This window comes from Amycolatopsis sp. WAC 04182 (assembly GCF_003947465.1).
Classification (GTDB): domain Bacteria; phylum Actinomycetota; class Actinomycetes; order Mycobacteriales; family Pseudonocardiaceae; genus Amycolatopsis.
Genome location: NZ_QHJJ01000003.1, coordinates 458,601 through 573,565 on the forward strand (window position 1 = coordinate 458,601; position 114,965 = coordinate 573,565).

A 114,965-nucleotide genomic window follows, 5' to 3' on the forward strand; every position below is an offset into this window, starting at 1 on the left:
GTACTGGCCGATCGACTGGCAGGCGTCGACCAGGTAGAGCAGGCCGAGTTCCCGGCAGTGCCGCCCGATCTCGGCGACCGGCTGGACGAGGCCCGAGTTGGTCGGAATGTGTGTGGCCGCGACGAGCTTCGGCTTCCTCGTGCGCATCAGGGTCGCCATGGCCTCGACGTCGACACCGCCCTCCCGCGAGTCGGGTGCGTGCACGACCTCGACGCCGAACCGCTTCCGCAGCGACAGGAACGCGATCTGGTTGGAGATGAAGTCGTTGCGGGTGGTGAGCACGACGTCGCCGGGTTCGAACCGGATCGAGGACAACGCCGTGGAGTAGGCGTGGGTGGCGCTCGCCGCGAAGGCGATGTTGCGGGGCCTCGCGTTGATGAGCGCGGCGATTTCACGGTAGAAGCCCTCGACCTCGGCCGAACGGGCGGCGGCTGCTTCGTAGCCACCGATTTCGGCTTCGAGATTCAGGTGGTCGAGCATCGCGGCCAGCACCGGTTCGGCCAGGAGTCCGCAGCCGGCGTTGTTGAAGTGGACGACTTTCTCGGCGCCCGGGGTATCGGCTCGGAGGGCCTGGACATCCAGTAGTGATTCCGCTGAATTTCCAGTAGCACTATCATGCAGCTTCATGTCGGATAGTAGCACTTCCGCGCTGGTCGGCCAGCTGCGTTCGTTCATCCGCACGGCGGCCGCGGGGGAGAGGTTGCCCAGCAGCCGGGAGCTCATCGAGCGTTATCGGGTCGGCCCGGGAACCGTCTCTCGCGCGATCGCCCTGCTGGCCGCCGAGGGCGCCGTCGTGACCCGCCCCGGGAGCGGGACCTACGTGGCGACGAAGGCGACAACGGCGGGGGAGCCGCTCGATACGGCGTGGCAGACGGTCGCGCTGACCGATCGCAGCGTCGACACCACCTCCCTCACCGGCTCCCTCGGCCCGCCACCGGAGGGCGCGATCCTTCTCGACGGCGGCTATCCGCACCGGTCCCTGCAAGCGACCCGGTTCCTGAGTGCGGCACTGGCGCGGGCAGGTCGTCGCCCGGACGCCTGGGATCGCGCACCCGCCGCCGGTTCGCCCGCGCTGAGGTCGGTGTTCGCGGGACCGGCCGGCGCGTCACCGGACGACGTCCTGATCACCGCCGGCGGGCAGAGCGGGCTCTCCATGGCGTTCCGTGCCATCGCCGCGCCCGGAAGCCCTGTCCTCGTCGAATCGCCGACCTATCCGGGGGCGCTCGCCGCCGCCAGGGCGGCGGGGCTCCGCCCGGTGCCGGTCCCGATCGACGACGACGGGGTCCGCCCGGACCTGCTGGCCGAAGCGTTCGCGATGACCGGCGCCCGGCTCTTCTACTGCCAGCCTGCCTTTCACAACCCGACCGGGACGGTTCTCGCGGCCGAACGGCGTGCGCGAGTGCTGGACGTCGCCCGGGCGGCGGGCGCGTTCGTCCTGGAGGACGACTTTGCCCGGTATCTCTCCCACGGGGCCACCGCACCGCGCCCGCTGATCGCCGACGACCGCGACGGCACGGTCGTCCATCTGACATCGGTGACCAAGGCCGCCGCGCCGAGCCTTCGGATCGGCGCGCTGATCGCACGAGGGCCGGTCCTCGACCGGATGAAGGCGATCCGGCAGGTCGACGACTTCTTCGTCTCCCGTCCGCTGCAGGAAGCCGCCCTCGAACTGCTCAGCGCACCGTCCTGGGACCGGCACGTCCGGCGGCTCGGTGCCGAACTGCGGGAACGGTGCGCGAAAGCGGCCGCGGCGCTGGCGGCGAAGTGTCCTGAGTGGACCATCGCACGGCTCCCCGAAGGCGGCCTGCACCTTTGGGTGCGGCTACCGGCGGGGAGCGACGCGAACGCCCTCGCCCGCAGTGCGCGAGAGCGAGGAGTCGTGGTCGGGGCAGGGGACCGATTCTTCGCCACCGAGCCTGCCGGACCCTTCCTGCGACTGAGCTTCGCCGCCGCGGCCGACATCACCGAACTCACCGAAGGCATCCGGCGGATCGAGTCTGTATAACGACCTATACGGCGTGGCTCAGGCCAAAACCGCTTCGAGGAACAGGTAAACACCACCGCCGAGGACGACACCGGCGACCATTCCGGCCGTGACCTCCGCTTTGGTGTGATCACCGAGTTCCACGCGGGACCAGCAGACCCAGCCGACGGCAAGGAAGAGCAGTGCGAACCAAGGGCCGTAGACGCGGATGAGCATCACGGCCGCACCCGCGGCCACCATCGCGTGCATCGAGATCTTGAACTTCAGCCCGAACGTGATCGCGAGGGCGGCGACCAGGCAGACGAGTTCGGCGGCCGCGAGCGCGATCATCTCGTGCGGGGCGCCACCGGCGATCAGGACGGCGAACCCGGCGGCCAGCGAGCCGATGCAGACCGCGAACGGGACGAGCCGTCCGGCGCGATCGGTGACGTGGTGGCTGTCCCACTTGCCCTTCCGGGCGCCGCGCACGATCACGGCCATCGGGATCAGCGAGCCGGTGACGCCGACGACGAGTCCCCACAGCGCGGTCTCGCCGAGATGGTGGCCGGTGACCTTCCAAGCGACGATCAGCGGGAGACCGAGCACCCAGACCCAGGGAGCGAGCACCTCGGTCGCGATCCGCGCGAGCTGTCGGCGGGTCCCGGGGGCCTCCGTGGACTGGGTGGGCATGGCGGGTGTCTCCTCGGGAATCGTGGCCGGAGCGGCTCCTGCCGGACTCGTGTCCGGCAGGAGCGGTGATCATCGTTCCAGACCGCGGCGTCCCGCCCGCGCGAGGATGTCGGCGCCCGCCGGATCGGCTCGGACGGCTTCGTCGAAACTTTCCTTCGGCAGCAAGGTGTTCCCGGCCACGGTCACCGTCTCCGGCGGGGTGTCGTAGCCGTCGGGACGGACATCCCAGAAGTTGCCGACGAAGGCGACGTTCTCCATCGGCGGGCCCACCTGGAGCACGATCGGAGTGTCGGCCCGGCAGACGATGTTGCCGAGAACGGTGATCCACGCGGCGCCGTAGTCGGCGTACAGCCCGAAGTTGTACGAGGTGAGGACGTCGCGGACCACGTTCCCGCGGACCATCGCCCCACTCGCGAACGACGAGCCCTGCGGGGCCGAGAGGTAGATCCCGCCGCCGTCCATCAGCGTCCCCATGCTGCGTTCGACGAGGTTCGAGATCACCTGGGTGCCCTTGGCCTTCTCGCCGCCGGTGATCACGACGCCGTTGTGCGGGACGTCGTGGATCTCGTTGTGGGCCACGATGGTCTCTTCGGACTCGACGACGAGGACGGCGGGGGAGCCGCGGTACTCGGTGCCGATGTGGTGCACGAGGTTGTCCTCGATGGAGACGCGGGTGCTGTCGTGGACGGCGACTCCGCTGCCCGAGATCTCGTCGAAGACATTCGCCCGGATGTCGATGTCGGTGCCGCCTTCGATCAGGAGTGCTCCGGCGCCGAGCCGGGTGAAGTGGTTGTCCTCCAAGGTGACCCGGCGGGCCGAGGTGAGGCTGACGTTGGCGGGCAACTGGACGGGCTCGGCCGGCACATGGACATAGCCCATGTCGGCACCGAGGTCGATCTTCTGGAATTCGCCCCGCTCGTAGCGGGCATTGCCGTGATAGTGCAGGTAACCGCCGGTGCGGGTGGGGCCGGACCACGCCGCGTCAGTGAAGGTGAAGCCACGCAGCACGAGGTCGTGCACACCCCGTGCGCTGATGAGCGTCTCGAGCGCCGGTACGACGACTCGGGTCTTGCCGATCTCCTCGCCGGGGCGCGGACGGTAGTGCAGGACGTGGCCGTTCCGATCGGTACGGCTGACGGCGAAGGTCCCCGGCTCGGTCAGGAAGGCCACGTTGTTTTCGAGCACCGAAGGCGCGGCGAGACCGTCCCAGGTGCCGTCCCCGCCGGCGCCGTACCACTTGGAGTCGTAGAGGGATTTGGCGTGGTCGAACGCGGGCTGGGCCAGGGTGATGGTGGTCGAGGTGGCGTCGCCGGTGATCGACGCGACCGCGAGCCGGGCTTCGGACCACGGGTAGACACCGGGGTAGACGAACTCCAGGCCGGACGGGTCCGGCCACGCTTGCGGCTCCGTGCTGTCCGTGACGTAACCAGTCGTTGTTTTCGTCACGCTCCCCGGGAGGCCCTCGGTGCGGGCCGCGCGGGCGGCGGGCCGGCCGTCCACGGTGAGCCGCCTCGGCGCGAGGTCGCCGATCGGTGCCGTCCAGACGCCGTCTCCGCCCGCCGTCCAGCCGGTGATTTCGCGGCCACCGCTCAGTTCGACCTTCGCCTGTTCCGCGGTTCCGTAGCCCTCCGCCTGGTAGATCACGCGGAAGCCGTTCGAGCCGGAATCGCCCAGTGCGTCGTCGAAGGCAAGGGGTTCCGCGAGGTGGTGTTCTCCTGTGCTGAAGGTGACGATCACGTCGCCGGTCATTCCGGCGGTGACGGCGCGGACGGCCTTCTGTGCCGCCTTCGGGGTGGCGAACGGCCGGTCGGTGGTGCCTGCCCAGTCGTCTCTACCCTCTGGGGACACGAAGAACCTGATTTCAGGCATGCGGAAGTGCTCCTGTGGGTTGTTTATGGGATATACTGAGGTTTATCAGCTAAACACAGGTGAGCGACAAGCGTCAAGGGAGCGACGGGTGGCGGAAGACGACGCGCAGCCGGATCCGGAGCGGGCGATCGAACTGCTGTGGGGGACACCTGAACCGGAGCGGCCGGGGTTGAGCCTCGGCCGGATCGTCGCGGCGGCCGTCGAAGTCGCGGACGCGGAGGGGCTGGCCGCCCTGTCGATGCGCAAGGTCGCGGAACGGTTCGGTACCACCACCATGTCGCTCTACCGGTACGTTCCCGGCAAGGCGGAGCTGGTCGAACTCATGCGCGACGCCGTGTACGGCAGGTTTCCGATGGAGCCTTCGGACGGGCTCGGCTGGCGCGCGGGCCTCGAACGCTGGGCGCGGCGAGCGTGGGAGATGCATCGCAGTCACCCGTGGCTGGTCCACAGTGGCGGAACCCGGCGTCTGCCAGGGCCGAACATCATGGCCGGATACGACCACGCCCTGGACGTGGCCTCGCGGACCGGCCTTGCGCCGGCGCAGGTGATCGCGGTGGTGAACCTGGTGGGCGGATTCGTGGACTCCGTCGCACGTCAGGCGGGGGAGACCGCGGAACTTCAGCGGCGCACAGGCGTGTCCCATGAGCGCTGGTGGAGCGAACGCGAGTCGCTTTTCGAGCGGTTGGACCGCTATCCGGCGCTGGAGCGGCTGTGGAAGGCCGGGGGGATGGACGTCCCGCTGGACTCGTTCGAATTCGGGCTGCAGCGCACACTTGACGGCGTCCAGGCATTGATCGAAAGCCAAGAGCGTGAGGTAATGCGTGACGAAACTGGCGGGGGCGAGTGTGTCACCTGTGGCAAGCCGCTGGACGGGGGAGGCCGGGGCCGGCCTCGGGACTACTGCTCGAGGGCTTGTCAGCAGCGCGCCTATCGCCGGCGTCAGGCCAGGTCTTGATGCTCGAACGAGGGTCGTGGTCCGCCCCGCGCGGGGCGGACCACGACCGGTCAGGTGAGCAGGTGGTCGAACTCGCCGTTCTTCGCGCCGAGGACGAAGGCCTTGATCTCGTGCGGTTCGAAAACAAGGACGGGGCTGTTCTCGCCGAGCTTCGAATCACGCACGCCCACGTAGCCCTTTACGGAGTCGTTGACTTCGACGCAACCGGCAGAGCCGGCGCTGTAGCTCGATTTCCACCAGCCGGAAAGGCCGAGCAGGGTGGGACGAGAAGAATCATTGTTCATTGAGTTCCCTTGCCAAGTTTTGAATGAAAGACCGTGTCCGCCCAGGATGCTCCGCTTGTGCCTGTAGTCGTTCGAATGTACTGCGAAATCGGCGCAGGTCTTCGGCGTCCTCGTAATAGAGGCCTTCGCGTCGATTCTCGACGTACACGGTTCCTGGATCACCGCCGAATTCGGACGGGTAGTCCAAAAGAATGAACATGCCGTCCGAGGCGCCATGGGCGCCCGCGGTGAAAGGAAGCACTTGAATGTCGATGTTCGGCCGTTCCGACAGCTCCATCAGGTGCTCTAGTTGTTCACGCATGACCGCCGGTCCGCCTACCTGGCGGCGCAGAACGCTCTCGTCCAGTATCGACCAGATATGCGGTGCATCCCCAGGGCGGTCCAATATCTCTTGGCGCGCCATCCGCAAGTCGACCATGGTCTCGAGTTCGGCCTTGTTGTTCCAGCGTCGACCCTCTCTCATGATGGCGAGCGCGTAATCACGAGTCTGGAACAAACCGGGCAGTACGACCAGGTCGACGGTGCTGATCCGAGCGGCACCGGTTTCCAGGCCCAAATAGAGGTTGAACCATTCGAATACCCCGTGGTCGAAGTTGATCCACCAGTCCCGACCGCGTTTCGCTCGTTTTGTCAGATCACGGAAGAACGGTGCCCGCTCGGGCACTCCGTAGAAGTCGAGCAGAATCTCCAGGTCGGCGGGTGCCGGCAGATTGCGCGAGGTTTCGACATGTGCGATGACCGTCGTGGCCTTGCCGATGCGCTCGGCCGCGGCGGCCCGGTCGTAGCCTGCCGCTTCCCGGAGGCGCTTCATCTCGAGCGCGATCCAGCGCTTGATGGCGGTGGGGGTCAGCGTGCCCACGAACTGACCACCTCCTCAGTGTCTCGTCACGGAAAGTGACCCCAGTATCACCCGTATAGCGCAAAGAGAGCCAGTAGACGGTAGCGAATGTATAGCTCTACATTTAAACCCTCTACATCAGGGCACTCTACATTGTAGAGCGGGACTCGCCACCGGGCGGGTCGAAAACACGGGAGGGAGGCGGACGCGATGGGTGAGGCCGCGGTTGTCCGGCTTGCTCCCGGCTGGTCGGGGGAGAGGGGGTGTCCGGCGATGATCGAGATCGTGATGGTGGAGCGTGCTGACGCGATCCGCCACGTTTACAGCGGAGACAACGGTTGACCGAGGAGGGGTTCCGGTGCGTCCACGTATCAAAGACGAACATCGCCCGGTCCGGTTCGGAGACGGCTGGATCCGGATCGGCGGGGAGGTGTTCGGCATCGCCGCCGAGTTGAGGGACTCGGACGGTGCTGTGTGGGCGTTACTGGAACTCCTCGACGGAACTCGAACAGTGAGCCAGGTCGTCGCCGACCTGGCTCGTCTGATTCCCGATACCCGGCCGGAAGAGGTCGCCGACGCCATCGAAAAGCTCGCCGAACTCGGATATGTCGAGGACGCCGACGAGCCGACGTGTATCTCGCTGACCGAGCGGCAGCTCGAACGTCACTCGAGAAGCAGGTCGCTGTACCGGTGGATCGATCTGACGCGAAGAACGTCGAGCTGGGACTTCCAGGTCCTCCTGTCCCGCGCGCGGGTCGTGCTGGTCGGCGTGGGCGGTGTCGGGTGCACGGCGGCACTGAGCCTGGTCATGTCCGGGGTGGGGCGGCTGCACTGCGTCGAACCGGACGTGGTCGAACTTTCCAATCTGGGCCGCCAGATCCTTTACACCGAAGAACATCTGGGTCTGCCGAAGGTGGACGTGGCGGTGGAAAGGTTGCGCGCGGCCAATTCGGACGTCGAGGTCACCGGGGAGCCGACGCGGATCGAGAACGCGGCTTCGCTGCGGAGGCTGGCCGCCGGCTGCGACGTGGTGATCATGACCGCCGATCAGCCCTCGGAGATCCGGACCTGGACGAACCAGGCGTGCGCCTCGACCGGCACCCCCTGGGTGTACGGGGGTTATCACGGGCCGCAGGTCAATCTGGGCGTCTACCGCCCGGGCGCGGGGCCGTGTTACGAATGCGCGCGGCTCGCCGAGCGTGATCGCGACGCCGCGCGGCCGCCGCTGGCGACGTGGCGTCCGGCCGCGAGCATTCCGGCGCACGCGGCCAACGCGGTGACGGCCGGTGTCGCGGGCAATCTGGTTGCACACGCGGTGATGCGCCTGATCACGAACGCGCCGAAGCTTGCGCTGAACTGCCAGTACGGCTTCAGTCTCGCCACGATGGACCACAGTTTCGTCACCAGCCTGGAACGGCCGCATACGGAGTGCCGGACCTGCCTGGCCGCCGGGTGATCGGTCAGGCGCCTTCGGCCAGTCGCCGTGCCACGTTCTGGATCAGCCGGGCTGCCGCGTCACCGGACAACGCTTCGGCGTGCAGCTTGCCGAACATGTGCTCGTACAAGGCGATCTCCTCCGGGTCTCTGATCAAGTGCTCGCCGGCGAACAGTTCCACCACGACGAATTCGGCGTCGTAGATGCTGAATCCGTGCAGCGGGGCGATCGGCATGGCCTTGCTGAAAGGGAGGATCCGCAGGTCGACGGTGCGCAGGCCGACGAGTGACCGGAGTCGGTCGAGCTGGCCGAGTTGAGTGTCGAGATCGCCTGTCCGGATCCACAGGGCGGCCTCGCCGATCACCAACGGCAGCGCCTTGCCCGGATCGTGCAGTTGCGCTTGCCGTTCGATCCGGATGGCCACCATGCGCTCGATGTCGGCCTCCGGGGCGCCGCCCGTGCGTGCCGGGCCCGAGGGGAGCGCGAGCAGTTCCCGCATGAAGCCGGGTGTCTGTATCAGTCCGGGGAGCAGCGCCGGCTGAAACGTGGCGACACGGCTCGCGCGCTGCTCCAGTTCGAGGACGGATCGCTGTTTGGTGGCGGCTCCGCCCGGCTTGCGGTACTCGTCGCGGAACGACACCGATTCCACCCGGGCGCGTTTGAGCAGGTCGAGTACCGAGTCCTCCTGGTCGCGGGCGCCCGCCGCGGTGAGCCAGCCGGCGATGTCGTCTCCGGTCGGGAACTGCACGGCGGTTTCGATCTTGGACACTCGTGATTGGGGCCAGCCCAGGCTTTTGGCGAACTGATTGCCGGACAGGCCGGTGGCCGCCCGGAGCTCGCGGAGTTTCGTGGCGAGCCGGACGCGGTCGGAGCCGGGGTGAGGCGGCGACGTGGGCATGATCTTCTTTCGCAGGGTCGAGGCGAAGCGGGGCTGCTGCTCGTTGCGCGATCATGCTACTCCCGCGCGGCGTTAGAGCGCGAATAGTACACGAATAGACGCATCATGAGTGCATAGTTGGCGAATAGGCTTGACGGGAGGGAAAAGTGGCCGGACAAGGGGAGGACCGATGTTCGCCAACTGGATCCAGATCGCCGAACTCGCACTGCTGCCACTGGGTTTGGGAATCGGCTATGCGGCGGGGCGGACCTGTCACCGGGAGGAGCGGGCGTCCTTCCGTGGCGGGGTCACGATCACCCATCCCGGCTTGGTCGCCGAATATCAGCACCCGGCCCCGGACGTGGGGGCCGGCTGGAGATCTGCCCGGTAGGCCGAACCGAGGGGAGGGGACACCTCATACGGGTCGAGCCTCCGGGTGGGGGAGGGCGACGGCAGGTCCCGAAACCCGCGCCGGGGCCTGCCGTCGACGCCATCGCCTTCAAGCTGTATAACGACCTATTCGGCTGGGCTTCGGGCAAGATCATTCCGGGCGGCGAAAAGACCCGCGAAGACTGTCGGGGGGTCTGGCTAGGGTTGCCCGGTGATCACCGAGGTGTTGCTGGAACAGGCCGAAGAGGACATTCGGACGCCGGTGCTCTTCAAGGGTTTTCTGGAACCCGGGGCGCAGGCGGCCCAGGCGTTGCTCGTGGTGGGGAAGGTCGCCCGCACCCGGTTCTGGATGCCGCCGTCCATGGTGAATCGGCTCATCGCCGAGTCCGATCCGGTGTTCACCGCGGCCGGGACGACGCTCCGCGCGGAAGCCTTTTCTCCCTGCTGCGGCCTGTATGCCAGGCTCGACCTGCCGGACGTGGGAGAGCTCGGCGGAGGCTGCACGAACGTCGACCTGTCCGACGCGACGCGGACCGTCCTCGCGGGGGTCGTGGCCCAGGATCCCCTGCATCTGACCGTTCGTGGTGAGGGAATCCGCCTCCGCACGCTCGATGGGCAGAACGACGAGTCGCTGGTTCCGCTGCCGGACCGCTGGGTGGCGGGGTTCGCCGAAGTCGCCGCTGTCACGGAGGGTGCGGTGGAAAAGGCAAAGCTGGACAAGGCGGAGACACGGAACTTCCTGAGGCGGATCCCCACCGTGGTGGGCCGGTCGTGGGCGGTGGTGTCCGGCCGCGGGCTCAGGTTGACCTCACGGCCGGGGCGCGACTCGATCCCGGCGACCGGACTGCATCGGTTGCGAGTGATCGAGCCGCTGATCCGGTTCACCCAAGGGCTGACCGTCTACACGCGACCGGACAGTGAGGTCGCGGCCTGGGTGCTCCAGCTGGAGCGGGCGCGGCTCGTCGTGACGCTCTCCCCGGAGCCGTCCCGTGGCTTCTCGGGAGAAGGTGGCTGGCTGAACGCGCTGGCCGCAGGTCTCGAAGCACCGGAGCTCGTCACGGGTCGCACCGGTCACGACGTCGTCGACGGCACGTGGTTCGCGCGCGAACTCCCGAGCGGGAACGCTCCGGCGAACGGCCGTCTGGCGAAGGCCCGCGAGCTCGTCGCCGCCGGAGCCGTCCGGTTGTTGCCCGACGGTGGCTACGAGATCACGCGTGGCGGTTCCGTGCAGCGCGTCCGGCTTTCTCCGGCCGGGTGCACGTGTGCGTGGTGGGCCAAGCACCAGGAGACCCGGGGGCCGTGTTCGCACGTCCTGGCAGCCCGGATGTCATCGGCGGAGTCGTGACGCCGCCTTCGCCGCTTTCGAACTGCCTTTGAAGCCCGCCAGCCATTCCTTCGTTTCGGCGCTGATCGTGCCGGCTCCGCGTTCGACGAGGTCCGCGGCGAGTTCCAGGAGCGCGAAGACACCGCGCTGGGAGTGCTCCAGCTCCGGCAGCAAAGTGTCCAGTGTGGACAGAACGGCTACCGGGTGTTCGATCGCGATGGTCGCAAGCCGGGGAGCCAGCCGGGTCGCGACGAGGTGCGGGCCGAGCACTCCGAGCGCCGCGCCGAGTGCGCGGGGGCCGAGCAGCCGGCGGTCGAAAAGGGTCAGCACGGCGTCCGTGCCCAGTTGGACGGCGGCAGGGCGTTTCAGTGCGAGGGTGAGGCCGAGGAGCATCGTGCCTGCGAATCCCGGGGTCGAGGGGCTGTCCAGGAACGGGGGCAGCGCGGCCTTCTCCACGGGATCGCCGAATTCGGTGTCGTTGGAGAACAGGCTTTCGGCGACGGCGGCTTCCAGGTGGTCCCGGTCGTAGGGGGAGGCGACCGCTTCGTGGCATTCGGTGAAGCCGAGCCACTCAGGGGCCGGGCCGTCGAAAGGCACACCCAGCCAGGGCGCTTTCGGGGAGACCGCTTCCGGAACCGGTTCGGTGTCCAGTGAGGTCATGCCGTAGTCGTTGGGGCCGACCGTCGCCGTCCAGGTGAACGGCGGTCCGGGTTCGCCGCGGAGCGCGGCGGCGGGGTCGGCCGATTCGGGGTGCCGGGCGCGGGCGGCGGCGAGGGCGATCCAGCCGGTTTCTGCGATGGGCGGCCCGCCGAGGGCGTAGCGGATGCTGTCGGCATACGGCCCGGTGAGTTCCGAGGCGAGCGCGAGAGCTTCGGGCCTGGTGTCCGGGGCGAGCCGGAGGAGTGCGTCGACGACGTCGTCTTCGGCCGCGTCGGGGTGTTCGAGCATGCGGGAGACGAACACGACGGGGTCGAGCCAGCCGCCTCGGTGGGTGGCGGCGGAGACAGGGAAGGCAGTGCCTTCGAGTAAGGCGGTGACCCGGTGGTGGAGCGGACGTCGCCAGCCGTCGACCTCGGGTGGGGGCGTCACGTCGCGGCCGGTGAGGCCGAGGACGAGGGTGGCGATCATCTTCGGCACGGCCGCGCTGTACCTCTGGCCGTCGATTCTGGTGGCGCGTTTCACCAGTGGTTTGAGAGCGTCCTGGAGTTCGCCCGCGACACGGTGGGCGCCGTCGAGAGCGGCCAGGAGGAGATCGGCCTGGTCGGGGTCGGCCAGCAGGGAGGAGAGGGCTTCCGCGACCGCGGCCGGGGTGTCGGGGATTTCGAGCGGGCTGGTCAAGGTCTTGCGCTGGTCCCACGGTGGTCGCACGGGTTCGGGGTATTCGGCGGCTTCGATGGCGGGTGCTTCGTCGGGGGTGACGCCGAGCCGGGTGGTGGCGAGGGCGCGGACGCCGGAGGACTCGTGGGTGAGTGCCGCTTCGAAGACCTCGTCGGCGAGGTCGGTCAGTTCGGGCCGCCGGTCGGCGATGCGGCCGGCGAGTTTGAGTGCGAGTTCGGCGGTGGCGGCGCCGCGTCCGGCCGCCGCCGCGGGGAGGTGCTGGAGGGCGACTTCGTCGTCGAGCGTGCCTTGCTTGTCCACAAGGGACAGTGCTTTGACCGCGAAGGAGACGGTGCGCGGGAGGCCGCTTCCGCACAACCGGGCGTAGCGGTGCTGTGCCTTCGTGCGCTCGTCAGGGGTGGGGGCGAGCGCTTCGTGGAGGGCGGCGTACCACTGGGCGCGGAAGGCGGCGAAATCGCGGGCGAGGACGTCGAGGGTGAGATCGAGCAGTCTGGTTCGGTCGACTTCACCGGTCTCGGTGAGTTCGAGCAGCGCGGTCGACCACTTGTCCTCGTCGCGGACGTACTTGTCGAAGGCGGCGAAACTGGCGTCTCCGTTGCCTTCGATCGTGAGCAGTTCCCAGAGTTCGGTGAGGGCTTCCGGTTCGGCGCGGAGCCGCTCGGCCAGCGGTTTGCCGCGGAAACGTCCGGCCCAGCGGAACCAGCCGGCGTGGTACTCCGGTGTCCGGATGGGTTCGAGGTCGCCGTCGAGGATCATGCGGCGGATGGCTTCCCATGCGGTCTGGTGGCCGATCATGCGAAGGGCGATCGTCTTGCGTTCGGCGAGTGGCCGGTCCTGCAGGACGCGTTCGAGGATCGTGGGCGAGGCGATCCAAAGTTTGCGGAGCAGGGGGTCGCTCGCGGGGAGGACGGTCCAGAGCGCGGTGGCAGCTTGCTGGCCCCTGAGTGCGTTGCGGGCGCCGTAGGTGTTGGGCCTGATCTCGACGAACTCGCTGCTGTCCTTGAACGCGGCCAGAAGTTCGGGGACGAGGGCTTTCCGCTCGGCGGGGGAGAGCGCGAGGGTCCGGGTGAGGACTTCCGAGGGCTGGCCGGTGAGAAGCGCGTTCAGCTGCACTGGGCCAACTTAGCGGCCTGTCGGTCTCGTGGGTGGTGAGTGTCGTTAGGGCCAAAGCTGCGGGCCGTAGTGAAGGCCTCCTTCACTACTCTCAGGGTAGCCAAGGAGTCCTTCACTACGTTGGTAGCGCCAAGCTCGCCCGACAGGCGGCGGCGAGGTCGTGCCGGGCTCCTGAAGTACATGAAGGACCCCTTCCTTGAGCCTGGCGCAAGGAAGGGGTCCTTCATGTACTTCAGACAAGGTGTGAAGGTCTAGTTTCCTCGGCTGAGCTGGGGGAAGGAGGCCTTCCCGCGCAGCCGCTGTGACCGCTGGTGCCTGTGGGGCGCACGTGGCGATGACCGGTTCCGTGAAGGCCTCCTTGAGGGACCCAGAGTCCCTGAAGGAGGCCTTCACGGACTGGACAGGCGGCCCGCAGCCGGAATCCACGTAGGTGCAGTCCTTAAGACCCGCGAGGGTCAGGGGACCAGGATCGCGCGGCCTCGGATGCGTCCGGCGTCGAGGTCGTCGAGCGCGGTTTGGAACTCTTCGAGCGGGTAGCGCGCGGTGTGGAGTTTCACGCGGCCTTGGGCGGCGAGGACCATCAGCTCGCAGAGGTCGGTGTACGAGCCGACGAGGTTCCCGATCAGGTTGATCTCGCTGGAAATGACGTCGATGGTGGGGACGTCGATGTTCTCCCCGTAGCCGACGACGTGGTAGTCGCCCGCTCGGCGCAGCATGGCGAGGCCGTCCTTGGTGGCGCCGCCTTCGCCGACGAAGTCGATGACGGTTTCGGCGCCTTCGCCGCCGGTGAGGTCGAGGACCTGGTCGATCTGGGTGCCGTCGGCGATGACGCCGTGGTCGGCGCCGATGGTGACGGCGAGTTCGACGGCGTCGGGGTTGCGGTCGACGACGACGAGTTCGGCGGCGGTGAGGGCCTTGAGCACCTGGATCCCGATATGGCCGAGGCCGCCGGCGCCGATGACGACGCAGCGGTCGCCCGGCCTGAGCCTCCGGGCGGCTTTCGCCGCGGCGTGGTACGCGGTGAGCCCCGCGTCGGCGAGGGCGGCGACGTCGGCGGGTTCCAGGCTGTCGTCGATCCGGACGACGCTGCGGGCGGAGGTCTTGAGGTATTCCGCGTAGCCGCCCGCGGTGTCGATGCCGGGGAACTGCGACTGGGCACAGTGGACGTCGTCGCCGGAGCGGCAGGCACGGCAGAGGCCGCAGGTGATGAGGGGGTGGACGATGACCTTGTCGCCTTCGGCCACGTTGGTCACCGCGCTGCCGACGGCGTGTACCCAGCCGGCGTTCTCGTGGCCGATCGTGTACGGCAGGGTGACGCCGGACTTCTCGGCCCATTGGCCTTCGAGGATGTGGAGGTCGGTGCGGCAGACGCCGGCGCCGCCGATGCGGACGATGACGTCGTAGGGGCCGGTGGGTTCGGGTTCGGCGACCTCGGTCAGCTGGAGCTTTTCGTGGTAACCGATGACCTGGATCGCTTTCACGATGCGTGGACCTCCTGGTTGCGGGGTGTCTGGTCGGCGGCGGATTCCGGGTAGCGGGTGCGCAGCAGGCCGCGGCAGAAGTGGGCGTTGCCATCGATCGAGATGCGGACGGAGCGGGCGAAGCGCAGCCGTAGCGGGATTTCTTCGCGGGGGTAAGGCTTTCCGTGGTCGTCGACGAGGACCGGCGCCTCCGGTGCGGTGTCGAGTCCGAGCGCGGCCCGTCGGCGCAGGAGTGCGTGGGTGGTGCGGTGGTCGGGAAGGTCGGCGAGAGTGATGTCGTGGAGCCGGTCTTCGGTCAGTTCCCGGTTTTCGCGCAGGAGCCGGGTGAGGGCCCGCTCCATGGCCGCGGTGTGGGCTTTGCGGCGGAAGGTGAGCCGGAGTTCGTCGAGGTCCTGCTCCGCTTCGTCGCCGAAGGTGCCGCGGTAGCCGGCGTCGGCGGCGAGACCGCGGTTGATGAGGTCGGAGTCGTGATGGTCGTCCAGGACGACGTGGACCCGGGACACTCCGTCGAGCGCGGCGAGGACGTCTTTGGCGTCGGACGCCATGAGGTAGGCGAAGTTCGGCGAGCAGAACGACGTCGGGAGCCTCAGGTGGACGGTGACCTCGCTCCCGTCGACGGTGAGGGAGCGGACGAAGCCGAGGTCGGTGATGGGTTCGTCGAGTTCGGGGTCGAAGACGGCGTGAAGTGCTGTGTAGGCGTCGTGTTCGCGCATGTCAGGCCACCGAGACGGCTTGGGTTTCGAGGCGCGGGACCTGGAGTTCTTCGGGCACCGGGAGGTCGTACATCGCGGCGGCGTTGAGGCCGAGGATCTTGCGTTTCTGGTCGGTGGTCAGTGGCGCGTACTCGGTCATGTCCTCGGGGATCTGGAAGTCGACGAACCGTTCGACCAGCCATTTCGGGGTCCAGAGCGCGTAGTCGCTGGAGAACTGGATGCGGTCTTCGTCGAGCCAGTAGAGGAGTTCGCCGATGATCTGGGCGAAGTAGCGCGGGCGGGTGTGGATGAAGGGCATCGCGACGGCGAGGCCGGCGTGGACGTTGGGTTCCTGGGTGGCGATCCAGCAGAAGTCCTCGAGCCGGGGGAGCCCGCAGTGTTCGACGACGAAGTCGAGGTCGGTGTAGTCGGTGGCCACCTTGTCGACGTCGGCGACGTCGAAGGCGTCGCGGTCGAGCGGGCGGATGGTGGGGCCCTTGTGGATGTGGATGTTGCGGATGCCGAGTTCGAGACACGTTTCCAGGTAGCGGCGGCACCAGGGGTCGTCGAGTTTGTAGCCGCGGGAGTCGTCCCGCCATTCCGCGGTGTAGAGCTTGACGCCTTTGAGACCGAAGCGTTCGGCGTCGCGGCGGAGCTGGTCGAGGCCGGCTTGTTCGAGGCGTGGATCGAAGCAGTGGTTGTAGGTGAGCTTGTCCGGGTGCTGCTTGGTGAGGGCGAAGGCCTCTTCGGTCTGGCCGAAGCCGTTCTTGTAGAAGGCACCGAGGTGGGCGGGCTGGAAGATGGCGTGGTCGACGTAGCCGTCCTGGAAGAGGTCCTTCATCAGGCGCGCGCCGCCGTAGTAGAGGTATTCGTCGTAGGACCACAGCTCGGATTCCGGGCTGAGGTTGCGGTGGTAGTCGTAGAAGCAGTCGATGAACTGCTTGCCGTGGATGTTGGCCTGGTTCTCCGGCCGGGCGTCCCAGAGCGCGACGTGCGCGTCCACGATGAAGTAGCTCTCGCCGTCCTTGGTGTACATGGTCTTCCTCCGCAATCGTGACCGCCGTTGGCACGTTGGAGGTGAACGGTAGGGGTGTCGGCGCAGGTCAGGGAGGCGCTCGGTGTCTCAGTTTGAGACACCGGCGAGCCTGTGCGCCGGTGTCCGCGGACGTACGCTGGCGGAGGTCCGAACGCACTGTGGCGTCCCGGGAGGTCGATGTGGAGAGCGCGAACGCGGTGATCGCGCCGCGATTGCGGGCGTCTTGGCAGCGCAGCGCCAGGTACGGCGCCCCCGAGGACGAGGTGCGGCCGGTGTTCACCGGGTCGCTGGACACCGGTTCGCTGCTGTACGAGTGCGGCAACGAGGTGCTGCGGGGGTTGCAGGCGACGCTGGCGAACGAGCCGGTCAGCTTGATGATCACCGACAGTGAGGGTTTGGTGCTGAGCAGGCTGTGCACGGACGCGTCGATCGTGCGGTCGTTGGATCGGGTCCACCTGGCGCCGGGGTTCTACTTCGCGGAGAGCAATGCCGGTACCAATGGGCTGGGTCTGGCGCTGGCCGATCGCGCGCCGACGTTGGTGCGGGCCGCGGAGCACTACTGCACGGGTTTGCGGGGCTATACGTGCGCGGCGGTGCCGGTGCTGGATCCGCTGACCGGCGCGTTGGCGGGCAGCGTGAACTTGACGACGTGGTCGGATCAGTCGTCGGAGTTGCTGCTGGCGCTGGCGCAGGCGGCGGCCGGGAACACGGCGGCGTTGATGCTGGCACGGGCGTCGGGGCGGACTCCGCGGCCGGCGCCGCGTGGTGAGGTGTTCCGGGTGCACTCGGATCGGTTCGATCCGGCTGATGCCCCGAGGCTGTCGCCGGGCTGGTCGGACGCGCTCGGCGAGGTGGGTTCGGCGTTGAGTCGTGGGCGGGTGGTCGCTGTCGTCGGTGAAGCCGGGGCGGGGAAGACGGCGCTCGCGTCGGCCGCGCGGCGGGCGACGCGGCCGAGGGATCGGGTGCTCAACGCGCGTCCGCCCGCGCCGGACGACGTCGACACCTGGCTGACGTTGTGGACTCCGGAGCTGGAGAAGGAGGGGACATGCGTGATCGTCTCGGGGGTGGACACGCTCCCGGCGTGGGCGGCCGCCGAGCTGGCGGGGTTGTTCGCCGAAGCTCGGCAGGAGGGTGAGCCGCCGCCGTTCGTGCTGACCGCGGAAGACGCCGGCGCGCTCCCGGAGGCGCTCGCCCCGCTGGTGGAGGTGGTGGTCGAGGTTCCGGCGTTGCGGTTCCGCCCGGACGACATCCTGCCGCTGGCCTATCATTTCGCCCGCCGCGACCGGGGGCGCGAGGTCGCGTTCACCCCGGCCGCGGTGCGGGCGCTGACCGCCTGTGACTGGCCGGAGAACGCCAAGCAGCTGCGCCGGGTGGTGCGGGAGGCGGCGTCGAGGTCGGACGTGATCGACAGCCGTCATCTGCCGGCGGAGGTGTTCTCCGGGGTGGGGCATCGGTTGAGCCGGTTGCAGGCGATGGAGCGGGACGAGATCGTGCGCTGCCTCGCCGAGCCGGGGGCCACCGTGGTCGGTGCGGCGGAGAAGCTCGGGATGGGCCGGGCGACGCTGTACCGGAAGATGGGTCAGTACGGGATCAAGGCGCGGCAGTTCCGCTCTTAGAGGGCGGCGAGCCTGGCGAAGCCGTCAGAGCCGTGGCCGGCGTCGATCGCTCGCTGTACTTGGGCTCGGGCCGCGGTGAGGACGCCGTTGTCGAGGCCTTGCGCGCGGATCGCGTCGAGGATGTGGTCCATCGTCGCGGCGGTGGATTCGAGGGTACCCGCGTCGCCGGAGTAGTCCTCGGTGGCGACCTGTTCGGCGAGCAGGTCGATCATGGCGGGGAAGAAGCCGAGCAGCGCCTTGGCGTGTGCGCCGATGTCGGTGGCGCCGATGCTCTCCGCCTTCGCGAGCGCGAGCATGTGGATCACTCCGCTCATGGAGGTCCAGAGCATGTCCTGCAGGGACGCGTCGAACGCGGCGGCCTGGCCGGGGGAGTCGCCGACGTATTGCGCGTTCTCGCCGAGCGCGGCCAGCGTGGGCCGGTGTGCTTCGTAGACGTCGGCGGGGCCGCTGAAGAACAGGGCCGCGTCCGGGCCGCCGATCGCGTCGGTGGTGGCCATGATCACGCCGTCGAGGTAGTCGATGCCGTGCTCGGCGGCCCAGGTCGCCATCGCGCGGGCTTGCCGTGGTGATCCGCCGCCGAGGTTGACGAGGGTGCGGCCTTTGAGCGCGTCGGTGTCGAGGATCGACTGTGCCACGGCGTAGTCGCGCACGCAGACGATCACGAGCGGGCTCGCCTCGATCGCCTCCGCGGCGGTCGCTGCGACGGCGGCGTCGAGGCCGATTTCCTTGCCAGGAGTGCGATTCCAGACGGTGGTGGGGTGGTCGGCGGCGGTGAAAGCGGCGGCGAGGGCGTGGCCCATGGGGCCGAGTCCGAGAACGGTCACGGTGGTCATGGCGGCTAAGCTAAACCTTGACATTGACGTGAGAGTCAAGTCTGGAGTGCGGATGCGGATCGGGGAACTCGCGCGGCGGACAGGCGTCAGCGAACGTGCGCTGCGGTACTACGAGGAGCAGGGACTGCTCACCCCGGTGCGGCGGCCGAGCGGCTACCGCGTCTACGGGGACGCCGACGTGGCCGCGGTGCGGCGGATCAGGATCCTGCTCGCGGCCGGGCTGAACACCGCGCAGATCCTGGAGATCCTGCCCTGCATCGTCGACGAGGACGGCTGGTTGACGCCGGATTGCCCGGAGCTGGTCGAGGCGCTGCGGCAGCAGCGGAGCCGGATCGACGACGCGATCGGTGAGCTGGAGACCACCCGCGCGAACCTCGACACGATCATCGGCAGCGAAAAGGCGGCCGCGTCCCGAGGGACACGGCCGCCTTCGTGAGGTGGTTCAGGCTCAGATGAGGCCGAGCTTCTTCACCGCGTCGCGCTCTTCGGCCAGCTCGTTGACCGAAGCGTCGATGCGGGCGCGCGAGAAGTCGTCGATCTCCAGGCCCTGGACGATCTTGTACTCGCCGTTCGCGGCGGTGACCGGGAACGAGGAGATCAGGCCCTCCGGGACACCGTAGGAGCCGTCGGACACGACCGCCGCCGAGGTCCAGTCACCCTCGGGGGTGCCGTTGACCCAGGTGTACACGTGGTCGATCGCCGCGGAGGCGGCCGACGCCGCGGAGGACAGGCCGCGGGCCTCGATGATCGCCGCGCCGCGCTTGGCGACGGTCGGGATGAAGTCGTCGGCCAGCCACTGCTGGTCGGTGATGACCTCGGTCGCGGGCTTGCCGGACACCTCGGCGTGCGCGATCGACGGGTACTGGGTCGCGGAGTGGTTGCCCCAGATCGCGACCTTCTTCAGCTCGGTCACCGGCACGCTCAGCTTCTTCGACAGCTGCGCGAGGGCGCGGTTGTGGTCGAGGCGGGTCATCGCGGTGAAGCGGTCGGCCGGGACGTCGGGCGCGTGCGCCTGCGCGATGAGGGCGTTGGTGTTGGCCGGGTTGCCGACGACGAGGACCTTGATGTCGCTCGCCGCACCGGCGTTGATGGCCTCACCCTGCGGCTTGAAGATGCCACCGTTGGCCTCGAGCAGGTCGCCGCGCTCCATGCCCTTGGCGCGGGGACGGGCGCCGACGAGCAGGGCGACGTTCGCGCCCTCGAAGGCCTGCTTCGGGTCGTCGAAGATGTCGATGCCCGACAGCAGCGGGAACGCGCCGTCTTCGAGTTCCATCGCGGTGCCCTCAGCCGCCTTGACCGCCTGCGGGATCTCCAGGAGCCGCAGCTTCACCGGGGTGTCCGGGCCGAGCAGCTGACCGGACGCGATGCGGAAGAGCAGCGCGTAGCCGATCTGGCCGGCCGCACCGGTGACGGTGACGTTGACAGGGGCTTGGGTCATTGCGGTTCTCCAGCTTGAGGCGACATCGACTTGTACCGCGATGCTAGTCCTGTCCCGAGTCGCCGTTCGGGTGCGTCCAGTCACTGTTTTCTTGATCGATGCGGTCCGCGGCCGCGGCACACCGCCGGGTGACCCGGCTCACGCACCCCGCCGCGTCGGGACGCGGGGGAGCGAGGCGGCGGAAACGCCCTGTCTCTCCGGAATCGTCAACGGCGAACCCGCGAAAGCATTTTTCATATCGTGCGAAGTGAATGGTGTTTTCCGGGGACTACGGTGTTCCCCATGGATCCGGAAAACGGTTACAGACCATAACTTCATTTCATGAACCGATTGCCGGGACGTTTGCGTCCGATCGGCGGGCGGCATCGTGAAGATCGTTTCGCTAACATGAGTCCGCCCAGTCCCCCGCCCCCCGTGTGGAAGTTTTCGGGAAGGACCCCATGCTCAGCACAATGGTCGCCGCCGTATCTCTTTTCTCGTCGATAATAACACCGAACAGCATGTCCCCGCCGCCGGGACCGCCGCCCGACCGCGTCGTCATCGACGTCGTCACGGTCAACGGCTCCGGCTGCCCGCCGGGTTCTTCCGCGGTCGCCGTCGCCAAGGACAACACCGCGTTCACCGTCACCTACAGCGAATACACCGCTCAGGTCGGTGTCGGCGCGAAACCCACCGACTTCAGGAAGAACTGCCAGCTCAACCTCAACATCCACGTTCCGCAGGGATTCACCTACGGTATCGCCAGTGCTGATTACCGCGGTTTCGCCTATCTCGAATCCGGCGCCAAGGCGCTGCAGCGGGCGAATTACTACTTCCAGGGGAATTCGCCTACCGCGCACGTCAGTCATCCCGTCAACGGGCCGCTCTCGGACAACTGGCAATTCCGTGACGAGGCCGAGGGTGGCGTCATCATCTACAAGCCGTGCGGCGAGGACCGGAACCTCAACGTGAACACGGAACTGAGGGTCGGCGCCGGTTCGTCGGATCCGAAGAAGACCACCAGTTTCATCACGATGGATTCGACCGACGGCGCGTTCAAGACCACCTACCACTTCTCGTGGAAGACCTGCCCGACCTCCTGACCTCTGTTCCCGGGTGACGGCCTGCTTCCCGGTCCGGAAGAAGGCCGTCCCACCCATGCCCGGTCAGGGTCTTGGCTGCCCTGAACGAGGGCTTCACCGCTCGTCGCCGCCCGTCCGGCGGCGACGAGCATTCTCGACGACCTCATTTTCGGCGGTCACCCCTTCCGGTGATCGAAACCGTTTTCGCCCGAATCGGCGGCCGACCCGGAGAAGAACGTCTCGCTGACCTCGAATCCGCCCGGATCCGCCGTGTGGAAGCCTTGGGAAGGATCCCATGCTCAACGCGCTGGTTGCTGCCGTAACGCTTTTCTCTTCGGTCGTCACTCCGAACGCCTGGGTGCCGCCCCCGTTGCCGTCCGACAAAATAGTCATCGACGTCGTGACCGTCAACGGAACCGGATGCAGACCCGGTACGGCGGCCATTTCCGTCTCGCCGGACAACACCGCGTTCACCGTCACCTACAGCGAATACACCGCTCAGGTCGGCGTCGGCGCCAAACCCACCGATCTGCGCAAGAACTGTCAGCTCAACCTGTATGTCCACGTGCCGCAGGGATTCACCTACGGCATCGCGGGCACCGATTACCGAGGTTTCGCCTCCTTGGCCGCGGGAGCCACTGGGCTGGAACGGGCCAACTATTACTTCCAGGGCAATTCCCCGACATCCTTCGTGAACCACAGCCTCAAAGGCCCGTTCGAGGACAACTGGCAGTTCACCGACAACATCGAAGTCGGCGCGATCGTCTACAAACCCTGCGGTGAGGATCGGAACTTCAACATCAACACGGAACTGCGGGCCGGGGTAGGCACTTCCGATCCGAAGAAGACCACCAGTTTCGTCACCATGGACTCGACCGACGGTTCCATCAAGACCACGTACCACTTCTCGTGGAAGAACTGTCCCAAACCGAAGAGCTGACCCCTCTACGTGGATTCCGGCCGCGGTTCGATTTCCGCGGCTCGGTCCGTGAAGGCCTCCTTGAGGGACTCTGGGTCCCTCAAGGAGGCCTTCACGGAAGTTTCTGAGCGTCACATTCGCCCCATGCGAACTTCACACCTCGCCGAAGTACATGAAGGCCCCCATCCTTGCGCCTAGGTACAGGAAGGGGGCCTTCATGTACCTAGGCGACCCCAAGGCGTTGCGGGCCGGTCCGTGAAGGCCTCCTTGCCTACCCTCAAAGTAGGCAAGGAGGCCTTCACTACGTCTGGGACGACTTACCGGACGGCTCCGGATCTGTGGCCTCGACCCCGAACACGCGGCCCAGCGCGATCACTGTCTCGTCGAGGTGCCCGAGGCTGGTGAGCACCGAACGTGCCCGCGGATCGTCGATCCGGTCCGCCACCGGCGTGCCGTCGTCCCGGATCAGCGTCCCGTGTCCCGAGCCGCCGGGATCGCCGATCGCCTTCCTCAGCACCGCGGTGTTCTCCCGGATCCGCCCGGTGTACAGCAGCAGCCGGTCCGCCTCGTTGAGCAGGAGCCCGGGCTGCGACCGCGCGGCGACGTGGCGGGCGCGGAAGGCGATCGTCTCCACCGTCGTGAGCACGTGCCAGCCGTAGTCACGACGGCTGCTGAGATTCACCGGATGGGTGAGCGGCTCGATCGTCGTGCGGACCTTGTCCACCGCCCGGTCCAGATCACGCGACTTCTCGATGACGCTCACGTTCTCCGCGCCGGACAGCAGCCCCGCGGCCTTCTCGACGAACTCGTCCAGTTCCTCCAGCAGCGCCGAGACGTCGTCCAGCATCACCGCCCGCGTACGCACCGGCATGATGACCACCGCCGCCAGGACCCCGGCGGCCGCGCCCACGGCGGTCTCCGCGACCCGGATCCACAGCACCTCGATGCTGAACGTCCCCAGCAGGCTGTACAGCAGCCCGAGCATGCTGGTGATGAAGAACGCCATGATCACCTGCGACACCCGCGCCATGTAGACCATGCCGAACACGCACACGAGGATCAGCGCCAGCGTCGCCGGCACGCTGCCCGACACCAGCAGCGTCAGCACCAGCCCGCCCACGATCCCGATCAGCGTGCCGCCGAGCCGCCGGACCCCCTTGACGAACGTCGCCCCCGCGGTCGACGAGCCGATGAACACCACGAACACGGTCAGCACCGCCCAGTACCACCGCTGGCTCGACACCAGCTCCCCGCCGAGCACGGCGAGCCCGCCGCCCACCACGGCCTGGATGGCGCTGCGCGTCTGGTTGTCGTAGGCGAACGCCGAGGACTTCTCCTCCTCGGGGTCTTCGGGATCATCGACGGCATCGGAGACGTCGTGCTCGGCCACCCGCTGCGCACGTACGTCGGCCAGCGCGAGTTCGGCGAGCGCGCGGCGGACGCCGTCACCGGGCGCGGCGTGCTCGTCGATCCGGCTGCCTTCCACCAGCATCTTGCTGAACTCTTCGGTCTCGCTGATCAGCGGCAGCTCCCGCGGGTCGCGTTCGATCAGCGACCGGAACCGCCGCATCCGCGCGATGAGATCGTCGCGGACGTCCTCGTCGAGGTCTTCGGCGCAGGTGCGCTGCACCGTGATCGTCAGCCACTGCACCGCCAGCTCGACCTCGATCGCCCGGCGGCGAAGCCGGTTCACCGAGTCCGCGCCGGTCACCTCCGGCGCGGTGTCCTCGATCAGCAGGACGGACTCGTGCATGCGGGCGTTCGTCCTGCGGAGCCGTTTGCGGGTGCGCTCGCTGCCGCCCACCGCGAGGTGGTCCTCGGCCGCGCGCACCACCGCGGCGAGCCGCGCCCGGAACGCCCGCCGGATCCGGAGGAACTCCGCGTCGGTGTGCCTGCGCAGCAGGACGAACCGGACCACCGCGTTGGCGGCGATCCCGATGGTCAGCGCCAGCAGCAGCGCCGGGACCTGCTTCAAATGCGTCTGCAGGAACATCGCGAAGAAGAACAGGAAGAACGAGAGCGAGCCCAGGGCGATGCCGCGCGAGCCGAACCGCTGGGCGTAGACCGCGACGAAGATCAGCAGGACGAACACGATGCTGTCCAGTGGCGGCACGGCCGAGCCCACGCTCGCCGCCGTGAGCGACGCCGCGCCGAGCACCAACCCGAGAACCAGCGTCACCGCCTGCTTCCCCGGGGTTTCGTCGTTGACGGTGAAGGCGGACGTCATGGCGGCGATCGCGGCGACGAGGGTGACCGTGAGGGGCTGGTGGAACGGCAGGATGGCCAGCACCGCGACGACGATGCTGAGGACGGCCGAGAAGCCGAGCCGGAGCCGGACCAGGCCCGGGTCGGAGGCGACCAGACGATCGGTCGTGGCCTGGGTGATGCGGGTGATCATCGGGCGAGCAGCTCTCCTTGGGCGAGGGTGACCCGCCGGGCGGTGGACGAGGTGACGCGAAGACGGTATCGGGCGTGCCGCGCCGGCCCGGCGAGGGCGAACGGCCGCGTCTGACGGCGCCACCGGAACTTCTCGCCCTCACGCTGGTCCAGCAGCGTCCAGTGCTCGCCGTCGTCGGATCCCTCCAGCACCCACGAGCGCGGATCACCCCCGCGGCTGCCCGACGTCAGCGTGTACATCACGACGTCACGAGCAGCGTCCTCGACGGGGAACTCGATGACGGGTTCGCGTTCGGGGAAGGTGATCTCGGTCTTGGTGGTGTCGTCGAACAGGGGACCGTCGGGCACCGTGATGTCCGTGAGCGGTCGCGGGTCGGCGGGCTCGACGGGGGAGCGACCCCACTCCGACGGCTGCTCGCCCATCGTGAACTTCAGCACGGCACCCTCGGCCAGCGCGGAATGCGGAAGCGTGGTGCTCTCGTGCGGCCGTCCGTCGATCGTCAGCCCCTGGACGTACACGGTGTCGCCGGTGTTGCCGGGCGCCTCGATGACCAGGTCCTTCCCGTTCTCCAGGTGGACGGTCGCCTTCGTGAACAACGGCGCGCCGATCACGTACTCGGGGCTGCCCATCGCCAGCGGGTAGAACCCGAGCGCGGCGAAGACGTACCAAGCGGACATCTCGCCGTTGTCCTCGTCGCCCGGATAGCCCTGGCCGAGGTCGCTGCCGACGTAGAGCCGCCGCAGGACCTCCCGCACGATCCGCTGCGTCTTCGCAGGCGCGCCCGCGTAGTGGTAGATCCAGGGGATGTGGTGGGACGGCTGGTTGGAATGCCCGTACTGTCCCATTCGGACGTCGCGAGCCTCGGTCATCTCGTGGATCAACCCGCCGTAGGAACCGGGTTTGCGGCCGGTCTCCGCAGTCGCGAAGAAAGTGTCCAGTTTGGACTCCAGCGCCTCGGCGCCGCCGTGCAGCGCGGCGAGCCCGGCGCCGTCGTGGGGTACCGAGAAAGCGGTGTTCCAGGAGTTCGTCTCGGTGAAGTCGCCGCCCCACGCCTCGGGGTCGTAGCCTTGGGCGGCGAAATGACGGCTGCCGTCACGGTTACGGCCCTGGAAGAAGCCGATCAGATGGTCGAAGTGGTTCGCGTACTGCTGTGAACGTTGCCGGAAGTACGCGGCGTCGTCGTGATGCCCGAGCGCTTCGGCGAAGTTGGCCAGGCCGAAGTCGTTGATGCAACCCTCCAATGCCCACGACAGCCCTTCATGGACCGACGTCGGCGTGAAGCCGAGGAAGATCGACTCGTGCAGGCCCTTGCGGCCGACACTCTGCCCGCGGGGCGTCACCGTCGCGTTCTTCAGCGCCGCTTCGTAGGCGGCCTCGACGTCGAATCCGCGCACGCCTTTGAGGTACGCGTCGGCGAAAGCGACGTCGGAACTGGTGCCGGTCATGAGGTTGGCGTAGCCGGGGGAGGACCAGCGCGAGATCCAGCCGCCTTCGCGGTACTGCTGGACGAATCCGTCGATCATCCGTCCGCATCGGCCGGGCGTGAGCAGGGCATACGCGGGCCACGTGGTGCGGTAGGTGTCCCAGAAGCCGTTGTTGACGTACATCTCGCCGTCCACGACCTTCGCGCCGGTCCTGGTGCGCGTGCTGGGCCAGAGCCGGCGGATGACCGGGCTCGCGTGGCGGACACCCTTCGGTGTGACTTCGTGCGCGGAGTTCGGGTACAGGAACAGCCGGTAGAGGTTCGAGTAGAACGTGGTGCGCTGGTCCTCGGTCGCGCCCTCGATCTCGACCCGGTCCAGCACCTCGGCCCACTGCGCGCGGGCTTGATCACGGACCTGCTCGAAGGTCGTGCCTGCCGGGATCTCCTGGTCCAGATTCCGTCTGGCCTGCGCGAGGCTGATCAGCGACGTCGCGATCCGCATCGTCACTTCGCCCGCGGCGAACTCCAGGAACCCGGTCACCGTGCGCCACACCGGGCGCCGGATCCTCCCGCCGCGTTCGGCCGGGACGTCGAACTCGGCGTGGACGAACATCCGCCGTGCTCCGGTCGACAACCTGCTGCGCACCCAGGTGTGGCCGGTGACTACGCCGTTCGCCGCGTCCAGCCGCAACCCGCCCCGGTTGCGGGCGTTGTCGAACAGCAGCCAACCTCGATCACCCGGGAAGGTGAAGCGGAACAGCGCCGCGTGATCCGCCGGGGCGATGTCGGTGGTGACGCCGTTGGCGAACCGGACACCGTAGTGATGCGGCCGGTCGACCTCGTCGTCGTGGGAGAACGCGAGCGCGCGCCGCGCCCGGTCGGCCTCGACCGGGCCGATCCCCGGCATCACCTGGAAGGTGTGCCGGTCACCCATCCACGGGCTCGGCTGATGCGACAGTGCGAACGCCTGCAGCGCCGGACGGTTCGTGGCGTCGTTGTGGCGGTGGTAGCTGTAGATCCAGTTCGTGGCGCCCGCGTCGGTGACCGGGGTCCAGAAGTTGAAGCCGTGCGGGACCGCGGTCGCGGGGAAGTTGTTGCCGCGGGAGAACTTGTCGCTGGAATGCGTGCCGCGGGTGGTGCGGACGTGGTCGACCGGCTCGCGGATCTCGATCGCGCGTTCGGTGATCCGGACGTCGTCGATCCAGCCCGCGCTCGCGCCGTCCGGCGGCTCGCTGACCAGGACGACCCGGGCGATCCGCCGTCCGGCGAAGTCGCCGAGCCGTCGGCGCACGAGATTCCACTGGTCCACGTACAGCGTCTTGTCCAGGGCCTGCTCCGTGGCGCTGAACCCGGCCGACGTCCCGTCGGCGAACTCGACTTCCAACGCCACGAAGGTGCCGTGGTAGTCGGTCCCGGCTTCGGGGAAGACCACATAGGACAGTTCGGTGTCGCCGGTGACCTCGATGTCCACTTCGAACACGGTCGCGCGCAGCGTGTTCTCGTAGCGGAGGGCGTGCGCGCCGGTGAACCCGACACCGGCCTTCGCGGTCGGCGACGACGCCGGGCCGGTGCCGACGCGCAGGGCCGGATCCAGCGGCTGCGGATCACCCGTTTCGAAGGAGGAGAAGAACCCGGTGATCGTCACCAGGCCACCGTAACTCGGACGCGTGAGCGCGGCTCGGTGTGCCGCATCCAGAGGACTAAACGCGTGAGGAAAGGAACTCCTCGAACGTGCCCGAACCGGTCGCGTTCTCCGGTGTCAGGTTGCCGCCCGCCCGGAACGCCCGCGCCGCCTTGCCCAGCAGCCACAGCGACACGATCGGCTTCCGGCGCCCCACCGACCGCTGATACGCCTCCGCCAGGTCACGCGCGCTCCGCACCTCGGGGCCGCCCATGTCCGGCACCCGCCCCGACGGCTCGCCGGACACCAGCTCGACCAGCCTGTCCGCGACATCGGCGGTGCTGACCGGCTGGAACCGGAACCCCGACGGCATGAACGTCACCGGCAGCCGCCGCTGCGCCGACGACGCCCGCGCGACGAGCTCGTGGAACTGTGTCGCGCGCAGCACCGTCCACGGCAGACCGGACTCCTCGATCACCTTCTCCGAGGCCAGCTTCTCGTCGTAGTAGAAGAACCGGATCAGGTCGATGCCGACGATGGAGATGTACACCAGATGCGGACTGCCCGCCCGCCGCGCCGCCTCGACCAGGTTCCGCGTCACCCGCTCGTCCCCGCGACCCAGCGTCGACGCGCAATGGACGATCGCCGAGACACCGTCGACCGCGTCGGCGAGGCCGTCACCGGTCTTCAGATCGCACCGCGCCCATTCGTTCGGTTCCTCGGCGGGCCGTGGCCGCCTGCTCATGATCCGAACCGGCCTATCTTCGGCCACCAGCCGCCGCACGACCTCGCGGCCGAGGTCGCCGGTACCGCCGGTCACCAGAATCGGGTTCGTCACCTTGGTCCTCCGTTGTTGAGAGCTTCCACCCTCAAGAACCGGCGAGCCACCCGGAATGTGACAACTGTTCCGAAAGGAACGCGAGCTTCTCCGGATTCGCGACCGCGCGGAGCCCGCGGATCCGCCCTTCCGCCACCTCGAACCCGAGGATGCCGTACAGGACGTCACCGGCCGTCGCGACCACCGCCGGACCCCCGTTGACCTCCAGGATTTCGATCGACACCTGTCCGACGCCGTCGAACATCCCGGCGTACAGCCGCGCGACCTTCGCCGCGCCGTGCACCGGACGCCGGGCCGCGGTGGCCTTGCCGCCACCGTCCGACCACGCCGTGACGTCGGCGGTCAGCAGACTCTCCAAAGCGGGCAAATCGCCGTCCCGTGCCGCCGACAGGAAACTCTCGACCAGTTTCTCGAGCTGTCGCGGGTCCGGAACCCGTCGCTCGTCCGATCGGTCCAGGGCCCGCCGCGCGCGGCTGTGCAGCTGGCGCGAGTTGACCTCGGAGACGTCGAGGATCGCGGCGATCTCGCGATGGTTGTACGCGAAGGCCTCCTTCAGCACGAACACCGCGCGCTCGACCGGGCCGAGTTGCTCCAGCAACACCAGCATCGCCAGCGATACCGACTCCCGCTGCTCCGCCGTCTCCAGCGGACCGAGCACGTCGTCCGAGGTCAGGACCGGTTCGGGCAGCCATGGCCCGACGTAGCGCTCCCGCTGAGCCCTGGCCGAGGTCAGCCGGTTCAGGCAGAGATTGGTGACCACCTTCGCCAACCACGCCCGCGGCGACGCGATCGACCCACGTTCGGCGCTCGCCCACTTCGGATAGGCGTCCTGGACGACGTCTTCCGCCTCCGCCGCTGAACCGAGCAGGCGGTACGCCAGTCCGAACATGGCGGGCCGCAGCCGCTCGAATTCCGTGGCGCCGTCCATCTTCCCCTACGAATCCCTTTAAATCCACTGTGGACACTCCAGCGCCGGGGTACCGCTCACCGGGAATTCCGTACCTGATCGGCGCTGACGTCCACGGTGACTGTATCGGTACGAAGGGAACGTCTGCGTCACCACCACGAGAGGGGTCTGGAGTGACGTCACGTTCGCGTACCTCGTTGTGCGCCGCGACCGCCATCGCAGTGCTAGCGCTGGTCACGGCGCCCGAAGCCGGCGCGGCACCGGCACCGGGTGCCGTGCACACCACACCGGACAGATCCGGGAAGGACGTCGATGTCCGGGACACGGCGAGAACCAGCCCGCGTGTCCTCGCCGCGGCGGCGTCCCGGTCGACGTCCGTCACGAACACGAGAGCGGAACTGGGCAACCAGGCCCTCCTCGACTTCGACGAGCTGACCGGCACACCCCGTGTCCTGGCCCGCACCGACGGGTTCCTCACCGGACCGAGCGGCCGGTCACCCCACGAGATCGTGTTGAACTACCTGCGGCAGAAGGAAGGGCTTGTCGGCCTCAGCGCCGATGACACCGCGAAACTGAACCTGCGTAAGGATTACGTCGACGTCGAAGGCACGCACCATCTCTCCTTCACCCAGTCCGTCGGCGGAGTTCCCGTGTTCGGCAACGGGTTGAAGGCGCACGTCGCGAAGGACGGCAGGCTGATCCAGCTGGACGGCGCGCCCGTGCGCGACCTTCCCGCCTCGCTGGGCGCGACCACGCTGGCCGCTCCCGCGCCGGACTCCAAGCAGGTCGCGTTCCTGACCGGCGACGGGCTCCGTCCCGCCTGGTACACGCTGACCAGACCCGCCGTGGACAAGATGTTCCAGGAGGTGACCGACGCCGGTACCGGCAAGCTGCTCTACCGCAAGAACCTGGTGAACCACGCCAATGACGACAACGACGCTGCCGGCGCCAAGGGCCTCGCCTGGGAAGCCCAGCCGGGCCCGCAGAAGCAGGTCGATCTGACCCAGAAGGGCTGGCTGCCCGCCGACGCCAAAACCCTGGACGGCAACGTCGCGCACGTCGCCGCCGACGTCAACGGCGACCTGAAGTTCCAGCCGCAGGAAGAGATCGGGCCGAACACCGACGGTACCTACCGCTACCGGTTCACCGACTTCAACGCCGCCGTCGGCCCGCCGTGCTCGGCGGCGAGGCCGTGCTCCTGGGACCCGAAGACGCCGGGCTCGTGGGCGAAGAACCGGGAGCAGAACGCCGTGCAGGCACTGGCCTACGTCGGGAGCTTCCACGACCACCTCGCCTCCTTTCCGATCGGCTTCACCCGCCAGGCGGGCAACTTCGAGAAGGTCGACGGCGACGCCGTCCAGGTCCACACCCTGCTCGGCGCGCAGGAACCGGGCTACTACGACAACGCGTTCATGGGCACCCCGCCGGACGGGCAGCCGCCGACGATGGGGATGTTCCTGTTCCACGACCCCAGGAACCCCGACGACCCGTTCCTCGCCGCGAACTCCGCCGACGACGCCACGATCATCCACCACGAGTACACCCACGGCCTGTCCAACCGGCTCGTCGTCGACGCGCAGGGCAACTCCACCCTGAACTCCCTGCAGTCCGGCGCGATGGGGGAGGCCTGGAGCGACTGGTACGCCTTCGACTACCTCGTCGGGCGCAACGCGATCAAGGACACCTCGGCGCCCGGTGAACTCCTCGGCGGCGACTACGTGAGCAACGGCGTCCCGCTGGCCCGCACCCAGCCGCTGGACTGCCCGGTCGGTGCCGTCGCGTCGAAGTGCCCCGGCACACCAGGGGCAGGCCCCGGTGGCTACACCTACGGCGACCTCGGCCGGATCGTCGGCTTCCCGCAGGTCCACGCGGACGGCGAGATCTGGGCGAGCACCCTGTGGGACATCCGCTCGGCGCTCGGTGTGCCGCTGACGCGGGCGCTGGTCACCCGCGCGATGGAGCTTTCGCCCGCGTCGCCGTCCTTCCTGGACATGCGGAACTCGATCCTGCAGGCCGACACGGTGATCAACGGCGGCCGCGCGCACGCCAAACTGTGGAAGGCCTTCGCCGCGCGCGGCATGGGCTACTTCGCCGCGTCGATCAGCGGCGCCGACACCGCGCCGGCCGAGGACTTCTCCACCCCGCCGCCCGCGGGCACCCCGACCGGGACCGTGACCGGCAAGGTCACCGACCGCGAAGGCGGAGCGCCGATCGCGGGTGTCGCCGTCCGGTTCAGCGGGCACGACTCCGGTTTCGCCGGGTCGCTGTCCGCGGTCACCGACGCGGCCGGGGCCTACACCATCCCCGGCGTGCTCCCCGGCACCTATCCGAAGGTCTACGCCTCCGGAGGTGGCGCCGACGGCGAGATCCGCGCGGTCTCGGTGCGGTCGGGGACCAGCAAGCTGGACTGGTCGCTGCGGTTCAACTGGGCCTCCAGTGGTGCCGGTGCCGGTGTCACCGCGTTCAACGGTGAGGACTTCACCCCCTACGGCTGCGGCCCCGGCGATCTCACGACCGCGTCGGTGCTCGGCGGGGGCGGCTGGTCGACCGACAGGGTCGTCCGCCCCGACGGCACCATCGAGACACGGTTCGTCACGATCAAACTCGGCAAACCGGTGAACGTCAGTGCCATCGAGATCGACCCGACCAACATCTGCGGCGACGACCCGCCCGCGGCCGCCAAGGACGTCACCGTCGAGACCTCGGTGGACGGCACGACGTGGGTGAAGGCGGGCACCGGCGACTTCAAGCCCGCCGATCTCGACAAGCTCACCGCGCTCCAGCTCGCGCCGGGCAGCGCGACCGGTGTGCGGTTCGTGCGGCTGACCGTTGCGTCCAACCAACTGTCGTTCCATCCGGAAAGGACCTGTTCGCCGCAGCCCACGACGGCCGGGTGCCTGTACATGGACGTGCGGAGACTGGCGGTGCGGGGCGCTTCCGCCTGATCGCCGGGATTCGCCTCGTGAGTGGTCGCCTTTTGCCCGCCTAGGTACATGAAGGACCCCTTCCTGTACCTAGGCGCAAGGATGGGGGCCTTCATGTACTTGGCAGCCGCTGTGACTGCCTGATGCGCATGGGGCGAACGGACCGTCCCGCGTGGACCTAACCGCCCTGGCACCTCGCGAGCGTCGTATGATCGAGGCATCGGGGTAGAAACGTGCCTGCCGTACCGGGCACGCGCATACGCGGTATCGAACGAACCGTCACTCCTTCATCGCGAAGGAGTACGTGATGCGTTCCCCTGTCCAAAGCCCCTCACTGGCCGGGAAATGGCCGGCGCTGGCCGGGCTCTCGGCCGTGTTCCTGGTCGAGATGCTCGACAACTCGATCCTCAACGTCGCGCTGCCGACCATCGGCCGTGAGCTCTCCGCCTCGACGACCACGCTGCAATGGGTGACCGGCGCCTACTCCGTCGTATTCGGCGGCCTGATGCTGGCGTTCGGCGCCCTGGCGGACCGGATCGGACGGCGCAAGGTCATGCTCGCCGGGCTCGTCCTGCTCGGGGCGGCGAGCCTGGCCACGATGTTCGTCACCGTCGCGTGGCAGCTCATCGCCGTCCGGGCACTCATGGGTGTCGCGGCCGCGATGACGACCCCGGGATCACTCGCCCTCGCGTTCCGCCTGTTCGACGAAGACGTGCTGCGCGTCCGCGCCACCACCCTGATCTCGACCGTCGGCCTGATCGGTCTCGCCGTCGGCCCCACCGCCGGAGGGCTCGTACTCACCGTTGCGCCGTGGCAAGCGCTGCTGCTGGTGAACGTGCCGATCGCCGCGCTCGCGTTCCTCGGCATCCGGGCCGGTATCCCGGCCGACGATGCCGCCGACCTGCATCGCGATCCGATCGACGTCGCCGGCGCGGCACTGGGAACCGCGACGATCGTCCTCGCGCTGCTCGCCCCGACGCTCTTCGCCGAAGCGGGCACCGCCTCGGCTCTGCCCTGGGGCGCCACCGTGGCCGCGCTCGCCGCCGCGATCTGCTTCGTCATCCGCGAGAAGACCGCCCGGCATCCCTTGCTCGACCTGAAACTCATCGCCCGCCCGCTCGTGTCCAGCGGCCTGGCCCTCAAAGCCGCGGCGGGGCTGGCGACCGCCGGGCTCGGGTACCTCGTGACACTGCAGCTCCAGTTCGGTCTCGGCTGGGCGCCCGCACAGGCGGCGCTGGGGATGCTGCCCCAGGTCGTCGTCCTCATCGCCGGCGGCGCTCTCATCACCCCGCTGATCACCCGCGTCGGTCTCGGCAAGGCCGCCTGGCTCAGCGCCGCCGCGGTAGTGTGCGGGCTCGCGGTCTACACGGTGTTCGGCGGACTCGGTTACCTCTGGATCGCCGTCGCGCTCGCCCTCGTGGCAGCCGGAATGCGCGTGGTCGGGGTCGTGGCGGGCACCAACGTCATGCGTGGCCTGCCCTCGAACCGGACCACCATCGGAGCCGCGCTCGTCGACACCTCCAGCGAGGTCACCACCGGGATCGGCATCGCGCTCAGCGGCACCATCCTGGCGGTGGTCTTTCCCGGTGCGTTGACGTCGGCTCAGCAGTCGGCCGACTTCCCGAAGGCGATCACGTGCGCCGGGCTCGCGCTCACCCTGCTGTCCGCGGCCCTCGTCGGCTTCGGCATCCTCCGCGGCCGACGTCCCGAACAGACGTAAAGGCCCCCTTCACGGAAGGGGGCCTTCACGTACTCACCGGAGGACTACAGCTTGGCGCACTGCCCGGCGGCCGGGCCGCGGACCGTGTTCCGCAGGTCGTAGTCCGTCGGAGCGGGGGAGTTGGCCGCGCACGCCAGAGGTCCGCCGATCGTGCTGGCAGTCAGCACCGGCCCCTTGTTGCCCGTCAACGCCACCGGCCCGCCGATCTCGGTCAGCTCGATCGAGACCGCCCCGGTCGTCCCGGTGATCGCCACCGGGCCGCCCACCTTCGTCCGGTCCAGCACGACCTGCGCCGCACCGGTCGCGGTCAGCGGCCCGGAAATCGAGCCGCCGCGAACGATCAGGCTCGCGCCCGCCGACACCGACACCGGACCGGAGATCGTCGCACCGTCCACACAGGTCACCCCGTTCCGTACGGTCAGCGGCCCCTTGCGCTCGCCCGTGATCGTCTCCGTGCACGCCGCGTCGGGCTTGCCCAGCACCTCGAACTCCGACAGCGACACCTCCCCGCCCGTGGTCGCGGTGACCTCGAGCCGGTAGTAGGCGTAGTGCGCCGGATTCGCGATCTTGAACGCCCTGGTCTGCTGACGCCACTGGAAGGTCTGGTCGGTCCGCTGATCCGCGACCGCCCACGTCTTCCCGTCGTAGGAGCCCTTCAGCACCCAGCTCTTCGCGTCACCCGCGCCCTTGCCCGAAGTCAGCGTGTAGAACGAACCCGCCTCGTTCGTCGAAGGCACCTGGTACTGGATCGGCGCCTTGACCTTCGCCTCGGTCCGCGACGTGTTGTCGAAGAACGCGGCGTCCCCGCCGGAGACCGGCTTGGTCAGGTCGTGCACCGGGGTGGGCACCGCGTCGCCCTTGGTGATCGACTTCGGCGCGTCGTCCGGGCCGGTACCCCACGACGACGGGTTCGGGCCCATGTCGAAGTCCAGCGTCCCGCCTCCTCCGATCGCCGAATGCGGCAGCGACGTCGACGTCTGCGCCTTGCCGTTCACCTTCAGACCCTGCACGTAGACGTTCTTCGCGCTGTTCTTCGGCGCGTTGACCACGATCTTCTTGCCGCCGGGCAGGTTCACGGTCGCCTTGGTGAACAGGGGCGAGCCGATCGCGTAGTCCGAGCTGCCGACCTGCAGCGGGTAGAAGCCCAGCATGCCGAACAGCCACCAGGCCGACTGCTCGCCGTTGTCCTCGTCACCGCCGTAGCCCTGGCCGAGTTCGCTGCCGACGTACAACCTCGCCAGCGCCTCGCGGACCTTCGCCTGCGTCTTCGACGGCTGACCCGCGTAGTCGTACATGTAGAGCGTGTGATGCGCGGCCTGGTTCGAATGCGCGTACATGCCCATCCGCACGTCCCGCGCCTCGGTCATCTCGTGGATGACACCGGGGTAGGTGCCGAACTTGAGGCCCTGCTCCGGCTTGGCGAAGAACTCGTCCAATTTGGACGCCAGCCCCGCCTTGCCGCCGTAGAGGTTCGCCAGGCCCTGTCCGTCCTGCGGAACCGAGAACCGCATGCCGTACGCGTTGGTCTCGGTGTAGTCGATACCCCAGACCTCCGGGTCGAACTCCTCCTTGCTCCGGGTGAACTTGCCCGCCGCGTCACGGCCCTGGAAGAAGCCGACACTCGGGTCGAACACGTTCACGTACTGCGTGGCCCGCTCGGTGAAGTACCCGTAGTTGTCCAGGTACTCCTGCTTGCGAGGGTCGTTCGCCGGAGCCTCGTCGTAGAGCTTCTTCGACATGTTCGCGATCGCGTTGTCGTTGACGTAGCCCTCGATCGCCCACGAGAACCCGTGGTCCGCGGTGTTCGGCGCGTACCCGAGGAACGTGCCCTCGTCGATGCCCTTGCGGCCGACCGCGCCGTTCGGCGGGGTCACCGTGGCGTTCTTGATCGCCGAGTCGTAGGCCGACTGGACGTCGAAACCCTTGACTCCCTTGAGATAGGCGTCCGCGAACGCGGCGTCCGAACTGGTTCCGGTCATCAGGTCCGCGTAACCGGGGGAGGACCAGCGCGAGATCCAGCCGCCGTCACGGTACTGCTGCACGAAACCGTCGACGAGTTTGCCGGTGGTGTCCGGGCTGAGCAGTGAATACGCCGACCACACCGTCCGATAGGTGTCCCAGAACCCGTTGTTGACGTAGAACTCGCCGTCGACCAGTTTCGCCCCGGTCTGCGTCGGGGTGTCCTGACCGGCCTTGGGCGACACCGGGCTCGCGTACTTCTTCACCGGCTTCTCGACGGTACCGACGTTCTCGAAGCCCGAGTTCGGGTACAGGAACAGGCGGTACAGGTTGGAGTACAACGTGATCAGCTGGTCCTTCGAGGCACCTTCGACCTCGACGACCTTGAGCTTCTCGTCCCACGCGTTCTGCGCGGCGCCGGCGACGGATTCGAGCGTCGCGTCCGGAGCGAGCTCCTGCTCCATGTTCTTCTTCGCCTGGTCCACGCTGATCAGCGAGGTCGCGATCCGCATGTTCACCGTCTTGTCGGCGCCCGCGTCGAACTTCAGGTAGCCGAGGACGTTGTCCCGCTTCTGGTCACCCGAACCGGTCGACAGCTTCGAACCGGCGGTCACCGGCTTGTCGAAGGTGGCGTAGACGAACATCCGGGTCGCACCGGCCGACAGTCCACTGCGGACGTCGCTGTACCCGGTGATGGACCGGCCTGCCGGGTCGAGGGTGAGCCCGCCGTTGTTGTTGACGTTGTCGAAGATCAGGTTCGAATCCGCCCCGGGGAACTTGAAGCGGTACAGCGCCGCGTGGTCGGTCGGCGCGACCTCGGTCTTGATCCCGTTCTCGAAGTCGACGCCGTAGTAATGCGCCCGCGCGGTCTCGTTCGAGTGCTTGAACGGCAGCTTCCGCGCCTCACGGTCGGGATTCGGCACCCCGGACGCGGTGGAGGGCAGGAACTGGAACGTCTGCCGGTCCGCCATCCACGGGCTCGGCGCGTGGCTCGCGGAGAACGCCTGCAGCGCTGGGAGGTTCTGCTCGTTGTTGCGCGAGTGGTACGAGTACATCCAGCTCAACGTGCCCGCGTCGGTCGTCGGGATCCAGAAGTTGAACCCGTGCGGAACCGCGGTCGCGGGCATGTTGTTGCCGCGCGAGAACGACCCGTTGGACAGCGAGCCGCGCGTGGTCAGCACGTTGTCGGACGGGCGCAGGCTCGCCGGCGGCGTCGGCGTCGCCGAGACCTTGATGTCGTCCAGCCAGCCCTGCAGCGAACCCGGCCCGTCCGCGTTGTCGTAGCCGACGAGGATCCGGTCGATCGTCTTGCCCTTGGCGACCACGCCGATCTGCGAGCGCACCAGGTTCCACTGGTTGGTGTAGAGCACCTTGCTCGCGCCCTGGCCCTGCGGGGAGAGCCCGAAACCGTACTGGTCGACCGCGCCGAGCTGGCTCAGGTAGGTGCCGTCGGTGAACGCCAGGTCCACCGCGACGTTCGTGCTCGGGTACTTGAGGTCGCCGCGGATGAACTCCGGCTGCACCTTGTACGACAGCTCCGAGGTCGCCGCCACGGGGATGTCGACGTCGAAGATCTTGTTGTACGACCAGCCGTGCCCCTGCGCCTTGTGGCTGCCGGAGTAGCGGAACGCGCGCAGGCCGGTGAACCCGACCCGGTTCTTGCTGGTGTAGCCGCTGCCGGGGCCGCTGTCGGTGAAGCTGCGCATGTTCGGCAGCGCCGGCGGGGCCGGATCCTCGTTGGCCAGCAGCAGCTCGGACAGCTGCAGGATCGGGCCGCCGTTGTTCTTGGTGACCTCGAGCCGGAAGAACTTGTACGCGGCGCTCGCGGCGGCGAGGCGGTACTCCTTCTTCTGGAACGGCTCGCTGAACTTCTGCCCGGACTGCTTGTCCAGGTCGGTCCAGGACTGTCCGTCGGCGGAGCCCTTCAGCGTCCAGTCCTGCGGGTTGCGGTTGTCGAAGTCGTTCGCCGAGGACAGCGCGTACCGGGTGATCGACGTCGGCTCGGACAGCGTGACCTGCGCCCAGCCGGTCGGAGTCCAGGCCAGCCACTTGGTGTCGGTCGAGCCGTCGACGAGGTTCGCCACTCCCTCGTTGGGGGTGTTCTCGCTGTTGGCGGAGACCTCGGTGACCTTGCCGCGGATGTCACCGGGGATGGTGGTGGCGTTCGCGCCGTCGACACCGAAGGACTTCGGCTTGCCGGACGGGTCGACGTCGACAGTGTCGCTCCACGTCGGCTCGGGTTCGCCTGGCTCGAACGAGGAGTAGAAGTCCGGTGGGGCCTCTTCGGCCGCGGCGGTGGCGGGGAGGGCTACCAGCCCGGACGCCACGACCGTGGCACTCAGAAGGCTGCAGACCCAGGGTCTGACGCTTCGGGGCATCGTTGCACCAATGCTTTCTCGCAGGGGACCGGTGACGCCAAGAGAGAAGAACTCGGGGGTGACATCGATGTCAAGACACCCGGACAAACCTGGCCCGAACTGGACAACCCGGATGCCCGGAAACCTGGTGGACAACCGGCGGGGCCGGGGCCAGGGTGAAGAGACGACTGAAGCCGATCCGGGAAACTGGGGTGGGGAAATGCGGCGGTTGTCCATGCTCGGCGTGGCAGCGCTCATCGCGGCAGGCTCGATACTCACGGCGCCGGCGGCCACCGCCGGCGAAACGACGTTCCACCCGGTGCGCACCTGCGCCGATCTGGTGCGGACCTACGACATTCCCGGCGCGGTCACGCACGTCGAGACCGCGACCGTGGTGCCTGCGACGGCGACCGAACCGGAGAACTGCGACGTCCGCGGCTACGTCGAACCGGCGGTGCGGTTCCAGCTCCGGCTGCCGACCAAGACCTACGCGGGCCGGTACCTGCAGTTCGGCTGCGGCGGGTTCTGCGGAGTGGTCACCACGCCTCCGTTCGCCGATTGCGGCCTCCCGCACGGCGGCGACGTCGCGGTCGCGGCCACCGACGACGGTCACGTCGGCAAGACCCCCGCGATCGTCGATGACGGCAAGTGGGCCGAGAACGACCAAGCCGCGCGCGACGACTTCGCGTTCCGGGCGCCGCACGTGGTCTCGAAGGCGTCCAAGCGGCTGATCACGCAGTTCTACGGCGCTCCGCCGAAGCAGTCGTACTTCAGCGGCTGCTCCGACGGCGGTCGCGAGGCGCTCCTGCTCGCCCAGCGCTATCCCCACGACTTCGACGGCATCGTCGCGGGCGCGCCAGCCGGCTACTGGGGACCGCTGCTCGGCGTCTACCAGACCTGGCTCGCCAAGGTGAACACCGGCGCCGACGGCAAGCCGATCCTGACCGCCGAGAAACTCCCGGCCCTGCACGCCGCCGCACTGTCCTCTTGCGACAAGTCCGACGGGCTCGGCGACGGCGCCATCGACGATCCGCGCACCTGCCGCTTCGACCCGGCCACGATCGCCTGCCCGCCGGGCACCGACAACGCGGGCTGCCTCACCGCCGCACAGGTCGAAGCCACCAAGAAGCTCTACGCGCCGCCGACCGACGAACGCGGCCGCAAGCTGTACCCGGGCGGCCAGACCGTCGGCTCCGAGCTCTCCTGGTACGGCTGGATCATCCCGTCCCCGGAAACCGGCGGGATTCCATTCGCGCACGCGCTCGCCGACAACTACCTGAAGTACATGGCGTACCCGATCGGGACACCGCATTCGTCGGTCGAGAAGTTCACCTTCACCGCTCGGGAATTCGACAGGCTGACCCCGGAAGGCATCCGCTCCAACGCGATGGCGCCGGACCTGCGCGAATTCCGGCGCGCGGGCGGGAAACTCGTGATCTGGCACGGCTGGGCGGACCAGGCGATCCCCGCTGCGGGCAGCATCGACTACTACGAGCGGCTCACCCGCGCCAACGGCGGCCCCGCGGCGACGCGGGACTGGGCGCGGCTGTTCATGGTGCCCGCGCTGTACCACTGCGCGACCGGCGACAAGCTGACCGAGTACGACCCGCTCAAGGAACTCGTCTCCTGGGTCGAGCGTGGCACGGCGCCGGACCGGACGATCGCCACCGGCCGCGATGCCGACGGCAAGGTGTTCCGCACGCGGCCGGTGTTCCCGTATCCGCTGCAGGCGAAGTACGACGGCACGGGAAGCGTCGACGATGCCGCGAACTTCGTGCCTGTCCCGCCTTCGCGGCCTTCGCACGATCTCGTGAACTGGGCGGGGAACGGTCTGTACGGGAAAGCGGGACCGGTAGCTCCCTAAGGTGTTGGGGCGCGTAGTCCGTGAAGGCCTCCTTGCCTACCTTGAGGGTAGGCAAGGAGGCCTTCACGACCTTGGTGACCGAATGGCGATCACGAGTGCCGTCCCACCCGGTACCGGTGCCCCTGAGCCCACCTGAGTACATGAAGGCCCCCTTCCTTGCGCCAGGCGCAAGGAAGGGGGCCTTCATGTACTGCCGGGGGTCTCTGCTGGGCGGTACCGGGGGTTGCGAAAGCCACTTTCGCAACCTTCAACGTTGCGAAAGTGGCTTTCGCAACCCCCGGCCGCGGCAGAGAGCAAGTCAGGAAAGGACGCCGTCCAGCAGCCGTACCCGCCGGTCCGCGATCCGGTGCACCTCGTCGTCGTGCGTCGCCACGATGACCGCGGCACCCTCCTCAGCGCAGCGTCGCAGCAGCCGGAGCACCCGCGGCGTGCTGCCGGCGTCGAGGTGCGCCGTCGGCTCGTCGGTGAGCAGGACCCGGGGCCGCCCGCTGACCGCCCTGGCGAGCGCGACCCGTTGCTGCTGCCCGAACGAGACCTCGAGCGGGTAGCGGTCACCGAGATCGCCGATCCCGAGTTCCTCCAGCAGGTCCGAAACCCGCGTGTGGATGTCTTTCGCGCTCGGCTTGGGGACGTCGGACCGGAGCCGCAACGGCAGTGCGACGTTCTCCGCGATGGTCAGTTCGTTCGCGAGGCCGAGCGCCTGCGGCAGGACCGCGCAGGTATGCCACGGCGGCGCGCCCGCTATCGGGACGCCGTCCAGCAGGACACTGCCGGAATCTGGCGAGTCGAAACCGCAGAGCAGCGCCAGCAGCGCGCTCTTGCCCGAACCCGACCGGCCGGACACGGTGACCAGTTCGCCCGCGGCCACCCGCAGTTCGAGCCCGCGCAGGACTTCGACGTCCCCACTGGGATGGGGGAACCGGCGGCGCAAGCCGACGGCCTCGAGGGCGGGTTCCGCCATCACGGCACGACCTCCCGTTCTTCGACTTCTTCCAGTCTGCCCTTGTGCATCCGCGCGACCCGGCTGCCGAGTTCGATGAGCCGGTCGTCGTGCGAGGCGACGATGACGGCGAAATCCTGATCCGCCAGGTACTTCAGGGTGTCGAGCACCCGGTCGGCGGAGCCTTCGTCCAATTGGGACGTCGGCTCGTCGGCGAGTACGACGGTCGAGCGACGGGCCAGGGTGCAGCCGAACGCGAGGCGCTGCTGCTGTCCGCCCGACAGCGCGGAAATCCGCCAGCTGCCGGTTCCGCCGAGTCCCAGCTGTTCGAGGATGTCGTCGGGCAGGCATTCGGTCCCGGCCGATTCCGCGGCCGCGCGCAGATTGTCCGCGACGCTCAGATACGCGAGCAGGTTGTCGGTCGGGTTCTGGAACACCAGGCCGAGATGGTTCCGCCGCAGCGCCCGCCGTTCACGATGCCGCAGTTTGCCGGTTTCGCTGCCCTGGAAGGAGATCGTGCCCCGCACGGGCTGCTCGAAGAGGCCGAGCGTCCGCAGCAGGGTGGACTTGCCGGAGCCGGAAGGCCCCGCCAGCACGGTGATCCCGCGCGCCGGGATGTCGAAGGTGACGTCTTCGACGCCGGTGACCGTGCCCGCCGGCGTCTGGTAGTCGACGCCGATCCCGCGCAGCCGGAAGATCGGTTTCTCAGGCACGGATCAACTCCGCGGTCCGGGCGGTGCGCACCGAGCGCATCGCGATCCAGCCCGCCAGCGCCACGACGAGCACACCGACGGCGAGCACGGTCAGGGCGAGCGGGGTCGGGTCGGGCAGCGCCGACTGCGGCGGGAGGAACGTCGCCGGATCGAATCGCGGCACCGAAAGCCCCGCGACCGAGACGCCGCACACGACGCCGATGACCACGGCGAGCCCGCTCAGGGCGCCCAGTTCCATCAGATGACTCGCGAGCAGGGCACGCGGCCGCATGCCCATCCGCAGCACCAGAGCACCGGCCAGCGCGTTCTGGCGCCGCCGGACTTCGACCGCGACCAGCAGCGACAGCACGGCGACCACGCCGAGCACGGCCCCGAGCAGGGCCATGAACGAGAACGTCCAAGACACCACGTAGAACGGGAGCGCGTCGAGCGCGGACTCACGCGTGACGCGGTTGACCGCCGTCACCACCCCCACCGAGGCCAGCGCCTCGGTCAGCTGCGTCATCGACGAGCTCGACAGCACGCTCCACTTGGGCACGGTGCGCAACTGCGCCTCGGTGAGCGATTCCCGCGAGATCACGTACCCGGCCTTGGTGCCGATGATCGGGAACATCGGCAGTTCGCCGATCGCCTTGGCGTCGGCGAGACCGGCGGGCAGCGTGGTCTTCTGGGCGGCGTCGTGCCCGATCCGGATCGCCGGGACCCCGGCGCCCTGGCTCGACAGGGCGCTCAGCAACCGGTCGACCTCGGCGCCGTCGAGCGGGCCGAGCGTGGCGGCCTGCCGGAAGGTCCGCGGGTCCACGACCAGCACGACATTGCCGGTGCCGGTCAGCTCGCCGACGATCGTGGTGCTGCCGCCGACCGAGGCGGGCAGCGCGACCTTCCCGGTGCCGACGACGCTTTCGGTGTCGACCCTGGTCTCCGCCCCGACGAAGATGGCGGACTTCGTCTGCAGGGCCTCTTCCTGACCGCGGGCGATGCCGATCCCGGTGGCCAGGGTCCCGATGGCGAGTGTGCCGATCACGAGTACACCGGTGACCGGCGCGCGGGCACTGGCGAGCCGCCGGATCGCCAGCTGCAGCGCGGGCCGGGACCACAGCCGGGTGCGATGCGACGCGTGCAGGGCGAGCCAGGCCAGTCGTGCGGCGACGAGCCCGACCGTCAGCACGACGAACACCGGATACGTGAGGGCGAGCGGGTCGACCTGGGGGAGCGGGTTGCCGATCCGCGAGCCCTTGCTGTAGTCGACGAGCCGGTTCCAGCCGAGCAGGGCGACACCGGCGGTGAGCAGTTCCCACGGGAAGAAGGCCAGGAACTTCACCTTCTTGCGCCCTCCGGAGCGGACCCGCCCGAGCTCGAACTCCCGATGAGTCCGGACGGAGATCACCCCGGCGAGCAGTGCGAGCGAAACGAGCAGGATCCCGGCCGCGACGAGCGATCCCCAGAAGGTCGCGCCGTCGTCCAGTTCACCCGGTGGTCCGTAAAGCCCGAGCAACAGCCGCGCGAGCGCCGCGCCCATCGCGCCACCGGCGACGATCGGGAGCCCGAGTTCGGCGACCGCGAGCAGCCCCAGCGCCCCGGGGCCGCTGCCCCGTGCCGACAGCAACCTCAGCTGCGGGTGCCGCCGTTGGTACCACTGCAGCGCGACTGTGCCGATCCCCGCGCAGCCGACGAGAATGCTGATGGCCGCGAGCGGCAGGATCGAGATCAGGACGTTCGATTCCGCCTGGTTGCTGATCTCGACCGAGCGCTCGAACGGCAGTGACCCGATGATCGCGTCACCGAGACCGCGGGAGCCCAGATCCGCCTTGACCGCGGCGATGAGGGCCTTCGAACGTTCCTGCAGGTCCTCGGCTTCGCTCACCGTCTTGGGCGGAGCCTCGTAGAACGACATGTGCAGCGTCTTGATCGTCGGGACGCCCAGCGCGCGGACCGTGTCGTCGAAGGTCTTCCCGTCGTCGGCGAACATGACCGAGTCGAGGGGGTCGTTGGCGAGCCTGCTCACGACGGCGTTGCGCTGCTGTGAACACCACCAGCGCGGCGCCGGGTCGGGAAGGTCGCGGTACAGCCCGGTCACCGGAGGAATCGGGGTGCCCTTGATGCTCGGGGTGGCGCCTACCTTGATGTTCTCCGCCCCGGCGACGACGGTGCCGAGCAGGAAACCGCCGCCCGCGGATCCGCTCGCGACGTCGAGATGGCCCTGCGTGGCCTGATCACGATGGGCGAGAACGACCTTGTAGTTGGGGTCGCCGTTGAACTCGGTGCCGAAGAGGTACGGCGTGTAGCGGGAGGTGACCGGCGCGGAGAAGCCGTGCGCCGGGGCGTTCCGGCGGACCGAGTCGACGACCTGCGGTGCCACCGCGGCGGGCACGTTGTCCTTGCTGAAAACCGGCCCGTAGTAGTCCGGGCACACCATGCCGGACTGGTACGTCACGGCCGCGCCGCCCGCGGCCGAGGCCTGCAGGATGGCCGCGGTCCCGAGGAAACACGCCAGCAAGGCGGTCACCGCGGCGATGATCAAAGTCAGGGGACTGGTCAGTGCCGCCTTCGGAGCCGCTCGCCACGGCATTGTCACCCTGGGCCCGCCGGGAGCCCCCCACCTCACCCGCATGGATACGCACGCTACCGGTCACGGCGCTTTGGCGACAGGAAGAAATCACTGTTTGTTGCTGACGTGAAGTAAGGCCTGGTCCATTGTGGTGACACGGGTGCGTGATCACTGACTGTCCGTCACCAAGTGATCGATCGGCGTTGTCTCACCTGCCTCACTCTCCGCCGAGAATGCGGTTTCTCCGAGCGCCGCGACGATCACTCCGGCGATCCTGTCGACGTCGCCGCGTTCGGCTTTCGGCAGGGGAGCGCCCACCGAGCGCCGCGAGGCCGCCGCGGCACCGAGCAGCCGGGCGGCCAGGCGATACGAGCCGGCGGCCGCCTCCGCACCGGCCAGGCCCTCGAGACCGAGAGCGACCGCGCGGGGGTCCTCGCTGTGGCGGGCGATCGCGAGACCGTCCAGTTGGAGCCGCTTCGCCGCCACCGCGTCTCCGCGTTGCTCGGCGATGAACCCGAGCTCCGCCAGGATCAGCGTGCTGCCCGCTTCGGACTCCACGCGGCTATGCCAGTCCAGTATGGACAGCAGCCGCCGCTCCGCCTCCTCGAACAGCCCCTGGCGCCGCGCGCCGAGCGCGAGCCCTGTCTCGGCGTAGACCTCGCCAGGCTTGAAGCTGTGCTCGACGGCCAATGTCCTGGCCCGCTCGTGGAACTCCTTCGCTCCTTCGAAGTCACCAGTGAGCAGCGCGGTGCGGCCCAGCCACGACAGCTTGTAGGAGACCTCCGGCCACAGCTCCAGTTCCTCCGCGCGGCGAAGGCTTTCCCGATGGACGCGGGCAGCGTGGTCGTAGTCTCCGGCGATCGAGGCCAGCATGCCGATGACGAACGAAGCCTGAAGCCAGCCCCAGCGTTCGCCGAGCCCGTCGAAGATGGCGGCGCTCTGCGCGGCGATCCGGCCTCCTCCGGTGAGGTCGCCGCCGGCGATCAGATGGGCCGCCCTGTCGCTCAGCGCGGCGGCGGCGCTCCAGTCGTCACCGATGTCGCGGGCGGTTTCCAGCGCGCCGAGCGTGAGCTTCTCCGCCCGGCACAGGTCGCCGACCGTGGACCACGCGTAACCGAGGAACCACAATGTCCGCGCCCGCACGAGCGGATCGGCGATGCCCCATACGGTCTCTTCCGCCGCGCCCTCCGTGCCGGTGCCGTCGAGCACGGCGATTCCGGTGCGCCAGCCGAGCGCCTGCGTGTACTCGTCTCCGGTGTTCGCTTCGGTGCCCAGCACGAGGTCGAGCGAGCGCTTGGCCTCGGTGAGCCGTCCGCGGAGGAACCAGAACCAGGCCGTCGCGTTCACCAGCCGTAACGCGAGGCGATGTTCTCCTTGCCGTAGCAGCGTTTCCAGTGCGCGCCGGGTGTTGGCTCCTTCGGCGTCCAGCCGGTCGAGCCAGCGCCGCTGCTCCTTCCCGCGCAGGCCCGTGTCCCCGCGTTCGGCCAGTTCGATGTGGAAACGGGCGTGCCGCAAGTACAGGTCGTCGAGTTCGCCCGCCTGCTCGGCGTGGTCCAAGGCGTACGCCGACACGGACTCCAGCAGCCGGAACCGCGGTTCACCGGACCTGCCGGGCCTGCTGACCACCAGCGACCTGTCGACGAGCCGGGACAGGAGGTCCAGCACGTCACCGGCGGCGATCTCGCCGCCTGCGCAGACCGACTCGGCCGCGTCGAGCCCGCAGCCCTCGGCGTGGACGGCGAGCCTGCGCAGCACGATCTGCTCAGGCTCGCTCAGCAGGCTCCAGCTCCAGTCGATCATCGCCCGGAGCGTCTGCTGGCGCCGCGGCCCGCCTCGCCTACCCGATGACAGTAGGGCGAACCGGTCGTCGAGGCGGGTTAGGAGTTCGTGCACACCCAACGTCCGGACGCGGGTGGCGGCGAGTTCGAGCGCCAGCGGGATGCCGTCGAGGGTGCGGCAGATCCGGGCGACCACGGCCGCGTTCTCCGCGTCGAGCGCGAACCCCGGCGCGGCCGCCGCGGCACGGGCGGCGAACAGCCGGACCGCGCTCGACTCCCGCACGGCGGCGAAATCCGGCAGGTCGGGCAGCTCCAGCGGCGGCACCGCCCAGACATTCTCCCCTGGCAAGCCGAGCGGCTCCTGGCTGGTGGCGAGCACACGCAGCCGGGGCGCCGCCGCGAGCAGCCTTTCCACCAGCGCGGCGACCGGTTCGACGACCTGTTCGCAGTTGTCCAGGACGAGCAGGATCTCCTTGTCCCGCAGGGCATCGGCCAGCGACTGGGACAGCGTTCCGGTCGACGTCGCGTCCTCCCGGAGATCCAGCACGGCCGCCAGGACGACGGCGACGAGATCCTCGGGCGGGCACGTCGGACATTCGACGTTGTCCAGACCCGCCAGCTCGACGAGCCAGGTGCCATCGCCCATCCGGAGCTTCGACGCGGCCTCGATGGCGAGCCGGGTCTTGCCCACACCGCCGGGCCCGGTGAGGGTGACCAAGCGTGTGTCGGTGACGAGGGCTACGACTTCCTTGACCGCCGTCGTGCGGCCGATCAGTTCGGTCAACGCCTCCGGCAGGTTGCCTCGTACCGGCGTGGCGGCCCGGACAGGTTCGAGATCCGGACTGCGGGTGAGGATCGCCTGGTGCAACGCCGCGAGCTCCGGCCCCGGTTCGAGACCGGATTCGTCACGTAGGCGGGCGCGCAGTTCGGCGTAGGTTTCGAGAGCTTCGCTGTGCCGCCCGGCCGCGTACAACGCACGCATCAGCAGGCCCCGGAGCCGCTCCCGCAGCGGATGCCGTGAAACCAGCCCGGTCAATTCCCCGGTGAGGACGCCGTGTTCGCCGAGCGCCAGCCGGGCGTCGGCTCGCTCCTCTTCGGCGAGCAGCCTCTCCTCCTCCAGTCGCTGAGCGGCTGCGACGGCGAAAGGCTCGTCATCGAAGCCGGCGTACGCGGGCCCTCGCCACAACGCCAGCGCATCCGCCAGCAGAGCGGCACGAGCGCGTGGGTCGACGGCGTCACGGGCCCGGGCGGTGAGCGCGCGGAACCGATGGACGTCCAGGTCACCGGGCTCGACGGAGAGGACGTATCCGGCCGGTTGGTGCGTCACGAGTTCCCGCGCGCCGGGCTCGGCACGGTCCAGCGCGCGGCGCAACTGGGAGACCTTGGTCTGCAGGGTGTTGCCCGGATTTCCCGGCGGATGCTCGCCCCACAGGTCGTCGGTCAACGACGACACCGACGCCGCCCTGCCGTCGCGGCTCAGCAGCCCGGCGAGGAGGAGGCGGACCTTCGCCTCGGGCACGACGACGGGCTCGCCCGCGGTCGTCCACACGGCGAGTGGTCCCAGCACTCCGAATCGCACGAAACCGACGTTAGCGCGGACCACCGACAAGACCGTGCGCGAGGCCGTGCGTGGACCCGCAGCGATCCGTGCGCGGCCCGCGTCACGGTGGTCCCATGAGCGAACACGGCAAGACCCCGGTGACGGTACTGGGGCTGGGCGCGATGGGAACCGCGCTCGTAGAGGCACTATTGGCAGCGGGACATCCGGTCACCGCGTGGAACCGGACCGCGAGCCGCGCCGAGGCGGTGGCGGCGACGGGAGCTTCGGTCGCTTCGACCCTCTCGGAGGCCCTCGCGGCGAACGAGATCGTGATCGCCTGCCTGCTCGACTACGACTCGGTGCACGAGGTCCTCGACCCGGTGGCGTCCGAGCTCAAGGGGCGGCAGCTGATCAACCTGACCAACGGCACCCCCGGCCAGGCGCGCGAAATGAGTGCCTGGGCCGAGGAACTGGGCGCGGAGTACCTGGACGGCGGGATCATGGCCGTCCCGCCGATGATCGGCACCCCCGCGGCGTTCATCTTCTACAGCGGCTCTGGCACGGTCTTCGGCCGGGCACGCACCGCGCTCGAGACCTTCGGCGGCGCCAACTACCTCGGCGCGGACCCCGGACTGGCGCCCCTGCACGACATCGCGCTGCTCAGCGGGATGTACGGCCACTTCATCGGCGTCATCCAGGCGTATGCGCTGGTCGGCTCGGCGGGGGTCAAGGCGCGGGAATTCGCGCCGCTGCTCCGAACCTGGGTCGACGCGATGAGCGGCTTCCTGGAGCGCGCGGCCGAGCAGATCGACGACGGCGACTACGTGACCGACGTCGTCTCGAACATCGCGATGCAGGCGGCCGCCTACCCGAACCTCGCCAAAGCGGCGGCGGAACAAGGCGTCAGCGCCGAACTGCTCACGCCGCTCCAGTCGCTGATGGACAAGCGGGTCGCCGATGGACACGGCGCCGAAGACCTCATCGGCGTCATCGAACTCCTCAAAAAGTAAGGGAAAGAAAATGATCACACTGATCGGGCTCGGCCCGATGGGACAGGCCATGGTCCGGGTTCTCCTGGAGAACGGCCACGGAGTGACCGTCTGGAACCGCACCGCCGCCCGCGCGGACGACGTGGTTGCCGCGGGTGCCGTGCGTGCCGCTACACCGGCAGAGGCGGTGGCGGCGTCGGACCTGGTGGTGCTGAGCCTGACCGACTACGCCGCGATGTACGACATCCTCGGCAAGGCCGAAGACGCCCTCGCGGGCAAGGTGATCGTCAATCTCAGCTCGGACACCCCGGAGAAGACCCGCGAGGCCGCGGATTGGGTCAAGGCTCGTGGCGGGCAGTTCGTCGCGGGTGGCGTGATGGTGCCCGCCGAGCTGGTGGGTAAGGAGGAGGCGTATGTCTTCTACAGCGGCCCGGCCGACGTGTTCGAGAAGCACCGCGAAACCCTGGCGCTGATCGGGCGACCGGACTTCCTCGGTGAGGACGTCCGGCTGGCACAGCTGTTCTACCAGGCGCAGCTGGACGTCTTCCTGACCTCTCTCTCAGTGTTTATGCACGCGAGCGCGCTGGTGAAATCGGCCGGTGTGCCGGTGGAGAAGTTCGTCCCGTACGCCAAGGACAACTTCAGGACGATGGATTTCTACCTGGACGCCGCGGCCGAGCAGATCGAGAAGGGCGAGCACCCCGGCGACGAAGCCAGCGTGACCATGATGGGCGCGACGGCCGACCACATCGTCCAGGCGAGCCGGGACGCCGGGGTCGACTTGGCACTGCCCGAGGCGGTCAAGTCGCACTACGACCGGGCGATCGCCGCCGGACACGGACGTAGCTCGTGGACCAGCCTTTTCGAGATCATCAAGGCGGACCAGAAGTAGGTACCCGGGCTTCCGTGCCACGAAGGTCGTGAAGGCCTCCTTGCCTACTCTCAGGGTAGGCAACGAGTCCTTCACGGACCGGCCGAAGACGCCCTTGGCTGTCGCACGGCGCCCCGAAGTACATGAAGGCCCCCTTCCTTGCGCCAGGCGCAAGGAAGGGGGCCTTCATGTACTTCGGGAAGGTGTGAAGGCCCCGTTTCCTCGGCTCAGCCGAGGGAAGGGGGCCTTCACGCGCAGCTGTTGTGACTGCTGGTGCCTATGAGGCGAATGTGGCGATGACCGATTCCGTGAAGGCCTCCTTGAGGGACCCAGAGTCCCTCAAGGAGGCCTTCACGGAGTTCGGGCAGGGTGCGAAGGGCGAGTTTCGCTCACAACGCCCAGAATCTCCAGGAAGGCCTTCGCCGCCGGAGTGACCGTGAAGCGGTTCCAGACGAGGTGCTCGATCCGCGCGGGCGCGTCCCGCACCGGCACGGTGACCACGTCGGTCAGGTTCGGCACGAATTTCGACGGCAGCAGCGCCACCCCCAATCCCTGATGGATCAGCCGCGCCATGAAGTCGGCGGCCGTCACCTCGAAGGCGACCTCCCGGGTCACTCCCGCCGCGGCGAAGGCCTGATCCGTCTGGGCACGTCCCGCGGATCCGGACGGGAAGTCGACGAACACCTCCGACGAAAGCCGCTTCAAGTCCACTTCGGACTCGACGGCGAGAGGGTGCCCGGGAGCCACCACGGCGATCAGATCGTCACGGCCCAGTTCGCAGGTGGCCACGCCGTCCGGCCGGTCGGTCACCGGGAGGCCGAGGAACGCGACCTCGATCGCACCGTCCTTGATCTGCTCCACCAGCTGCCCGCTCGCCCCGACCCGCAGCCCGATCCGGACGTGCGGATACCGGCCGCGGAAGGTCTGCAGCGCCGCCGGGACGTCGACCGCCGCGACGGTCGGGATGACGCCGACGGTGAGCCGCCCGCGGATCTCGCCGACGGCCGCCGCGACCTCCGAGCCGGCCCGCTCGGCGGCCTCGAGGCATTGCCGGGCGGCGGGCAGGAACGCCTCGCCTGCGGCGGTGAGCCGTACCCGGCGGCTCGTGCGCTCGAACAGCCGCGCGCCGAGTTCCCGTTCCAGCCGCGCGATCTGGTGGCTCAGCGCCGACTGCACGACGAGACACCGTTGCGCGGCGCGCGTGAAGCTGTTCGTCTCCGCCACGGCCACGACGTACCGCATCTGCTGAAGCTCCATGGATTCATCTTGAATCACGATGGATCAAGTGACAAACATGTGTTGGACTCATCGATCGTCGGCGTCGAAGCTGGGAAGCGTGAAAACGCTGACGACCACACCGCTCGCCGCGGGTCTCGCCGGAACCGCGCTGACCGCCTTCGCCCCCATGGTCTGGGGGACGACGTACGTGGTCACCACCGAACTCCTTCCGCCGGGACATCCGCTTTTCGCGGGACTCATGCGTGCCTTGCCCGCCGGGCTGATCGCGCTCGCCATCACCCGCACCCTCCCGCGCGGCACCTGGTGGCTGAAGGCCGCCGCGCTCGGCGTCCTCAACATCGGGATGTTCTTCCCCTTGCTGTTCGTCGCCGCCGAACGGCTGCCGGGCGGAGTGGCGGCCACGCTCGGCGCCGCGCAGCCGCTGCTCGTCGCGATCCTCGCCGTGGCCGTGTTGCGCCAGAGCCCGTCCGCGTGGCGGTTCGCCTGGGGGATCGTGGGAATCGTGGGTGTCGGCCTGGTCGTGATCGGACCCGCGGCGGGCTTCGACGTCGTCGGGGTCATCGCGGGACTCGGTGGCGCGGGCACCATGGCGCTCGGCGTCACCCTCACCAAACGATGGGGACGCCCCGCCGACGTCGGGCCGACCGCGTTCGCCTCGTGGCAGCTCACCGCCGGCGGGTTGTTCCTGGTACCGGTGACCTTCCTGGTCGAAGGCGCGCCGCCCGCCATCGACCTGAACGCGGCCCTCGGCTACCTCTGGCTCGGTCTGATCGGCGGTCTGCTCGCCTACGTCCTGTGGTTCCGCGGCATCACGTCCCTGCCGGTCACCTCGGTCGCGGTACTCGGCCTGCTCTCGCCGATGGTCGCCGCGCTGCTCGGCGCCGCGCTGCTCGGTCAGTCGCTCGGGCCGATCCAGCTCGCCGGGTTCGCGCTCGCCCTGGCCTCGATCGTGGCGGGCCAGATCACCCCGAAGGTCAAGCAGGAAGGCGTCGTCCGATGAAGATCGCGGTTGTCGGAGCGACCGGAATGGCGGGCTCCAGAATCGTCGCCGAGGCCGTTTCCCGCGGACACCACGTCACCGCCGTCTTTCGCCGCACTCCACCGGCATTCCCGCATCCGGACGTGGAAGTCGTGCGCGGTGACGTCACCGATACCGGCCACATGAGCGCGGTGTTCGGGGGAGTCGATGCCGTCGTGGGAGCGACGAGACCCGCGCCCGGCGCAGAAAAGACGGTCGCCGCCACGGTCACGGCCTTGCTCGACGCCGCGGCGGGCACGCGTGTGCTGATCGTCGGCGGCGCCGGGCCGTTGCGGTCGCCGTCCGGCGGGCTGGTGATCGACGACCCGGCGTTCGTGCCGCCGGCGTGGCGGACCATCGCCTCGGCCAGCACATGTCAGCTTCAGGCCTGCGAGGCCCATGCGGGCGACTGGGTGTACCTCAGCCCGCCCGCGATGCTCGAACCCGGTGTCCGGACCGGGGTCTACCGGCGGGGAACGACGACCATCCTCACCAAGGAGGACGGATCGTCCGGGATTTCGGCGGAGGATCTCGCGGTCGCCGTCGTGGACGAACTCGAGAATCCGAGCGGGGGCCGGCATTTCACCGTCGGATACTGACGCTACAACCGCCACTTCAGCTCGGGCGGGTCGCCTGGCGAGGGCGTCTCCGGACTCCGTTCTGCCTCGATCTGGATCTCGATGTTGGTCTTGTGCGAGATCGGGTCCCAGATCTCCTCGATCGGCGCCAGCAGTGATTGGCTGACGCCCGCTCTGCGGGCACGCGCGGCGTACCACGCGAACCCGGCCAGGAAGAGGGGAAGGCTGAGAAACGCGGCCACGGGTGCCAGGAACTCCATGCACCGGACGATACAGTAACGTCGTGTATCCAGAAACGTTCTGTTACTGAATTGGGCGAGGCGATGACCAGGCTGACGCGGGCCGAACAGCAGCGGCGCACCCACCAGCACCTGCTGGAGGCGGGACGTCAAGTCTTCTTGCGGCGCGGCTTCCTCGCAGCGACGGTCGAGGAGATCGCGGCCGACGCCGGGTACACCCGCGGCGCCGTCTACAAGCACTTCGGTGGCAAGGAAGGGCTGTGGCTGGCGATCATCGAAGCCACCGCGGAAGGACACCTGGAGGCGCTAAGGAAAAACCTCGCTCTCGCCACCAACCGGGACGAGGTGATCGCGGCCCTGGCCCCTGTCGACGTGGCGGACAAGGACGCCGCCAAGTGGAGTGCGGCGGCCGCGGAAGTGCTCGCCGCGACGGCACAGCAGCCCGAAACCGCCGCCCTCGTCGCCGCCGTCCAGCGGCGTCACGACGACGAGGTCGTCTCCCTGCTCGCCGAGCATGCGCGGCGGCTCCGCCTCGAACCCGCCTTGCCGCTCCATGAGGCCGTCGTGATGCTGGGCGCTCTGGGCATCGGCCTCGCCCTGCGCCAGGCGGTCGCGCCCGCCGCGGACCCCGCCGCCATTCTCACTCACGTCCTGGACTCGGTGTTCCCGCCCGAGGCGACATGAGAAGCTCGTGCGCGTGATCGATTCCTTCACCACCGCCGACCTCGTGGACGAACACGGCGACCGGCTGCGCGTCTGCGACACCCAGTTCCGCCAGTTCGGCGGGCACCGGAAGTTCTCGGGCCCGATCCGGACCGTCTCCTGTCACGAGGACAACGGCCTGGTCAAGAAACTCCTGGCCACTCCCGGCGACGGCGCCGTCCTGGTGGTCGACGGCGGCGGCTCGCTGCACAGCGCGCTCACCGGCGACATGATCGCGAAGTCCGCCGTCGAGAACGGCTGGGCGGGCATCGTCGTCAACGGCGCGGTACGGGACAGCGCCGAGCTCGCCGGGCTCCCGCTCGGGGTGAAGGCGCTCGGCACCAACCCGCGCAAGAGTTCCAAGGCGGGCGTCGGCGCTGTCGACGTCCCGGTCGGTTTCGGGGGAGTGACGTTCACTCCCGGCGACACGCTCTACGCCGATGACGACGGCGTCGTGATCCTTCCCGCGACCGGATCCTGAACCGGCTCAGACGACGATGACCCGGCGGCCGCGGGTGTGCCCGGCGTGGCTGTCGGCATGCGCGGCCGCGGCGTCGGCGAGCGAATAGGCCTTCTCGACGGGAATGTGCAGCTTCCCCCGTGAGATGAGGTCGACGGCCTCGGCCAGTGCGTCCGGCACGCTCCCGGCCACGCCGGAGAAGCGGACACCGAACTCGGGTGCGCTGAGATCGGCGATGGAGACGACCTTCCCCGGATCCCCGGTGAGCTCGACCAGTTCGGCGAGCACCCCGGACCCGGCCAGGTCGAGAGCGGCGTCGACGCGGCCGAGCCGCCGCACCCGCTCCACCCAGCCCTCCCCGTAGGTCGTGGCGAGCGCGCCCAGGCCGCGCAGGTAGTCCTGGTTCGCGGCGCCCGCCGTGCCGATCACGGCGATGCCGCGTTCCCGCGCGATCTGCAGCACCGCCGAACCGACCCCGCCGGACGCGCCGCTGACCAGTAGATTCTCGCCGGGGCGCACCCCGACTTCGCGGATCAGCCGTATCGCGGTCTCGACCACGGAGGGGTATCCGGCCGCTTCCTCGAACGTCAGCCCTTCGGGCATCACCGTCCACGCCGTCAGCACGGCGAACTCGGCATAGGTACTCGCACCCTCGCCGAACACGAAGTCCCCGGCGTCGACTCCGACGACGCCTTCGCCGACCTCGTCCACGACTCCGGCGGCGTCCAGGCCGACGCCGGACGGCAACACGGTCGGATGCGCGCCGAGGACCTGGCCTTCGCGAATTCTCCAGTCGACGGGGTTCACCCCGGCGGCCCGCACCGCGATGCGGACCTGGCCTGGGCCGGCGTGCGGATCTTCGGCGTCGACGAGCTGCAGGACTTCCGGACCACCGAACTCGGTGAAGATCACTTGCTTCATGCGATCGACCGTAGCACTAACAGTTAGTGTTTTGGAACTGTTGTTGTTTTGGATCTGATAGCTTCACCGCATGACCGTGCCGACAGGACGTCGTGAGCGGAAGAAGGCCGCGACCCGTCAGAAGATCGCCGAGACCGCGCTGCGGCTTTTCCTGGAACGCGGGTACGACGCGGTGGGTATCCGCGAGGTCGCCGCGGAGGCCGACGTGGCCGTCACGACGCTCTTCTCCCACTTCGCCTCGAAAGAGGCCTTGGTGTTCGGACAGGACGCGGAGTTCGAGCGCGGCCTCGCGCGGGCGGTCACCGACAGGGCGCCGCATGAGCCGCTCATTCCCGCGCTGCGCCGGGAGGTCCACGCGATGGTGCGCCATTGCACGGCGGACGGCGCCGCCCCGATCTGGCGCATGATCGACGAGTCACCCGCGTTGCGGGAGTACGAGGACTCGATGCGACTGCGCCACGCGGAGGCCCTGGCGGCGGCCATCGCGGCGGATCCGGAGCTGTCGCGGTCCGCGACCGCCTGCCGGACGATCGCGAGGTTCGTGATCGACGCCTACTCGCTCGGCCGGGAGGCGGCCGATCCGGAGGCCGCGGTGAACGAGATCTTCCGGATGATCGAAGCGGCCTGGGAAGCCGTCGGCCCCGCCTAGTGCTTGCAAAATGCCATCAGTTGGGGCTACCTTCTCTCGACGAAGTGGTTGCACATCACAATCGGGAGGATCGCCGCCGTGCTGACACAGGTCGCGGAGGGTGTGCTGGTCCATCAGAGCGCGCTGCTCGAGAACAACACGGTCGTCGTGGAGGGCAGGGACGGCGTGTTGCTCGTCGACCCCGGGCTCACGGACGGCGAAATGACCTGCCTCGCGAACGATCTCTCCGAGTCGGGCCGCCCGGTGGTGGCGGGTTTCGCGACGCATCCCGACTGGGATCACGCGCTCTGGCACGCCGGACTGGGCGACGCACCTCGTTACGGCACCGCCCGGTGCGCGGAGTACCTGCGAGATCTGCGATCGAACGAGGACTGGAAGACCGGCGTCGCCGAGGGGCTGCCACCGGAAATCGCCGGTGAGGTACCGCTGGACCTGTTCGGCCTCATCACCGGCCTGCCCGCCGGAACCACCCGGATTCCTTGGGACGGCCCGCGAATCCGGATCGTCGAGCATCCGGCCCACGCTCCCGGTCATGCGGCGCTGCTGATCGAGGAACGCGGGGTGCTCGTCGCCGGCGACATGCTTTCCGACGTCCTGGTCCCGATGTTCGACGACGACGGGGATCCGATCGAGGACTACCTGGCCGGGCTCCAGGCGCTCGAAGACGTGGCGGGCGACGTAGACGTCGTCGTACCCGGCCACGGCTCGTTCGGCGGAGCCGGTGAAGTTCGGGCGCGGATCGACCTGGATCGCGCGTACGTGCACGCCTTGCGCGACGGGCGGACTCCGGACGACCCGCGAATCGGCCCGTCGGCGAAACCCGGCTGGGAATGGGTGAGCGATCTGCACGCCGGGCAGGCGCGGAGCCTCGTCCGGCGGCGATCGTCCTGAGCCGTCATCCCCTCGGCATGACACAGAGTTCCCGGGACTGCCCCGACGCGAAGTCGTAGACGACGGGGTTGCCGTACTCGTAGCCGGGCACGGAGTTGCAGTCCGAGCCGGACGCGGACGCGAGCTGGGCGATCACCGAGTAGTTGGCGGAGCCGTCCGAGCAGTGGACCCGGACGGCGCTGGCGCTGAACGCGCCGTTGCTGCCGGCGTCTTCGTCGGCGGAGAGGCAATCCCCGGCCTGCGCCGAAAACGGGTCGGGGTCGACCTCGGGAACGCTGCCACCGGAAGCGCCGCCCATGGTGATCGCCACGGTCACCGCGATCGCCCCGCCGGTGACGACGACCGCCGCGGCGGCGATCCCGACGATCAGCCCGGTCTTCGGGGTCTTCTTCGGCGTCGCGACGGGGTACTGCTGCCAGATCGGCGGCTGCTGCTGAGGGAAGGTCACGCCATCAGGATCGGCCACGTCGATGAAATTCCGATGACACGGTTCACTTGCGGGCGACGAGCCGTTCCACCAGCCCGAGTTTGAACCGTTCCCGGTGCTCCACGGCCAAGCCGAGACCGTCGATCTTGTCGAGCGGGCGGCGGAGGAAGTGCTCACCCGCCATCGGCACGGTGACCTTCTCGGCGATCCATTGCAGACCGCGGACGGCGCGCGACGAGCTCGCGATGTGGTCGAGCAGGATGAGCCTGCCGCCTGGCCGGAGCACCCTGGCCATCTCCCGCAACGCCTTGCCGTCGTCGGGGATGGCGCAGAGTCCGAGAGTGCAGACCACCGTGTCGAACGAATCGGCGTCGAAGGGCAGGTCATGGGCATCGGCCCGCCGCAACGTCACCGGGTGGCCGAGGCGTTCGGCACGGCCGCGGGCGATGGCGAGCATGCCGTCGCTGAGGTCGATGCCGGTGAGCGTGACGTCTTCGGGATAGAGCGGCAGGTTCAGGCCGGTCCCGACGGCGACTTCGAGGACTTCGCCGGCGGCCTGGCCGCAGGCCCACGCACGGGAATCGCCGAAGAGCTTCCGGTCCAGGAACTGCATCTCCCGGTCGTAGTTCTCGGATTTGCCGTCCCAGTAACGGTTCCATCGGGCGGGCCGGGTCATGGTGCTCCTCTCAGCAGCAGTGTTCACCGCGCCAGGCTTCGCGGCCTTCCTTGATCGCGACGGCGGCGATGACGAGCGCGACCAGCGGATCGGCCCAGTACCAGCCGAACAGGCTGTTGAGCAGCAGCCCGACGAGCAGCACACCGGAAAGATAGGTGCAGAGCAAGGTCTGCTTCGAGTCGGCGACGGCGCTGGCGGAGCCGAGTTCGCGCCCGGCGCGGCGCTGGGCATGGGACAGGAACGGCATCACGAGCAACGAGACCGCCGCCAGCACGATGCCGACGGGGGAGTGCTCGGCCGGGTCGGCGCCGAACAGGGTGCGGACCGCTTCGACGGTGACGTACGCGGCCAGCGCGAAGAAGGACACCGCGATGACCTTGAGTGCGACGCGTTCGCGGGCTTCGGGGTCCTTGCCGGAGAACTGCCAGGCGACCGCCGCGGCCGAGGCGACCTCGATGACCGAGTCCAGGCCGAAGCCGACCAGGGCCGTCGACGAGGCGATGGTGCCCGCCGAGATGGCGACGACCGCCTCGACGACGTTGTACGTGATCGTCGCGGCGACCAGGAGCCGCACCCGCCGGGAAAGCACGGCGCGGCGATCCGGGGTCACCGCGGGCTTCGCGGCGCAGCAACCGTCCGCGCAGGAATCGCTCTCCACGCTCACCGGAGCACCTCGTCCATGCAGGGCTCGGCGGTGTCGACGGCCAGTACGACCTGGACGAGTTCCCGGAGGGCGCGGGCGAGATGCGCGTCTGCCAGCGAGTAACGGACCTGACGGCCTTCGTAGGTGGCCACGACGAGCCCGCAACCCCGCAGGCAGGCGAGATGGTTCGAGACGTTCGAGCGGCTCAGCCCGAGTTGCCCGGCCAGTTGCCCGGGATAGTTCACGCCGTCGAGCAGGGCGACCAGGATCCGGCACCGGTTCGGGTCGGCGAGGGCACGACCGAGCCGGGCCAGCGCGGCACCCTGGGTCTCACATGTCAGCACAAGCGTGACAGTACAGTCAGCGCTGACATATCAGCAAGGGCTGAACCATGACCCGACGGAGTGTCCGGACGCGACCCTCTGTTTTGTCGCTGTCTGTCAAGTCATCGCCGAACACGGACGCCGGAGCGACCCGAAAGAGTCCGTTGTGGCCACTCCAACGGCCGCATACCGGGTACCCGGGGGAGTTCCGCCGCGGCTTCGCGTGACACCTCAGCACAATTGCTGGCCCGATTGCGTGGCCACCGTAAAACGTCGAGTGACGTTCTCCAAAGGCTTTGTGCGCAAGAGGGAATTCGGCATTCGGGTGGCCTTGGCGTATTACCTGAAAGTGCGCTTGTGTGGGAAAAACCCCTTGCTATGTTGATCCTGCGGGCCGCACTTCGGGGCATGACCGGCGTGCCGCGAATTGTGGATCTTGTTTGTTCACACGACTATCGAAGGGTGGACCTTGCTGTGACCGTGACCGAATCGGACACTTCCGCCGAAGGTGTCCAGGGGCCGGAAAATCCGCAGCTGAGTTTGGGCAGGGCCGCCGCGCGCAACCTGGCGACGACTACCAAATCCGTTCCGCAGATGCAGGGAATTTCGTCCCGGTGGCTGCTGAAATCGCTCGAATGGGTTCAGGTGAACGGTGGCGCCTACCGGGTCAACCGGAGGCTCAATTACGCGGTCGGCGACGGACGGGTGACGTTCTCGAAGGCCGGCGCCGAGGTCAGCGTGATCCCGGCGGAACTGGGGGAATTGAAGCCGCTCAAGGGATATGACGACGAAGAGGTACTCGTCGAACTCGCCCGCCGATTCGAACAGCAGGAAGTGGCGGCGGGCGACGTGCTCGTCGAATTCGGCCACCGGGCCGATCGGGTTTATCTCATCGCGCACGGCAAGATCACCAAGACCGGCCCTGGCCCGTACGGTGACGAGACCGCGCTGGGCGTGGTCAAGGACGGCGACTACTTCGGCGCGCAGGCCCTCGTGGACGGTGACGGCATCTGGGAGTTCACCGCGAAGGCGGCCACCGCCTGCACCGTGCTCACCCTGACCCGCCAGGACTTCGAGCGGGTGCTGGAACAGTCCGAATCGCTGCAGGCGCAGATCGAGCTGGCGTCCCAGGACTCCGGGCGCGCCAACGATTTCGGCGAGGCCGAGATCGACATCTCCTCCGGGCACGACGGCGAGCCGCTGCTTCCGGGCACGTTCGTCGACTACGAGACTTCGCCGCGCGAATACGAGCTGAGCGTCGCCCAGACGGTGCTTCGGGTCCACAGCCGGGTGTCCGATCTGTACAACCAGCCGATGGACCAGACCGAGCAGCAGTTGCGCCTGACCATCGAGGCGCTGCGCGAGCGCCAAGAACACGAAATGATCAACAACACGGACTTCGGCCTGCTCCACAACGCCGACTTCACCCAGCGCATCGCGACCCGCACCGGTCCGCCCACTCCGGACGACTTCGACGACCTGCTCGCACTGGTGTGGAAGGAACCCGGCTTCTTCCTCGCGCATCCGCGCACGATCGCCGCGTTCAGCCGCGAGTGCAGCAAACGCGGGATCTACCCGACCGGCACCGACCTCGGTGGCCACAAGGTGCCGTCCTGGCGCGGGGTGCCGATCCTGCCCTGCAACAAGATCCCGGTCAGCCAGACCAGCACGAGTTCCGTGTTGCTGATGCGCACCGGCGAGAAGAACCAGGGCGTCGTCGGCCTGCGTCAGATCGGCCTGCCGGACGAATACGAGCCCGGCCTGAACGTCCGGTTCATGGGGATCTCGGAGCAGGCGATCATCTCCTACCTCGTCAGCACCTACTACTCCGCGGCCGTACTCGTTCCGGACGCGCTCGCCGTCCTCGAAGCCGCCGAACTCGGTCGCGAAGGATGACCGCCACGACGCCGGAGGCCGACCGGCGGCTCAGTCTCGGCCCCGCCGCCGCGCGCAACCTGGCGACGACCACCAAGACGCGGCCGCAGATGCAGAGCATCACGCCGCGCTGGCTGCTGAAGATGTTGCCCTGGGTCGAGGCGTCCGGCGGTACCTTCCGGGTGAACCGGCGGCTGACCTACGCGATCGGCGACGGGCGGGTGAGCTTCACCAACGTCGGCACCGAGGTCCGGGTCGTTCCGCAGGAACTCGCGGAATTGGCCCTGCTGCGGGGGTTCGACGACGAGGACACGCTCACCGCGCTGGCCGACCGGTTCGTGCAGCACGAGTACCAGCCCGGCGAGACCATCGTCGGCCACGGGACTCCGCTCGACGAGGTCGTGCTGGTCGCGCACGGCAAGATCGCCAAGGTGGTGCCGGGCGAGTACGGCGCCGAAGCCTCGGTCGGCAGCATGGCCGACGGCGACCACTTCGGTGACGAAATGCTCGCCGGCATCGACCGGAACTGGCCGTTCACCGCCAAGGCCGTCACCCCGGTGATCGTGCTGACCCTGCGCGCCGAAGACTTCGCCGACCTCAACGGCCGGTCCGAGGCGATGCGCCGCCATGTCCAGGACATGCTGGCGCACAAGGGAAAGCCGCAGAACGCCAAGGGCGAGGCCGAGATCGGGATGTCGTCGGGGCACGACGGCGAACCGCTGCTTCCCGGCACGTTCGTCGACTACGAGATCTCGCCGCGCGAGTACGACCTCGCCGTCGCGCAGACGGCGCTGCGGGTGCACACGCGGGTGACCGATCTCTACAACGGGCCGATGGACCAGTTCGACGAGCAACTCCGGCTGACCGTGGCGGCGCTGCGGGAGCGGCAGGAGTACGACCTGATCAACAACCGCGAGTTCGGTCTGCTGCACAACGCCGACCTCAAGTCGCGGTTCCAGACCAGGTCGGGTCCGCCGACACCCGACGACATGGACGAACTCGTCAGCCGTCGCCGCAAGACGAAGTTCTTCCTCGCCCATCCGAAGGCGATCGCCGCGTTCGGCAGGGAATGCACGCGCCGCGGCCTGTATCCGGAGGGCACCACGGTCGACGGCAAGGTGGTCGCCGCGTGGCGCGGCGTGCCGCTGCTGCCGTGCGACAAGATCCCGATCACCGACAGCGGCACGTCCGCCATCCTCGCCATGCGGACCGGTGTCGAGGACAACGGCGTGATCGGGCTGCACCAGACCGGCCTGCCCGACGAGTACGAGCCGGGCCTGAACGTGCGCTTCGACGGCATCACCGACCAGGCCGTCGCCACCTACCTGGTCAGCACCTACTACTCGGCCGCCGTGCTCGTTCCGGACGCGCTCGGTGTCCTGGAGAACGTCGAGGTCGCGCGGTGACCCCTCGCCCCGCGACGACAACGAACAACAACGCTCCAGAAAGGACCACACACGTGACCATCGCCCGTACTGCCGCTCCTGCCAAGGTGTTGCGCACCGAGTACCAGAAGTCGGTGGCCTCGTACTGGAACAAGGAGAAGGATCCGGTCAACCTGCGGCTGGGCGATGTGGACGGGCTCTACCACCACCACTACGGGGTCGGCGAGGTCGACTGGTCGGTGCTGGAAGGCCCCGAGAACACCCGCGACGAGCGGATCATTGCCGAAATGCACCGCCTGGAGACCGCGCAGGCGGACGTCCTGCTCGATCACCTCGGCGACGTCAAACCGGACGACCGGCTCCTCGACGCCGGCTGCGGACGCGGCGGCTCCAGCATCATGGCCAACGCGCGGTTCGGCTGCCACGTCGACGGGATCTCCATCTCCGAGAAGCAGGTCGAGTTCGCCAATCACCAGGCGGAGATCAGGGGTGTCGCCGACCGGGTGCGCTACCACTTCCGCAACATGCTCGACACCGGCTTCGAAACCGGCTCGCGCAAGGCGATCTGGAACAACGAAAGCACGATGTACGTCGACCTCCACGAACTCTTCGCCGAGCACGCGCGCCAGCTGGAGTTCGGCGGGCGGTACGTCACCATCACCGGGTGCTACAACGACGTGACCGGTGGCCGGTCCAAGGCCGTCGCGCAGATCGACCAGCACTACACCTGCAACATCCACCCGCGCAGTGAGTACTTCAAGGCCATGACGGCGAACGACCTGGTGCCGATCTCGGTGGTGGATCTGACGCCGGACACGATCCCGTACTGGGAGCTGCGGGCGAAGTCGTCGGTGGCGACCGGGATCGAAGGACCGTTCCTGGACGCCTATCGCGAAGGCAGCTTCCACTACCTGCTGATCGCCGCCGACCGCGTCTGATCCCGCGAGACCATCGGAGCAAGCGATGACCGAACAGGGTGCGCTCGCCACACTACTGGCCGGTCCGAGCGGGCTGGGCACGTCGGCCGCCCGGCTGGCGGCCCGGCTGACCGCTGTTCCCGCGGCGGTGGAAGAGGTTCCACCGCCGCAGGAACCCGCTCTCGACCCGGCTTACGCCTACCGGCCGTGGGGCGACGGATCGGCACCGCCGCTGTATTGCCCCGTCACCGAACGGATCAACGATCCGCTCGCCCATGAGGTCGACCGGCGGCTCGTCCTGTGGGCGGGGGAGTGCGGCTTCGGTGAGGAGGAGTGCGAGCAGATCGGGAAGGCGGGATTCGGCAGGCTCGTCATGCTCGCCCACCCGGATTGTGACGATCCGGACCGGCTGTTGATCTCGGCGAAGCTCAACGCCGCGTGGTGGGCGGCCGACGACCTCTACGCCGACGACACCTCCCTCGGCGCCGTGCCCGCCGAGCTGCCGCCGAAGCTCGCGCTGGCGATGGCCGCCATGGACCCGGTGCCGTCGCTGGGCGAGTTCAGCCGCGACCTCGACGAAACACTGCGGAACGACCGGGTGCTGGTGGCGCTGGGCTCGGCGACGGACTTCCTGCGGCGATCCGGGACCGCCGCGCAGGTCAATCGGGTCTGCTACTCGACCTTCGCGATGTTCGTGAGCTGGTCCGCCTACGCCGCCTGGCGTCACAGCGGGAAATACCCGCCGGCGTGGGAATACCTCGCGGCACGGCAGCACGACAGCTTCTACACCTCGATGACATTGATCGACGTCCTCGGTGGCTACGAACTGACGTCGAACCTCTACTACGACCCGCGGGTCCGTGAGGCGGCGATCCAAGCGGGGACGGCGGCCGTGCTCGTCAACGACGTGCACTCGGTCGCCAAGGATCTGGAGGACGAATCGCCGCCCTGCAACGCGGTCCTGCTGATCGCAGGCGACCGGAAATGCTCGATCGAGGAGGCCACGGCGATCACCGTCGAACTGCACAACGACGTCGTGCGGGACTTCCAGTCGGCGCACGAAAAGCTGAGCGCCGTTCCGTCCGTCGAACTGCAACGGTTCTTACGCGGGTTGCGGGGATGGATGGGCGGCGGTTTCGAATGGCACTCGACGAGTCCCCGGTACCGGACGAAGCCCGGCAATTAGTCCTCTGAATGCGGTAGTTCGCGATACGAACCTCCGCATTCAGAGGACTAAACGCGGAAAAGGGGAAGCTAGACGACGCCGGCGCCGATCAGCTGCTGCCAGATCACGCCCTGGTCCACGACCTCGACTTCGAGTTTCTCGGCCTTGGTGAGCTTGCTCGCCCCGACGTCGGCGCCGGTGATCAGCATGTCCGTGTTCGCCGAGACCGAAGACGCGATGGTCGCGCCCGCCTTTTCGCACAGCCGCTGGAAGGTCGGGCGCGGCACCTTCTCGCCGGAGCGGGGGTCGCTGATCGAGCCGGTGACCACGACCGTCTTGCCTTCCAGCGGCGCACCGGCCGCGACGACCGGCGGCAGGTCTTCTTCGCGTACGTCCAGCGAGACGCCAGCTTCCCGCAGCCGCTCGAGCTCGGGACGTAGCCGGGTGAGGTGCTCGATCAGGGACGCGGCGACCTTCGGGCCGATGTCCTCCACGGCGACGAGGCCTTCCTCGCCGGCGTCTGCGACCGCTTCCAGCGAACCGAACCCTGCCCGGCACAGTCGCGCGGCGGTGCCCTCGGAAGCCATCGGGATCGCGAGCCCGATCAGCGCCCGGCGCAGGCCGACGGCCCGGCTCGCGTCGATCGACTCGATCATGCGGGTGGCGGAGATTTCGCCGATGCGGTCGAACTCCAGGAGCTTCTCCTTGGTGAGCCGGTAGAAGTCCGACGGGTGTTCGAGAATCCCGGCCTCGGCGAGCCGCTCGATCCAGACCCCGCCGATCGCGTCGATGTCCGCGGCCGCGCGAGACGCCCAGTGGATCAGCCGCCGGACGGTCTGAGCGGGGCAGGCGACGTTGGTGCAGAACAGTTCCCGGCTGTTGCCCTGTTCGGTCAGCGGTTCTTCGCACGACGGGCAGACCGAGGGCGGCACGATCTCCCGCTCCTCGCCGGTGCGCTTGGCGGCGTCGAGGACGCCCGCCACGAAGGGAATCACGTCGCCCGCGCGGCGCACCAGCACGGTGTCGCCGATCTTGATGCCGCGGGCCTTGATGACCTCTTGGTTGGCCAGGGTCGCCCTGGTGACGGTGGTCCCGCCGACGAACACCGGCTCCAGCCACGCGACGGGCGCGATCTTGCCGGTCTTGCCGACGTCCCAGACGACATCGGCGAGCACGGTGGTCTTCTCCTCGGCCGCGAACTTGAACGCCAGCGCGCCGCGCGGTGAGCTGGACCTGGTTCCGGCGGCGGCATAGGCGTCGCGATCGGCCAGGCGCAGCACGGCACCGTCGAGGTCGTAGTCGAGTTCGTTGCGCTGCTGCTCGATGGTCGTGATGACCGCCTGTGCCGCCTCGGCGTCCTCGCAGTGGCGCATGTCGGCGGCGGCGAACCCGAGCGTCCGGAGCGCGCCGTCGAGATCTGTTTCGGCGCTTTCGGGCTCAGTGGAGAGATCGAAGGCGAAGAACTGGAGACGCCGTTCGGCGACCGTGGCCGGATCCTTGGCACGCAGGGTGCCCGCGGCGGCGTTGCGCGGGTTGATCAGCGGTTTGTCCGGGTGGACCTTGTTGTAGGCGGCGAAAGTGGAGCGCAGCATGACCGCTTCACCGCGGACCTCGACCCGGCCGGGCGCGTCGACCTTGTCCGGGACGCCGTCGGTCAGCGCCCGGACGAGCATGGTCACGTCGTCGCCCGTGGTCCCGTCGCCGCGGGTGACCGCCCTGGCGAGCCGTCCGTTCTCGTAGACCAGCGCCAGCGACAGGCCGTCGAGCTTCGGCATGACGACCACCGGCTGCCCGGGGAACCGGGTGAAGAACGCCGCGACCTGCTCGGGCTTGGTCGCCTTCTCCAGCGACAACATCGGGCGCGAGTGCCGGATGGGCGCGTGCAGGATGGCGGGCGCGCCGACCTGGTCGAGCGGGTTCGGATCCGGGGCGAGCTCGGGGTTCGCCTCGATGAGGCCGCGCAATTCGTCTTCGATCGCGTCGTAGTCGGCGTCGGCGACCTTCGGCGAGCCCCGGTAGTAGGCGTCGCGAAGGACGACGATCTGATCGGCGAGTTCTTGGATGCGGTCCCGAGCGTTCACGGGGCAGAGATTACCCGGGACCACCGACAGAACACCGTCCGAAGAGGACTCGTGTCACGGGTTGACGGCCAGCACCAGGAACGCGGCCAGCAGGACCAGGTGCACCCCGCCCTGCAGCCGGGTCGCCCGGCCGGGGACGACGGTGAGCACGCTGACCGCGATCGTCAGCGCCAGCAACACGATGTGCGTGGCGCCGAGGCCGAGCAGCAGCGGTCCGTCCAGCCAGATCGACGCCAGCGCGATGGTCGGGATGGTGAGCCCGATGCTCGCGATCGCCGAACCGTAGGCGAGGTTCAGGCTGGTCTGCATCCGGTCGCGCCGGGCGGCCCTGGTCGCGGCCAGTGTCTCCGGCAGCAGCACCAGCATGGCGATCACGACGCCGACGAACGACTGGGGGAAGCCCGCCGCGCGGACTCCCGCTTCGATCGCGGGTGATTCGACCTTCGCCAGCCCGACAACGGCGACCAGCGCGACCAGCAGCAGCCCCAGACTGGTCAGCGCGGCCTTGTCGGTCGGCGGTTCGGCGTGCTCCTCCTCCTTGACGGAGCCCTCGCTGTCGACCGGCAGGAAGAAGTCGCGGTGGCGCACGGTCTGCGTGAGCACGAAAAGCCCGTAGAGCAGCAGCGAGGCGACCGCGGCGAAGGTGAGCTGTGTGCCGTTGAAGGCCGGGCCGGGAGTGCTCGTGGTGAACGTCGGCAGTACGAGACTGACGGAGGCGAGGGTCGCCACGGTGGCGAGCGCGCCGCCGCTGCCTTCGGGGTTGAAGTGCGTTTCGCCGTAGCGGCGGGCGCCGACCATGAGCGAGATGCCGGCGATGCCGTTCATCGTGATCATCACCGCCGCGAACACGGTGTCGCGGGCGAGTGTCCCGGCCTCGGGGCCGCCGGAGGACATCATCGTCACGATCAGCGCGACCTCGATGACCGTGACCGCGATCGCCAATACCAGCGAGCCGAAGGGTTCCCCGACGCGATGCGCGACCACCTCGGCGTGGTGCACCGCGGCCAGCACGGTGCCGCCGAGCGCGAGCGCGACGATGACCACGGGTAGCGCGCCCAGGTCGCGGCCCCAGCTCAGCGCCAGCACGACTATGGCGAGGACCGGCATGACGGTGGTCCAGGACACGGGGAATCGTCTGCGCGAAGCGGCCATGCAGTCACCCTCGCACACTCTGCGTGACGTCGCCGCTCCATGGTGGCCACCGGGTGACGAAGCTCTTAGCGGGCGCCGATTCCGTCGAGGAAGGTCTCGACGAGCAGGTCGGCCGCGCGCGGGGCCTCCATGTCCTCCTTCGAAGCGAGGTGCAGGAGCTGGATCAGCAGACGGCTCGCCCATCCTGCCGGGATGTCCTCGCGGAGGAATCCCTCGTGGGTGGCTCGCTGGAGGAACGCGTCCACTTCGGTGGAGAGCCGGCTCCGGCGGTCCTGGATGGAGGGTTCGGCGCGCATCCGGGTCAGTTCGACCGGCCATCGGCGATTGACCTCGATGATGCCCTCGACGTAGCGGTGCAGCGCCACGGGAACCGTCGTCTCGGTGAACCGGGCAGCGCGGACGACGTCCTCGACCGCGGCCAGCCGGGAGTCGTAGATGGCGGCCAAGAGCTCCTCGCGGGAGGCGAAGCGCCGATAGACGGTGCGCCTGTCGACACCGGCCTCGGCGGCGATCGCGCCGATGCTGCTCGACGGGTCGTCCGCGAGCATCCGCGCGCCGGTCGTCAGAACGGCTTCCAGGTTGCGGGCCGCGTCAGCTCTCATGACGGGAATGTATCACGCTGCCGTGTCGCTAATGCTCATAAGTGCTACTTCTGTGTGGCAGTTATGGAGGTGGAGCAGTGATCACGATCGACAAGCTCTTCATCGGAGGCGAGTGGACGACGCCTGGCGATCCGGCTCGGCTGGACATCGTGTCGCCGCACGACCAGTCGGTTCTGGGACGGGTCGTGCAGGCTCTTCCCGCGGACGTCGACCGTGCCGTCGCCGCGGCAAGGGCCGCCTTCGACGAAGGTCCGTGGCCGCGGACCTCGCCGGAGGAGCGGATCGAGATCCTCCGGCGGCTGGACGCGTTGCGGGAGGCCCGCGCGGACGAGGTCGCGAAGCTGATCTCAGCGGAGAACGGTTCGGCTCTCTGGTTCACGCGGGCCGGGCAGCCCGGAGTCGGACGGATGGCCGGTTCGTACCTGAAGGCGGCCGAGGACTTCGGGTGGGAGGACACGCTCACGCCGTCGGACCCCTCCTCGCCGTTCCGTTCGATCGTGCGCCGGGAACCGATCGGGGTCGTCGCCGCGATCATCCCGTGGAACTCGCCGTTCTCCGCGTCGATGGCGAAGATCTTCCCGGCCCTTCTCGCGGGGAACACGGTCGTCCTCAAGGTCTCGCCGGAGAACTCGCTCAGCATTAGCCTGCTAGCGGAGATGCTGGCGGAGGCCGGGCTGCCGGCCGGGGTGATCAGCGTGCTGCCCGCGGACCGGGAGACCAGCGAGTACCTCGTGAAGCACCCCGGCGTCGACAAGATCGCGTTCACCGGCTCGACCGCCGCCGGCCGCCGGATCGCGTCACTGGCGGGGGAGCGGCTGAAGCGGGTCAGCCTGGAACTGGGCGGTAAGTCCGCGGCCGTGATCCTGCCCGACGCCGTCCTCGAGGACGTGATCGCCGGGCTGAAGTTCGGGTCCCTGCTCAACAACGGCGAGGCGTGCATCGCGCAGACGCGGATCCTCGCGCCGCGTGACCGGTACGACGAGGTCGTCGCGGGGCTCAAGGAGATGATGGAGTCGCTCGTGGTCGGCGACCCCGCAGACGAGAAGACCTTCATCGGCCCGATGGTGCGGCCAGGCCAGCGGCAGCGGGTGCGTGACTACATCGAGCTCGGTGTCGCCGAAGGCGCGCGGCTGGTCACCGGAGGACCCGAAGTCCCGGCAGGCCTGGACAAGGGCAACTACGTCACGCCGACGTTGTTCGCCGACGTCGACAGCACGATGCGCATCGCCGAGGAGGAGATCTTCGGGCCGGTGCTGGTCGTCATTCCCTATGAGGACGAAGACGACGCGGTCCGCATCGCCAACGACTCGGAGTACGGGCTCTCCGGCGGCGTCTGGTCTGCCGACGAAGGCCGCGCGCTCGCCGTCGCACGGCGGATGCGCACCGGGACCGTCACGATCAACGGTGCACCGATCGGCTTCGACGGGCCCTTCGGCGGCTACAAGGCCAGTGGGATCGGCAGTGAGTACGGTGCCGCGGGCCTCGCCCAGTACGTGGAGCTCAAGACGATCACGACAGACGTGCGTCGGGGATCCTGACGGTGATCCGCTCGTCCGCGGCCACGATCCGCTGGAGGCGGAACCGGCAGAGGGCGTAGAACATCTCGCCCAGTTCTTCGGGGTCGATGCGGCCTTCGAGGTCGCGCTTGCTCGCGTTGAGCACCCGGCTGATCATGGCCGAGGGCACGCGGCCCCCGAACTCGCCCATCAGCCAGACACCGATTTCGCCGATCTCGTCCGTGATCGTGCGCTGCGCGGTCATCAGCCGTACCTCTTCGCGTCGGAGTGTCACGACACTCCGACGGGCGACCGGAACACCCATGACGGGATACCCGCGAGATTGCTCTGCTCGGCCTAACCGCCCGACGTCGGTTACACCGAACCGTGCAGCGGGCCGAGCTGATCTCGGGGAGAACCCCGATGTGATCGACATCCGGGTGTGCCAGCCTCGAGGGTGACCATTGTGGACAGTCAGGGAGGAGGGCACACGCGTAGTGGCCCCAGCAAGTGATGAAGAGACCGCGCGATGGACAGCCGAGTTGACGGCCCTCTGTGAGCTTTACCGGTCCGCGGAGATCGCGGGAGCGACGGAGGCGGTGTCACACGCGAGGTGGCACACCGGGGCCCGGATCGGGACGAGCACCGCGGACGGGCGGATGCTGGCCTACCATGATTCGGGTGTCGAGGCGGAATGCGTCTTCCGGGAGGGAGAGCGCACGCTGTTCAACATCATGAGCACCGGATACGGGAGCGACACCGGCGAGCGCGGGTTCGCGGTGTGGAGCAGGCGACCGGGCGTGCTCGGCGCGATCGACACCGGGGTGACCCGGCTGGAGGTGACGGACGCGGACGGCGACGTCGTCCGGGCCGCGATCGTGGCGCACACCTTCGCGGTGGACGTGGACCTGGGCCCGGTGCCTCGGACGGTGGACGAAGTGTTCGCCCCGTGGGAGTCGCCGGAGCTGACGGTCCGGGTGTACGGCGAGGGCGACGCGCTGCGGTACGAAGGTCCTTTGCTGACCGCGTGAAAGTACGTGAAGGCCCCCTTCGCGGGACGAAGGGGGCCTTCACGTACTTGTGAGGTCAGCCGTTCGGAGTCGTGATCACCGCGAACGTCGATCCCTGACTGGCGATCCGCTCGCTGAGATCGGTGGTGATCGTCTCGATCGGCGCGTAGTTGTTCAGCTCACCGGCCTGGCAGGGGCCCGACCGGGACTGCTGGTTGCCGATCAGGATGCCCAGCGCCGCGTGGTCGGCCTGGCTGAACAGCGGTCCGCCGCTGTCGCCCGGACGGGCGCAGAGGTCGGTGTTGATGCCGACGTCCGTGGAGAGGACGCGTCCGCACCGGGTGCCGACGAGGTAGCCGGCGCCCGCGCCGCTGTCGACGGAATCGGGGTAGTTCACCGCGCTCGACGCCGTCCCGGAGGCACAGACGACGTACCCGGCCTTGATGTCGGCGAGCTTGCGGGCGTTGGTGATGTACTCGTCGACCGAGGTGGCCTGCGCGCCGCACGGGGTGTCACCGTTGCTGTCCATGCCGCCGTTGCGGCAGTACTTCAGCACGCGGTTACGGCCGGTCTGGCCTTCGAGCCACTGCGTCGACGCAGCGTCGTTCACGTACGGCAAAGCCGCGTAGTCGTACGGGTATGAGCTCTTCTCGATGCCGTGCTGCTGCAGGACGTCGTTGCCGTTGTGCTGGGTGGGAGTGTTGTTGGTCTTGGTCCGCATGCAGTGCCCCGCGGTGAGCACCCAGCCCTTGCCGGGGAAGCCGCCACCGGTGGACCGCAGGTTGAAGCCGCTGGTGCAGCCGCCCCAGGTGCCGTTGTCGCGTTTCATGTCCAGCCGGATGCCGCCGCGCATCGGGCCGTAGTTCGTGCAGTAGAGCGGATGACAGAAACCCAGGTCCACGTTCGCCGTGGACAGCGCGTTCGGATTCTTCAGCACGCGGGAGACGACCATCCCGGGTTCCGCCGCCGCGGCCTGGTGAGCGGCGTTCGTTTCGGCGGCCGCGGCGCGCACGGCCGCCTTCTGCTGCGCCACCCAGCCGCGTTCCCAAAGCACGACACGGTTTTCGGATTCGCTCACCGAAGGCAGGTATACCGCCTCCGGGCCGGCACCGACCTTGGCCGCGACGCGTTCCTTCGCCGCCGTGAGCTGCTGCAGCGAATGCTGGACCTGCTGCGTGCGAACAGCGGAACGGGCGGGCATCGCCTTCAGGTACGGCTCGGCCGCCGAGGGCTTGGTCATCGCCACGACCAGTTGCCCCTTGTCCTGGTCGAGCCACATTCCGCCGTACTCCGCGCCGCGGTCGCGACGCAGCAGCTCGTCCAGTTTGAGACTGTCGGTCTGCAGTTCCAGGCGCCGCAACGCCTCCGGCTCGCTCACTCCGTAGTTCTCGACCAGATAGCGCATCGACTCCCGCACCGAAGCGGGGTCGAGCGAGGTGTGGAACGACTGCACGGTGTCGGCCGACGCCGGGCTGCCCAGTGCCGTGGCCGCTGCCAGCACCGAAACGGCCAGGGCCCCCAGTCTTCTAGCTCTCCGCACGAGATCTCCTCACATGTCGGGACTTCGCGATCATTCAACCGGAAGTCGCCGCAGGGGCGGGGAGATTTTCCGACATTGCCGGACGCCCCGTGCCCGCGAGGTGCGGGCACGGGGCGCGGTCCGGCTACAGACTCGGCTCTCGCCGCTGTTTTCCTTGGCGGGACTTGACGAACCAAGCGCCGAGGAGGGTCAGGAGACCGACGGTGGTCCCTGCCGACACCCCGATTTGCGGAGTGCTGATGCTGACGACGCCGACGACGATTCCGCCGCCGATCGTCAGCAGGAGGCACATCCGCAGGGTCGGTGCCCAGCCGGCGAGGACCGCCATCGCGAGGCAGAGCCAGCTGTCGCGCGTCTGCTCTTTGCGATGGCGTCCCGGTGTCCTCAGGAGCGGCCGCGCCGCGCGGATCATTTCCGCGGACGTCGCCACGCGCCGAGGCGGCTCTTCGGCGTGTTCGATGACGACTTTGACCCGTTGGGGCGGCTCGTTGTCTGGTGTCTTCGTGTTGTCAGGCTGTAGGGTCACGACCGTCCTGTCCTTGTTCTAGCGAGCGGGCGAAGGGACATCCGCGTGGCCTCCTGTGACAGCAGGGGGCCACGCGTGCGTTACCGGTTCTTGACCGGTGCGGCTGAGGACATCTTGGCGAAAGCAGACTGTGACCGTTCAGTAGTACAGCGTGTGTCGCGCTGAACGGTATGCACGCGTCGCTCAACGGTCTGGGTGACCCCGAAAACTACGGAAAGTAGTGGGCGAGGCCGAATGGACCAGTGCCGCCGAGAGGTCTTCGCGGCCCGGCATCTTGCCTTCCCTGTGTCGAGCCAGGTCATCGCCAGATGTGCGGTGGCGGCCAAGTCCGCAGGTGAAGGCTGACGTTGGCGCGTTCGGACAAGCTGTTTTCGCATTGTGCGAAATGCTGATCGCAACTGGCAAGTACGGTCGAGCTTCAGCCAAGCTCGACGAGTTTCGAGCAGTCGTGCTTACGGTGGGTTCACCCTTTCAGGCGGGCGTTCACTCGTAGTCGCCTCGCTTGGCTCACCAACAGCGAGTGACTGCTCTGAACGGGTGGTCGCACTCCGAACAGTCTCGGCGGTTGTCGCTCAGCCGAGCAGGAGGAGCGCGTAGTAGGCAAGGAAGTGTTCGACCATGTAGCCGCTGCCCGTGGCCTGCGCGAGTGACGCGTGGGTGTGTGCGTGAGTGGCTTCGAGCGCGACGGGGATCCGGTCGTCATGGTCGGTAAGGGCAGCCGCGACGCGATGCCAGCACCACGCCCGATGCAGGTTGAGACCGTGCAGATGGGCGAGTTGTCCGTCGGAGGTGTCCGTCGCGGTCACCGGGGTGAAGAGGGTCGCGGGTTTCCGTTCCGCGATGCCTGGCAGGAAGCCGTCCAGCCACTCGGCGAATTCGGCCGCGGGCATCAAGCGGGACATGAGCTCGGCTTCGCCGAGCGCGGGGGACAGGAAATCGGCGCCGGACGGTTCCCAGGAGCCGGGGTAATCGCGGTCGGATCCGAACCACCGCCACGCGGTCTCGGTGATGAGGCTGCGCAACCGCGGATCGCCTTGATCAGCGAGATATCCCGCGTACGGCAAAGCGCGGGACAACCCGAACGCGCCGTTGTCGTGCACTCCGTACCGGATCGGGTAGGCGGCCCGCGGCAACCAATCGAGGTAGCGGTTCACGAAGACGGCGGTACGGGCGCTGGGTGGTGCGGTGTTCCTCGGGCGCGAAGTAGGCGGCTTCGCCCGCGAGGGCCTCGACGGTCAGGTGCTCACCGAGAAGGCCGCGGATCTCCTCGGCGGGCACCAGCTCGGCGTGATGGCGCAGCAAACGCACGAGCACCCAGAACATCTCCACACAGGAATGCCAATCGAAACTGCCGTAAAAGCATGGGTGCGACAACCGAGGGGAGAGGATGGGCACGCCTTCGAGGTGCCAGTGACTCTCATGGTGCGGATATTCGCGCACGACGTTCGTGAGTGCCGTCCTGGCCAGCGCGGCGGCGTTCGACTTCAGCAATCGATCGCGTTCGAAATCTCCTTCGGTCATCGCACTGCCCCCTGGCGTCTCGTGAGTGGTTCGGTACCGGTGTACTCGGAAAGGTCCGTGAAGGCCCCCTTCCCTCGGCTGAACCGAGGGAAGGGGGCCTTCACGGACCGGCCTGGGGATCAACCGCAGCCGGGCCCCGCGTAGGAACCGTAAGACCCCCTTGGTCTTAACCGTCCTCACCACTCACGAGGTTACGATGCCGGAGTGGACGAACGACCGATCACCACGGCGCAGCGCAACTTCCGGCGGGTCGCCGAAGAGCTGGAAAGCATGGAGACCCAGGATCGTTTCACCTACATCTTCCGTTCCCGGTTGTGGAGTTCCTCCTCGGTCTCCGGGCCCGGTTCGGAGTCGGTCCAGACACGGGAACTGAGCGACCGCTTGCCCGCTCTCCTCGACCGTTTCGGGGTGCGCACCCTGCTCGACCTGCCGTGCGGGGACTACGGCTGGCTCAGTGAGGTGGGCCTCGATCTCGACCGGTACATCGGTGCCGACATCGTTCCCGACCTGATCGAAATGAACGCCGAACGGTTCCGGGACGACCCGGTCCACGAGTTCCGGGTGCTCGATCTGACCAGCGATCCGCTGCCGCCTGCCGATCTGGTGCTGTGCCGGGATTGTCTGGTCCATCTGAGTTTCGCCGATATCGGGCGAGCCTTGCGCAATCTGCGGCGGAGCGGTTCTCGGTACCTGCTGACCACGACTTTCACCGAACTGCGGACCAACACCGACATCGTGACCGGCGACTGGCGGCCGCTGAATCTGTGCCGTGAGCCGTTCGGGTTCCCGGAGCCGCTGGCCGTGCTGGTCGAGGGATGCACCGAGGAGGACGGCGCCTACGCCGACAAGTCCTTGGGCTTGTGGGAGATCTCCGCGATCGTGGACTGATCGCGCCGGCTTCATCGAAGCGGGAAGTCGGCGCCGTGTTCCTCCTTCGGCCGCAGGCCGTGGATGCGCCGCTCGGTCTCGGAGATGGCGACGTCGTTGATGCTCGCCTCGCGTCGGCTCATGAGGCCGTGCTCGTCGAACTCCCACAGTTCGTTGCCGTAGCTGCGCCACGACTGTCCGGCCCGGTCGTGCCATTCGTACTGGAACCGGACGGCGATCCGGTTCTCGGTGAACGCCCAAAGGTTCTTGCGCAGCGCGTAATCGAGCTCCCGCTCCCACTTCCCGGTCAGGAACGTGACGATCTCCTCGCGGCCCCGGACGAAGGTCTCCCGATTCCGCCACACCGAGTCCGGCGTGTACGCCGACGCCACCTTGCGGGGATCTCGGGTGTTCCAAGCGTCCTCTGCCGCTTGGACTTTCCGCAGTGCCGTCTCGCGGGTGAAGGGCGGGTAGGGCGGGCGATCTTCCGTCATCGTCGAACCTCCTCAGGTGGAGAACGTGCGTTCTCTACATCCGGCGCCTACGATAGGGAACGATCGTTCTCAACGTCAAGGGAGTCCTGATGCCGGCCGCCGTCACCGATGAGCAGAACCGCGTCGATCGCGAAGCCCTGCTCGACGCCGCCGAGAAACTCTTCTACGAGAACGGCATCCAGGCGGTCGGGATGGACCAGGTCCGCGCGGCGTCCGGCCTCTCGCTCAAGCGGATCTACCGGTTCTTCGAAGCCAAGGAAGACCTCGTGGTGGCGATGCTCAAACGTCGTGACCAGCGCTGGCGGGGCAGTCTCGCCGCCCACGTCGACCGGGTCGCCGATCCCCGTGAGCGGGTGCTCTCCGTCTTCGACTGGCTCGCGGAATGGTTCGCCGAACCGGGTTTCCGCGGCTGCGCCTGGATCAACGCCCACGGTGAACTCGGTGCGTCGTCCGAAGCGGTACTGGCCGAGGTGCGGGCGCACAAACAGGCGTTCCGCGAGCAGATCGACACCTGGGTGCGGGTGACGGGCCTGCCAGTGACCGAACCGGTCTACCTGCTCGCCGAAGGGGCCATCGTGACGGCGGGAATCAGCGGTGACCCGGCACCGGCCCGTCAGGCGCGCGATGCGGTCGCCGCGTTGCTCGGGAGTCCGTGATCGGTCGCGCGACTAGCGGCTTGGGCTCGGTGTTTCCTTCGGCGCGGGTTTGTTCGTTTTCCGGCTGGTTTGGCCGTTGAGCGGTGCTGGACCACGTTCGCCCTGTGTGCTGCGCTGATCCGCTCGGGGAACGAAGCTGGTGGCATGGCAAGTTGCCCGGTTCCGCTGGACAGCTCCTGACTCCCGGCGGCCCAGCCCCCGCCCCCGGGAGCCGACTCCGGGCGGAGATCCGCCGCCCGGAGTCAGGTTTACGCCGCGGTGCAAGGACTTCCGGGATCAGCGATCGTCGCGCCGCAACGTCCGGTAGGGCGGGCAGCCGTAGGTGGTGCGGTAGTGGTGGGCGAAGCGGCCTGGGTGGAAGAAGCCCCAGCGAGCGGCGATCTCGGTGACCGTGACACCGGTGGTCGGGTCGGTGGCCAGTAGTTCCTGATGGGCGTGGTGAAGGCGGGCTCGGCGAAGGTATTCCATCGGGGTGATGCCGCAGTGGCGGCGGAAGGCGTATTGCAGGGCCCGGATGGACACGTGGGCTGCGGCGGCGATGTCGGTGACACTGATGTCGTGGTGGGCATGGTCGTCGATGAACGCCATCGCCCGGCGCAGGGTGGCCGGATGCGAGTCGTGGCGGTCCTCGATGGTGGGGTCGACCAGTGCGCTGTTCGGAAAGGTACGCAACACCATCGCGGCCAGCATCCGCCCTGCCGTACCGGCCACGAGCGGTTCGGCCATGACGTGGGGCCGGTCGCGCAGGGAGGTTTCGAGGTAGTCGATGGTCGCGGCCAACTGCCGGGCGGCGACGCGGGAGCCGGGACGGAGGTCGGTGAATCGCAGCGGGGCGGGGCGGCGGGTTTCGGCGGTGGCGGCGACCTGGCCCAGTACCGGGAAGGGGACGGAGATGCCCTGCAGGCCACCGCTGGGCGTCCGCAGCCAGTACGGAGCGCCGCCCTCGGCCATGGAGAGAAGGAACACCTCGCCAGGACCGAACCGGTGCTCGGCGCCCTCGGACCGGTAGTCGAACGTCGCGGTGTGGTGGCGGCCGATCGTCAGCGTCGGCAAGGACTCCACGGTGTAGGTCATGTCGACGGTCTGCACGGCATCGATGGCGAAGGTGGGGGTTGCCAGCCGGGTGTGGCGAAGCAAAAGACCGTCCTTGGGGCTGCCCAACTTGATGCTGCTGCCGTAGACACCACTGATGTACTCGCCCCAACGGTCGTGCTCGCGTGTCTCGAACAGGACGGGTACGGCAGTCATCGTCATGCTCCTGGGCACTAAGGGACGTGGCGACGTGGGGTCGGCCGCCGCCACCAGTACGGCGAGCAGCTTCCTCCTGCCGGCAGGGCGACGCAGCAGCCGACAGGCACGGCCACACAGTCGGAGCAGCGAATCCCGGCCGGCTCACTCGGACGGTCGTATGGGTTCAGCGGAGCAACGGATCGGCCGGGGTGGGCTGGGCTGGCGTCTTCCGGCGTCATCAGGACGGGCTTGCTCAGCGGCACGAGCGGGTGGACGGTCCACGCCACAGAGCCAATGACGGCGACCGCGAGCGGCCACTGCTCAGAAGGTGTAGTCGGCGGACCTCTCAGTCCTCGGCCTGTGACCGAACTTCGACTCATACGCCTTGATGAGGGCGCGGTCGGTGACCTTCTCGCCCGCCGTAAGCCGTGCCAGGTGTGGCACCAGCCATCGGGCCTCGCAGGCGTCGAACTCCTCGGCGTATGTCTCGTCCAACTTGCCGTCGAAGATCACCTGCGTGACGGAGCGCTGCCCGCCGACGTTGACGATGTGCGGCCCCATCGAGAAGTTGAGCAGTGTCGTCTTGCCGCGCGGGTGGACGCTGATCGTCACCGGGTGCGGCCAGCCAGTGGCGCCTTCGGGTGAGTGACCGAGCACCAGGAACTCCAGTTGTCCGCGTATGTTGTCAGCCATGGGGCCTCTCTCGTTGTCGCGGTCACGTCCAGCCGCGCGGACATCCTAAGCAGTGACCGAATCGATCATCCGCGCTTTCGAAGGACGGCCCAGCCGATCATGAGCACGTCGTACGTCCACCGGATCACCAAGTACGACCCGGCCGATCGCGACGAGTGGGGCACGTACCGCGGATCCGAGCACGTGTCGAGCGACCACGGACCAGTGGAGGCCGCCTATCTCGCCGCCGTGACGGCCTTCGCCGAAGACACCGGTGTGACCCATCTGGATATCCGCGACCCCGAAGTCACCGGATTCGTCCACTTCGGAGTAGAGCCGCCCATCGACGGCCACGGACTGCACGGACTGTTCCCCGCCGACCTCACCGGCTACCACGACGGCGCACAGATCACCCTAAACGTCGGACGTGAACTGGTGCGCGCGATGCTGCGAGAGAACGGCGCGTGGTGCCGGCTCGAGGTCGAAGACCGGTTCTTCGTCCACGTCGGCTACGACCAGTACATGTTCATCGGAAGCGACCAACCGTGCGGACATGCGATCGCGCTGACGACAGCGAGCGGTTTGTTCGTCGAACCGCTGGACGGCTCGCCCTACGAGCCGGACGACGAGGAACCGTACGAATCGCGCCCGGCGGACGCGGCGTTCTGGGCCGAGGTGGCGACACTCGTGGCACAGCGCGGCAGTGTCCTGTTGGAAGAACAGGTCGTCGGCAACCACTCCCGTTGGCATCGGCTCACCACCGACGGCGTGCCCGAACTCGGTCCGCGCGCCCTGCTGAACGTGTGGCCGGACCTGTCCACCGACATTCCGGCAGTGCTGCGTACGATGTCGCCGGACTTCACCGGCTGGGCCGTGCTGGAACACGCGGACGGCCGCATCCACGGCTTCTACGCCGACAGTGATGACCGAGCGGGTCTGGCCGAAGCATTCGCCGGCGCCCGCGCGGCCATCCTCTTACCGCTCACCACCGCCGACCGCAACCCCCTGCTCGTGGCCGTGAGACCCGACGACGACGGAGTGGTCCGCGCCCGCTGGCCCAGCTGAACCCGGCAGACGAACCGAGGACGCGTCCGCCTGTGCTCGCAACGATCAGGCCATGGCACCCCCTGTGCCCGCGATGATCGACTACCACGGTTCAGTGGTCCCGGTAGGCTCCGGTCGGCAACGTTGAGGGGGGCTTCGATGTCGAGATTTGTCAGATCCGTGCTGTGGACTTTCGGGACGCTCGCCGTGGGCGGGCTCGCGTTCTGGCTGGTATTGGCCCTGAACATCCCCTATCAAAGTACCGCTACGCCGAAGACCAGCTCGGCCACCATGTCAAGGACCACGCCGAACCCGCCGCTCGTGTCGGCTCCTCCGGCAGAGATGGCCGCGTGGATCATCGACATTCGTCCGGGCCCGGACGACCACAGTGCGGTACTGCGCGTCGACCTGCCTGCCTGTGCCGTCGCACCGCATACCCGGATCACCGAAGCCGCCGACAGGATCAACGCCGGCGTCTTGTTCCAGCCCGGGAACGGCCCAGACTGCAAGCAGGTCCCGACCGACTTCCCGATGAAGACAGCGGCACCGATCGGGAAGCGGCCGGTGCTCGTCAACGCCGGGGACGCCTGGGGGCTGACGTCCACCGGCTGGAAGAAATGCGACGAGATCCTCGGTTGCGAACCGCCCGCCGACCACTGCGACCAAGCATGGGTGGCGCAGGTGGAGTTCGGCGCGGAGGTCGAGCACCCGGGCACGACACGGGCGTGCGACCAGAACTGGCTGATCCACGACCTGCAGAGGCACAGCGGCCAGGCCGCGACCCGTGTCGTCTACCGCTGGGCCGGCAACGGCTGGAGGAGCTTCGCCTCCGCGAAGGGCAGCGGCTGCAGCGAAATCCTGGCCGTCGAGCCGGCACTCCCCACCCATCTCTGTCAGGATCTCACCCCTCCTTCGTGAGGGTGTTCGCGCCGCTGCTCTGTCGGCGGTGAAGTCAGATCGCGCGGGCGATCGCGATCGAGCCGTCCAGGCGTGCCCCGGCCTCGTAGAACATGTACTCCTTGCCGTTCATGGTCCCGAACGACGGTGCCGCGCAACGCCCGTTGTCCGGTGCGCCCGGCATCGGGGCGTGGAAGACGCCGAGGTGTTTGCGCTTGCCGAAGTCGTTGCCGACCTCGGTGATGAGCATGTTGCCGCCGGCTTCGATGTTCTCGTGGTAGATCACGTACGTCGACGTGCCGCGCTGGGCGATGGTCGGGGCGCCGATGTTGCTCGCGCTGACCTCTTCGGGGCGGATCAGCGGGGTCTGCGAGAACGTCCAGTTACGCCCGTCGGCGGACCAGCCCCAGCCGATCGAGCGATGGTTGCTCCTGTCGTTGAGCATGAAGACCATCACGTACTTCGCGCCGCGTGACGGCAGGCTGTGCCGGAACACCCGCGCGTAGGAGGTCTCCGTCGTCCCGGCGGGCAGCATCGAGGTGGAGAGCACGACCTTGTCGTAGGTGAAGTGGATGCCGTCCTTGGACCGGGCGAGCCGGGTCGTGGTGTTCTCGCCGTGGAAGTACAGCCACAGTTCTCGTGCGTCCTCGTTCCACAGCACGTGCGACGACGAGACGTGCGAGACGTCGTAATGCGGTTTCCAGGTCCTGGTGACGATCGGGTTGTTCGCGTATTCGGTGAAGGGACCTTCGAGACTGTCGGCGTAGGAGAGACAGATGCCGCCGGGAGCGTCGTGGGGCGCGTAGTACAGGTAGTAGCGGCCCAGCGGGTTCGCGATCCGGCCCGCGACACCGCGGATGCACGGGAAGATCAGTTCGCCGGTCGGGTTGTACTCGAGTTTGCTCTTGTCGAACGCGGTGCGCAGGTAGCGGTACTCCGGGAATCCGGCCGGTGCGGCGGCCGCGGACCCGGCACCCAGGACGGGCATCGCGGCCAGGCCGAGGCCTACTCCGGCGGCTCCGCGCAGAGCCGCGCGTCGGGACAGCTCGGTCATGCGGACACTCCCTTTCGTCGGCGTTGACGTGCTCGTCCAACCATTCGGACGGCACCTGTGCACCGTCAAGGAGCTAATACGTATTAGTCCTGCTCAGCGGCGGTACCGGACAGGATCCGCCGGTTTCCTTGATTTCGCGGAATCCCGCACAGATGCTCGGCTAAACCGCATTAGCCCACATCGAGGAGCCGGTATGGCAGCAGGACGCCGTCCGCCGCGGCAGGCGGACATCGCCCGCATCGCCGGGGTGTCGCAGGCGACCGTCTCCGTGGTGCTCGGCGGCAACCGCTCCGTGCGGATGGCCGAGTCGACCCGGCAGCGGGTGATGGAAGTGGCGCAGGATCTCGGCTACGTGCCGCATCCGGTCGCGACCAGGCTCGCGCGCTCGCGGTCGAATCTGCTCGGTCTCTACACCTTCCGCAGCGCCTTCCCGACCGACGAGGCGGACACCTACCACCCGATCCTGTCCGGTGTGGAGGAAGAGGCGGCCAAACTGGGCCAGGACCTCATCCTGTTCACCGGCACCAGCGGACCGGGCGCCCGGCAGGAGGCCGCGATCCGTCGCACCCGGCTGGCCGACGGCTGCCTGTTCTTCGGCAGGCACGTCCCGGAAGGTCCGGTGTCCCGGCTCGTCGACGACGGCTTCCCGTTGGTCTACATCGGACGGCGCCCGGAGCTCGGCGGCCGGATCCCTTACGTGGGCGCCGATTACGTGACCGCGTCGGCGCTGGTGCTGCGGCGCCTGCTCGATCTCGGTCACCGCGAAATCCGGTATGTGCGCGAGGCGGACGAGGCGCCGTCCTCGGAAGACCGGCAGCGCGGAGTGCTTCGGGCGGCCCCGCGGACCGGCGTGGTCCGGTTGCAGGGCACGGAGATCACCGCGACGACCGTGCGCGGCTGGATCGCCGACGGGGTCACCGCCGTGGTGGTGGAGGGGACCGACACCGGTACGGCGTACCGCGCGGTGCGGCGTGCCGTCGAGACCGCCGGACTGTCCACTCCGGACGATCTCTCGCTGGCGGTACTCGGCGGCCCGCCGGGGGTGAGCGGTTTCGAGGTCCCCATGCGGGAGATGGGCAGACGCGCGGTGCGGCTGCTGGTCGACCTCGTGACCGAAAAGACGACCGCACCGCAGCAGCTGCTGCGATGCCCACCGGTGGACGGCGCGCAGGTCGGCCCACCACGATCCCGATAGGACGGACCATGGACGAAATCGGCACCGAGATCCTCGTCGCGGGCGGTGGGGTGGGTGGCTTCGCCGCCGCGCTCGCGGCCGCTTCGGCGGGGCATCGCGTCGTGCTGACCGAGGAAACCGACTGGCTCGGCGGTCAGTTCACCGCACAGGCGGTTCCTCCGGACGAGAACCCGTGGATCGAGCGCTTCGGTGGCACGGCGACGTATCGCGCCTTCCGTGAGGGCGTGCGTGACTATTACCGGCGGAACTACCCGCTGCGTGCCGAAGCGGCGGCGTTGACCGACCTCAACCCGGGCGCGGGCCGGGTCAGCAAGCTGTGTCACGAGCCGCGGGTGGCGCTCGCCGTGCTGGAGGCGATGCTGGCGCCGCATCGGGCCGCCGGACGGCTCACCGTGCTGCTTCGTCATCGGCCGGTCGCGGCGGACGTGAGCGGTGACCGGGTCGACGCCGTCACCTTCGAAGGACCCGGCGAGGAGCGCACCACGGTGCGTGCGCAGTACGTGCTCGACGCGACCGAGAACGGCGATCTCCTCCCGTTGACCGGCACCGAGTTCGCGATCGGCGCCGAAGCCCAGTCCGACCACGGCGAAACGCACGCCCCGGAGCAGGCGAATCCCGGCAACCTCCAAGGGATCACCTACTGCTTCGCCCTGTCGCATCACGCGGGTGAGGACCACACCATCGACCGGCCGGAGATGTACGGCTTCTGGCGCGAGTATCAGCCGGACTTCTGGCCCGGGCCGCTGCTCGGTTTCCTCGCCCCGGATCCGCGTTCGCTCGCGCCGGTCGGCCGCACCTTCGAACCGAACCCGGACACCGATCCGCTCGCGGTGAGCGCGGACCAGAGCGCCGACGCCGGTGACAAAGAACTATGGGGCTTCCGCCGGATCCTCGCGCGCAAGCTGCACCGGCCGGGCGCCTTCGACTCCGACATGACGCTGGTGAACTGGCCCCTCAACGACTACTGGCTGCGGCCCGCGGTGGAGATCGACGGCGTGAGCACCGCCGAGGACGTCGCGCTGGCCCATCACGAGGCCAAGCAGCTCTCGTTGTCGGTGCTGTACTGGTTGCAGACGGAGGCACCGCGGCTCGACGGCGGCACCGGCTTCCCCGGACTCAAGCTGCGCCGGGACGTCGTCGACACGGACGACGGGCTGGCGAAATCCGCCTATGTGCGGGAAGCACGGCGGATCCGGGCCGTCACGACGATCGTCGAGCAGGACGTTTCGCTCGACATACTCGGGCCGACCGGCCGCAAGCGCCGCGAAGACTCCGTCGGCGTCGGCAGCTACCGGATCGATCTGCATCCCTCGACGGCGGGCGACACCTACGTCGACGTCCCGAGCGTCCCGTTCGAGCTGCCCCTCGGCGCGCTGCTGCCCCGGCGGATGCGGAACCTGCTGCCCGCGAGCAAGAACATCGGCACGACCCACATCACCAACGGCTGTCACCGCCTGCACCCTGTGGAGTGGAACGTCGGCGAGGTCGCCGGTCACCTCGCCGGATTCGCGGTGCGCGGGGGCGGCGAGCCGCACGCCGTCCGTGAGGACCCGGCGCGGTTCGAGGAGTTCGCCCGGCTGCTGGACCGGGCCGGCGTCGAGCGGCGCTGGCCAGAGGTCCGCGGTTACTGACCCCATTCCCCAGGAGGTGGACAGTGAGGTCCAAGACATCCCAGCCCGCTCCGGTCCGCGTCGGCATCGACGTCGGCGGCACGTTCACCGACGCCGTCGCCGTCGACGCCCGCACGTTCGCCCTGCTCGGCCAGGTCAAGGTCCCGACCAGCCATGACCACGAAGACGGCGTCGCACACGGGATTCTCGAGGCACTGGAAAAGCTCCGCGCCGATATCGGCATCGGCGCGGAGGATGTCTCGTTCCTCGCGCACGGCACCACTCAGGCGACCAACGCGCTGCTGGAAGGCGACGTGGCGACGGTCGGGATCGCCGGGGTGGGCACCGGTTTCGACGCCTTCGCGACCCGGCGGCTCGCGGCCTTCGCGAAAATGGAGCTGGCACCGGGGCGGAAACTCCCGGTGCGGTTCGCGCCGGTGCGCGAGCTCGCCGACGCGGGCGACGCCGTCGAGGCACTGGTCCGCCAAGGGGCGGAAGTGATCGTCGCCGTCGAACCGTTCAGTGTGGACGATCCGGCGGGGGAGCGGGCGGTGGCGGCCGCCGCGCGGGAGCGGGACGTGCTCGCCACGGCCACACACGAGATCACCGGCCTGTACGGGCTCGCGAAACGCGCCCGCACCGCGGTGCTGAACGCGGGGATCATGCCGCGCATGGTGACGACCGCCGATCTGGTCGAGTCGAGTGTGCGACGGGCCGGCGTGACCGCGCCGTTGATGGTGGTGCGTGGCGACGGCGGGGTCATGTCGTTGCCGGAAATGCGCCGAAGGCCGCTGCTGACGGCGTTGTCCGGGCCCGCCGCGGGAGTCGCCGGCGCGTTGATGGGGGAGAAGCTCAGCGAAGGGCTGTTCCTCGAAACCGGCGGCACGTCGACCGACATCAGCGTGGTCCGTCGCGGACGGGTGCTCGTGCGGCATGCCCATCTCGGCGGGCACGAGACGTACCTGCCCGCCCTCGACGTGCGCACGATCGGCATCGGCGGCGGTTCCCTGATCCGGTTTTCCGGACGCGCCGTGACCGACGTCGGCCCACGCAGCGCGCATATCGCGGGCCTGCCGTACGCGTGTTTCGCACCCGCGTCGGCACTGGAGGGGGCGAAACTGGTCATCGTCTCCCCGCGGCCGGACGATCCGAGCGACTACGCCGCGCTGGAAACGGCCGACGGCAAGCGGTACGCGCTCACGCTGACGTGTGCCGCCAACGCGCTCGGCATCGTGCCCGCCGATTCCTACGCGCGTTCGGCGGCGGAGTCCGCGCGGCTGGCGTTGGCTCCGCTCGCCGCGGCGATGGGCGTTTCGGCCGAGGAAGCCGCGCGGACGGTGTTGCGCCAGGCGGTGAAGCCGGTGCGCGCGGTCGTCGACGAGCTGATCCGGGAGTACCGGCTGGATCGGCCGACCCTGGTCGGCGGGGGAGGCGGGGCGGCCGCGGTCACCCCGTTCCTCGGCGAGGATTCCGGGCACGAGTGGCGGATCGCCGCGCACGCCGAAGTGATCAGCCCGCTCGGTGCCGCGCTGGCACTGGTCAGGGAGTCGGTGGAGCGGATCGTGCCCAGCCCGTCCAACGCCGACGTCCTCGCCGTGCGGACCGAGGCCGAGGCCGCCGTCGTCGCGCAGGGCGCCGACCCGGCGGGTGTCGAGGTCGACGTCACGGTCGACCCGCAGCGCAACCTGGTGCGCGCGGTGGCCACCGGCGCGACCGAGCTGCGCACCAAGGATCGATCGTCCACAGTGGACGAGGAGGCGGTCGGTACCGCGGTCGCGCGCAGCATCGGTGTCGGACCCGATCGGTTGAGCCGTCTCGCGAGCACGGCACACCACCGTGTCTACGCCGCGTCGGCCCGGCGGCGAGGAGTGTTCGGCCGGTTCACGAAACCGGTCCAGCACGTGCGGGTCGTCGACGGTGAAGGCGTGATCCGGCTGCACGGTGCGGGAGCCGTCGTCGAGACCACCGACGCCGGTGCCGCCCAAGCCCGGCTGGCCACGCTCGCCGATCAGCACACCCGCTACGGCGACGGCGGTTCCCGTGCTCCGGCGGTGTGGCTGCTGGTGGGGCCCAAGATCGCGGACCTGTCCGGCGTGCTCGACCGCGACCAGCTGCTCGCGCTGGCCGGGGCCGAGCTGAAGACCCGGGCGAGTGACGAGCCGGTCGTCGTGATTCTCCAGGATCGCCGATGAGCGACGTCGATCTGGCGGTCCGCCTGCTTCGGGCGACGCCCACCCACGAGAACCGTTCCGACGGGCAACTGCGTACCTGGGCGGAGATCGCGCTGGCCTACGGCGACGAGTTGGCCGACGACGAGGACTCCGGCGAGATCCAGGTAGTGGAGCGCGAAGGCGGTGTCAGCGACGGTGAACTGCTGATCGCCGAGCATCAGCGCGGCTCCGTCATCGTGTACACCGACGCCTTGCGCCGGGTCGAAAAGCTGGCACGAGCGCGCGGATGGCCGATCACCCGGGAAGCACTGCGCCGGGCCGCGGTGGCCCACGAACTCGCGCACCACCGGCTCGACGTGCGCGAGCTGAACCGGCGGCTCGGGCATACCGCGTTCCGGCTCGGACCGCTGCGCGTGCGCGGCCACGTCGCCGGCGCGGAGGAGATCGCCGCGCACCGCTTCGCCCACCACCGCAGCGGCCTGGCCGTCAGCCCGCTGCTCATCACCACCGCGCTCGCGGGAGGGAACTGACCATGGGAATCGCGATTCTCGTCCTGATGGCGGTGGGCGTCGTGCTCATGCTCACCCGCGTGCTGCCCACGGCGTTCGCGCTGGTGCTGCTCGCGCTCGGCATCGCCGTACTCGCCGGAGCGCCCCTCACGGGCGCGAAGGACAGCATCCTGACCGGCGTGCTTCAGACCGGCTCGGCGACGCTGGCGTCCACGATGATCGCCGTCCTGCTCGGCTCCTGGCTCGGCACGCTCATGGACGAGACGGGGATCGCCGGCACCCTCGTGCGCAAGATCGTCGAGTTCGGCGGGGAACGGCCGTCGGTCGTCGCGCTCGGTGTGTTCGCCGTGTCGATCCTGTGCGGCAGCATCACCGGGTCGGCTCCGGCGGCCATGCTCGCCGGCGTCGTCGGCATCCCCGCGATGATCGCCGTGGGCGTCAGCCCGGTCGCCGCCGGCGGCACGGTGCTGATGGGCATTTCGGCGGGCTCACCGCTGGAACTGGCCGTGTGGCAGTTCCTGTCCGACGCGCTGGGCGCGCCGGTCTCCGACGTCAAGTCGATCATGATCAAGCTGTTCCCCCTCGCGCTCGTCGTGGGCATCGCCTACGTCCTCATCCAGACGCGGCGTGGCGCCCGGCACACGTGGGCGGTGAAGCTGGACCGGCCGAAGGCCCGCGTCCGCCGCGGCGACGCACCTTGGTACGCACTGCTTTCGCCGCTGTTGCCGATCGTCCTCGCCCTCGGGTTCGCGGTGCCGATCGTGCCGTCCCTGCTGGCCGGGGTGGTCTACGCGCTCGTGACGACGACGAAATGGGGCGAGCTCAGCGGACGTGGCCTGCGCTCGCTGTACAAGGCGTTCGACGTCGCGGCTCCGCCGATCGCGTTGTTCGTCGCGATCGGGATGCTGCTGGCCGCCGTGAAACTCCCCGGTGCGAAGGGCGCGCTGACGCCGATCGTGGCGGTGATCAGCCCGTCCGGGGCGGTGTGGTTCGTCGTGGTCTTCGCGGCGCTGGTCCCGCTGTGCCTGTTCCGCGGCCCGCTCAACGTGTTCGGGCTCGGTGCCGGTGTCGCGGGTGTGCTGGTCACCGGCGGCATCTACCCGCTTCCGGCCGTCGTCGGGCTGATGGCGTCCTACAACCAGGTGTTCAGCGTCTCCGACCCCACGAGCACCCAGACCGTGTGGGCGTCCCAGTACGCCGGAGTGCGCCCCGAACGGGCGATGGTCTCGACGCTGCCGTACACCTGGCTGGTCGGCTTGGGCGGCATGGTGCTCACGGCGGTGCTGTACCTGTGATCACGACGTCCGACGGGCTCCGGCTCGACAGCGTCCGGCACGACGGTGGCCGGGAGACGGTCGTGCTCGTCCATGGCATCACCGCGGATCTCGACGAGAACGGGCTCTTCACCGAGCTGGCGCCGAGACTCACCGCGGCGGGATTCTCGGTGCTGAGGTTCTCCTTCCGCGGGCACGGCCGCAGTGACGGGCGGCCGAGGGACATGACCGTCGCGGGCGAACTCCTGGACCTGCGCGCGGTGGTGGAGTCGGTGGGCGGGCCCGTTTCGGTGGTGGCGTCGAGCTTCGGTGCCGTGAGCACGGCACTGTCGCTCGCGTCGCTGCCTCTGCGGCGGGTCGTGCTCTGGCAGCCGGTGCTCGACCTGCGGCGGACCTTCCTGGAGCCGGAGCTGCCCAGGGGGATCGCGTTGTACTCGGATCGTGCGTCGTTGGCAGAGAAAGGATTTCTGGACATCGAGGGGCGGTTTCAGCTCGGGGAATCGCTGTTCGAGGAGTTCACTCACCTCGACCCGAGAGAGGCATTCCTGGCGTCGGGAATGCCCGCGCTCGTCGTCCATGGCTCAGGGGACGAGCACGTCTCTCACGACATCGCGCGGGAAACGGCCATCGAGCGGCCCGAGACGGATTGGCATTCTCTCGCCGACGCGGGACACGGATTCGGGGATTCGGCGGAAAAGGCGCTGGAGGTCACCGTGCGGTGGCTTTCGCGGGAGGAGGGCGGCTGAGCTCACGGTCCCTTTTGCCCGCCGAAGCCCGGCGGTATGGTCGGGCGAAAGCGACCGTGGCGGGAGCCGAAGTGCTGGACATCATCGGCCTGAGTGAAATCGACGTCGCGGTCTACGACGCCTTCGCCGGTACCGGTTCGATGACCGTCGCCGAAATCGGGCGGCGAACCGGGATGCCCGAGCCGCGGCTGCTCCCGGTTCTGCGCTCGCTGACCGAAAAAGGGTTGCTCACCGGGTTGCCCGGCCCGGTGGAGGCATACTCGGCGGTGCGACCGGAGATCGCGCTGGAGGCGATGCTCCGGCAGAAGGAACGGGAGCTCGCGAGTGCACGGCTGGTCGCCGACCGGTTGCGCGAGCGGTACCGGGCGACGTCCGGCGAACGCCCGGTCGACCTCATCGAAGTGGTCCACGGGAACACGCTCATCGCCGACCGGGCCGATCAGCTGCTGCGTTCGGCCGAGCACGAGGTCGCCTTCGTCAACAAGCCTCCCTACGCACAACCGCCGAGTGTGCTGCATCCCGCCGAACGCGACCTCCTGAGCCGGGGTGTGCGTTTTCGCGGGGTTTACGAGCGCAGCGCGCTGGAACTGCACGACCTGACCTCCGACATCGAGGCGGGTCTCTCCCTCGGCGAGGAGGCCCGCGTGGTCACCACCGCTCCGCTGAAGATGATCGTGGTCGACCGGCGACTCGGACTGGTGCCGCTGCGGTCCGATCTCCCCGAGGTCGGCACGGCCTTGGTGATCCACCCGTGCGCGCTGCTCGACGCGCTCAGCGCGGTCTTCGCTTTCCTTTGGCAGACAGGGCTTCCGCTGCACATGCCCGGCTCGGTCGAGCAGGCGGACGTCGCGCCCTCCGACGACGCCCGGCTGCTCGCCCTGCTCACCACCGGACTGCCCGACCGAAGCATCGCCAAGCAGCTCGGCATGAGCTACCGGACATTCCAGCGACGCCTCCGCGACCTCATGACCGCGCTCGGCGCGACCACCCGGTTCCAAGCCGGGCTTCAGGTCGCCACGCGGGGCTGGGTCACCTTGCCTGCGACCCAGCCGCCGCGTGAGGAGGATGTCATCGAAGACGAGGGTTCGCCTTCGCCACGTCCGTGAGCGCATAGGCCCGCTGGACCGTCTGCGTCACGGTGTTGCCGGAGCCGTCCCGTGCGTCCGAGCGCAGCCAGACGAACCCGTCGGTCGCCGCGAGCCGCGGGTGGGTCACCGTCACCGACCACAGGCCGTTCCCGTTCGGACGGGCGTTCGCCGCCGTCCAGGTGCGTCCGCCGTCCGTCGACGCCGAGACCCGCAGCTGCGTCACCGGCCCGCCGCCCCTCGCGGCGCTGTGCGACCCGGCGAACACGTCGAAGGTGAACGGCCGCCCGGCCGGGGCACGGCCGCCGAGATCCAGCGGCAGCCGGTTGTCGAGCTGGATGAGCGGCTGGAAGGAACACGCGCTGCCCGATTCGTAGCAGGTGAACCCGAGCGGTGACGCGGCCTCGGAGCGCGCCGAGGTGAACGTCCACGACGTGTCCGTCCTCGGGGCGTTCTGGAACAGCACGCCGTTCGGGACACCGACCTGTGCCTGGCCGGGCATCACGTCGGTCACGTCCAGCCGGTACGTGGCGGGCCCGGGCGCGAGCCGGAACACCGGGAGAAGGGCGAGTGGATCGTCCGCGTTGGAGCGCGGGATCTCGGTCCCGTCCTTGGACAACCGCACCGTGGTCGCCGCGAAGTACCGCGCGTTCTCGTACGGATTCGTGTAGTGCCCGCCCGAACCCGCACCGGCCGAGCCGTCCATCCACTGCGCCGCGGGGACGAACAGGTCGGGATCCGGGCCGCCTCGGCACATCGAGCACAGCACCGCCCAGCCACGGGCCGTCGCCGGGTAGCGGGCCGGATGGTCGGACGGCAGTTCGACCGACCCGCTGTGCAGCGGCGCGCGGAACCAGCTCTCGTCCGGCCTCGACCGCTCGCCCGCGCGGTAGATGTTCTGCGCGTTCATCGACAGTGCGGCGCGGCGGCCCGCGGCGTCGTTACCGGAAAGGGTGACCACCCGCTTCCAGACCAGCCGATCGTTCGCCGGGCCGGTGTACTCGGTCCAGGTGCCCGGCACCGGGATCTTCGTGCCCTGCACCACCTGCGTCTTCCACAGGCCCGTCGGGAAGGCGTACCAGTTCTTCTGCGCGCTCAGCCCCGGCTTTTCGGCGTGATAGCCGGTTTTCGTGGCGACCAAGGAGTTCCGGTCGACCCGGCGGACGAGGTCCTTCGGCACACCGTTGGCGTCGAGGTAGCTGAGGTTGTAAATCGCGTCCGGATTCGCGCGCACCAGCAACCGCACCGAAACCGCACCGGCGGTCCGCAGGGCCTCGCCTTCGTCCCAGCCGAGGGACAGGGTCGGCACCTCCGAACTGCTGAGGCCCGGAACGCTCAGCGAACCCGGCGAACCGGCGTAGGGGATCATGGCCGCGCCTCCCGCGGCGGCCACCGCGCGTGTCGCGTTCGCGATACCGGTGGAGACGTCGCCCACCGGGTTCGGCGACCCGGCTTGGACCGGGATCCGCACCAGGACGGCCTTCCCCCGTACGTCGAGACCGGCGAGGTCACTCGAGCCACCCGCGCCGCCGAAGACGACCGGCAGTGTTCGTTCACCGGGTGACTTCGCCGTCAGCGTCGGCACGTCGTACGCGGGATTCAGCACGGAGGAGCCGCCGACGACCCGCATCTCGACCGCGGCCTGGGACAGCGTCGCGCTGTCCTGCAACGAAATCGCGCCTGCCGAGGTGGCCGCCGCGGGGGTCACGCGTACGTCCCAACCCGCACCCACGACCAACCCGGCTTCACCGACGTAGCCGTTCACGCCCGCTTCGGCGGGAATCACGCGCCGCAGCATCACCGTCCGGTCCCGCAGGTCGGTGGGGGTGGGCGTGACCAGCCCTGCTGGGACCGCACTCGCCGCGTTCAGCGTGATCTCGGCCGGGGCCGTGACCGAGACCTGCGTCGCGCTCATCGCCGACCAGCGCCGCACGGCCAATCCACGTTCCATCACCCAGCCGAGTGCCGAATAACGGCCGGCCGGCACGAGCACGCGGCCGACCCCGTCGACGAGGCCGATCTGCTGGCTGACCTGGTCGAGGAAGGGGTCGTTGCGGTTACCCGCACCGGCCGCGTCGTCGATCAGCTGGGCCGACGCGACCTGAGCCGGGCCGCCCGCCGAATCCCGCACCCGGATCGTCACCGGGAACAACTCGGCCGCGTTGTAGGTGCTCACGGACGTGCGCACCGAGTTGGCCCCGTCCGCGGTCGTGGCCACCACGGCGCCACCGTAGACGCCGGCCACCCCTTGGCTCGGATCCACGGCGAGGTCGACGGTGGCAGAGGACCTTGGCGGGATCGACAGGTCCGTTTTCGCCAGTCGCATCCCGGTGCCGGGTTGCGCGTTGCCGTCCCATGGCCGCACGGTCAGCTTCAGGTTCAGTGCCAGCGGCCGGTCACCGGCGTTCGTGTAGGACAGCTGCCGTACGACCGGAGCCGCGCCGGTGGTGGTCCGCTCGTTACGGCCGAAGCTCGCGACGGCGGTTCCGGTCGCCTTCTGCGAGACCGCACGTGCGACGTCGAGGATCCCGGATCCCTGCTCATACCAGCGAAGGCCGACGTCTTTGGCCGTGGTGACGAGCGTGTTCTTCAGTTCCTGCCAGGTGATCCCCGGCCGTTGCTGCAGGAGGATCGCGGCGGCGCCCGCGACGTGCGGCGTCGCCATCGAAGTGCCCGACGCCGCGGTGTACGAGTCGTCCACCGGATCGCCCATCGCCGTGCCCTCGGCCCTGGCGGCGACGATCCCGACACCCGGCGCGGTGATCTCGGGCTTGACCGCGGCGTCCCGCAGTCGCGGCCCGCGGCTGCTGAACCACGCGATCGAGTTGTCCCTGCCGACCGCCCCGACCGTGAGCGCGGACGTCGCTGCCCCCGGTGTCGTGACAGTCCGGTCGCCCGGCCCGGAGTTCCCGGCCGCGGCCACGAACAGCGTGCCGGACTTCGCCGAAAGCGTGTCGAGCTGCTCGCTCAACGGGTCGGCTCCGTCGCTGACTCCGGCGCCGAGGCTGAGGTTCACGATTTTCGCGCCCTGTGCGACGGCCCAGTCGATCCCGGCCATGACCTGTGCGGTGTCACCCTCGCCGGAGGCGTCGAAAACCTTGGCCACCACCAGTTTCGCGTCCGGCGCCACACCTTTGTACCGGCCGCCCGACGCCGCGCCGGTGCCGGCGATGATCGACGCGCAGTGGGTGCCGTGCCCATGGCGGTCCACGGCGTCGCCTTCTCCGCTGAAATCCGCGGAGGTGATCGTCTTGCCCGCCAGGTCGGGGTGCTTCTCGTCAATCCCGGTGTCCACCACCGCGACCGTGGTCCCCTTTCCGGTCCATCCGCCGTTCCACGCCGACGGCGCACCCACCTGACCGGTGCTCTTGTCCAGCGCCACCCGGACCTTCCTGTCCAGCCGGACCTGCGAAATCCCTTGGTTCAACACGGGTTTCCCGCCTGCGTCGAACGCGACGAGCGAGCGCCAGAACTCCGCCGTCCCCGCCTTCTTGACCTGCACTCCCACCCCGTTGGCCGAGACGAGCGGGGTGGGTCGCTGGGTCTGCGGGAGCGCCTTCGCCTTCGCGTCCAGTGACTGCGCGGACAGACCCGATCGGTCGCCGTAGCGCACGATGACGGGGATCGTGGCGCTCGCCGCGTCGTCACGCCGGTCGCCGACGAGCGCGGTGACGTTGAACAGGTCCCGGCTCAGCAATCCCATGCCGACGAACGGAAGCGTGTCCGACGGATACACCATCAGCCCTTCGGCCGTGGTCGTGATCTGGAATGCCGGGCTCGGCCGGTCCGGCCGCACCGCCGGCTCGACCTGTGCGCTGCCGTGTCCGGCGCCGTCCCGTTCGTAGGTCACCACGTCGCCGGTGAGCAACGTGACGCGATGGACTTCCGGCCGCCCGGCGACGGGCGCGGTTCCGGACGGGGCAGCGGTCGCGGCGGTCGCGGTCACCGGAAGTGAGGAAAGGGCGATCAGCGCGGAGGCCGCCAAAATCGCCGATGGGTGCCGTGGACTTCTCTGCACGTGAGGGGAACGGGGAAGCATCGAGCCTCACTCTCCTCGGATACTACGAAGCGGCCGTGGGCACGGCCGCCGCGAAAAGGGATTTTCCAGAGGATGAGGCAGGAGTTCCCAGAAGAACACAACTCTCGGTGGCGGTATGTCGCCGTTGGCGAGATACCGCCATGGAAGGGCCCGGGCCGCCGACGGCGGCCCGGGCCCGGGCGGAAGGGGTCGGTACTACCAGGCTTACAGACCCGGGGAACGCAGCTGCAGGGAGAAGTCCTGCCGGTTGTTGTCGGTGTCGGTGCTCAGGATGTTGCGGGTGTTCGCCGCGTTGAGCGAATCGGTGACGTTGCTCTCCGGAGTCGCGGCCTGGCCTTCACGCGGGGCCATGACCGCGTTGCTGAAGGCGACACCGTCGACCTTCGCGCCGGCCAGGTTCTGGATCGAGACGCCACCGAGGGTCGGGATGCCCTCCGCGCCGTTCAGCGTGAACGGAATGACGTACGTCTGGTCGCCGACCGTGCCGGAGAAGTTCTGCCCGACCAGCACCGCGTACTGACCGGGGTTGCCCTTCGGCTGCAGGATCGTGCCCGCGGGTAGGACGATCGTGTCGACCACGACGTTCGACGGCGAGTAGATGCGGATCACGTGGCCGCTCACGTCCTGCGGCTGGTTCGAGACGTTGCGCAGCTCGATGTACTCGTCGAGCTGACCGTTCACGCCGCGGGTCGAAACCTCGTTGACGACCACCGTGGACGAGACGAGCGGCGCGGCCTCGGTTCCCTCGGTCTCGCTCGCCGCGGTCGCGACACCGCCGGCCATGCCCATCGCCAGCATCGCGAATACCGCGGAAGCGCCCAGAATTCGTCGCATGAGAAATTCCTTTCAACCAGATTGTCGGGGATCTGATCGCCGGTCCGGAATCCTTTCTCCGGTGGCGACCAGACAAGTATCCGAGAACGGGTGTGTCTTCGGAAAGGGGCCAGTTTTTCGGTACTTTCCCGTCAGTCGATAATTTTCCGGCGCTGTCTTCTCGCCACTGCGGCGGCGAGTTCAAGCTCACGGTTGGGCGTGCCCAATACGTCGCTGAGTCGCTGCCGCCAATAGGGGCCGGGAATGCGTTTACCTCGCTCCCAGCGGGAAATCTCTTCTCGTGTGACGCTGTCGTTGCCGGAGCGGTTATGCAGCTTCGCGACCAGGTCGCACTGTGACCAGCCTTTCGCGATTCGTTGTCCGGCGAGTAGTTCGCACAGCGGGGTCGGATCCCCGTGTTCGCCATTCGCGGTCACGACCGAACCTTTCTGATACGGGCATTCGAAACCGTCGGGAAGCGGAGCTCAGGGGAGTGGTCGTACGCAGCCGAAGTCGGCCTTGTTGTCGTCGGTGTCGCGGCTGGCCGCGTTCCTTGCCTGAGCGAGACCGGGACAGGCGACGGCGGCCTGGTTCTCGCGGCAGGGTGACGACGGTGCCCACCCGACGCTGTCGACCCGGGCCCCTCGCCGGTCCAGCAGCATCTCGCCGTCCCCGGTGATCGACTCGACGACCACTTGCTGCACGGTCCCGCCGAAGCCCTGTCCGGTGATGAAAAAATGGTCCCCGGCGGGGATCTCGCTGCCTGCCGGCATGGTGGCCAGCTCGGTGGGCGTGGCTCCGCCGGTGCACGCCTGGACCGACCAACCGCCGATGTCGAGCGGGCCGGCACCCGTGTTGTGCAGGTCGATGTAGCCGGCCGGGCCGCCGAGCACCTCGTGGATCTTGACCGACGAAGCCCGGACGGTCTCCGGGGCGAGGGTTCCGGCGAGCGCGAGGATCAGGAACGGGAAGCCTTGCTTCGTCATGCCTTCAACGCTAGAAAAACGATCTCGGTGTCGCAGGACCCGGTGGGTACCGAACCTGCTCCGGTCACGGTACTTCCGGTACGCCGCCCACCCGGCCGGCCTAGGCGCGATACCCGGCCAGCCGGTCCGCGGTGCACGGTTCGCCCTCGTGTGAGGGTGTTTCCAGCCGTGGCAGCGCGTTGCCGCCCGGCCGGAATCGCAGCGCCCGGAACAGGTCCCGTCGGCTGCCGAAACCCAGTTTCTGGAGGATCCGGCTGACGTAGTTCTTCACCGTCTGCGTCGCGAGGTGCAGTTCTTCGGCGATCTCGTCGTTCGACCACCGGTAGAGGATCAGCGCGAGGATCTCCTCCTCCCGTCTGGTCATCACCCTCGCGTACCGCACGGCTTCGGTCACCGCGGGCGGGGTTCCGCCCGCCTGCAGGCATACCCGCTGTCCGGCGAGCGTGGAACGCACCGCCGACATCACCTGGCCGCCGCTGGCCGACTTGTGCACGAAGCTGTCGGCGCCCGCGTTCATCGCCATGGCGATGGCCGATGGCGAGGCGTCACCGGCGAAGACCAGGACGGTCGCGCGCTCGAAATGCTTCTTGACGAACCGGCAGATCGCGGTGCCGGCGGGCTCACCCCAGATCGAGAGCTCGGTGATGACCATGTCGGGGTGGCTCTTTTCACACTGCCACAACGCTTCCGGCTCACTCGCGGCCTCGGTCACCGCCTCCACCCCGGCCGAATCCCGCAACAGCCTGCTGAGCGCGTATCTGATGAGGGGTTGATCGTCTACTACGAGCGTGGTGACGCGGTTCATGGTTCCCCTTGGGGTCTTTGACGGGCGCCCGGGGTGGCCCCGGGCCGTGCGGTCGGTCCGGGCCGGGTCTTCCGGCGGCGCCCGCATGCGCCAAGAACACTTTCGGCCGCTCGGGCGATCCTTCGAACCGATCGCCGCGGCGACGTCGGTACTCATTTTCGCCGAATCCTCTTTCGTCGCGGTCCGGCATGGATCTTCCCGCTTCTCCACGCGGGTGAGGACCAGCAATCGGGTGACAACAGAGAAAGTCACACCGCGAGGTGGCCGGATTTGGGCCGGACGGCGGAACGGGGATACAAATTACCCACGCGTCGCACAGGAGCCGTGGAAGGCCGGATCCGGTTGTGTCGACGGGGAACCTTGGGGAGGATGATCCGATGGGTTCGTTTTCCTCCGGTTCTCACCGGGTGACGTACCGGCGCCTGTTCATCCTATTGGCTTCGGGCGCTTCTCGTTGAAAGGCTTCGCCGGAAAGTCCTTTTTCCGAACCCGCTCCGGTGTTACGCGTTTTTACCGCGCTTCGCATGCCCGGAGCAAGAGGGCCCAGTACCGCGCCTGGGCCCTCCGCCGGTCGATCACGGGCAGAACACGTCACGCTTCGGCAGCTTCCCGGAGATCAGGAAGTTCGTCGTGGTGTTCAGCGCGCAGGCGTTGTCGCCGAGGACGTACACGCCGTGGCCACTGCCTTCGACGGTCACCAGCCGCGACCGGTCCCCGAACTTCTCGTCGAGCAGTTGCCCGCCCCGCAGAGGGGTCACCGGGTCTCGCCGGTTCTGGACGACCAGCACGTTCGCCGGCCCCTTGTCCTTGACCGCCACCGGCGGTTCGGCCGGCGCGTAAGGCCAGGACGCGCACGGCAGGATGTTCGCTCCCGCGGCGCCGTAGAGCGGGTACCGCTCCCGATCCTCGGCCACGCCACGCTGATAAGTGCGCACATCCGAGGGCCACGTGACGTCGTTGCAGGTCACCGCGAGGAACACCGACCACCCGTTGTCCGCCGGCGACGGCGTGGCCGCCAGGGACAGGCGCTTCGCTTCGGCGGCGACGCGCTGCGCCGCGGCCTTGTCGCCGTCACGGACCGACTGCCACCACTGCGCCGTCTGCCCGTATCTCGTCTTCCCGTAAAGGCCGGCGAAGGTGGCCAGCCGGAACAACCGCCCGTCGAGGCCGTTCACCGCGGTCTTGTCGAGCTTCTCCGCGAGCGCGAAGTACGTCCTGCGCACTTCGGTGACCGTCTGGCCGAGACCGTATGACTCGTGCCGTGCCGCCACCCACTTCGCGAAGTCCGGGAAGGTCTCCTCGGCGCCGAGCCCGAACCTGCGCATCCCGTCGCGGTCGAGGTGGGTGTCACCGATGTTGCTGTCGAGCACAACCCGGTCGGACTTCTCGGGGAACATCGACGCGTACGCCGCACCGAGCGCGGACCCGTACGAATACCCCAGGAAGCTGGCCTTTTCTTCGCCGAGCGCGGCTCGGATCCGGTCGAGGTCCCTCGCCATGTTCGCCGTGGAGATGTGCCGTAGCCTGCCGTCCTTGTCGTTCGCGGCACATTGTGCGGCCACGCCTTTCGCGATCTTCGCCTGTTCGGCGACCGCCGCTTCGTCCACCGCGTACGGCGGGATGTTGCCCAGATACTCCTGCTCGGCCGTGAATCCGCAGCTCACCGGCGTCGAGTGCCCGATGCCCCTGGTGTCCATGCCGATCACGTCGTAGCCGTCGAGGACGCTCGCGGGCATGCCGTGCGAAGCCAGGTCAGCGGGGAACGACAACCCCGGCCCACCCGGACCGCCCGGGTTCAGCATGAGCACCCCTCGCCGCGCCGCCGGTTTCGTGCTGGCCAGCCGCGAGATCACGACGTCGATCTGCTCGCCCTCCGGCATCCGGTAGTCCAGGGGAACCGGCACCGTCGCGCACTGCAGCACGATGCCCGCGGGTATCTCCACGTCCTCGGGACACGCGGCCCACGCCAGGCCCGGCGCGGGTTCGGCCGCCCCGGCGGGCGCCGTGAACAGCGGCGCCGTGAGGCCGAGGAGGACCGCCAGGGCCACGACTCGCTTCCGTCTCATCATCTTTCCCCGATCTTGGTGTGATCACCGACGGGTGTATTCGAGGCCGTGCCCTCGGGGCATGGTCAAGTCGCTTGACCATGCCCCAGGGGCACGGTGTCCAATGCGGAGGATGTCCTGGAGCACACGGGAGCTGGCGGAACTGGCCGGCACGACGCTGAAGACCGTCCGCTACTACCACCGGATCGGGTTGCTCGACGAGCCGGAAAGAGCGCACAACGGCTATAAGAGATACCGCGTCGAGCATCTGGTCCGGTTGCTGCGGATCCGGCGGCTGGTGGACCTGGGTGTGCCGCTGTCCGAGATCCCGGCGATGGCGGACTCGGACGAGCGCGCGGAGCAGACGCTGCGCGCGCTGGACGAGGAACTGCGGGCGAGTATCGAACGGCAGCAGCGGATGCGCGACGAGCTGGCGTTGATCCTGCGCGGCCGCAGCCTGGTGGACCTGCCACCGGGCTTCGACGGGAACGTCGAAGGCATGCCGGAGGAGGAACGTTCGCTGATGATGATCTTTTCGACCGTGCTGGACCCGGCCACGATGGCCACGCTGCGCGAACTCCAACCGGCGTCCCGGCCCGCCGTCCAGACGGAGTTCGACGAGTTGCCCGCGGACGCCGACGAAGCGACGAGGCAGCGCATCGCCGAGGCGCTCGCGCCGGTCGCCCGAGACCAGTACGAAGCCCAGCCCGGATTGCTGGACGCGAAGACATGGAAAGCCCTTACCAGACCGGTCGTCCTCCGCGGGGTAGTGGATCTGTACAACCCGGCCCAGCTGGACGTCCTGCAGCGCGTGAACGCCCTCCTCGACCTCAACCCACCGGAAGCGACGTCCTGACGATGGTCAAGAAACTCAAACGACGGTGGCAGCTCTCCAGGGTCAGGTCCGGGGACGGATCCGCGCTGGCCGAGTACCGCCGATGGCAGCTGTTCTCCCGTTCGCTGTTCTTCCTCGATCTCGAAGCACACGTCTACGCGGTCGACGTCCGGTACCTCGCCGACGCCAAAACCCGGAAGCAGCACGAAGACGCGGTCGGCAAGAGCCCCGCCGCGCTGTACCGGGACGGCGCCCAGCTCTTCCGGTCCAACCTGCCCGCGGCGTTCCCCGTGCCGGGAGGGGTCATCGAAGTCGCCACCAGCGCGGTCGGGCTGAAGCGCATGCACTTCGTCCCCGACCACGGCGGCGAGCGCACCCTGCGTCCTCACCCTCGTTCGCAGGAAGGACTGCGGGCGAGGTTCGCACGGCGGTTTCCCCGTACCAGTGCCGCGATCGGCGCGGTCTCGCTCGTGATCCTGCTGATCGCGCTCGTCATGGGCCTGCTCCAGGGCGCGGAGGCCGTCACCAAGATCCCCGTCGTCGCCGAACATGTCGGCACGTTCACTTCGCCGGTCCCGCTGCCCCAGTGGGCGAAGATCACTCTCACGGTGGCGGGATTCCTCTCCGCCCTCGAACGCGCGCTGAGGCTCCGGTACAACCGGTTGATCGACTCCGTCACCTCTTGAGGGGGAAAGGGGATTCGACGCTCCGGCGCGCGGGTACCCGGTGAGATCCACAAGGCACCGAGCGCGAGGAGGATGCCGCATGCGGCGGACGGACCTGGAGACCGTGGACGTGCTGGGTGTCGCCTTCCCCAAACCGTCGCGGACGCTGGGGCGGGTCGCCCGGGGGCTGGCCGGGCTGGCACTTCTTCCGCTGGAGGGGATCCCGGGACGCGGACCGCGGCGAGCGGTCTGGTCGTGTCCCGGCAGGCTCTACATCGAGACCCACGGGGTGAAGGGACCCGACGGCGCCCGCGTCGCCCGGCAGGTGGAACGAGCCCTGGAGAAGATCCCCGGCGTGCGATGGGCGCAGGTGAACGCGCCGACGTCCCGGGTGGTCGTCGCGGTCGGAGACCCGGAACCACGGCGTCTGGACCTGATCCGCGCGGTCGAGCGAGCCGAGGCGGAGCCCGCTTCCGAAGCCGAGCGGGTCGAGGAGGAGGAACTCCATCATCCGGCGGACGGCACCACCGCGACCCGGCTGCCGTCCACGCTCGCCGCGGACGCCGCGGGCCTGATGCTTTCGGTGGCTTCGAAGGTGATGCCGTGGGCTCCGTTGCCGACGGAGGTCGCAGCGCTGGCGTCACTCGTCGACCTGCACCCGCGGTTGCGTGCCTTGGCGGACCGGAAACTGCGCGGGCGGGAGAGGGCGGATTCGGCCACCTCCATCGGGGCGGCGCTCGTCCACGGCCTTGCCGCGCGCAGCGAGGGAACGGTGCTGGACATCCTGGTCCGCGGCACCCAATGGCGGGAGGCCAAGGCGCACCAGCGCGCCTGGTGCGAGGCCGAGTCAAGGCTGGTCAGCCAGCGCGAACACGCCGGCGCGGAGTCGGTGGTGAGCGAACGGCCGTGGCCGCTTCCGGAAAGTGCCGCCGATCGTCACGCGCGCCGGTCCATCGCCGCCGGAGCCGCGGCCGCCGCGGCGACCCTGCCGTTCGTCGGCCCGAGGCGCGCCGCCGCGGTCGGGATCTCCGCGTTGCCCAAGGCCCCGTCCAACGGCGCGGCCGCCTTTTCCGCCCAACTGGGCCAGGTCCTGGCCAGGCGCGGTGCGCTGGTGATGGACCGGTCCGTGTTGCGCGGGCTCGACCTGCTCGACACGGTCGTCATCGACACCTCGGCGCTCGGTGCGGGGGCGAACGTGCTCAGTGATCTGGTCCCCTTGCCCGGTGGTGACCCGGTGGACCTGACGGCCGCCGCTTTCGCCCTGTTCGACCCGGAGAAACCCGAGGTGGTCCGGCGCGACGGCGAGTGGACGCTCGGCCCGGTCGAAGATCTGGACGGTGGCGAGGGATTCCCCGAACGGCAGCGGATGCTGGACCAGGGTGCCGAGATGGTGCTGGGGCTGGTCCGTGACGGGCGGCCGGCGGGCCTGCTCGCCGTCGCGCAGGAGCGCTCACCCGACGTGGACACGGTGGCTTCCGCGGCCGAGGCTGCGGGGGTGCGGGTGGTCCAGACCGACGGTGAGGTGGTGCTCGACGCCGTCCGCGAACTCCAGGCGTGCGGACGTGTGGTCATGCTGATCTCCGACGATCGCCGGGCGCTGGGGGCTTCCGACTGCGGAGTCGGCGTACACGAAGACGGGACCCCGCCGCCGTGGGGCGCACATGTGCTGATCGGCCGCGACGTCGGCACGGCCGTCCTGCTCGTCGAGGCGATCACCGCCGCCAAGGCGGTCGTCCGTGACTCGACGATGCTCGCGACCGCGGCCAGTGGAATCGGTGGTGTGACCGCGCTCAGCGCCCGGCGCAGGCCCGCCGCGAGCGGCCTTCGCGCGGTGAACGCCGGGGCGCTCATGGCCTTCGGCGACGGGATCTGGCGCGCTCGCACACTCACCGGCGAGCGGAAGGGCGCGCCCTCGGGCCGTGTCGTGCCGCCGTGGCACCTGATGCCGCCGGACGTCGTGCTCGACCGGCTCGATACGGGCCCGCGTGGTCTGGACGAGCGCGAAGCCCGGCGGCGGGCGCCCGCCGATCGCGCGGGTGGCGAAGGAAACGCCGGGACGAGCATCGCGAAGGCGTTCATGGCGGAGCTCGCCAACCCGCTGACCCCGGTGCTTGCCGGTGGCGCGGCGGTTTCGGCCGCGGTGGGCTCTCCGGTCGACGCCGCGCTGGTCGCCGGGATCGTCGGGGTGTCCGCGCTGATCGGCAGCGTGCAGCAGGTGCACACCGACCGCGCGCTGGCCGGGCTGTTCGAACGGTCCGCGACGGTGACCACCGTCGTGCGCGATGGCGCCGAGCGGCAGATCGTCGCCGACGCGCTGGTGCGGGGTGACGTCGTGTCGCTGCGGTCCGGCGACGTCGTGCCCGCGGACTGCCGGGTGCTCGAAGCGACCGGCGCGGAACTCGACGAGTCCTCGCTGACGGGGGAGTCGTTGCCGGTGCCGAAGACCCCGGCGCCGGTCGTGGCCGCGGAACTCGCCGAGCGCGCGTCGATGCTGTACGAGGGCACCACGGTCGCCGCGGGCAAGGTGTCCGCCGTCGTCGTGGCGACCGGGGACGAGACGGAGGTCGGACGAGGATTGGCCGCCGCACGAGGCGCCGCTCCGGAGACCGGCGTCGAAGCGCGGCTCGCGTCGCTCACGAAACAGGCCATGCCGGTCGCGGTCGGTTCGGCGCTCGCCGTCGCAGGCGCCGGGCTCGTCCGTGGCGTACCGCTGCGGCAAAGCGTCGGGGCGGCGGTGAACCTCGCGGTCGCGTCGGTGCCGGAAGGCCTGCCGTTCCTGGTGAACGCGGCGCAGCTGGCGGCCGCCCGCCGGCTCGCCGAACACGGCGCACTCGTCCGCAATCCGCGCACCATCGAAGCGCTCGGGCGGGTCGACGTCCTCTGTTTCGACAAGACCGGCACCCTCACCGAAGGCAAGCTCAGCGTCAGCCGGATCGACGACGGCAGGACCACGGCCGCGGTGGGCAAGCTGCGGAAGAGCCACGAAGCGGTGCTGGCGGCGGCCGTCCGCGCGACGCCTCGGGCGGAGAACCCCGAGGAACTGCCGCATCACACGGATCAGGCCGTGCTCGAAGGAGGTATCGCCGCGGGCGTGGACGCCGGCGGCTGGGAGAAGACGGGCGCCGTCCCGTTCGAGCCATCACGGGGATTCCACGCCACCAACGGGAAACTCGGCAAGCGGTACCTGATGTGTGTCAAGGGTGCACCGGAGACCGTCCTTCCCCGGTGCACCCGGCACGGCGACCGGCCGATGGGTGCGGGCACCCGGAGCAGGCTGGAGAAGCGGGTCGGACGCCTGGCCGCCGCCGGGCACCGCGTCCTCGCCGTCGCCGAGAAGACCGTGTCCACAAAGGACCTTTCCGAGGAAGACGTCGACGACCTCCGGTTGCTCGGCTTCGTCGCCTTGGCGGATCCGGTGCGGGACAGTGCCGCGCCGGCGGCCGAACGGTTGCGTGAGGCCGGGGTGCGCACGGTGATGATCACCGGCGATCATCCGGCCACCGGCGAGGCCGTCTCCGAGGAGATCACCGGCCGCAACGGCGACACCAAGGTGCTCACCGGCGCGAGGATCGAGGAACTCGACGACGAGGAGCTCGATCGGGAACTCGCCGACGTCGACGTGATCGCCCGGTGCAGCCCGGCGCAGAAGGTCCGGATCATCCAGGCGTACCAACGCGGCGGCCGGGTCGTCGCGATGACCGGCGACGGCGCCAACGACGCTCCCGCCATCCGGCTCGCGGACGTCGGGATCGCGCTCGGGCAGCGGGGTACGGCCGCGGCGAGGGCGGCCGCGGACCTCGTGGTGACCGACGACCGGCTGGAGACGATCGTCGCCGCGCTGGTGGAAGGCCGGGCGATGTGGGCGTCGGTCCGCGAGGCGCTCGGCATCCTGCTCGGCGGGAACCTGGGCGAGATCGCCTTCACCGTGCTCGGTTCGGTCGTCACCGGACGCTCGCCGCTCACCGCCCGCCAGTTGCTGCTGATGAACCTCCTCACCGACCTGGCGCCCGCTCTGGCGATCGCGTTGAGCAGGCCGGACGGCGAGTCCGTGCCGGAGCTGCTGCGCGAGGGGCCCAGCGCGTCACTCGGCAACGCTCTCCGGCGCGACATCACCACGCGCGCGGTGACCACGACACTGGGCGCGTCCACGGCGTGGACCCTCGCGAGGCTGACCGGCAGGCACCGGCGCGCGAGCACGATCGCGCTCGTCTCCCTGATCGGTACCCAGCTCGGGCAGACGCTGGCCGTCGGTGGCCGCGATCGCACCGTCCTCGCCGCGGGCCTGGGCTCCGCCGCCCTGCTCGCGATCCTGGTCCAGACCCCCGGGGTCAGCCGGTTCTTCGGGTGCACACCGCTCGGACCGGTCGGCTGGGGGATCGCGCTCGGCAGCGCCGGTGCGGCGACCGTCGGCGGCCTGCTGCTCGGACCTCGAGGGGTCGAGCCTTCACCCGAACTCGCGTGATGCGCCTCCAATCACGCGAGTTACGCCTCTAATCACGCGAGTGACGGCTCTGCACACGCGAGTTCCGACTTCAGCACAACCTGCCGACAAAGGCCAGGACGCAACCTGAAATCCGATGCCGGGACGTCCAGCGCCGCTGTGGTCGTGAGGTACATGAAGGCCCCCTTCCTTGCGCCTAGGTACAGGAAGGGGGCCTTCATGTACTGGGGAAGGCTGTCGTGCTACCGAGGCTCAAGGTGACGACCGCGTGCCACGACCACCTTGACAGCCCTCGGCGTCGTTCATACATTCATACAGGCGTTGTCAAACTGTATGAATGACGCTGGGAGTTGGTCATATGCGACTCGGCAAGACCGCCGTCGTCCTCGGTGGCAGCGCCGCCGGACTCTGCACCGCGGGCGCGCTCGCCCCGTACTTCGACCGCGTGCTGGTGCTCGAACGCGACGAGCTTCCGGCCGAGGCCGAACACCGGCGCGGGGTACCGCAGAGCAAACACCCGCATTTCCTCCTGAACTCGGGCCGCCGCGCGATCGGGGGCGCTGTTCCCCGGCTTCGAGGACGACCTCATCGCCGCCGGCGGACTGCATCTCATGCCGTCGATGGACGCCGCCTACCTCGACGGGAAGGGCTGGTCGGCGCGGAAACGCAGCGCGATGACGATGATCTACAGCTCCCGGATCCTCATCGAGCGCGTACTCCGGGACAAGGTCCGCGGGCTGTCGAACGTCGTGATCCGTGAGGGCGTCGCGGTCAGCGGGCTGACGACCCGGGATGGCGCCGTCACGGGCGTCGGCATCTCCACGCGCGACGGAGAGGAGCACGCCGACGCCGACTTCGTGGTGGACGCGATGGGCCGCGGTTCCTCGGTCGGCGCGTGGCTGGTGGCGGCAGGCTGGCCGGAACCCGAAGTGCGGACCCTCGACGCCAAGGTCACCTACACCTCACGCTGGTACGACCTGCCGTCCCCCGAGGAGCGCCCGCCGTCCTGGTGGTGGCGCCATCTGGTGATCATGCCGACGCCCGACAAAGGCCCGCATCCGGACGAGCACGAGTTCCTGGTGAACTTCTTCCCGATCGAGGGCAACCGGGTCATCGCGTGCATGGGTTCGTGGGGCATCGAGATGCCACGCACCACCGAGGCGTTCGTCGAGTCGGCCCGCCGGGTGCGGGCGCCGCTGTTCGCGGCCGCCATGGACCGGTCCACGCCGACCTCGGAGGTGCACCTCACCCGCTCGACCGGCAACAAATGGCGGCGCTACGACCGGCTCCGCACCCCGCCGAAACGGCTGGCGTTCGTCGGCGACTCGATCTGCGCGTTCAACCCGTTCTACGCGCAGGGCATCAGTTCCGCCGCCGGTTCGGCGCTGCTGCTGCGCGAGCATCTCGGCCGCGCCGAGCGTCTCGACACCGATTTCTCCGCACGATTCCTCGCGGCTCAACGGAAGCTGCTCACCGTGCCGTGGAGCCTGGCGATGGCGAGGGATCAGGGCTACGCCTGCGCGGTGGGCACCGAGAAGGCGGGGGAGTGGAAGCGACGCCTGCTCTCGGCGGTGTCCGGCCCCGCGTTCCGGCTCATCGTCGGCGCCGCTCGCGAAGACGACGTGGTCGACGAGCATTTCGCGAAGGTGTTCAATCTCGACGAGTCGCTGCGCGACATGATGACGAACCCGAGGGTGATCGCGGGCCTCGTGCGCTACCGGATCCGGGCGGCGCTGGGGCGGCACCGGATCCCGTTCGACTTCGACGCCCGCGCCGAGCCACCGGTCACGGACTATTCACCGGAAGGCAGCGCCGAACCGGCGGTCGCCCGATGAGCGCCGTCTGCGGGGCGGACGCGGAAGCCGTCACGCGCGACCTCGGTTTCGACTGCCACGACGTGTCCGCCTGGCTCTCGATCCGTCCACCGTGGACGGCGGGGCACTGGACGATGCCGTTGCTGGAACTGCTCGTCCTCGGCGGAGCCGTGTTCGCGCTGGTGCACGCGGTCCGCCGTCATCGGCAGGGTGACTCGGTGAATTTGGCGCTGTGGTGCGCTTCGCTGGTCTACCTCTTCGTCATCGAACCGCCGCTGTACTTCCCGGAATGGTTCGGCCTCGAGCGGCAGTACGGATTCATCTTCGCCCACAACCGGTTCACCGTGCAGTTCATGTGGGACCGGCTGCCGCTCTACATCGTGGCGTTCTATCCGATGATCAGCCAGCTCGCCTACGAGCTCGTCCGGTCGCTGGGGATCTTCCGCGCGAGGGGCGCGCTGGCCGGGTCGGTGGCGGTCGCCTTCGCGTGCCAGCTGTTCTACGAGGTTTTCGACCACCTCGGTCCGCAGCTGAAGTGGTGGGCCTGGAACGGGAACAACCGGATCGTCAATCATCCGGCGCTGGATTCCGTGCCCATGACCAGCATGCTGCTCTTCGCCTCCGTCTCGATGGGCGCCATGACCTATCTGGTGGTGCGGCTCGCCGGTGGTTCGAGGCGCGGCTGGTCGCTGGTGGCGCGCATCGTGGTGGCCGGGGTCCTGACGCCGCTGAGCATGGTGATCGCCGGGCTCCCGTCGAGCCTCTTCGGCGGCAACGTGACCGCGCAAGCTTGGATTCTCGCCGTCGAGCTGGCGCTGCTGTGGGTGGCGGGAACCTGGATCTTCGTCCGGCACCGGGGCACCGCAGAGCCTCTCGCCCCCTTCGCCCGTTTCTATCCCGCCGTCTACCTGGGTGCGATGGCCGTGTTCTGGCTGGGCGCCGTCGTCGAGAACGGCGTCACGCTCGGGAGCGGCCTGTACGTATTGGCCTGCTTCGTGGCCGCCGGTCTGATACTCACCGCGCTGTACCGCGTGCGCCGCGCGGCACCTGCCACCGTCTGAGATTCTCCGTTCGGGGAAGATGAGGCGTATGGGGCACCACGGATGGCGGGGCAACCCGCCCGGAACCGAGCGCGAGGCACGCCGCCGCATCGTCGAGGCGGCGACCGCCTGCATCGACCGGGTCGGCCTCGCCAAGACCAGCCTCTCCGACGTCGCCGCGGAAGCGGGCGTCACCCGCCAGACCGTCTACCGCTACTTCCCGAGCCTCGCCGACATCCTCAGCGCGGTCGCGCTGGACCGGGTCGAGGAGTTCGCCGGGCGGATGGAACGGCATCTGGCCACGTTCGCCGACCCCGCCGAGGTCGCCGTGGAATCCGTGGTGTTCGGCGTCCGCGCGGTCCCCGACGAGCCGTATCTCGGGCTGCTCCTGAAAGCGGGGGAGGCCGATGTCTTCACCGTGGCGGTGACTTCTTCGCAGTCGTTCGCGCTCGGCGCGCGGATCCTCCGGAACGTGCCGGTCGACTGGGCCGCGGTGGGGGTCACGACCGACGAGGACTTCGAGGGCCTCGCCGAAATGCTGATGCGCCTGTTCCTGTCGTTCCTGCAGTACCCCTCGACGCCGGCGCACACCGACGAGCAGTTGCGTGCCTTGGTCCGCCGGTGGATCGGGCCGGCACTCGGCCGCTGACCGCACGGCCGTGACAATCGAACTCTGTGAAGTATCAACGCGAATGGTAGTTATTCACCGACAATAGCCAGGGTTCTTGTCTGGTCTTCACGATCCTGCCACCCTCGCCGAAGACGATCATCGGCGAAAGGGGAGTGCATGGGATGGTGGTGGCAGGCGTTCTCCGACGCCGCACCGTGGTCGCTGCTCGCCGCCGCGGCCGGTGCCGTCGTCGCCGAATTCGTCGCGCGCCTTCGGGGAAACCGGCGGCGCCGGTCCGCGATCGCGCTGGATTTCGCTTTGCTGGCCTCGCTTTTCGCGGTACTGGCGATCGTGTTCGTACCGGCGCCGATGCCAGGCCGCGGATCGTCGGTGAGTCTCCACTTGCTGGGCGATGTCCTGCCCGTGTTCGACGATCGGACGGACTTCGCCCTGGTCCAGCTGGCGGGCAACATTCTGCTGCTGGCGCCGCTCGCGGTGCTCGTGCCGTCGCGCTTCGACTGGGCGAAGCCCGTGCCGCGGATCGTCATGACGGCGTTCGCGGTGTCCGTGTCGATCGAATGCCTGCAGGTCTGGCAGGGCGCCGGACGGGTGGGTTCGCTGGACGATGTCCTGTGCAACACGGCGGGGGCCGCGCTCGCGGCCTGGTGCGGAAGCCGATGGCGGGGCCGGGCGACCGGCAGTGTTCGCGTGTGGCACCGCTCGGGAATCGAAGTCCGGCGTTCCGGCGCGGTGAACGCCCGCCGCGGGCAACGGCTGATCGGCCGTGTGACCCTGAGCGATCTGCCGCCGCTGGCCGAAGGCGCGACGCTCGAGATCACTCTGTCCGAATCGGACGGTGGAGCGTTGGTCGTTTCCGCGCAGGCGTCGGTGGCGGCGTGAGCCGTGCTACCTCGGCCGGACGCTCGCGAGGACGGCGTCCAGGCTGGGAAGCCACCGCTGCCGGGGATCCGGTGCCGAGAGCCATTCCGCGTGGGCCTCGGCTCGGCCGGAGTCGACGGGCAGGGGGAGTAGCGTGCCCCAGGCGAGGACTTCGACATGCTGCGGCAGGGTGTCCCGAGAAGGAAGCAGCCCGTCGGTCTCCGCGAGAATGGCCACCCGCGGACCCTGCTGCGTCAGTACCGCCATGGCGGGGCCTCCGCATCCGGTGTCGGCGAGCCTGCCGAGTACCTCGGCGCCGTTGATCTTGGGCAAGGTCACCGCGCAGATCCCGCCTTCCAGCACCAGGAACGGCTGCGGGCCTCGCCATTTGAGCGACCAGCCGAAGAGCCGGCCGTAGAAGGCATCGCCCCGGGGGCGGATCGAACGTGACTCGACCGGGAGCACTTGGTGGTCCAGCGACATCGTCGGCGCCTTCCGAGCGGGGGATGGGGACGTGGTTCCCCGGGGACTCCGCACAGCCTAACGGCACTCAGTGCCACTAGCAAGTGGCTGCTACCGTCCGGCTATGACCGATTCGCCGCGCCGAGCGCCGGTGACCAGAGCCGGCGCGACCCCCGACGGGAGGCGCCGTCTGCGTCGTGCGCTCGCCGCGGCGGCGGTGGACCTGTTCGTGGCCAAGGGGTACGAGGCCACGACGGTGGACGAGATCGCCGCCGCGGCGGGAGTGGGGCGCCGGACGTTCTTCCGGTACTTCGACGCCAAGGACGACGTGCTCTTCGCCAACCACGACGAGATCGTGGCGGAGATGGAGGAGACGTTCGCCGCCGCGGACCCGGATCGCGATCCCGTCGAGGTGGCGTGTGCCGCCGTCGGCCTGGTCCTCGACTCCTACGCTGCGGAACTCGACGTGTCGCTCAAGCGGTTCACGCTGACGCGGACGGTGCCTTCCTTGCGGGACAAGGAAGTCGCGACCGTCGACCGCTATCAGCGCGTACTCGCCCGCTACCTGCGGGCACGATTCACCGAACAGGGTGACGAGACGGCGAGCCTGCGGGCGGCCGTGGCCGCCGCGGCGATCGCGGCCGCCAACAACCACGTGCTCCGGCGCTGGCTGCGCAGTGGCGGCCAGGACGACATCGCCGCCAGTGCGGCGGAGGCCTTCGCGCTGGTGATCGACGCGTTCAAGGTCCAGGACGCCGCGGCCGAAACGACCATGGTGGCGGTGATGACCACGTCGACGCCGCTGCACACCGTCATCGCCAAGGTCAACGCCGCCTTGACCGAACCCTGATCGTGGCACTGAGTGCCATTTCGTGTGAGTCGATCCGCGGGTAGGCTGCCTCCCTGACGTATAACGCCATATACGTCGGGCGACGCACGTCATTCTTCGGCGTCAGAACCGTTCTCTCGCCCTTCTCTCGTATAGAGCAACAAAAACGCGAGGATCCCCGCGATCCCGGCGACGACACAGACATGGTCGGCGACGTCGGTGCCGAACGCCGTCACGATCGGACCCGACTCGACGACGATGCCGAGTGTCTGCCCGGCGACGACGACGAAGCCGCCGGCGAGGAACGCGAACAAACAGACGCGGGTCGCGCCCAGCAGTATCCGGTACACGGCGATCACGCTCCGGGAAGCCATAGCAGGCCGACGGCCATCAGCACGCCGAACAGCAGGGTGGGCAACAGGTAGTAGAGGACGACCGGGACGAAGATCCGCACCGGGTTGATCTCGGCGATGCCCGCCGCGACGTAGAGCGGCGCGGCGCCGGGTGGTGAGCATCCCTCCGACGACGCCCACACGAGGATCGCCGCGAAGGCGACGCGGTCAACGCGGCGAACGCCACCGGGCCCACGGCGGCGACGGTCGACGTCGTGTTGAGCGGTCCGGCGACGACCACGATGACGACACCGACCACGATGGCCGCGACCAGCGGGGAGACACCGGTGAGGCCCTCCAGGTACGGCTTGAGCTGATCGTCCAGGCCGAGTGTCTTCAACACGTTCGAGGCGGCGAACGCCGAGATCATCGTGACCCCGACCAGGCCGAGCTTGGGCCCGACCGCGCCGAACAGGTCCCACCACTGCGCCCGCCCCTTCGGCAGCAGTTTCCGCTCGACGAGCAGGCCGACCAGCAGCATGACGATCGGCAGCCAGATGAGCAGCGGGATCGCGTCCGGGGCGTCGATGCCGATGCGGTCCGAGACGAAGTCCGCGGTCGGTGGCGCGGTGAGCAGGATCGGGACGGCGATCGAGCCGAGGACGACCAGCGATGGCCAGCCGACCTTGAACGACGCGCGCAGCCGCATCCCCACCATCCAGGCACCGGTGACGAAGACCGTCGCGACGATGTCGCCCGCGCTGAGCACCGGCAGCACGGTGGGGGCGGCGAGGAGGATGAAGAACGCGCCGCTGAAGGGAAAAGTGGCGCCGACGCCGGCGTTCCCGGAAAGGACGATGGCGGCGGTCTCGCCGCTGGCCTTCGACCGTTTCATCCAGGGGATGATGATCGATCCGACGGTCGCGACGATAGCGGCACCGTTGTGGGCCACCGCGCCGAACAGTCCGGAGGCGACGGTCGCGGCGTAGGCGGATCCCCTCGCCGTCGCCCGAGGAAGGAACTGAGGATGTCGACCATCCGCTGGACGAGTCCGGTCCTGGTGAGCAGTTCGCTGACGAAGACGAACGCGAGAGCCGCGAAAGTGATCTCGGACTTGAGCCCGTCGATCAGGCTTTCCCATGCAACGGCGAAGAAGTCTGTGCCCGCGAAAGCGGCGGTGACGAGGAAGCCGACGGCCATCGCTTCGCCGATGTTGCGTTTGAAGACCGCGTTCCACACGACGATGGCGGCGATGAACGCGACCAGCGCCAGGATCGCGTTCACGCGAGGGTCCGTGGTGCGCCGTCGGTGACGAGGCCGGCGTCGACGACCTCGCGCGGGCGGCCACGTCGCCCGACACGGCGGCCTTCAGCGCGTATTGGACGATCGATGAGCGGTTCCACCTGCTCATCGCCGCGCAAGCGGACAACCCGTTCCTGGAGAAGGCCTACCGGTCACTCGGGGGCCAGGTGCAGAGGTTCCGGTTCTTCGCCAAGCTCGGCTCCGCCGGGGGAGCGCCCGGGTTGGCGGCGGAAGAGCACCGCGTCGTCTACGACGCCTTGGTGGCGGGGGAGGCCGACCAAGCGGCCACGGCGATGCGCCGGCATATCGAGAACGCGAAGCAGCGTGTCCTGGAAGACCGGAGAACGGTCGAGGCGGCGGACATCCTGGCGCATCGCTGATCATTCAAGATGTATAACGACCTATACATTCGGGCGAAGTTCAAAAAACTTCAGCTTAAACAGAGAAAAACGGCTTCGAGCCAAGCAGCCCGAGGAAGAAGTCGCGGATGTCCTCGGCGAGCAGGTCCGGGACTTCCATCGCGGCGAAGTGGCCACCGTGTTCGAATTCCGACCAGTGCCTGATGTCGTACAGGCGCTCGGCCAGTGGTCGCACTGACTGCGTGATGTCATACGGAAGCACCGCGACGCCGAGCGGTGCCCGGCAAGGGGTGTTTCCTCTTCCTGCGTCGTGGTGGAGACGCGCGGACGAGGCCGCGGTCGCGGTCAGCCAGTACAGCGAGATGTCGGTGAGCATCCGGTCGTCGCTGACCGGAGTGCGTGGATCCGTCCACTGCGCGAAGCGCTCGGCGATCCAGGCCAGCTGGCCGACCGGCGAGTCGGTCAACGCGTAGCCGATGGTCTGCGGGGTCGCCGCCTGCAGAGCCTGATACGGCGGGCGATTCGCCATCAGTCGCTTCACCTTCTCCAGCCGGGCTTCGTCCTCTTCGGACAGTTCGAGGCCGGCGTCCGGATCCGGGCGGGTCGGCAGGTAGTTCACATGTACCCCGACGACGTGCTCCGGTGCCGCGGCGCCGAGTGCCGTTGAGATCCCCGAGCCGAAGTCGCCACCTTGTGCGCCGTAGCGCTCGTATCCGAGGCGGCGCATCAGCTCGGCCCAGGCCTGGGCGATCCGCTCGGCGCTCCACCCTCGTTCGTGGGTCGGGCCGGAGAAACCGTAGCCGGGAATCGAGGGGATCACCAGGTGAAAGTCGGGGGAGAGCGGCTCGATCAGGTCGAGAAACTCCAGGAACGATCCGGGCCAGCCGTGGGTGAGGACGAGTGCGATCGCGTCCGGGTTCGCCGACCGGACGTGGACGAAGTGGATGTTCTGGCCGTCGATTTCGGTGGTGAAGTGCGGAAGCTTGTTGAGTTCGGCTTCGTGGGCGCGCCAGTCGTACCCGGTTCGCCAGTATTCGGCGAGTTCTTTGAGGCGGGCGAGCGGGAATCCGTAGTCCAGGCCCGCGTCGGCGACCTCGTTGGGCCAGCGGGTGCGGGCCAGCCGGTCGGCGAGGTCGTCGAGATCGGTCTGGGGGATGTCGATGTGGAAAGGCTTGATCGTCACGTGGGCTCCGCGAATCGTTCGGTTGCTAAACGTTTGGTGGCCTAACGATATCGGAATCGTTCGGGTGCCCAACGATTCGTTAGACTCGTCACATGCAGAACTCCTCTCAGGAGCCGCACGGCGGTTGGCGGAAGCTGCCCAGCTGGTTGCTCACGCAGACGGCGAGCCATGCGCATCGCCTGGTGACCGACGGGTTCTCCGCCGCCGACGCCCGCGGCTACCACTACCGCGTGCTGGCGACGCTGGACGAGTTCGGGCCCGCCAGTCAGGCGATGCTGGGCCGTCGGAGCGGCATCCACGTGAGCGAGATGGTCGCGACGATCAACGAACTCGCCGAGCGTGAGCTGGTCGAGCGTGCCCCGGATCCGGCCGATCGGCGGCGCAACGTCATCTCACTGACCACCGCGGGCAAACGGCAGTTGCGACGGCTGGAGAAACAGCTGGCCGAACGGCAGGACGAGCTTCTGGCGCCGCTTTCGGCCGACGAGCGGAAGCGGTTCACCGAGCTGCTGGCGAAGCTCTTGGATCACCACGACCGGCGCGGTGCCTAAAAGCCCTGGGCCGACGCGAGAAACGCCTGGCGTGCGTCGGAAGTGCTGTGCTGCGGCCAAAGGGCTTGCAGCGGGACGTGTACGGCAGGTCGCAGTTCCCTGACGTGGACGGCGCCGCCTGCCGCCGGTCCGGGTGGCGCGGTCACGAACGCGACGCTTTCGGTGTCGATGACCGCGGTGACCGGTGGCGTTCCCTGGATGGGGTTGCGGCGCACCTGGGGTTCGAATCCCGCGTCGCGGCAGAGGTTGACGAGCAGATCGGTGTATCCGGACCGGCCGGGGTGCCCCCAGACGGTGATCTCCTCGCCGTCAAGGTCGGTCAAGGCGAGGTACTCACGTTCGGCGAGCCGGTGTCCGGCGGCGACCGCGACGTTGAGCCGCTGCCGGATCAGGGTGGTCCCGACCAGGCCGTGCGCGAGGGTCAGCGCGCGGCCGAGGCCGAGGTCCAGTTGCCCGCCGAGCAGTTGTGCGACGAGTTCGTCGGGGTAGCGCTGGTTGACGTCGATGATCAGGCCGGGGTCGGTCTGGTGTCTGCGCAGCAGTGCGGTGACCTCGTCGCCGGTGACGGCGGGGGTGTGGCCGACGCGGAGTCGTTCCGGTTCGCTGCGACCGATGCGCCTGGCGCGCCGGACGGCGGAGTCGGCGATGCCGTGCAGGAGGTGGGCGTCGGCGATCAGTGCCTGTCCGGCGGGGAGCACGGTGACTCCGGTGGCGCTCCGCTCGAGCAGGGGGACGCCGACTTCCCGCTCGAGCGTGCGCACCGAGGTCGACAGCGCCTGCTGGCTCAGGTGCAGCCGGGTCGCCGCGCGGGTGAAGCTGCCTTCTTCGGCGACGGCGATGAGGTGGTTCAGCTTGTACAGGTCCAGGCCCACCCCGGGGTTCCCCTTCGTGTCCGGCTACGGCGTCTCGGCCAGCGTAAGGGTCAGCGGGTGGTGTAGCCGCCGTTGGGGAACATCGTCTGGCCGGTGAACCAGGCGCCGTCGGTGGCCAGGAACCGGATGATCGGCACGATGTCCTCGATCTTCGTGAGTCGTCCGCCCATGGCCTGGGACTTGTGGAATTCGACCCGCTCGGGTGTTTCCTGCGGGTAGAAGAACGGGGTGTCCATCGGGCCGGGCGCGACGACGTTGACCGAGATGCCGCGGTCGGCGAACTCCTTGGCGGCGGCCCTGGTGAAGTGTTCCAGTGGGGCTTTGCCGCCGGCGTAGGTGGAGTAGCCGTCGGTGAAGGCCGCCAGCAGGGAGGTGCCGAGGCTGATGATCTTGCCGTTGTCGGAAAGGCGTCGTCCGGCTTCCTGGATGAAGAAGTAGGCGGCCTTGGCGTTGACCGCGAACATGCGGTCGTAGTCCTCTTCGGTGGTTTCGAGGATCGGCTTGCGCAGGACCATGCCGGTGGTGTTGATCGCGATGTCGGCCCGGCCGAAGGTGTCGATGGCGGTGTCGAAGAGGCGGCGGACGTCGGCGACCGTGGTGAGGTCGCCCTGGACGGCGATGGCTTCGGAGCCCGCGCCGCGGACGGCTTCGACGGTCTTGTCGGCGTCGGCCGCGGAGGCGTCTCCGTGGTAGTGGACGACGATCTTGGCGCCGGCTTCGCCGAGGGTGGTGGAGAGGAGTCCGCCGAGGTTCTTCGCGCCGCCGGCGATGATCGCGACGGTGTCCTTGAGGTTCTGTTCGCTCATGACTTCGAACGTAGGAGCCGGGGGCGGTGGCTGGGAAACACAAGATCGAGGTGGGGTCACAAGCCTGGTTTGTGGCCTTTCCCACCTGCGCGGAGCCGGGAATCTTCGGGACCGAACGGCGAGCTGACTCCGCATTGTGGACACTCTGAGCGTGCTCCGAGAAGTCGACGACCTTGATCAGCCCGCCGCTCCCGAAAAGGCGCCCCGGCAGGGGC

General features: G+C 68.7%; 95 protein-coding genes and 4 pseudogenes (2 of these 99 cut by a window edge). 48 read left to right on the forward strand and 51 right to left on the reverse strand.

Annotated features, from left to right (window positions below; translation table 11 throughout):
• Positions 1 to 627, reverse strand: partial view of an aminotransferase class V-fold PLP-dependent enzyme gene (locus DMH01_RS15890; RefSeq protein WP_125677475.1) — the 5' portion only. Its footprint begins 597 nt before the window's first position; only the first 627 of its 1,224 coding nucleotides appear in the window; it begins with the start codon at positions 625 to 627; its stop codon lies off the left edge, out of view.
• On the opposite strand from DMH01_RS15890, the gene DMH01_RS15895 reads away from it, so the two are divergent.
• On the forward strand, positions 626 to 2,005 hold the full coding sequence (locus tag DMH01_RS15895) for a PLP-dependent aminotransferase family protein (RefSeq protein ID WP_125677477.1): 1,380 nt from the start codon (positions 626 to 628) through the stop codon (positions 2,003 to 2,005). The two genes, DMH01_RS15890 and DMH01_RS15895, sit on opposite strands and share 2 nt — an antisense overlap.
• Positions 2,006 to 2,023: 18 nt before the next feature.
• Here the strand turns inward: DMH01_RS15895 and DMH01_RS15900 are convergent, their stop codons facing one another.
• Both DMH01_RS15900 and DMH01_RS15905 read right to left on the reverse strand, forming a co-directional pair.
• Positions 2,024 to 2,653, reverse strand: a complete 630-nt coding sequence (locus DMH01_RS15900) for a hypothetical protein (RefSeq protein WP_125677479.1) — start codon at positions 2,651 to 2,653, stop codon at positions 2,024 to 2,026.
• 69 nt (positions 2,654 to 2,722) lie between these two features.
• Entirely contained in the window at positions 2,723 to 4,522 is a 1,800-nt protein-coding gene (locus DMH01_RS15905; RefSeq protein ID WP_125677481.1) for a right-handed parallel beta-helix repeat-containing protein, read from the reverse strand.
• An 88-nt stretch (positions 4,523 to 4,610) separates the two neighbouring features.
• Between DMH01_RS15905 and DMH01_RS15910 the strand changes: the two genes are divergently transcribed.
• Entirely contained in the window at positions 4,611 to 5,477 is an 867-nt protein-coding gene (locus DMH01_RS15910) for a TetR/AcrR family transcriptional regulator (RefSeq protein WP_125677483.1), read from the forward strand.
• 50 nt (positions 5,478 to 5,527) lie between these two features.
• Here DMH01_RS15910 and DMH01_RS15915 read toward each other — a convergent pair whose 3' ends face one another.
• Positions 5,528 to 5,761, reverse strand: a complete 234-nt coding sequence (locus tag DMH01_RS15915) for a DUF397 domain-containing protein (protein WP_034318548.1) — start codon at positions 5,759 to 5,761, stop codon at positions 5,528 to 5,530.
• Entirely contained in the window at positions 5,751 to 6,620 is an 870-nt protein-coding gene (locus DMH01_RS15920) for a DUF5753 domain-containing protein (protein ID WP_125677485.1), read from the reverse strand. The genes DMH01_RS15915 and DMH01_RS15920 overlap by 11 nt, the downstream gene beginning before the upstream one ends.
• Before the next feature lie 337 nt (positions 6,621 to 6,957).
• On the opposite strand from DMH01_RS15920, the gene DMH01_RS15925 reads away from it, so the two are divergent.
• Complete coding sequence (locus tag DMH01_RS15925) at positions 6,958 to 8,055, forward strand: ThiF family adenylyltransferase (protein ID WP_125677487.1); 1,098 nt, start codon at positions 6,958 to 6,960, stop codon at positions 8,053 to 8,055.
• A 4-nt stretch (positions 8,056 to 8,059) separates the two neighbouring features.
• Here DMH01_RS15925 and DMH01_RS15930 read toward each other — a convergent pair whose 3' ends face one another.
• The gene (locus tag DMH01_RS15930; RefSeq protein WP_125677490.1) at positions 8,060 to 8,932 is read right to left on the reverse strand and encodes a helix-turn-helix transcriptional regulator; all 873 of its coding nucleotides are present in this window, start codon (positions 8,930 to 8,932) and stop codon (positions 8,060 to 8,062) included.
• A 169-nt stretch (positions 8,933 to 9,101) separates the two neighbouring features.
• Here DMH01_RS15930 and DMH01_RS15935 point away from each other — a divergent pair, with 169 nt between their 5' ends.
• Together DMH01_RS15935 and DMH01_RS15940 are read left to right on the forward strand one after the other, a co-directional pair.
• On the forward strand, positions 9,102 to 9,302 hold the full coding sequence (locus DMH01_RS15935) for a hypothetical protein (protein ID WP_125677492.1): 201 nt from the start codon (positions 9,102 to 9,104) through the stop codon (positions 9,300 to 9,302).
• A gap of 210 nt (positions 9,303 to 9,512) precedes the next feature.
• The gene (locus DMH01_RS15940; RefSeq protein WP_125677495.1) at positions 9,513 to 10,646 is read left to right on the forward strand and encodes an SWIM zinc finger family protein; all 1,134 of its coding nucleotides are present in this window, start codon (positions 9,513 to 9,515) and stop codon (positions 10,644 to 10,646) included.
• On the opposite strand, the gene DMH01_RS15945 is transcribed toward DMH01_RS15940, so the two are convergent.
• The 4 genes from DMH01_RS15945 to DMH01_RS15960 all read right to left on the reverse strand — a co-directional run bounded on the left by DMH01_RS15945 (position 10,629) and on the right by DMH01_RS15960 (position 16,285).
• A complete protein-coding gene (locus DMH01_RS15945; RefSeq protein ID WP_125677497.1) occupies positions 10,629 to 13,076 on the reverse strand; it encodes a DUF6493 family protein in 2,448 nt (815 codons plus the stop codon). The two genes, DMH01_RS15940 and DMH01_RS15945, sit on opposite strands and share 18 nt — an antisense overlap.
• 455 nt (positions 13,077 to 13,531) lie before the next feature.
• A complete protein-coding gene (locus DMH01_RS15950) occupies positions 13,532 to 14,557 on the reverse strand; it encodes an NAD(P)-dependent alcohol dehydrogenase (protein WP_125677499.1) in 1,026 nt (341 codons plus the stop codon).
• The gene (locus tag DMH01_RS15955) at positions 14,554 to 15,270 is read right to left on the reverse strand and encodes an iron-sulfur cluster assembly protein (RefSeq protein WP_125677501.1); all 717 of its coding nucleotides are present in this window, start codon (positions 15,268 to 15,270) and stop codon (positions 14,554 to 14,556) included. The genes DMH01_RS15950 and DMH01_RS15955 overlap by 4 nt, the downstream gene beginning before the upstream one ends.
• A gap of 1 nt (position 15,271) precedes the next feature.
• A complete protein-coding gene (locus tag DMH01_RS15960) occupies positions 15,272 to 16,285 on the reverse strand; it encodes an amidohydrolase family protein (protein ID WP_125677503.1) in 1,014 nt (337 codons plus the stop codon).
• A 119-nt stretch (positions 16,286 to 16,404) separates the two neighbouring features.
• Between DMH01_RS15960 and DMH01_RS15965 the strand changes: the two genes are divergently transcribed.
• The gene (locus DMH01_RS15965) at positions 16,405 to 17,901 is read left to right on the forward strand and encodes a helix-turn-helix domain-containing protein (protein WP_233621541.1); all 1,497 of its coding nucleotides are present in this window, start codon (positions 16,405 to 16,407) and stop codon (positions 17,899 to 17,901) included.
• Here DMH01_RS15965 and DMH01_RS15970 read toward each other — a convergent pair.
• On the reverse strand, positions 17,898 to 18,734 hold the full coding sequence (locus DMH01_RS15970; RefSeq protein WP_125677505.1) for an NAD(P)-dependent oxidoreductase: 837 nt from the start codon (positions 18,732 to 18,734) through the stop codon (positions 17,898 to 17,900). The genes DMH01_RS15965 and DMH01_RS15970 overlap by 4 nt on opposite strands.
• Before the next feature lie 52 nt (positions 18,735 to 18,786).
• Between DMH01_RS15970 and DMH01_RS15975 the strand changes: the two genes are divergently transcribed.
• The gene (locus DMH01_RS15975) at positions 18,787 to 19,170 is read left to right on the forward strand and encodes a MerR family transcriptional regulator (protein WP_125677507.1); all 384 of its coding nucleotides are present in this window, start codon (positions 18,787 to 18,789) and stop codon (positions 19,168 to 19,170) included.
• Between the two features lie 12 nt (positions 19,171 to 19,182).
• On the opposite strand, the gene DMH01_RS15980 is transcribed toward DMH01_RS15975, so the two are convergent.
• Positions 19,183 to 20,172 carry a malate dehydrogenase gene (locus DMH01_RS15980; RefSeq protein ID WP_125677509.1) on the reverse strand — a complete coding sequence of 330 codons (990 nt, stop codon included), beginning with the start codon at positions 20,170 to 20,172 and terminating at the stop codon, positions 19,183 to 19,185.
• A 500-nt stretch (positions 20,173 to 20,672) separates the two neighbouring features.
• On the opposite strand from DMH01_RS15980, the gene DMH01_RS15985 reads away from it, so the two are divergent.
• Both DMH01_RS15985 and DMH01_RS15990 read left to right on the forward strand, forming a co-directional pair.
• A complete protein-coding gene (locus DMH01_RS15985; protein ID WP_125678777.1) occupies positions 20,673 to 21,254 on the forward strand; it encodes a DUF4360 domain-containing protein in 582 nt (193 codons plus the stop codon).
• Between the two features lie 274 nt (positions 21,255 to 21,528).
• Entirely contained in the window at positions 21,529 to 22,173 is a 645-nt protein-coding gene (locus tag DMH01_RS15990; RefSeq protein WP_125677511.1) for a DUF4360 domain-containing protein, read from the forward strand.
• Positions 22,174 to 22,453: 280 nt separating this feature from the next.
• Here the strand turns inward: DMH01_RS15990 and DMH01_RS15995 are convergent, their stop codons facing one another.
• The 4 genes from DMH01_RS15995 to DMH01_RS16010 are packed head-to-tail and all read right to left on the reverse strand — an operon-like array spanning position 22,454 to position 29,360.
• Positions 22,454 to 24,550, reverse strand: a complete 2,097-nt coding sequence (locus DMH01_RS15995; RefSeq protein WP_125677513.1) for an FUSC family protein — start codon at positions 24,548 to 24,550, stop codon at positions 22,454 to 22,456.
• Positions 24,547 to 27,618 carry a GH92 family glycosyl hydrolase gene (locus DMH01_RS16000; protein ID WP_125677515.1) on the reverse strand — a complete coding sequence of 1,024 codons (3,072 nt, stop codon included), beginning with the start codon at positions 27,616 to 27,618 and terminating at the stop codon, positions 24,547 to 24,549. Before DMH01_RS16000 ends, DMH01_RS15995 begins: the two co-directional genes overlap by 4 nt.
• Before the next feature lie 55 nt (positions 27,619 to 27,673).
• A complete protein-coding gene (locus DMH01_RS16005; RefSeq protein WP_125677517.1) occupies positions 27,674 to 28,432 on the reverse strand; it encodes an SDR family oxidoreductase in 759 nt (252 codons plus the stop codon).
• 31 nt (positions 28,433 to 28,463) lie between these two features.
• Entirely contained in the window at positions 28,464 to 29,360 is an 897-nt protein-coding gene (locus DMH01_RS16010) for an RNA polymerase sigma-70 factor (protein WP_125677519.1), read from the reverse strand.
• A gap of 152 nt (positions 29,361 to 29,512) precedes the next feature.
• Here DMH01_RS16010 and DMH01_RS16015 point away from each other — a divergent pair, with 152 nt between their 5' ends.
• Positions 29,513 to 32,284, forward strand: coding sequence for a M36 family metallopeptidase (locus tag DMH01_RS16015; protein WP_233621542.1), 2,772 nt, complete (start codon positions 29,513 to 29,515; stop codon positions 32,282 to 32,284).
• A gap of 286 nt (positions 32,285 to 32,570) precedes the next feature.
• The gene (locus DMH01_RS16020) at positions 32,571 to 33,983 is read left to right on the forward strand and encodes an MFS transporter (RefSeq protein WP_125677521.1); all 1,413 of its coding nucleotides are present in this window, start codon (positions 32,571 to 32,573) and stop codon (positions 33,981 to 33,983) included.
• 44 nt (positions 33,984 to 34,027) lie between these two features.
• Here the strand turns inward: DMH01_RS16020 and DMH01_RS16025 are convergent, their stop codons facing one another.
• The gene (locus DMH01_RS16025; RefSeq protein WP_125677523.1) at positions 34,028 to 38,320 is read right to left on the reverse strand and encodes a GH92 family glycosyl hydrolase; all 4,293 of its coding nucleotides are present in this window, start codon (positions 38,318 to 38,320) and stop codon (positions 34,028 to 34,030) included.
• A 199-nt stretch (positions 38,321 to 38,519) separates the two neighbouring features.
• Between DMH01_RS16025 and DMH01_RS16030 the strand changes: the two genes are divergently transcribed.
• Positions 38,520 to 40,163, forward strand: a complete 1,644-nt coding sequence (locus DMH01_RS16030) for a tannase/feruloyl esterase family alpha/beta hydrolase (protein WP_233621543.1) — start codon at positions 38,520 to 38,522, stop codon at positions 40,161 to 40,163.
• Between the two features lie 298 nt (positions 40,164 to 40,461).
• Here DMH01_RS16030 and DMH01_RS16035 read toward each other — a convergent pair whose 3' ends face one another.
• From DMH01_RS16035 to DMH01_RS16050, 4 genes are all read right to left on the reverse strand, one after another.
• A complete protein-coding gene (locus tag DMH01_RS16035) occupies positions 40,462 to 41,124 on the reverse strand; it encodes an ABC transporter ATP-binding protein (RefSeq protein ID WP_125677525.1) in 663 nt (220 codons plus the stop codon).
• The gene (locus DMH01_RS16040; RefSeq protein WP_125677527.1) at positions 41,124 to 41,816 is read right to left on the reverse strand and encodes an ABC transporter ATP-binding protein; all 693 of its coding nucleotides are present in this window, start codon (positions 41,814 to 41,816) and stop codon (positions 41,124 to 41,126) included. The genes DMH01_RS16035 and DMH01_RS16040 overlap by 1 nt, the downstream gene beginning before the upstream one ends.
• Positions 41,809 to 44,385, reverse strand: coding sequence for an FtsX-like permease family protein (locus tag DMH01_RS16045; RefSeq protein ID WP_125677529.1), 2,577 nt, complete (start codon positions 44,383 to 44,385; stop codon positions 41,809 to 41,811). Before DMH01_RS16045 ends, DMH01_RS16040 begins: the two co-directional genes overlap by 8 nt.
• A 147-nt stretch (positions 44,386 to 44,532) precedes the next feature.
• Complete coding sequence (locus DMH01_RS16050) at positions 44,533 to 47,721, reverse strand: BTAD domain-containing putative transcriptional regulator (protein ID WP_125677532.1); 3,189 nt, start codon at positions 47,719 to 47,721, stop codon at positions 44,533 to 44,535.
• 95 nt (positions 47,722 to 47,816) lie between these two features.
• Here DMH01_RS16050 and DMH01_RS16055 point away from each other — a divergent pair, with 95 nt between their 5' ends.
• Positions 47,817 to 48,692 carry an NAD(P)-dependent oxidoreductase gene (locus DMH01_RS16055; RefSeq protein ID WP_125677534.1) on the forward strand — a complete coding sequence of 292 codons (876 nt, stop codon included), beginning with the start codon at positions 47,817 to 47,819 and terminating at the stop codon, positions 48,690 to 48,692.
• Between the two features lie 10 nt (positions 48,693 to 48,702).
• Positions 48,703 to 49,563, forward strand: a complete 861-nt coding sequence (locus DMH01_RS16060) for an NAD(P)-dependent oxidoreductase (protein WP_233621544.1) — start codon at positions 48,703 to 48,705, stop codon at positions 49,561 to 49,563.
• Between the two features lie 330 nt (positions 49,564 to 49,893).
• On the opposite strand, the gene DMH01_RS16065 is transcribed toward DMH01_RS16060, so the two are convergent.
• Complete coding sequence (locus tag DMH01_RS16065; RefSeq protein ID WP_125677538.1) at positions 49,894 to 50,799, reverse strand: LysR family transcriptional regulator; 906 nt, start codon at positions 50,797 to 50,799, stop codon at positions 49,894 to 49,896.
• Between the two features lie 79 nt (positions 50,800 to 50,878).
• On the opposite strand from DMH01_RS16065, the gene DMH01_RS16070 reads away from it, so the two are divergent.
• Together DMH01_RS16070 and DMH01_RS16075 are read left to right on the forward strand one after the other, a co-directional pair.
• On the forward strand, positions 50,879 to 51,781 hold the full coding sequence (locus DMH01_RS16070) for an EamA family transporter (protein WP_125677539.1): 903 nt from the start codon (positions 50,879 to 50,881) through the stop codon (positions 51,779 to 51,781).
• Entirely contained in the window at positions 51,778 to 52,398 is a 621-nt protein-coding gene (locus tag DMH01_RS16075; RefSeq protein WP_125677541.1) for an NAD(P)-dependent oxidoreductase, read from the forward strand. Before DMH01_RS16070 ends, DMH01_RS16075 begins: the two co-directional genes overlap by 4 nt.
• A 2-nt stretch (positions 52,399 to 52,400) precedes the next feature.
• Here DMH01_RS16075 and DMH01_RS16080 read toward each other — a convergent pair whose 3' ends face one another.
• The gene (locus DMH01_RS16080; RefSeq protein WP_034318480.1) at positions 52,401 to 52,637 is read right to left on the reverse strand and encodes a hypothetical protein; all 237 of its coding nucleotides are present in this window, start codon (positions 52,635 to 52,637) and stop codon (positions 52,401 to 52,403) included.
• Between the two features lie 63 nt (positions 52,638 to 52,700).
• On the opposite strand from DMH01_RS16080, the gene DMH01_RS16085 reads away from it, so the two are divergent.
• Positions 52,701 to 53,300 (forward strand): TetR/AcrR family transcriptional regulator, encoded by a 600-nt coding sequence (locus DMH01_RS16085; RefSeq protein ID WP_125677543.1) that lies wholly within the window; start codon positions 52,701 to 52,703, stop codon positions 53,298 to 53,300.
• A gap of 13 nt (positions 53,301 to 53,313) precedes the next feature.
• Positions 53,314 to 53,799, forward strand: coding sequence for a ribonuclease E activity regulator RraA (gene rraA / locus DMH01_RS16090; protein WP_125677545.1), 486 nt, complete (start codon positions 53,314 to 53,316; stop codon positions 53,797 to 53,799).
• Positions 53,800 to 53,805: 6 nt separating this feature from the next.
• Here rraA and DMH01_RS16095 read toward each other — a convergent pair whose 3' ends face one another.
• The gene (locus tag DMH01_RS16095) at positions 53,806 to 54,699 is read right to left on the reverse strand and encodes an NADP-dependent oxidoreductase (protein ID WP_125677547.1); all 894 of its coding nucleotides are present in this window, start codon (positions 54,697 to 54,699) and stop codon (positions 53,806 to 53,808) included.
• 70 nt (positions 54,700 to 54,769) lie between these two features.
• On the opposite strand from DMH01_RS16095, the gene DMH01_RS16100 reads away from it, so the two are divergent.
• On the forward strand, positions 54,770 to 55,348 hold the full coding sequence (locus DMH01_RS16100; RefSeq protein WP_125677549.1) for a TetR/AcrR family transcriptional regulator: 579 nt from the start codon (positions 54,770 to 54,772) through the stop codon (positions 55,346 to 55,348).
• Positions 55,349 to 55,426: 78 nt separating this feature from the next.
• On the forward strand, positions 55,427 to 56,239 hold the full coding sequence (locus tag DMH01_RS16105) for an MBL fold metallo-hydrolase (protein ID WP_125677551.1): 813 nt from the start codon (positions 55,427 to 55,429) through the stop codon (positions 56,237 to 56,239).
• Between the two features lie 4 nt (positions 56,240 to 56,243).
• Here the strand turns inward: DMH01_RS16105 and DMH01_RS16110 are convergent, their stop codons facing one another.
• From DMH01_RS16110 to DMH01_RS16125, 4 genes are read right to left on the reverse strand one after another with little or no spacing between them, the layout of a single operon-like run.
• A complete protein-coding gene (locus DMH01_RS16110; protein WP_125677553.1) occupies positions 56,244 to 56,687 on the reverse strand; it encodes a hypothetical protein in 444 nt (147 codons plus the stop codon).
• Between the two features lie 43 nt (positions 56,688 to 56,730).
• Positions 56,731 to 57,342, reverse strand: a complete 612-nt coding sequence (locus DMH01_RS16115; protein ID WP_125677555.1) for a class I SAM-dependent methyltransferase — start codon at positions 57,340 to 57,342, stop codon at positions 56,731 to 56,733.
• A gap of 10 nt (positions 57,343 to 57,352) precedes the next feature.
• The gene (locus DMH01_RS16120) at positions 57,353 to 58,006 is read right to left on the reverse strand and encodes a cation transporter (protein ID WP_125677557.1); all 654 of its coding nucleotides are present in this window, start codon (positions 58,004 to 58,006) and stop codon (positions 57,353 to 57,355) included.
• Entirely contained in the window at positions 58,003 to 58,329 is a 327-nt protein-coding gene (locus DMH01_RS16125; protein WP_125677559.1) for a helix-turn-helix transcriptional regulator, read from the reverse strand. The genes DMH01_RS16120 and DMH01_RS16125 overlap by 4 nt, the downstream gene beginning before the upstream one ends.
• Positions 58,330 to 58,782: 453 nt before the next feature.
• Here DMH01_RS16125 and DMH01_RS16130 point away from each other — a divergent pair, with 453 nt between their 5' ends.
• From DMH01_RS16130 to DMH01_RS16145, 4 genes are read left to right on the forward strand one after another with little or no spacing between them, the layout of a single operon-like run.
• Positions 58,783 to 60,204, forward strand: a complete 1,422-nt coding sequence (locus DMH01_RS16130; protein WP_125677561.1) for a family 2B encapsulin nanocompartment shell protein — start codon at positions 58,783 to 58,785, stop codon at positions 60,202 to 60,204.
• A complete protein-coding gene (locus DMH01_RS16135; protein WP_125677563.1) occupies positions 60,201 to 61,589 on the forward strand; it encodes a family 2B encapsulin nanocompartment shell protein in 1,389 nt (462 codons plus the stop codon). Before DMH01_RS16130 ends, DMH01_RS16135 begins: the two co-directional genes overlap by 4 nt.
• A 53-nt stretch (positions 61,590 to 61,642) precedes the next feature.
• On the forward strand, positions 61,643 to 62,506 hold the full coding sequence (locus DMH01_RS16140) for a geranyl diphosphate 2-C-methyltransferase (RefSeq protein ID WP_125677565.1): 864 nt from the start codon (positions 61,643 to 61,645) through the stop codon (positions 62,504 to 62,506).
• Between the two features lie 25 nt (positions 62,507 to 62,531).
• Positions 62,532 to 63,671, forward strand: coding sequence for a family 2 encapsulin nanocompartment cargo protein terpene cyclase (locus tag DMH01_RS16145; RefSeq protein ID WP_125677567.1), 1,140 nt, complete (start codon positions 62,532 to 62,534; stop codon positions 63,669 to 63,671).
• Positions 63,672 to 63,739: 68 nt separating this feature from the next.
• Here the strand turns inward: DMH01_RS16145 and ligA are convergent, their stop codons facing one another.
• From ligA to DMH01_RS16160, 3 genes are all read right to left on the reverse strand, one after another.
• Positions 63,740 to 65,731 carry an NAD-dependent DNA ligase LigA gene (gene ligA, locus DMH01_RS16150; RefSeq protein WP_125677569.1) on the reverse strand — a complete coding sequence of 664 codons (1,992 nt, stop codon included), beginning with the start codon at positions 65,729 to 65,731 and terminating at the stop codon, positions 63,740 to 63,742.
• A 54-nt stretch (positions 65,732 to 65,785) separates the two neighbouring features.
• Positions 65,786 to 66,883: a calcium:proton antiporter gene (locus tag DMH01_RS16155; protein ID WP_125677571.1), complete on the reverse strand. Its 1,098-nt coding sequence runs from the start codon at positions 66,881 to 66,883 to the stop codon at positions 65,786 to 65,788.
• A gap of 65 nt (positions 66,884 to 66,948) precedes the next feature.
• Positions 66,949 to 67,485, reverse strand: a complete 537-nt coding sequence (locus DMH01_RS16160) for a TetR/AcrR family transcriptional regulator (protein WP_125677573.1) — start codon at positions 67,483 to 67,485, stop codon at positions 66,949 to 66,951.
• A gap of 77 nt (positions 67,486 to 67,562) precedes the next feature.
• On the opposite strand from DMH01_RS16160, the gene DMH01_RS16165 reads away from it, so the two are divergent.
• Positions 67,563 to 69,023 carry an aldehyde dehydrogenase gene (locus DMH01_RS16165; protein WP_125677575.1) on the forward strand — a complete coding sequence of 487 codons (1,461 nt, stop codon included), beginning with the start codon at positions 67,563 to 67,565 and terminating at the stop codon, positions 69,021 to 69,023.
• Here the strand turns inward: DMH01_RS16165 and DMH01_RS16170 are convergent.
• Positions 68,995 to 69,276 (reverse strand): hypothetical protein, encoded by a 282-nt coding sequence (locus DMH01_RS16170; RefSeq protein WP_233621545.1) that lies wholly within the window; start codon positions 69,274 to 69,276, stop codon positions 68,995 to 68,997. The genes DMH01_RS16165 and DMH01_RS16170 overlap by 29 nt on opposite strands.
• Positions 69,277 to 69,640: 364 nt before the next feature.
• Here DMH01_RS16170 and DMH01_RS16175 point away from each other — a divergent pair, with 364 nt between their 5' ends.
• On the forward strand, positions 69,641 to 70,012 hold the full coding sequence (locus DMH01_RS16175) for a hypothetical protein (RefSeq protein ID WP_233621546.1): 372 nt from the start codon (positions 69,641 to 69,643) through the stop codon (positions 70,010 to 70,012).
• 55 nt (positions 70,013 to 70,067) lie between these two features.
• Here DMH01_RS16175 and DMH01_RS16180 read toward each other — a convergent pair whose 3' ends face one another.
• From DMH01_RS16180 to DMH01_RS16190, 3 genes and pseudogenes are all read right to left on the reverse strand, one after another.
• The gene (locus tag DMH01_RS16180; RefSeq protein ID WP_233621547.1) at positions 70,068 to 71,531 is read right to left on the reverse strand and encodes a trypsin-like serine protease; all 1,464 of its coding nucleotides are present in this window, start codon (positions 71,529 to 71,531) and stop codon (positions 70,068 to 70,070) included.
• Positions 71,532 to 71,655: 124 nt separating this feature from the next.
• On the reverse strand, positions 71,656 to 72,057 hold the full coding sequence (locus DMH01_RS16185) for a hypothetical protein (RefSeq protein WP_233621548.1): 402 nt from the start codon (positions 72,055 to 72,057) through the stop codon (positions 71,656 to 71,658).
• Positions 72,058 to 72,629: 572 nt separating this feature from the next.
• Positions 72,630 to 73,578, reverse strand: a pseudogene (locus DMH01_RS16190) (DUF2891 family protein).
• A gap of 204 nt (positions 73,579 to 73,782) precedes the next feature.
• Between DMH01_RS16190 and DMH01_RS16195 the strand changes: the two are divergent.
• Positions 73,783 to 74,466, forward strand: a complete 684-nt coding sequence (locus DMH01_RS16195; protein ID WP_125677579.1) for a class I SAM-dependent methyltransferase — start codon at positions 73,783 to 73,785, stop codon at positions 74,464 to 74,466.
• Positions 74,467 to 74,477: 11 nt separating this feature from the next.
• Here DMH01_RS16195 and DMH01_RS16200 read toward each other — a convergent pair whose 3' ends face one another.
• On the reverse strand, positions 74,478 to 74,939 hold the full coding sequence (locus tag DMH01_RS16200) for a nuclear transport factor 2 family protein (RefSeq protein WP_125677581.1): 462 nt from the start codon (positions 74,937 to 74,939) through the stop codon (positions 74,478 to 74,480).
• Positions 74,940 to 75,028: 89 nt separating this feature from the next.
• Between DMH01_RS16200 and DMH01_RS16205 the strand changes: the two genes are divergently transcribed.
• Positions 75,029 to 75,595, forward strand: a complete 567-nt coding sequence (locus DMH01_RS16205; protein ID WP_125677583.1) for a TetR/AcrR family transcriptional regulator — start codon at positions 75,029 to 75,031, stop codon at positions 75,593 to 75,595.
• A gap of 276 nt (positions 75,596 to 75,871) precedes the next feature.
• On the opposite strand, the gene DMH01_RS16210 is transcribed toward DMH01_RS16205, so the two are convergent.
• Positions 75,872 to 76,843, reverse strand: coding sequence for a helix-turn-helix domain-containing protein (locus tag DMH01_RS16210; protein WP_158633235.1), 972 nt, complete (start codon positions 76,841 to 76,843; stop codon positions 75,872 to 75,874).
• Positions 76,844 to 77,146: 303 nt separating this feature from the next.
• Positions 77,147 to 77,518 carry a hypothetical protein gene (locus DMH01_RS16215; RefSeq protein WP_125677587.1) on the reverse strand — a complete coding sequence of 124 codons (372 nt, stop codon included), beginning with the start codon at positions 77,516 to 77,518 and terminating at the stop codon, positions 77,147 to 77,149.
• 99 nt (positions 77,519 to 77,617) lie between these two features.
• Between DMH01_RS16215 and DMH01_RS16220 the strand changes: the two genes are divergently transcribed.
• Together DMH01_RS16220 and DMH01_RS16225 are read left to right on the forward strand one after the other, a co-directional pair.
• The gene (locus tag DMH01_RS16220; RefSeq protein WP_125677589.1) at positions 77,618 to 78,562 is read left to right on the forward strand and encodes an RNA-binding protein; all 945 of its coding nucleotides are present in this window, start codon (positions 77,618 to 77,620) and stop codon (positions 78,560 to 78,562) included.
• Positions 78,563 to 78,700: 138 nt separating this feature from the next.
• Complete coding sequence (locus tag DMH01_RS16225) at positions 78,701 to 79,459, forward strand: hypothetical protein (RefSeq protein WP_125677591.1); 759 nt, start codon at positions 78,701 to 78,703, stop codon at positions 79,457 to 79,459.
• A gap of 34 nt (positions 79,460 to 79,493) precedes the next feature.
• Here the strand turns inward: DMH01_RS16225 and DMH01_RS16230 are convergent, their stop codons facing one another.
• On the reverse strand, positions 79,494 to 80,492 hold the full coding sequence (locus DMH01_RS16230) for a hypothetical protein (RefSeq protein ID WP_125677593.1): 999 nt from the start codon (positions 80,490 to 80,492) through the stop codon (positions 79,494 to 79,496).
• Between the two features lie 193 nt (positions 80,493 to 80,685).
• Between DMH01_RS16230 and DMH01_RS16235 the strand changes: the two genes are divergently transcribed.
• The 7 genes from DMH01_RS16235 to DMH01_RS16265 all read left to right on the forward strand — a co-directional run bounded on the left by DMH01_RS16235 (position 80,686) and on the right by DMH01_RS16265 (position 89,103).
• The gene (locus DMH01_RS16235; RefSeq protein WP_125677595.1) at positions 80,686 to 81,687 is read left to right on the forward strand and encodes a LacI family DNA-binding transcriptional regulator; all 1,002 of its coding nucleotides are present in this window, start codon (positions 80,686 to 80,688) and stop codon (positions 81,685 to 81,687) included.
• Positions 81,688 to 81,695: 8 nt separating this feature from the next.
• Complete coding sequence (locus DMH01_RS16240; RefSeq protein WP_125677597.1) at positions 81,696 to 83,318, forward strand: FAD-dependent oxidoreductase; 1,623 nt, start codon at positions 81,696 to 81,698, stop codon at positions 83,316 to 83,318.
• 23 nt (positions 83,319 to 83,341) lie between these two features.
• A complete protein-coding gene (locus DMH01_RS16245) occupies positions 83,342 to 85,489 on the forward strand; it encodes a hydantoinase/oxoprolinase family protein (RefSeq protein WP_125677599.1) in 2,148 nt (715 codons plus the stop codon).
• Positions 85,486 to 85,998: a hypothetical protein gene (locus DMH01_RS16250; protein ID WP_125677601.1), complete on the forward strand. Its 513-nt coding sequence runs from the start codon at positions 85,486 to 85,488 to the stop codon at positions 85,996 to 85,998. Before DMH01_RS16245 ends, DMH01_RS16250 begins: the two co-directional genes overlap by 4 nt.
• A gap of 2 nt (positions 85,999 to 86,000) precedes the next feature.
• The gene (locus DMH01_RS16255; RefSeq protein ID WP_125677603.1) at positions 86,001 to 87,272 is read left to right on the forward strand and encodes a transporter; all 1,272 of its coding nucleotides are present in this window, start codon (positions 86,001 to 86,003) and stop codon (positions 87,270 to 87,272) included.
• Positions 87,269 to 87,997, forward strand: coding sequence for an alpha/beta fold hydrolase (locus DMH01_RS16260; RefSeq protein ID WP_125677605.1), 729 nt, complete (start codon positions 87,269 to 87,271; stop codon positions 87,995 to 87,997). The genes DMH01_RS16255 and DMH01_RS16260 overlap by 4 nt, the downstream gene beginning before the upstream one ends.
• Positions 87,998 to 88,068: 71 nt before the next feature.
• Positions 88,069 to 89,103 (forward strand): helix-turn-helix domain-containing protein, encoded by a 1,035-nt coding sequence (locus tag DMH01_RS16265; protein WP_125677607.1) that lies wholly within the window; start codon positions 88,069 to 88,071, stop codon positions 89,101 to 89,103.
• Here the strand turns inward: DMH01_RS16265 and DMH01_RS16270 are convergent.
• The 6 genes from DMH01_RS16270 to DMH01_RS16295 all read right to left on the reverse strand — a co-directional run bounded on the left by DMH01_RS16270 (position 89,066) and on the right by DMH01_RS16295 (position 97,791).
• Positions 89,066 to 93,028: a S8 family peptidase gene (locus tag DMH01_RS16270; protein ID WP_233621549.1), complete on the reverse strand. Its 3,963-nt coding sequence runs from the start codon at positions 93,026 to 93,028 to the stop codon at positions 89,066 to 89,068. The two genes, DMH01_RS16265 and DMH01_RS16270, sit on opposite strands and share 38 nt — an antisense overlap.
• A gap of 297 nt (positions 93,029 to 93,325) precedes the next feature.
• The gene (locus tag DMH01_RS16275; RefSeq protein WP_125677611.1) at positions 93,326 to 93,955 is read right to left on the reverse strand and encodes a lamin tail domain-containing protein; all 630 of its coding nucleotides are present in this window, start codon (positions 93,953 to 93,955) and stop codon (positions 93,326 to 93,328) included.
• 131 nt (positions 93,956 to 94,086) lie between these two features.
• On the reverse strand, positions 94,087 to 94,371 hold the full coding sequence (locus DMH01_RS16280; RefSeq protein WP_125677613.1) for a helix-turn-helix transcriptional regulator: 285 nt from the start codon (positions 94,369 to 94,371) through the stop codon (positions 94,087 to 94,089).
• Positions 94,372 to 94,419: 48 nt separating this feature from the next.
• The gene (locus DMH01_RS16285; RefSeq protein ID WP_125677615.1) at positions 94,420 to 94,920 is read right to left on the reverse strand and encodes a lamin tail domain-containing protein; all 501 of its coding nucleotides are present in this window, start codon (positions 94,918 to 94,920) and stop codon (positions 94,420 to 94,422) included.
• 100 nt (positions 94,921 to 95,020) lie between these two features.
• Complete coding sequence (locus DMH01_RS16290; RefSeq protein ID WP_125677617.1) at positions 95,021 to 95,725, reverse strand: response regulator transcription factor; 705 nt, start codon at positions 95,723 to 95,725, stop codon at positions 95,021 to 95,023.
• A 575-nt stretch (positions 95,726 to 96,300) separates the two neighbouring features.
• Entirely contained in the window at positions 96,301 to 97,791 is a 1,491-nt protein-coding gene (locus DMH01_RS16295) for an alpha/beta hydrolase (RefSeq protein ID WP_125677619.1), read from the reverse strand.
• 112 nt (positions 97,792 to 97,903) lie between these two features.
• Here DMH01_RS16295 and DMH01_RS16300 point away from each other — a divergent pair, with 112 nt between their 5' ends.
• From DMH01_RS16300 to DMH01_RS16330, 7 genes and pseudogenes are all read left to right on the forward strand, one after another.
• A complete protein-coding gene (locus tag DMH01_RS16300; protein WP_125677621.1) occupies positions 97,904 to 98,626 on the forward strand; it encodes a MerR family transcriptional regulator in 723 nt (240 codons plus the stop codon).
• A 2-nt stretch (positions 98,627 to 98,628) separates the two neighbouring features.
• On the forward strand, positions 98,629 to 99,291 hold the full coding sequence (locus tag DMH01_RS16305) for a hypothetical protein (RefSeq protein ID WP_125677623.1): 663 nt from the start codon (positions 98,629 to 98,631) through the stop codon (positions 99,289 to 99,291).
• A 79-nt stretch (positions 99,292 to 99,370) separates the two neighbouring features.
• Entirely contained in the window at positions 99,371 to 103,732 is a 4,362-nt protein-coding gene (locus DMH01_RS16310) for a cation-translocating P-type ATPase (protein WP_125677625.1), read from the forward strand.
• Positions 103,733 to 104,069: 337 nt separating this feature from the next.
• Positions 104,070 to 105,546 (forward strand): annotated as a pseudogene (locus DMH01_RS16315) (FAD-dependent oxidoreductase).
• Positions 105,543 to 106,586, forward strand: a complete 1,044-nt coding sequence (locus DMH01_RS16320; protein WP_125677627.1) for a hypothetical protein — start codon at positions 105,543 to 105,545, stop codon at positions 106,584 to 106,586. Before DMH01_RS16315 ends, DMH01_RS16320 begins: the two are co-directional and overlap by 4 nt.
• 28 nt (positions 106,587 to 106,614) lie before the next feature.
• Positions 106,615 to 107,214, forward strand: a complete 600-nt coding sequence (locus DMH01_RS16325; RefSeq protein ID WP_125677629.1) for a TetR/AcrR family transcriptional regulator — start codon at positions 106,615 to 106,617, stop codon at positions 107,212 to 107,214.
• A 138-nt stretch (positions 107,215 to 107,352) separates the two neighbouring features.
• Positions 107,353 to 108,075, forward strand: a complete 723-nt coding sequence (locus DMH01_RS16330; RefSeq protein ID WP_125677631.1) for a VanZ family protein — start codon at positions 107,353 to 107,355, stop codon at positions 108,073 to 108,075.
• Positions 108,076 to 108,081: 6 nt separating this feature from the next.
• On the opposite strand, the gene DMH01_RS16335 is transcribed toward DMH01_RS16330, so the two are convergent.
• Positions 108,082 to 108,537 carry a glycogen operon protein GlgX gene (locus DMH01_RS16335; RefSeq protein ID WP_125677633.1) on the reverse strand — a complete coding sequence of 152 codons (456 nt, stop codon included), beginning with the start codon at positions 108,535 to 108,537 and terminating at the stop codon, positions 108,082 to 108,084.
• A gap of 103 nt (positions 108,538 to 108,640) precedes the next feature.
• On the opposite strand from DMH01_RS16335, the gene DMH01_RS16340 reads away from it, so the two are divergent.
• Positions 108,641 to 109,366 carry a TetR family transcriptional regulator gene (locus DMH01_RS16340; RefSeq protein WP_125677635.1) on the forward strand — a complete coding sequence of 242 codons (726 nt, stop codon included), beginning with the start codon at positions 108,641 to 108,643 and terminating at the stop codon, positions 109,364 to 109,366.
• An 89-nt stretch (positions 109,367 to 109,455) separates the two neighbouring features.
• Here DMH01_RS16340 and DMH01_RS16345 read toward each other — a convergent pair whose 3' ends face one another.
• Both DMH01_RS16345 and DMH01_RS16350 read right to left on the reverse strand, forming a co-directional pair.
• Entirely contained in the window at positions 109,456 to 109,719 is a 264-nt protein-coding gene (locus tag DMH01_RS16345; protein WP_233621550.1) for a hypothetical protein, read from the reverse strand.
• Between the two features lie 16 nt (positions 109,720 to 109,735).
• Positions 109,736 to 110,877 (reverse strand): annotated as a pseudogene (locus DMH01_RS16350) (TRAP transporter large permease subunit).
• 137 nt (positions 110,878 to 111,014) lie between these two features.
• On the opposite strand from DMH01_RS16350, the pseudogene DMH01_RS16355 reads away from it, so the two are divergent.
• Positions 111,015 to 111,359 (forward strand): annotated as a pseudogene (locus tag DMH01_RS16355) (FCD domain-containing protein); the annotation flags it as partial.
• A gap of 55 nt (positions 111,360 to 111,414) precedes the next feature.
• On the opposite strand, the gene DMH01_RS16360 reads toward DMH01_RS16355, so the two are convergent.
• A complete protein-coding gene (locus DMH01_RS16360; RefSeq protein ID WP_199745513.1) occupies positions 111,415 to 112,521 on the reverse strand; it encodes an epoxide hydrolase family protein in 1,107 nt (368 codons plus the stop codon).
• Positions 112,522 to 112,613: 92 nt separating this feature from the next.
• Between DMH01_RS16360 and DMH01_RS16365 the strand changes: the two genes are divergently transcribed.
• A complete protein-coding gene (locus DMH01_RS16365) occupies positions 112,614 to 113,072 on the forward strand; it encodes a MarR family winged helix-turn-helix transcriptional regulator (protein WP_125677637.1) in 459 nt (152 codons plus the stop codon).
• Here the strand turns inward: DMH01_RS16365 and DMH01_RS16370 are convergent.
• Complete coding sequence (locus DMH01_RS16370; RefSeq protein ID WP_125677639.1) at positions 113,069 to 113,944, reverse strand: LysR substrate-binding domain-containing protein; 876 nt, start codon at positions 113,942 to 113,944, stop codon at positions 113,069 to 113,071. The genes DMH01_RS16365 and DMH01_RS16370 overlap by 4 nt on opposite strands.
• Before the next feature lie 50 nt (positions 113,945 to 113,994).
• Complete coding sequence (locus tag DMH01_RS16375; RefSeq protein ID WP_125677641.1) at positions 113,995 to 114,750, reverse strand: SDR family oxidoreductase; 756 nt, start codon at positions 114,748 to 114,750, stop codon at positions 113,995 to 113,997.
• Positions 114,751 to 114,901: 151 nt separating this feature from the next.
• Here DMH01_RS16375 and DMH01_RS16380 point away from each other — a divergent pair, with 151 nt between their 5' ends.
• Positions 114,902 to 114,965: the beginning of a hypothetical protein gene (locus DMH01_RS16380; RefSeq protein WP_233621553.1), read on the forward strand. Its footprint extends 1,157 nt past the window's final position; only the first 64 of its 1,221 coding nucleotides appear in the window; the start codon lies at positions 114,902 to 114,904; its stop codon lies beyond the right edge, outside the window.

What these genes read in the sequence shown, in the direction of transcription:
- DMH01_RS15895 (WP_125677477.1), top strand. Translation starts at nt 626, where the DNA reads ATGTCGGATAGTAGCACTTCCGCGCTGGTCGGCCAGCTGCGTTCGTTC.
- DMH01_RS15900 (WP_125677479.1), bottom strand. Translation starts at nt 2,653, where the DNA reads ATGCCCACCCAGTCCACGGAGGCCCCCGGGACCCGCCGACAGCTCGCG.
- DMH01_RS15905 (WP_125677481.1), bottom strand. Translation starts at nt 4,522, where the DNA reads ATGCCTGAAATCAGGTTCTTCGTGTCCCCAGAGGGTAGAGACGACTGG.
- DMH01_RS15915 (WP_034318548.1), bottom strand. Translation starts at nt 5,761, where the DNA reads ATGAACAATGATTCTTCTCGTCCCACCCTGCTCGGCCTTTCCGGCTGG.
- DMH01_RS15930 (WP_125677490.1), bottom strand. Translation starts at nt 8,932, where the DNA reads ATGCCCACGTCGCCGCCTCACCCCGGCTCCGACCGCGTCCGGCTCGCC.
- DMH01_RS15935 (WP_125677492.1), top strand. Translation starts at nt 9,102, where the DNA reads ATGTTCGCCAACTGGATCCAGATCGCCGAACTCGCACTGCTGCCACTG.
- DMH01_RS15955 (WP_125677501.1), bottom strand. Translation starts at nt 15,270, where the DNA reads ATGCGCGAACACGACGCCTACACAGCACTTCACGCCGTCTTCGACCCC.
- DMH01_RS15960 (WP_125677503.1), bottom strand. Translation starts at nt 16,285, where the DNA reads ATGTACACCAAGGACGGCGAGAGCTACTTCATCGTGGACGCGCACGTC.
- DMH01_RS15970 (WP_125677505.1), bottom strand. Translation starts at nt 18,734, where the DNA reads ATGACCACCGTGACCGTTCTCGGACTCGGCCCCATGGGCCACGCCCTC.
- DMH01_RS15975 (WP_125677507.1), top strand. Translation starts at nt 18,787, where the DNA reads ATGCGGATCGGGGAACTCGCGCGGCGGACAGGCGTCAGCGAACGTGCG.
- DMH01_RS15980 (WP_125677509.1), bottom strand. Translation starts at nt 20,172, where the DNA reads ATGACCCAAGCCCCTGTCAACGTCACCGTCACCGGTGCGGCCGGCCAG.
- DMH01_RS15985 (WP_125678777.1), top strand. Translation starts at nt 20,673, where the DNA reads ATGTCCCCGCCGCCGGGACCGCCGCCCGACCGCGTCGTCATCGACGTC.
- DMH01_RS15990 (WP_125677511.1), top strand. Translation starts at nt 21,529, where the DNA reads ATGCTCAACGCGCTGGTTGCTGCCGTAACGCTTTTCTCTTCGGTCGTC.
- DMH01_RS15995 (WP_125677513.1), bottom strand. Translation starts at nt 24,550, where the DNA reads ATGATCACCCGCATCACCCAGGCCACGACCGATCGTCTGGTCGCCTCC.
- DMH01_RS16010 (WP_125677519.1), bottom strand. Translation starts at nt 29,360, where the DNA reads ATGGACGGCGCCACGGAATTCGAGCGGCTGCGGCCCGCCATGTTCGGA.
- DMH01_RS16020 (WP_125677521.1), top strand. Translation starts at nt 32,571, where the DNA reads ATGCGTTCCCCTGTCCAAAGCCCCTCACTGGCCGGGAAATGGCCGGCG.
- DMH01_RS16025 (WP_125677523.1), bottom strand. Translation starts at nt 38,320, where the DNA reads ATGCCCCGAAGCGTCAGACCCTGGGTCTGCAGCCTTCTGAGTGCCACG.
- DMH01_RS16030 (WP_233621543.1), top strand. Translation starts at nt 38,520, where the DNA reads ATGCGGCGGTTGTCCATGCTCGGCGTGGCAGCGCTCATCGCGGCAGGC.
- DMH01_RS16035 (WP_125677525.1), bottom strand. Translation starts at nt 41,124, where the DNA reads ATGGCGGAACCCGCCCTCGAGGCCGTCGGCTTGCGCCGCCGGTTCCCC.
- DMH01_RS16045 (WP_125677529.1), bottom strand. Translation starts at nt 44,385, where the DNA reads ATGCCGTGGCGAGCGGCTCCGAAGGCGGCACTGACCAGTCCCCTGACT.
- DMH01_RS16055 (WP_125677534.1), top strand. Translation starts at nt 47,817, where the DNA reads ATGAGCGAACACGGCAAGACCCCGGTGACGGTACTGGGGCTGGGCGCG.
- DMH01_RS16060 (WP_233621544.1), top strand. Translation starts at nt 48,703, where the DNA reads ATGATCACACTGATCGGGCTCGGCCCGATGGGACAGGCCATGGTCCGG.
- DMH01_RS16065 (WP_125677538.1), bottom strand. Translation starts at nt 50,799, where the DNA reads ATGGAGCTTCAGCAGATGCGGTACGTCGTGGCCGTGGCGGAGACGAAC.
- DMH01_RS16075 (WP_125677541.1), top strand. Translation starts at nt 51,778, where the DNA reads ATGAAGATCGCGGTTGTCGGAGCGACCGGAATGGCGGGCTCCAGAATC.
- DMH01_RS16080 (WP_034318480.1), bottom strand. Translation starts at nt 52,637, where the DNA reads ATGGAGTTCCTGGCACCCGTGGCCGCGTTTCTCAGCCTTCCCCTCTTC.
- DMH01_RS16085 (WP_125677543.1), top strand. Translation starts at nt 52,701, where the DNA reads ATGACCAGGCTGACGCGGGCCGAACAGCAGCGGCGCACCCACCAGCAC.
- DMH01_RS16095 (WP_125677547.1), bottom strand. Translation starts at nt 54,699, where the DNA reads ATGAAGCAAGTGATCTTCACCGAGTTCGGTGGTCCGGAAGTCCTGCAG.
- DMH01_RS16100 (WP_125677549.1), top strand. Translation starts at nt 54,770, where the DNA reads ATGACCGTGCCGACAGGACGTCGTGAGCGGAAGAAGGCCGCGACCCGT.
- DMH01_RS16115 (WP_125677555.1), bottom strand. Translation starts at nt 57,342, where the DNA reads ATGACCCGGCCCGCCCGATGGAACCGTTACTGGGACGGCAAATCCGAG.
- DMH01_RS16135 (WP_125677563.1), top strand. Translation starts at nt 60,201, where the DNA reads ATGACCGCCACGACGCCGGAGGCCGACCGGCGGCTCAGTCTCGGCCCC.
- DMH01_RS16145 (WP_125677567.1), top strand. Translation starts at nt 62,532, where the DNA reads ATGACCGAACAGGGTGCGCTCGCCACACTACTGGCCGGTCCGAGCGGG.
- DMH01_RS16155 (WP_125677571.1), bottom strand. Translation starts at nt 66,883, where the DNA reads ATGGCCGCTTCGCGCAGACGATTCCCCGTGTCCTGGACCACCGTCATG.
- DMH01_RS16160 (WP_125677573.1), bottom strand. Translation starts at nt 67,485, where the DNA reads ATGAGAGCTGACGCGGCCCGCAACCTGGAAGCCGTTCTGACGACCGGC.
- DMH01_RS16175 (WP_233621546.1), top strand. Translation starts at nt 69,641, where the DNA reads ATGCTGGCCTACCATGATTCGGGTGTCGAGGCGGAATGCGTCTTCCGG.
- DMH01_RS16200 (WP_125677581.1), bottom strand. Translation starts at nt 74,939, where the DNA reads ATGACGGAAGATCGCCCGCCCTACCCGCCCTTCACCCGCGAGACGGCA.
- DMH01_RS16205 (WP_125677583.1), top strand. Translation starts at nt 75,029, where the DNA reads ATGCCGGCCGCCGTCACCGATGAGCAGAACCGCGTCGATCGCGAAGCC.
- DMH01_RS16210 (WP_158633235.1), bottom strand. Translation starts at nt 76,843, where the DNA reads ATGACTGCCGTACCCGTCCTGTTCGAGACACGCGAGCACGACCGTTGG.
- DMH01_RS16215 (WP_125677587.1), bottom strand. Translation starts at nt 77,518, where the DNA reads ATGGCTGACAACATACGCGGACAACTGGAGTTCCTGGTGCTCGGTCAC.
- DMH01_RS16220 (WP_125677589.1), top strand. Translation starts at nt 77,618, where the DNA reads ATGAGCACGTCGTACGTCCACCGGATCACCAAGTACGACCCGGCCGAT.
- DMH01_RS16225 (WP_125677591.1), top strand. Translation starts at nt 78,701, where the DNA reads ATGTCGAGATTTGTCAGATCCGTGCTGTGGACTTTCGGGACGCTCGCC.
- DMH01_RS16230 (WP_125677593.1), bottom strand. Translation starts at nt 80,492, where the DNA reads ATGACCGAGCTGTCCCGACGCGCGGCTCTGCGCGGAGCCGCCGGAGTA.
- DMH01_RS16235 (WP_125677595.1), top strand. Translation starts at nt 80,686, where the DNA reads ATGGCAGCAGGACGCCGTCCGCCGCGGCAGGCGGACATCGCCCGCATC.
- DMH01_RS16240 (WP_125677597.1), top strand. Translation starts at nt 81,696, where the DNA reads ATGGACGAAATCGGCACCGAGATCCTCGTCGCGGGCGGTGGGGTGGGT.
- DMH01_RS16250 (WP_125677601.1), top strand. Translation starts at nt 85,486, where the DNA reads ATGAGCGACGTCGATCTGGCGGTCCGCCTGCTTCGGGCGACGCCCACC.
- DMH01_RS16255 (WP_125677603.1), top strand. Translation starts at nt 86,001, where the DNA reads ATGGGAATCGCGATTCTCGTCCTGATGGCGGTGGGCGTCGTGCTCATG.
- DMH01_RS16275 (WP_125677611.1), bottom strand. Translation starts at nt 93,955, where the DNA reads ATGCGACGAATTCTGGGCGCTTCCGCGGTATTCGCGATGCTGGCGATG.
- DMH01_RS16285 (WP_125677615.1), bottom strand. Translation starts at nt 94,920, where the DNA reads ATGACGAAGCAAGGCTTCCCGTTCCTGATCCTCGCGCTCGCCGGAACC.
- DMH01_RS16290 (WP_125677617.1), bottom strand. Translation starts at nt 95,725, where the DNA reads ATGAACCGCGTCACCACGCTCGTAGTAGACGATCAACCCCTCATCAGA.
- DMH01_RS16295 (WP_125677619.1), bottom strand. Translation starts at nt 97,791, where the DNA reads ATGAGACGGAAGCGAGTCGTGGCCCTGGCGGTCCTCCTCGGCCTCACG.
- DMH01_RS16300 (WP_125677621.1), top strand. Translation starts at nt 97,904, where the DNA reads ATGTCCTGGAGCACACGGGAGCTGGCGGAACTGGCCGGCACGACGCTG.
- DMH01_RS16305 (WP_125677623.1), top strand. Translation starts at nt 98,629, where the DNA reads ATGGTCAAGAAACTCAAACGACGGTGGCAGCTCTCCAGGGTCAGGTCC.
- DMH01_RS16310 (WP_125677625.1), top strand. Translation starts at nt 99,371, where the DNA reads ATGCGGCGGACGGACCTGGAGACCGTGGACGTGCTGGGTGTCGCCTTC.
- DMH01_RS16320 (WP_125677627.1), top strand. Translation starts at nt 105,543, where the DNA reads ATGAGCGCCGTCTGCGGGGCGGACGCGGAAGCCGTCACGCGCGACCTC.
- DMH01_RS16325 (WP_125677629.1), top strand. Translation starts at nt 106,615, where the DNA reads ATGGGGCACCACGGATGGCGGGGCAACCCGCCCGGAACCGAGCGCGAG.
- DMH01_RS16330 (WP_125677631.1), top strand. Translation starts at nt 107,353, where the DNA reads ATGGGATGGTGGTGGCAGGCGTTCTCCGACGCCGCACCGTGGTCGCTG.
- DMH01_RS16335 (WP_125677633.1), bottom strand. Translation starts at nt 108,537, where the DNA reads ATGTCGCTGGACCACCAAGTGCTCCCGGTCGAGTCACGTTCGATCCGC.
- DMH01_RS16340 (WP_125677635.1), top strand. Translation starts at nt 108,641, where the DNA reads ATGACCGATTCGCCGCGCCGAGCGCCGGTGACCAGAGCCGGCGCGACC.
- DMH01_RS16345 (WP_233621550.1), bottom strand. Translation starts at nt 109,719, where the DNA reads ATGGCTTCCCGGAGCGTGATCGCCGTGTACCGGATACTGCTGGGCGCG.
- DMH01_RS16365 (WP_125677637.1), top strand. Translation starts at nt 112,614, where the DNA reads ATGCAGAACTCCTCTCAGGAGCCGCACGGCGGTTGGCGGAAGCTGCCC.
- DMH01_RS16375 (WP_125677641.1), bottom strand. Translation starts at nt 114,750, where the DNA reads ATGAGCGAACAGAACCTCAAGGACACCGTCGCGATCATCGCCGGCGGC.